The organism is Telluria sp. LT2P34 (genome assembly GCF_059685915.1).
In genome coordinates, this window is sequence record NZ_JCASIN010000001.1 from 848674 (window position 1) to 963690 (window position 115017).

At 65.7% G+C, this 115017-nt stretch carries 96 protein-coding genes, 2 tRNA genes, 1 other RNA gene and 1 pseudogene (2 of these 100 cut by a window edge); 52 read left to right on the forward strand and 48 right to left on the reverse strand.

Translation table 11 applies throughout. The annotated features are described in order from the left end of the window. From AC56KZ_RS03825 to AC56KZ_RS03840, 4 genes are all read right to left on the reverse strand, one after another. On the reverse strand, window positions 1-472 hold the 5' portion of the coding sequence (locus AC56KZ_RS03825; protein WP_497160794.1) for a DUF2059 domain-containing protein. 38 nt of this gene lie to the left of the window's left edge; the window shows 472 of its 510 coding nt (coding positions 1-472); the start codon lies at window positions 470-472; its stop codon lies off the left edge, out of view. 139 nt (window positions 473-611) lie between these two features. After that, window positions 612-701: transfer RNA gene (locus AC56KZ_RS03830), tRNA-Ser, on the reverse strand. Window positions 702-762: 61 nt separating this feature from the next. Further along, complete coding sequence (locus AC56KZ_RS03835) at window positions 763-2847, reverse strand: putative bifunctional diguanylate cyclase/phosphodiesterase (RefSeq protein WP_497160795.1); 2085 nt, start codon at window positions 2845-2847, stop codon at window positions 763-765. After that, window positions 2840-3934: an HDOD domain-containing protein gene (locus AC56KZ_RS03840; RefSeq protein ID WP_497160796.1), complete on the reverse strand. Its 1095-nt coding sequence runs from the start codon at window positions 3932-3934 to the stop codon at window positions 2840-2842. The genes AC56KZ_RS03835 and AC56KZ_RS03840 overlap by 8 nt, the downstream gene beginning before the upstream one ends. Before the next feature lie 273 nt (window positions 3935-4207). Here AC56KZ_RS03840 and AC56KZ_RS03845 point away from each other — a divergent pair, with 273 nt between their 5' ends. The 4 genes from AC56KZ_RS03845 to AC56KZ_RS03860 all read left to right on the forward strand — a co-directional run bounded on the left by AC56KZ_RS03845 (window position 4208) and on the right by AC56KZ_RS03860 (window position 11713). Further along, a complete protein-coding gene (locus AC56KZ_RS03845) occupies window positions 4208-6274 on the forward strand; it encodes a carbon starvation CstA family protein (protein ID WP_497160797.1) in 2067 nt (688 codons plus the stop codon). Continuing rightward, window positions 6274-6471: a YbdD/YjiX family protein gene (locus AC56KZ_RS03850; protein ID WP_497160798.1), complete on the forward strand. Its 198-nt coding sequence runs from the start codon at window positions 6274-6276 to the stop codon at window positions 6469-6471. The genes AC56KZ_RS03845 and AC56KZ_RS03850 overlap by 1 nt, the downstream gene beginning before the upstream one ends. A 179-nt stretch (window positions 6472-6650) precedes the next feature. Further along, the gene (locus AC56KZ_RS03855) at window positions 6651-9509 is read left to right on the forward strand and encodes a response regulator (protein ID WP_497160799.1); all 2859 of its coding nucleotides are present in this window, start codon (window positions 6651-6653) and stop codon (window positions 9507-9509) included. Continuing rightward, complete coding sequence (locus tag AC56KZ_RS03860) at window positions 9509-11713, forward strand: putative bifunctional diguanylate cyclase/phosphodiesterase (RefSeq protein WP_497161211.1); 2205 nt, start codon at window positions 9509-9511, stop codon at window positions 11711-11713. Before AC56KZ_RS03855 ends, AC56KZ_RS03860 begins: the two co-directional genes overlap by 1 nt. 4 nt (window positions 11714-11717) lie before the next feature. On the opposite strand, the gene AC56KZ_RS03865 is transcribed toward AC56KZ_RS03860, so the two are convergent. Beyond that, the gene (locus AC56KZ_RS03865; protein WP_497160800.1) at window positions 11718-14135 is read right to left on the reverse strand and encodes a penicillin acylase family protein; all 2418 of its coding nucleotides are present in this window, start codon (window positions 14133-14135) and stop codon (window positions 11718-11720) included. Between the two features lie 172 nt (window positions 14136-14307). Here AC56KZ_RS03865 and AC56KZ_RS03870 point away from each other — a divergent pair, with 172 nt between their 5' ends. Beyond that, entirely contained in the window at window positions 14308-14592 is a 285-nt protein-coding gene (locus tag AC56KZ_RS03870) for a hypothetical protein (RefSeq protein WP_497160801.1), read from the forward strand. Here AC56KZ_RS03870 and AC56KZ_RS03875 read toward each other — a convergent pair. The 8 genes from AC56KZ_RS03875 to ubiD form a co-directional block, all read right to left on the reverse strand. Further along, window positions 14568-15398 (reverse strand): DUF2334 domain-containing protein, encoded by an 831-nt coding sequence (locus AC56KZ_RS03875; protein ID WP_497160802.1) that lies wholly within the window; start codon window positions 15396-15398, stop codon window positions 14568-14570. The genes AC56KZ_RS03870 and AC56KZ_RS03875 overlap by 25 nt on opposite strands. Continuing rightward, entirely contained in the window at window positions 15385-16521 is a 1137-nt protein-coding gene (locus AC56KZ_RS03880) for a glycosyltransferase family 4 protein (RefSeq protein ID WP_497160803.1), read from the reverse strand. Before AC56KZ_RS03880 ends, AC56KZ_RS03875 begins: the two co-directional genes overlap by 14 nt. A gap of 111 nt (window positions 16522-16632) precedes the next feature. Continuing rightward, window positions 16633-17223: a recombination mediator RecR gene (recR, locus tag AC56KZ_RS03885; protein WP_497160804.1), complete on the reverse strand. Its 591-nt coding sequence runs from the start codon at window positions 17221-17223 to the stop codon at window positions 16633-16635. A 31-nt stretch (window positions 17224-17254) separates the two neighbouring features. Then, complete coding sequence (locus tag AC56KZ_RS03890; protein WP_497160805.1) at window positions 17255-17584, reverse strand: YbaB/EbfC family nucleoid-associated protein; 330 nt, start codon at window positions 17582-17584, stop codon at window positions 17255-17257. Window positions 17585-17621: 37 nt separating this feature from the next. Further along, on the reverse strand, window positions 17622-19841 hold the full coding sequence (locus tag AC56KZ_RS03895; protein WP_497160806.1) for a DNA polymerase III subunit gamma/tau: 2220 nt from the start codon (window positions 19839-19841) through the stop codon (window positions 17622-17624). Window positions 19842-19948: 107 nt separating this feature from the next. Next, the gene (locus tag AC56KZ_RS03900; RefSeq protein ID WP_497160807.1) at window positions 19949-21409 is read right to left on the reverse strand and encodes a methyl-accepting chemotaxis protein; all 1461 of its coding nucleotides are present in this window, start codon (window positions 21407-21409) and stop codon (window positions 19949-19951) included. Window positions 21410-21643: 234 nt separating this feature from the next. Beyond that, window positions 21644-21742: signal recognition particle sRNA small type (gene ffs / locus AC56KZ_RS03905), an RNA gene on the reverse strand. Window positions 21743-21825: 83 nt separating this feature from the next. Further along, window positions 21826-23325: a 4-hydroxy-3-polyprenylbenzoate decarboxylase gene (gene ubiD / locus AC56KZ_RS03910; protein ID WP_497160808.1), complete on the reverse strand. Its 1500-nt coding sequence runs from the start codon at window positions 23323-23325 to the stop codon at window positions 21826-21828. Between the two features lie 467 nt (window positions 23326-23792). Between ubiD and AC56KZ_RS03915 the strand changes: the two genes are divergently transcribed. Then, window positions 23793-24716 (forward strand): transglycosylase SLT domain-containing protein, encoded by a 924-nt coding sequence (locus AC56KZ_RS03915; protein WP_497160809.1) that lies wholly within the window; start codon window positions 23793-23795, stop codon window positions 24714-24716. A gap of 152 nt (window positions 24717-24868) precedes the next feature. Here AC56KZ_RS03915 and nusB read toward each other — a convergent pair whose 3' ends face one another. The 3 genes from nusB to ribBA are packed head-to-tail and all read right to left on the reverse strand — an operon-like array spanning window position 24869 to window position 27010. After that, complete coding sequence (gene nusB / locus AC56KZ_RS03920; protein WP_497160810.1) at window positions 24869-25339, reverse strand: transcription antitermination factor NusB; 471 nt, start codon at window positions 25337-25339, stop codon at window positions 24869-24871. Window positions 25340-25367: 28 nt separating this feature from the next. Continuing rightward, complete coding sequence (gene ribH, locus AC56KZ_RS03925; protein WP_497160811.1) at window positions 25368-25850, reverse strand: 6,7-dimethyl-8-ribityllumazine synthase; 483 nt, start codon at window positions 25848-25850, stop codon at window positions 25368-25370. Window positions 25851-25897: 47 nt separating this feature from the next. Then, the gene (gene ribBA / locus AC56KZ_RS03930; RefSeq protein ID WP_497160812.1) at window positions 25898-27010 is read right to left on the reverse strand and encodes a bifunctional 3,4-dihydroxy-2-butanone-4-phosphate synthase/GTP cyclohydrolase II; all 1113 of its coding nucleotides are present in this window, start codon (window positions 27008-27010) and stop codon (window positions 25898-25900) included. A gap of 358 nt (window positions 27011-27368) precedes the next feature. Between ribBA and AC56KZ_RS03935 the strand changes: the two genes are divergently transcribed. Together AC56KZ_RS03935 and AC56KZ_RS03940 are read left to right on the forward strand one after the other, a co-directional pair. After that, entirely contained in the window at window positions 27369-30083 is a 2715-nt protein-coding gene (locus tag AC56KZ_RS03935) for a two-component system response regulator (RefSeq protein WP_497160813.1), read from the forward strand. 48 nt (window positions 30084-30131) lie between these two features. Continuing rightward, on the forward strand, window positions 30132-32954 hold the full coding sequence (locus tag AC56KZ_RS03940; RefSeq protein ID WP_497160814.1) for a M16 family metallopeptidase: 2823 nt from the start codon (window positions 30132-30134) through the stop codon (window positions 32952-32954). Window positions 32955-32961: 7 nt separating this feature from the next. On the opposite strand, the gene AC56KZ_RS03945 is transcribed toward AC56KZ_RS03940, so the two are convergent. Further along, window positions 32962-34947, reverse strand: coding sequence for a S9 family peptidase (locus AC56KZ_RS03945; RefSeq protein WP_497160815.1), 1986 nt, complete (start codon window positions 34945-34947; stop codon window positions 32962-32964). A gap of 199 nt (window positions 34948-35146) precedes the next feature. Here AC56KZ_RS03945 and AC56KZ_RS03950 point away from each other — a divergent pair, with 199 nt between their 5' ends. After that, the gene (locus AC56KZ_RS03950) at window positions 35147-35944 is read left to right on the forward strand and encodes a nuclease-related domain-containing protein (RefSeq protein ID WP_497160816.1); all 798 of its coding nucleotides are present in this window, start codon (window positions 35147-35149) and stop codon (window positions 35942-35944) included. Here the strand turns inward: AC56KZ_RS03950 and AC56KZ_RS03955 are convergent. From AC56KZ_RS03955 to glyA, 9 genes are all read right to left on the reverse strand, one after another. Then, window positions 35908-36537, reverse strand: a complete 630-nt coding sequence (locus AC56KZ_RS03955; protein WP_497160817.1) for a riboflavin synthase — start codon at window positions 36535-36537, stop codon at window positions 35908-35910. The two genes, AC56KZ_RS03950 and AC56KZ_RS03955, sit on opposite strands and share 37 nt — an antisense overlap. 37 nt (window positions 36538-36574) lie before the next feature. Further along, window positions 36575-37699, reverse strand: a complete 1125-nt coding sequence (ribD, locus tag AC56KZ_RS03960; RefSeq protein ID WP_497160818.1) for a bifunctional diaminohydroxyphosphoribosylaminopyrimidine deaminase/5-amino-6-(5-phosphoribosylamino)uracil reductase RibD — start codon at window positions 37697-37699, stop codon at window positions 36575-36577. Between the two features lie 33 nt (window positions 37700-37732). Continuing rightward, the gene (locus AC56KZ_RS03965; protein ID WP_497160819.1) at window positions 37733-38293 is read right to left on the reverse strand and encodes a GspH/FimT family pseudopilin; all 561 of its coding nucleotides are present in this window, start codon (window positions 38291-38293) and stop codon (window positions 37733-37735) included. After that, the gene (locus AC56KZ_RS03970) at window positions 38293-38769 is read right to left on the reverse strand and encodes a type IV pilin protein (RefSeq protein ID WP_497160820.1); all 477 of its coding nucleotides are present in this window, start codon (window positions 38767-38769) and stop codon (window positions 38293-38295) included. The genes AC56KZ_RS03965 and AC56KZ_RS03970 overlap by 1 nt, the downstream gene beginning before the upstream one ends. 22 nt (window positions 38770-38791) lie before the next feature. Next, window positions 38792-39427, reverse strand: coding sequence for a pilus assembly PilX family protein (locus AC56KZ_RS03975; RefSeq protein ID WP_497160821.1), 636 nt, complete (start codon window positions 39425-39427; stop codon window positions 38792-38794). Between the two features lie 2 nt (window positions 39428-39429). Further along, window positions 39430-40347: a PilW family protein gene (locus AC56KZ_RS03980; protein ID WP_497160822.1), complete on the reverse strand. Its 918-nt coding sequence runs from the start codon at window positions 40345-40347 to the stop codon at window positions 39430-39432. Next, window positions 40344-40886 (reverse strand): type IV pilus modification protein PilV, encoded by a 543-nt coding sequence (gene pilV, locus AC56KZ_RS03985; RefSeq protein ID WP_497160823.1) that lies wholly within the window; start codon window positions 40884-40886, stop codon window positions 40344-40346. The genes AC56KZ_RS03980 and pilV overlap by 4 nt, the downstream gene beginning before the upstream one ends. 116 nt (window positions 40887-41002) lie before the next feature. After that, window positions 41003-41461, reverse strand: coding sequence for a transcriptional regulator NrdR (gene nrdR, locus AC56KZ_RS03990; protein ID WP_497160824.1), 459 nt, complete (start codon window positions 41459-41461; stop codon window positions 41003-41005). Window positions 41462-41553: 92 nt separating this feature from the next. Then, window positions 41554-42801, reverse strand: a complete 1248-nt coding sequence (gene glyA / locus AC56KZ_RS03995) for a serine hydroxymethyltransferase (RefSeq protein ID WP_497160825.1) — start codon at window positions 42799-42801, stop codon at window positions 41554-41556. Window positions 42802-42999: 198 nt separating this feature from the next. Between glyA and AC56KZ_RS04000 the strand changes: the two genes are divergently transcribed. The 10 genes from AC56KZ_RS04000 (at window position 43000) to AC56KZ_RS04045 (ending at window position 49961) form a co-directional block, all read left to right on the forward strand. Next, window positions 43000-43746 (forward strand): SDR family NAD(P)-dependent oxidoreductase, encoded by a 747-nt coding sequence (locus AC56KZ_RS04000; protein ID WP_497160826.1) that lies wholly within the window; start codon window positions 43000-43002, stop codon window positions 43744-43746. A 203-nt stretch (window positions 43747-43949) separates the two neighbouring features. Further along, window positions 43950-44354 carry a tol-pal system-associated acyl-CoA thioesterase gene (gene ybgC / locus AC56KZ_RS04005; protein ID WP_497160827.1) on the forward strand — a complete coding sequence of 135 codons (405 nt, stop codon included), beginning with the start codon at window positions 43950-43952 and terminating at the stop codon, window positions 44352-44354. Between the two features lie 36 nt (window positions 44355-44390). Further along, entirely contained in the window at window positions 44391-45074 is a 684-nt protein-coding gene (tolQ, locus tag AC56KZ_RS04010) for a protein TolQ (RefSeq protein ID WP_497160828.1), read from the forward strand. Window positions 45075-45089: 15 nt separating this feature from the next. Further along, entirely contained in the window at window positions 45090-45521 is a 432-nt protein-coding gene (locus tag AC56KZ_RS04015) for a biopolymer transporter ExbD (RefSeq protein WP_497160829.1), read from the forward strand. Window positions 45522-45524: 3 nt separating this feature from the next. Next, entirely contained in the window at window positions 45525-46538 is a 1014-nt protein-coding gene (tolA, locus tag AC56KZ_RS04020; protein ID WP_497160830.1) for a cell envelope integrity protein TolA, read from the forward strand. A gap of 35 nt (window positions 46539-46573) precedes the next feature. After that, entirely contained in the window at window positions 46574-47839 is a 1266-nt protein-coding gene (gene tolB, locus AC56KZ_RS04025) for a Tol-Pal system beta propeller repeat protein TolB (protein WP_497160831.1), read from the forward strand. A 48-nt stretch (window positions 47840-47887) separates the two neighbouring features. Further along, window positions 47888-48412, forward strand: coding sequence for a peptidoglycan-associated lipoprotein Pal (gene pal, locus AC56KZ_RS04030; RefSeq protein WP_497160832.1), 525 nt, complete (start codon window positions 47888-47890; stop codon window positions 48410-48412). 111 nt (window positions 48413-48523) lie between these two features. After that, the gene (gene ybgF / locus AC56KZ_RS04035; protein WP_497160833.1) at window positions 48524-49279 is read left to right on the forward strand and encodes a tol-pal system protein YbgF; all 756 of its coding nucleotides are present in this window, start codon (window positions 48524-48526) and stop codon (window positions 49277-49279) included. An 84-nt stretch (window positions 49280-49363) separates the two neighbouring features. Next, a tRNA-Lys gene (locus AC56KZ_RS04040) sits at window positions 49364-49439 on the forward strand. A gap of 153 nt (window positions 49440-49592) precedes the next feature. Beyond that, window positions 49593-49961: a hypothetical protein gene (locus AC56KZ_RS04045; RefSeq protein WP_497160834.1), complete on the forward strand. Its 369-nt coding sequence runs from the start codon at window positions 49593-49595 to the stop codon at window positions 49959-49961. A gap of 5 nt (window positions 49962-49966) precedes the next feature. Here AC56KZ_RS04045 and AC56KZ_RS04050 read toward each other — a convergent pair whose 3' ends face one another. Further along, complete coding sequence (locus AC56KZ_RS04050; RefSeq protein WP_497160835.1) at window positions 49967-51028, reverse strand: PEP-CTERM sorting domain-containing protein; 1062 nt, start codon at window positions 51026-51028, stop codon at window positions 49967-49969. A gap of 117 nt (window positions 51029-51145) precedes the next feature. Beyond that, window positions 51146-52864 carry a methyl-accepting chemotaxis protein gene (locus AC56KZ_RS04055; protein WP_497160836.1) on the reverse strand — a complete coding sequence of 573 codons (1719 nt, stop codon included), beginning with the start codon at window positions 52862-52864 and terminating at the stop codon, window positions 51146-51148. 277 nt (window positions 52865-53141) lie between these two features. Here AC56KZ_RS04055 and AC56KZ_RS04060 point away from each other — a divergent pair, with 277 nt between their 5' ends. From AC56KZ_RS04060 to AC56KZ_RS04080, 5 genes are all read left to right on the forward strand, one after another. Next, on the forward strand, window positions 53142-54542 hold the full coding sequence (locus tag AC56KZ_RS04060; protein WP_497160837.1) for an L-cystine transporter: 1401 nt from the start codon (window positions 53142-53144) through the stop codon (window positions 54540-54542). Window positions 54543-54652: 110 nt separating this feature from the next. Then, on the forward strand, window positions 54653-55417 hold the full coding sequence (locus AC56KZ_RS04065) for a histidine phosphatase family protein (RefSeq protein WP_497160838.1): 765 nt from the start codon (window positions 54653-54655) through the stop codon (window positions 55415-55417). Window positions 55418-55428: 11 nt separating this feature from the next. Further along, window positions 55429-56460 (forward strand): NAD(P)H-hydrate dehydratase, encoded by a 1032-nt coding sequence (locus tag AC56KZ_RS04070; RefSeq protein ID WP_497160839.1) that lies wholly within the window; start codon window positions 55429-55431, stop codon window positions 56458-56460. 276 nt (window positions 56461-56736) lie between these two features. Beyond that, window positions 56737-57225 carry a hypothetical protein gene (locus AC56KZ_RS04075; RefSeq protein WP_497160840.1) on the forward strand — a complete coding sequence of 163 codons (489 nt, stop codon included), beginning with the start codon at window positions 56737-56739 and terminating at the stop codon, window positions 57223-57225. A gap of 339 nt (window positions 57226-57564) precedes the next feature. Further along, complete coding sequence (locus AC56KZ_RS04080; protein ID WP_497160841.1) at window positions 57565-58095, forward strand: hypothetical protein; 531 nt, start codon at window positions 57565-57567, stop codon at window positions 58093-58095. Window positions 58096-58196: 101 nt separating this feature from the next. Here the strand turns inward: AC56KZ_RS04080 and AC56KZ_RS04085 are convergent, their stop codons facing one another. The 3 genes from AC56KZ_RS04085 to AC56KZ_RS04095 all read right to left on the reverse strand — a co-directional run bounded on the left by AC56KZ_RS04085 (window position 58197) and on the right by AC56KZ_RS04095 (window position 63175). Then, window positions 58197-61445 carry an efflux RND transporter permease subunit gene (locus tag AC56KZ_RS04085; RefSeq protein ID WP_497160842.1) on the reverse strand — a complete coding sequence of 1083 codons (3249 nt, stop codon included), beginning with the start codon at window positions 61443-61445 and terminating at the stop codon, window positions 58197-58199. A 3-nt stretch (window positions 61446-61448) separates the two neighbouring features. Continuing rightward, window positions 61449-62597, reverse strand: a complete 1149-nt coding sequence (locus AC56KZ_RS04090; protein WP_497160843.1) for an efflux RND transporter periplasmic adaptor subunit — start codon at window positions 62595-62597, stop codon at window positions 61449-61451. Between the two features lie 158 nt (window positions 62598-62755). Next, window positions 62756-63175 (reverse strand): divergent PAP2 family protein, encoded by a 420-nt coding sequence (locus AC56KZ_RS04095; RefSeq protein ID WP_497160844.1) that lies wholly within the window; start codon window positions 63173-63175, stop codon window positions 62756-62758. A gap of 161 nt (window positions 63176-63336) precedes the next feature. Here AC56KZ_RS04095 and AC56KZ_RS04100 point away from each other — a divergent pair. Both AC56KZ_RS04100 and AC56KZ_RS04105 read left to right on the forward strand, forming a co-directional pair. After that, window positions 63337-64359: pseudogene (locus AC56KZ_RS04100) on the forward strand (DUF475 domain-containing protein); the annotation flags it as partial. Between the two features lie 125 nt (window positions 64360-64484). Then, window positions 64485-64904, forward strand: a complete 420-nt coding sequence (locus AC56KZ_RS04105) for a DUF8785 domain-containing protein (protein ID WP_497160845.1) — start codon at window positions 64485-64487, stop codon at window positions 64902-64904. Window positions 64905-65020: 116 nt separating this feature from the next. Here the strand turns inward: AC56KZ_RS04105 and AC56KZ_RS04110 are convergent, their stop codons facing one another. Next, window positions 65021-67354, reverse strand: a complete 2334-nt coding sequence (locus tag AC56KZ_RS04110; protein ID WP_497160846.1) for a coiled-coil domain-containing protein — start codon at window positions 67352-67354, stop codon at window positions 65021-65023. A gap of 125 nt (window positions 67355-67479) precedes the next feature. Beyond that, window positions 67480-68490, reverse strand: a complete 1011-nt coding sequence (locus AC56KZ_RS04115; protein WP_497160847.1) for a serine/threonine protein kinase — start codon at window positions 68488-68490, stop codon at window positions 67480-67482. 111 nt (window positions 68491-68601) lie between these two features. On the opposite strand from AC56KZ_RS04115, the gene AC56KZ_RS04120 reads away from it, so the two are divergent. Then, window positions 68602-69306, forward strand: a complete 705-nt coding sequence (locus tag AC56KZ_RS04120) for a UPF0149 family protein (RefSeq protein ID WP_497160848.1) — start codon at window positions 68602-68604, stop codon at window positions 69304-69306. Between the two features lie 15 nt (window positions 69307-69321). Further along, window positions 69322-71811: a hybrid sensor histidine kinase/response regulator gene (locus tag AC56KZ_RS04125; RefSeq protein ID WP_497160849.1), complete on the forward strand. Its 2490-nt coding sequence runs from the start codon at window positions 69322-69324 to the stop codon at window positions 71809-71811. Between the two features lie 3 nt (window positions 71812-71814). On the opposite strand, the gene AC56KZ_RS04130 is transcribed toward AC56KZ_RS04125, so the two are convergent. Then, window positions 71815-72939: an HPP family protein gene (locus AC56KZ_RS04130; protein ID WP_497160850.1), complete on the reverse strand. Its 1125-nt coding sequence runs from the start codon at window positions 72937-72939 to the stop codon at window positions 71815-71817. A 191-nt stretch (window positions 72940-73130) separates the two neighbouring features. On the opposite strand from AC56KZ_RS04130, the gene AC56KZ_RS04135 reads away from it, so the two are divergent. Both AC56KZ_RS04135 and AC56KZ_RS04140 read left to right on the forward strand, forming a co-directional pair. Then, entirely contained in the window at window positions 73131-74165 is a 1035-nt protein-coding gene (locus tag AC56KZ_RS04135) for an alpha/beta hydrolase (protein WP_497160851.1), read from the forward strand. 127 nt (window positions 74166-74292) lie between these two features. Then, window positions 74293-75258: an MBL fold metallo-hydrolase gene (locus AC56KZ_RS04140; RefSeq protein ID WP_497160852.1), complete on the forward strand. Its 966-nt coding sequence runs from the start codon at window positions 74293-74295 to the stop codon at window positions 75256-75258. On the opposite strand, the gene AC56KZ_RS04145 is transcribed toward AC56KZ_RS04140, so the two are convergent. Together AC56KZ_RS04145 and orn are read right to left on the reverse strand one after the other, a co-directional pair. Beyond that, entirely contained in the window at window positions 75255-77741 is a 2487-nt protein-coding gene (locus AC56KZ_RS04145; RefSeq protein WP_497160853.1) for a hybrid sensor histidine kinase/response regulator, read from the reverse strand. The two genes, AC56KZ_RS04140 and AC56KZ_RS04145, sit on opposite strands and share 4 nt — an antisense overlap. Window positions 77742-77818: 77 nt before the next feature. Continuing rightward, on the reverse strand, window positions 77819-78415 hold the full coding sequence (gene orn / locus AC56KZ_RS04150; RefSeq protein ID WP_497160854.1) for an oligoribonuclease: 597 nt from the start codon (window positions 78413-78415) through the stop codon (window positions 77819-77821). Window positions 78416-78462: 47 nt separating this feature from the next. On the opposite strand from orn, the gene AC56KZ_RS04155 reads away from it, so the two are divergent. From AC56KZ_RS04155 to rsgA, 3 genes are read left to right on the forward strand one after another with little or no spacing between them, the layout of a single operon-like run. Then, window positions 78463-79746, forward strand: coding sequence for a M48 family metallopeptidase (locus tag AC56KZ_RS04155; RefSeq protein WP_497160855.1), 1284 nt, complete (start codon window positions 78463-78465; stop codon window positions 79744-79746). Next, window positions 79743-80075: a 4a-hydroxytetrahydrobiopterin dehydratase gene (locus AC56KZ_RS04160; RefSeq protein ID WP_497160856.1), complete on the forward strand. Its 333-nt coding sequence runs from the start codon at window positions 79743-79745 to the stop codon at window positions 80073-80075. The genes AC56KZ_RS04155 and AC56KZ_RS04160 overlap by 4 nt, the downstream gene beginning before the upstream one ends. Further along, window positions 80072-80980 carry a ribosome small subunit-dependent GTPase A gene (gene rsgA, locus AC56KZ_RS04165; protein ID WP_497160857.1) on the forward strand — a complete coding sequence of 303 codons (909 nt, stop codon included), beginning with the start codon at window positions 80072-80074 and terminating at the stop codon, window positions 80978-80980. Before AC56KZ_RS04160 ends, rsgA begins: the two co-directional genes overlap by 4 nt. Here the strand turns inward: rsgA and AC56KZ_RS04170 are convergent. Next, window positions 80977-83844 (reverse strand): response regulator, encoded by a 2868-nt coding sequence (locus AC56KZ_RS04170; protein ID WP_497160858.1) that lies wholly within the window; start codon window positions 83842-83844, stop codon window positions 80977-80979. The genes rsgA and AC56KZ_RS04170 overlap by 4 nt on opposite strands. Window positions 83845-84008: 164 nt before the next feature. Between AC56KZ_RS04170 and argF the strand changes: the two genes are divergently transcribed. The 3 genes from argF to AC56KZ_RS04185 all read left to right on the forward strand — a co-directional run bounded on the left by argF (window position 84009) and on the right by AC56KZ_RS04185 (window position 87315). Next, the gene (gene argF / locus AC56KZ_RS04175; RefSeq protein ID WP_497160859.1) at window positions 84009-84944 is read left to right on the forward strand and encodes an ornithine carbamoyltransferase; all 936 of its coding nucleotides are present in this window, start codon (window positions 84009-84011) and stop codon (window positions 84942-84944) included. Window positions 84945-85035: 91 nt separating this feature from the next. Further along, window positions 85036-86268, forward strand: coding sequence for an argininosuccinate synthase (locus AC56KZ_RS04180; protein WP_497160860.1), 1233 nt, complete (start codon window positions 85036-85038; stop codon window positions 86266-86268). 765 nt (window positions 86269-87033) lie between these two features. Next, window positions 87034-87315, forward strand: a complete 282-nt coding sequence (locus AC56KZ_RS04185) for a hypothetical protein (RefSeq protein WP_497160861.1) — start codon at window positions 87034-87036, stop codon at window positions 87313-87315. Here AC56KZ_RS04185 and AC56KZ_RS04190 read toward each other — a convergent pair. Beyond that, complete coding sequence (locus AC56KZ_RS04190; protein ID WP_497160862.1) at window positions 87258-87983, reverse strand: SDR family oxidoreductase; 726 nt, start codon at window positions 87981-87983, stop codon at window positions 87258-87260. The genes AC56KZ_RS04185 and AC56KZ_RS04190 overlap by 58 nt on opposite strands. A 151-nt stretch (window positions 87984-88134) precedes the next feature. Here AC56KZ_RS04190 and AC56KZ_RS04195 point away from each other — a divergent pair, with 151 nt between their 5' ends. Further along, on the forward strand, window positions 88135-89124 hold the full coding sequence (locus AC56KZ_RS04195; protein ID WP_497160863.1) for a GGDEF domain-containing protein: 990 nt from the start codon (window positions 88135-88137) through the stop codon (window positions 89122-89124). A gap of 22 nt (window positions 89125-89146) precedes the next feature. On the opposite strand, the gene murB is transcribed toward AC56KZ_RS04195, so the two are convergent. After that, a complete protein-coding gene (gene murB / locus AC56KZ_RS04200; protein WP_497160864.1) occupies window positions 89147-90184 on the reverse strand; it encodes a UDP-N-acetylmuramate dehydrogenase in 1038 nt (345 codons plus the stop codon). A gap of 140 nt (window positions 90185-90324) precedes the next feature. Between murB and AC56KZ_RS04205 the strand changes: the two genes are divergently transcribed. The 3 genes from AC56KZ_RS04205 (at window position 90325) to AC56KZ_RS04215 (ending at window position 94767) form a co-directional block, all read left to right on the forward strand. Continuing rightward, on the forward strand, window positions 90325-90810 hold the full coding sequence (locus tag AC56KZ_RS04205; protein WP_497160865.1) for a YajQ family cyclic di-GMP-binding protein: 486 nt from the start codon (window positions 90325-90327) through the stop codon (window positions 90808-90810). Window positions 90811-90953: 143 nt separating this feature from the next. Beyond that, a complete protein-coding gene (locus AC56KZ_RS04210) occupies window positions 90954-92219 on the forward strand; it encodes a nitronate monooxygenase (protein WP_497160866.1) in 1266 nt (421 codons plus the stop codon). A 139-nt stretch (window positions 92220-92358) separates the two neighbouring features. Then, entirely contained in the window at window positions 92359-94767 is a 2409-nt protein-coding gene (locus AC56KZ_RS04215; RefSeq protein ID WP_497160867.1) for an EAL domain-containing protein, read from the forward strand. A 21-nt stretch (window positions 94768-94788) separates the two neighbouring features. Here the strand turns inward: AC56KZ_RS04215 and AC56KZ_RS04220 are convergent, their stop codons facing one another. Then, the gene (locus AC56KZ_RS04220; protein WP_497160868.1) at window positions 94789-95727 is read right to left on the reverse strand and encodes an exopolyphosphatase; all 939 of its coding nucleotides are present in this window, start codon (window positions 95725-95727) and stop codon (window positions 94789-94791) included. Between the two features lie 295 nt (window positions 95728-96022). On the opposite strand from AC56KZ_RS04220, the gene AC56KZ_RS04225 reads away from it, so the two are divergent. The 4 genes from AC56KZ_RS04225 to AC56KZ_RS04240 all read left to right on the forward strand — a co-directional run bounded on the left by AC56KZ_RS04225 (window position 96023) and on the right by AC56KZ_RS04240 (window position 100612). Then, window positions 96023-97324, forward strand: a complete 1302-nt coding sequence (locus tag AC56KZ_RS04225; RefSeq protein ID WP_497160869.1) for a sensor histidine kinase — start codon at window positions 96023-96025, stop codon at window positions 97322-97324. An 82-nt stretch (window positions 97325-97406) separates the two neighbouring features. Next, window positions 97407-98180, forward strand: coding sequence for a LytR/AlgR family response regulator transcription factor (locus tag AC56KZ_RS04230; RefSeq protein WP_497160870.1), 774 nt, complete (start codon window positions 97407-97409; stop codon window positions 98178-98180). Window positions 98181-98306: 126 nt separating this feature from the next. Further along, window positions 98307-99482, forward strand: coding sequence for a PAS domain-containing sensor histidine kinase (locus AC56KZ_RS04235; RefSeq protein ID WP_497160871.1), 1176 nt, complete (start codon window positions 98307-98309; stop codon window positions 99480-99482). Window positions 99483-99598: 116 nt separating this feature from the next. Continuing rightward, window positions 99599-100612, forward strand: coding sequence for a porin (locus AC56KZ_RS04240; RefSeq protein WP_497160872.1), 1014 nt, complete (start codon window positions 99599-99601; stop codon window positions 100610-100612). Window positions 100613-100744: 132 nt separating this feature from the next. Here AC56KZ_RS04240 and AC56KZ_RS04245 read toward each other — a convergent pair whose 3' ends face one another. Both AC56KZ_RS04245 and AC56KZ_RS04250 read right to left on the reverse strand, forming a co-directional pair. Then, window positions 100745-101395 carry a class I SAM-dependent methyltransferase gene (locus AC56KZ_RS04245; RefSeq protein WP_497160873.1) on the reverse strand — a complete coding sequence of 217 codons (651 nt, stop codon included), beginning with the start codon at window positions 101393-101395 and terminating at the stop codon, window positions 100745-100747. Window positions 101396-101404: 9 nt separating this feature from the next. Further along, on the reverse strand, window positions 101405-102343 hold the full coding sequence (locus AC56KZ_RS04250) for a CysB family HTH-type transcriptional regulator (RefSeq protein ID WP_497160874.1): 939 nt from the start codon (window positions 102341-102343) through the stop codon (window positions 101405-101407). A 147-nt stretch (window positions 102344-102490) separates the two neighbouring features. Between AC56KZ_RS04250 and AC56KZ_RS04255 the strand changes: the two genes are divergently transcribed. Genes AC56KZ_RS04255 through cobA form a run of 6 tightly spaced genes read left to right on the forward strand, consistent with a single transcriptional unit; the run spans window position 102491 to window position 108538 of the window. Continuing rightward, a complete protein-coding gene (locus AC56KZ_RS04255) occupies window positions 102491-104176 on the forward strand; it encodes a nitrite/sulfite reductase (RefSeq protein WP_497160875.1) in 1686 nt (561 codons plus the stop codon). Further along, window positions 104169-104726, forward strand: a complete 558-nt coding sequence (locus AC56KZ_RS04260) for a DUF934 domain-containing protein (RefSeq protein WP_497160876.1) — start codon at window positions 104169-104171, stop codon at window positions 104724-104726. The genes AC56KZ_RS04255 and AC56KZ_RS04260 overlap by 8 nt, the downstream gene beginning before the upstream one ends. 8 nt (window positions 104727-104734) lie before the next feature. Then, window positions 104735-105451, forward strand: a complete 717-nt coding sequence (locus AC56KZ_RS04265) for a phosphoadenylyl-sulfate reductase (protein WP_497160877.1) — start codon at window positions 104735-104737, stop codon at window positions 105449-105451. 27 nt (window positions 105452-105478) lie between these two features. Continuing rightward, on the forward strand, window positions 105479-106417 hold the full coding sequence (gene cysD, locus AC56KZ_RS04270) for a sulfate adenylyltransferase subunit CysD (protein ID WP_497160878.1): 939 nt from the start codon (window positions 105479-105481) through the stop codon (window positions 106415-106417). 20 nt (window positions 106418-106437) lie between these two features. After that, on the forward strand, window positions 106438-107736 hold the full coding sequence (locus AC56KZ_RS04275; protein ID WP_497160879.1) for a sulfate adenylyltransferase subunit 1: 1299 nt from the start codon (window positions 106438-106440) through the stop codon (window positions 107734-107736). A 13-nt stretch (window positions 107737-107749) separates the two neighbouring features. Further along, window positions 107750-108538 carry a uroporphyrinogen-III C-methyltransferase gene (cobA, locus tag AC56KZ_RS04280; RefSeq protein ID WP_497160880.1) on the forward strand — a complete coding sequence of 263 codons (789 nt, stop codon included), beginning with the start codon at window positions 107750-107752 and terminating at the stop codon, window positions 108536-108538. Here the strand turns inward: cobA and AC56KZ_RS04285 are convergent. After that, complete coding sequence (locus tag AC56KZ_RS04285) at window positions 108498-108941, reverse strand: hypothetical protein (protein ID WP_497160881.1); 444 nt, start codon at window positions 108939-108941, stop codon at window positions 108498-108500. The two genes, cobA and AC56KZ_RS04285, sit on opposite strands and share 41 nt — an antisense overlap. 239 nt (window positions 108942-109180) lie before the next feature. Here AC56KZ_RS04285 and yghU point away from each other — a divergent pair, with 239 nt between their 5' ends. Beyond that, a complete protein-coding gene (gene yghU / locus AC56KZ_RS04290) occupies window positions 109181-110020 on the forward strand; it encodes a glutathione-dependent disulfide-bond oxidoreductase (protein ID WP_497160882.1) in 840 nt (279 codons plus the stop codon). On the opposite strand, the gene AC56KZ_RS04295 is transcribed toward yghU, so the two are convergent. The 3 genes from AC56KZ_RS04295 to lptF are packed head-to-tail and all read right to left on the reverse strand — an operon-like array spanning window position 110017 to window position 112760. Continuing rightward, window positions 110017-110391, reverse strand: coding sequence for a sirohydrochlorin chelatase (locus AC56KZ_RS04295; RefSeq protein ID WP_497160883.1), 375 nt, complete (start codon window positions 110389-110391; stop codon window positions 110017-110019). The two genes, yghU and AC56KZ_RS04295, sit on opposite strands and share 4 nt — an antisense overlap. 13 nt (window positions 110392-110404) lie before the next feature. Further along, window positions 110405-111598 carry an LPS export ABC transporter permease LptG gene (gene lptG / locus AC56KZ_RS04300; RefSeq protein WP_497160884.1) on the reverse strand — a complete coding sequence of 398 codons (1194 nt, stop codon included), beginning with the start codon at window positions 111596-111598 and terminating at the stop codon, window positions 110405-110407. Between the two features lie 13 nt (window positions 111599-111611). Further along, on the reverse strand, window positions 111612-112760 hold the full coding sequence (gene lptF / locus AC56KZ_RS04305) for an LPS export ABC transporter permease LptF (protein WP_497160885.1): 1149 nt from the start codon (window positions 112758-112760) through the stop codon (window positions 111612-111614). A gap of 70 nt (window positions 112761-112830) precedes the next feature. Between lptF and AC56KZ_RS04310 the strand changes: the two genes are divergently transcribed. Then, complete coding sequence (locus AC56KZ_RS04310) at window positions 112831-114327, forward strand: leucyl aminopeptidase (protein WP_497160886.1); 1497 nt, start codon at window positions 112831-112833, stop codon at window positions 114325-114327. A gap of 190 nt (window positions 114328-114517) precedes the next feature. Here AC56KZ_RS04310 and AC56KZ_RS04315 read toward each other — a convergent pair whose 3' ends face one another. Both AC56KZ_RS04315 and AC56KZ_RS04320 read right to left on the reverse strand, forming a co-directional pair. Beyond that, on the reverse strand, window positions 114518-114706 hold the full coding sequence (locus AC56KZ_RS04315) for a DUF1653 domain-containing protein (protein WP_497161212.1): 189 nt from the start codon (window positions 114704-114706) through the stop codon (window positions 114518-114520). Between the two features lie 13 nt (window positions 114707-114719). Further along, window positions 114720-115017 carry the 3' portion of a phiTE_015 family protein gene (locus tag AC56KZ_RS04320; RefSeq protein WP_497160887.1) on the reverse strand. The gene runs 50 nt beyond the window's last position, so only the last 298 of its 348 coding nucleotides appear in the window; the start codon falls outside the window, past its right edge — the gene reads right to left on this strand; it ends in the stop codon at window positions 114720-114722.

The window sequence follows — 115017 nt, forward strand, 5'->3', positions numbered from 1 at the left end:
TGTCTGTCAACGCTGACATGCCAACCATTTGTTCTTTCAGGATTGCCTGGGTAAATGCGCGCATGGCGGAACGGGACGCTTCAACCTCGCGCTGGCCCAATGGCGACTTGTAATACTTCAAAATGTCGTCGATATCTGCTTCCGACAAATCCTTGCCGTATGAACGAGTCCAGGTATCGACATACTCCTTTACCGTAACGAGACCGGCCAGATCTTCGTTGAACCGAACGAAGAGTTGTTTGATCCTTGGATCCTCCGGGCCTGCCTCGACCCCGGCGTCTTTCGACAGTTTGTCGAAGAGATCAACTCCGATCGTGGCGGCACTCGCCTTCGATTGCTCTATTTGTTCTTGAAACATTTGCTCCAAGCCCTGAGCCTTGACCAGCTGTCGAATCTTTTCGCGCCTGGTCGTATCATCGGCAAGCGCATGCGTCGACAGAAACAAGGTAATGATCAGAAGAAGGATTTTCATGGACTTGTGGTTGAGTTGAAAGTGGGACGACAAGTATATTCCGCTGCGATGGTCAAAGGAAAAGTTTGTTTAAGCAAATTTTGTTGACGGACCACGAAGACGAAAAAAAAGCCCCAGCATGTGGGGCTTTCAGGAATCCTGGCGGAAGCGGTGAGATTCGAACTCACGAACGGGTTCCCCCGTCGGCAGTTTTCAAGACTGCTGCCTTCAACCACTCGGCCACGCTTCCTGTAGACCGGCATTATACATAAATCACTCTTCCGCCGGCAGGGTATCGGTCCGGCAAACGCCTAGACCAGCAGCCAATTTTCGCGCAGCCCCTGCTCGAAGCGGACCGCCGGCAGCGGTGCGGCGTAGAGGTAACCCTGCACTTCGTCGCAGCCGGAGTCGCGCAGGAAGGCGAGCTGCTCGAGCGTTTCGACGCCCTCGGCGATGACCCGGTGGCCGAGCTGGCGGCCGATGCTGATGATGGTGCTGGCGATGGCGCAGTCGCTGGCGTCGTTCGGGATGCCGGTGGTGAAGGAGCGGTCGATTTTCAGGGTGCGGATCGGGAAGCGCTTCAGGTAGGACAGGCTCGAGTAGCCGGTGCCGAAGTCGTCCAGCGAGAGCGCGACGCCGAGCGTGTTGATGCGGTCCATGATGCCGATCACGCGGTCGATGTCGTGCATCAGCGTGCTTTCGGTGATTTCCAGCTCGAGCCAGCACGGGTCGAGCGCGTAGCGCGCCAGCGTCGCCGCCACCCGCTCCGGCAGCGCGGCGGTGAATTCGCGTGCAGAGACGTTGACGGCGATGCGCAGCGGCGGCAGGCCGGCGCGCTGCCATTCGGCGGCCTGGGCGCAGGCCTGTTCCAGCACCCATTCGCCGACCTGCACGATCAGGCCCGTGGTCTCGGCCAGCGGGATGAATTCCATCGGCGGAATCAGGCCGCGTTCGGGATGGGCCCAGCGCACCAGGGCCTCGGCGCCGACGATCCGGTCGCTGCCGATTTCGAACTTCGGCTGGTAGTACAGCAGCAGTTCGCCGTGGCCGAGGGCGTGGCGCAGGCCGGACTCGAGGCGCATGCGCTCGTGCATGCCCTGGTTCATTTCGACGCCGTAGAAGGCGACGCTGTGGTCCGGGTTGGCATGCCCTTCCTTGGCGCGCGCCATGGCGATATCGGCCATGCGCAGCAGGGTGTCGGCATCGATGCCGTCCTGCGGATAGACGCTGATGCCGACGCTGGCGCCGATGCGCAGGTCGTGGCCGTCGACCAGGAAGGGCGCGTCGAGCGCGACCTGCAGCTTGCGGGCCACGGTGGTGGCTTCGAAGTGCTGGCGGATGTCGAACAGGCCGACGGCGAATTCGTCGGCAGACAGGTGCGCGACCACGTCTTCTTCGCGCAGGGCGCCGCGCAGGCGTTTGGCGACCTGGTGCAACAAGGCGTCGCCGACGCGGCGCCCGAGCGTGTCGTTGATCAGCTTGAAGCGGTTCAGGTCGAGGAACAGCACGCAGGCGGCGGCGTCGTTGCGCGACGCCACCATCAGGGCCTGGTCGACCAGGCGCGCGAACAGGGTGCGGTTCGGCAGCGCGGTCAGTTCGTTGTAGTACGCGAGGTGGTGCAGGCGCTCTTCGGCCAGCTTGCGCTCGGTGATGTCGGTGAGGTAGGCGATCAGGCCGACCGGGCGTTCTTCCAGGTCGCGCAGCGGCGTGAGCGACAGACTGGCCCAGAAGACTTCGCCCGACTTCTTGCGGCGCCGCACTTCCATCATGCGCCCGCCGCCCTCGGCAAAGGCGTCCGGCTCGCCCGCGTCGTCGGCGCCGTCTTCGTCGGCGTACAGGAACAGGATGTTGCGGCCGACCGCTTCCAGCGACGAATAGCCGAACAGGCGCTCGGCGCCGCCGTTCCAGCTGGTGATATAGCCCATCAGGTCGAGCGTGAGCACCGACTCGTGGATCTGGTCGAGGATTTGCGACTGGTGCGCCAGTTGTCCTTCGACCTGGGCGTAGGCGTGGGTGGCGCGCTGGGCCAGCGAATGCACCTGCAGCAGGCTGCCGGTGAGCGACCCGAGGCCGGCCAGCAGGCGCTCGTCGGCTGCGGCATAGCCGGGACGCCCTTCGACCTGGTAGCAGCCGTGGTAGCTGCCATCGAGGTGGATCTCGTACACCAGGGCGCCGGGGGCGGCAGGCGCCGCCGCGGGTGTGCTCGCCAGCGGATCGGCCGGCAGGAAGCGGCCCACCGGGCTGGCCAGCAGCAGGCGCGCGATGCGGCCCAGCTCTTCGGCCAGCGGCTCGCCGCGCAGGCGCATCACGGCCGCACTGAGGGCGGCGCTGCAGGCGACGAAATCGCCCAGGCCTGCACCCGGGTCCTTGGCGGCGAGCGCCAGCGCGCTACACATTGCGGCTCACCTGGATCGCCCAGTGGTGGGCCTGCAGCACGCTGGCCCACCAGCGCGCGCCATCGATGCCGGCCGCCAGCAGCGCCCCGGGGTCAGCGCCCTGCTCGACCATGCGCAGGCGCTCGCCGAGGGCGCCGCCGCGCTCGCGCAGTGCGGCCTCGACATGGGGCGGCAGGTGCAGGTCGGCGACGATTTCCGCCATCGGCATGCCGAGCAGGCGGTCGAGCAGGGAAAAGGCGCCGGTCATGAAGGCCAGGTCCTGCTCGTCGCGGTCGCCGCCCTCGGCCTTGCACAGCACCTCGAGCTGGCCGGCGCGCAGCGCGGCCAGCGGCAGCAGCAGGTTGGGCAGGCCGTCGGCGGCGCCGCCCGCATACAGCAGCAGCTGCAGCCAGCGCTGCAACTGGCGCCGTCCCAGCATGGCGATGGCCTGGACGTAGCCGGTGATCGGGGTATTCAGGGCAAAGGCGGCCGAGTTCACCAGCCGCAGCAGGTGGAAGGACAGCACCGGATCCTGCTTGAGGACGAGTTCGAGTTCGCGCGCGTCGGCGTCGCGCGCCAGCAAGGCCAGCAGGCCAAGAATGCGCCGGCGCGAGGTGCCATCCTGGCCCTGCCCGCCTGCCGCGTCGAACGGATAATCGCCGCTGAACCAGTCGAAACCGGCGCGTGCGCATTCGTCGAAACGCCCCGCGCTGTCGACCCGGCGCGCCAGGTGCGGACCGAAACAGGACAGCAGACTCGGCATCGGCAGCGGGTTCATGCGGCAGTCAAGCGCCACGGAACGCGTGGCGGCAGGGCGCATCGTGTTCGGGGGCAGCGGGCCGTCGAGCAGCAGGCGATAGCCGGTTTCATGGAGGGCGGCGAGCTGCTTGCCCGCGCCGTCCTGCGCCAGCGCCGCGGCGTCGAAAGCGAGCACGACGCGGTTCGGCGGCAGCAAGGTCAACAGGTTCGGAGTCAGGATCGCCGGCCCGGCCAGGTGCAGCACGCAGTCGAGCGGTGCGATGGCGGCCAGCAGGTCGGGCGTGCCGAACAGCGCCGCGACGGTATCCGGCGTGACGGCACCGTCCGCCGGCTCGACAAGCAGCGCCACCCACCCATTCTGCCGATTGGCGACGGGGTGCAGGCACACGGGCGGAAATTGGTTCTGATCCGGCACAGCCATTGCATCTTCCAAGTAATCGGTCAAACCATCTTAGTCGAGGATTTAACAAAATGCAACATAAAATGTTTCCGTATGGATACATCTATGCAGTACTAATCCGTATATGCTCATTGATATACTTCCGGTTAGTATCATGCGCTCGCCGTTTGCCGAATCGTGCAAGATACGTTCAGGCGTTTGCACCGCACTTCGGGAGCCACCATGAAAAGCCTCGGAAACAAGCTCGGATGGGCCGCGATTTCGCTCCTCGGCGCGGGCGCCCTCGCCTATGTGGCCTTGCGCCGCGGCGAGTCGATCAATGCCGTGTGGGTGGTGGCCGCCGCGGTCTGCGTGTATCTCATCGCCTACCGTTTCTACAGCCTCTACATCGCCACGAAAGTGATGGGCCTCGATCCGGGCCGTCAGACGCCCGCCTATAAATACAACGACGGCCTCGACTACGTGCCGACCAACCAGTACGTGCTGTTCGGCCACCACTTCGCGGCCATCGCCGGGGCCGGGCCGCTGGTCGGTCCGGTGCTGGCCGCGCAGATGGGTTACCTGCCGGGCATGATGTGGATCCTGGCCGGGGTCGTGTTTGCCGGCGCCGTGCAGGACTTCATCGTGCTGTTCATGTCGCTGCGCCGCGACGGCCGTTCGCTGGGAGACCTGATCAAATCCGAAATGGGCGAGATCCCCGGCGTGATCGCCCTCTTCGGCACCTTCATGATCATGGTCATCATCCTTGCAGTGTTGGCCCTGATCGTCGTCAAGGCGCTGACCGGCTCGCCCTGGGGCACCTTCACCGTCATGGCGACGATTCCCATCGCCCTGTTCATGGGCGTGTATTCGCGCTACGTTCGCGTCGGGCGCATCGGCGAAATCTCGATCATCGGTTTCGTGCTGCTGATGCTGGCCATCGTCGGCGGCCAGTGGGTGCACGAGTCGCCCACCCTGGGGCCGATGTTCACCTTCACCGGCCCCGAGCTGACCTGGATGCTGATCGGCTACGGCTTCTTCGCCTCGGTCATTCCCGTCTGGCTGCTGCTGGCCCCGCGCGACTACCTGTCCACCTTCCTGAAAATTGGCACCATCGTCGCGCTGGCGATCGGCATCCTGATCGTCGCCCCGCATATGCAGATGCCGGCCGTGACACGCTTCGTCGACGGTTCCGGCCCGGTCTGGTCCGGCAACCTGTTTCCATTTCTGTTCATTACCATCGCCTGCGGTGCGGTGTCCGGTTTCCACGCCCTGATCTCTTCGGGCACCACGCCGAAAATGATCGAGAACGAAAGCCACGCCCGCTTCATCGGCTACGGCGCCATGCTGATGGAGTCCTTCGTCGCGATCATGGCCCTGGTGGCGGCCTCGACCATCGACCCGGGCGTGTATTTCGTGATGAACGCGCCGGCGGCGCTGCTGGGCACCACCGCGGAATCAGCCGCGGCGGCGGTGTCGAACTGGGGCTTCGTGATCACGCCCGAGACCATCACGCAAACTGCAAAGAACGTCGGCGAGCACAGCATCATTTCGCGCGCCGGCGGTGCGCCGACGCTCGCCGTCGGCATGGCCAACATCCTGTCGAACGTGATCGGCGGCCCGGCGATGATGGCCTTCTGGTACCACTTCGCGATCCTGTTCGAGGCGCTCTTCATCCTGACCGCGGTGGACGCCGGCACCCGCGCCGGCCGCTTCATGCTGCAAGACCTGCTGGGCGCCTTTGCGCCCGCCCTGAAGCGCACCGAGTCGCTGCCGGCCAACCTGCTCGCCACCGGCCTGTGCGTGGCAGCCTGGGGCTATTTCCTGTACCAGGGCGTGGTCGATCCGCTGGGCGGCATCAACACCCTGTGGCCGCTGTTCGGCATCGCCAACCAGATGCTGGCCGGGATCGCGCTGATGCTCGGCACCGTGGTGCTGTTCAAGATGAAGCGCGGCCGCTACGCCTGGGTCACGATCGTGCCGACCGTCTGGCTGCTGATCTGCACCCTGACTGCCGGCTGGCAGAAGATTTTCCACGATAACGCGCGGATCGGTTTCGTCGCCCACGCCCAGAAATTCCAGGCGGCGCTCGACGCCGGCCAGGTGCTGGCGCCGGCCAAGTCGATCGCGCAGATGGAGCGCATCGTCTTCAACGACTACCTCGACGCCGCGCTGGCCGGCTTCTTCATGGCGGTGGTGCTGGCGGTTCTGTACTACGGCATCCGCACCGTGATCGACGCGCGCAAGAGCGGCAAGCCGACGGTCAGGGAATCGCCCTTCGTGGCCGGCGTGTCGCCGCAGGCGCCGTGATGCTGGCCACCCTGCTTCATGCGGGCCGCTACCTCGGGCAAAGCATGCGCCTGATGGTCGGCCTGCCGGAATACGATACCTACCTCGCCCACATGGAGCGCGCGCATCCGGATCAAACGCCGATGAGCTACGAGGAATTCTTCCGGGAGCGCCAGGAAGCGCGCTACGGATCGGGGCGCAGCGGGGGCTGTTGCTGATCCGTACCCGTTCAAATTTCCGCGCATCAACCCTTTTGCGCAAGCGCAAAACTATCCCCTTCCCTCCAACGTAATATTTTTTCTTGCAGGAATTTGCATTTCTGCAAGGAGGGCATGTGCGCGCAGATGGGCGCCGGCCCGCACCGCCATGCCGCCCTGCACATTGCCTCCATGCCTACATGTCGACCATAGCGCGCTCCAGCCTGAACCGCAAACTGACCTTGATGTCGCTGCTCTCTACCGGCACGGCATTGCTGTTCGTCTTCGTCATCTTCGCCGTGGGCTCCGTGCTCAACCACCGCGAAGAAGCCGGCACCCAGCTGTCCTCGCTGGCCGGGGTGGTGGCGGTCAACAGCGCCGACGCCCTGGTGTTCAATGACCGCAGCCTGGCAGGTACCCTGCTGGCCGCGCTCAAGACCAAGGACGATATTTCCCTGGCGGCGCTCTACGACAGCCGCGGCCGCCTGTTTGCCGCCTACCATTCGCCCGCGCACCTGAAAGGCCAGCTGCAACCGACGATCGAGATTGCCGACGCGGCCGAGCTGGGCGCGGCCAACCTGGCCGGCGGCCGCCTGTGGTCGCCACGCATGCGCCTGTACCGGCCGGTGATTGGCGCCCAGTCGCAGGTCGGCGTGCTGGTGATCGAAGCGGACCTGCTGCCGATGTGGCGCGATATCCTCGACAGCGTCGGCGTGGCGGGCGCGGCGATGTGCGTGTCGCTGCTGGTGGCGATGGTGCTGGCGCGCCGTTTCACGCACAGCATTGCCGACCCGGTCACGAAGCTGATCGACGCGGCGCGCAAGGTGTCGGAAAGCCAGAACTACACGCTGCGCGTGGCCCACCAGCGCAGCGACGAACTGGGCATGCTGATCGACAGCTTCAACGACATGCTGGCCCAGATCGAAGGCCGCGGCGCCGCCCTCACCCTGCACCGCGACGAACTCGAGCGCCAGGTGAGCGTGCGCACCGAGCAGCTCGAGCGCGCCAAGAACGCCGCCGAGGCGGCCAGCCGGGCGAAAAGCGCTTTCCTGGCGACCATGAGCCACGAAATCCGCACTCCCATGAACGGCGTACTCGGCATGACCGAAATGCTGCTCGGCACCAGCCTTACCGAAACCCAGCGCAATTACACGCGCCTGGTCAAGCGCTCCGGCGAGCACCTGCTCGTCATCATCAACGACATCCTCGATTTTTCCAAGATCGAGGCCGGCAAGCTCACCATCGAATACATCAACTTCAACCTCTGGGACCTGCTCGACGACATCCATACCGTCTATACCCCGCAGGCCCAGAACAAGGGCATCGCGCTCGATTTCGACATCGCCAACGACATTCCGGTGGCCATTTGCGGCGACCCGAACCGGCTGCGCCAGATCATGGCCAATTTGCTCGGCAACGCCATCAAGTTCACCGAGCAGGGCCGGATCGAGGCGCGCGTGCGCGTCGCCACCGAGGACAGCCAGGCGGTGATGCTGCGTTTCGAGGTGATCGACACCGGCATCGGCATTTCGCGCGAGGCGCGCACGCGCCTGTTCGAGGCGTTTTCCCAGGCCGACGATTCGACCACCCGCAAATTCGGCGGCACCGGCCTGGGCCTGGCCATCTCGAAGCAGCTGGTGGAACTGATGGGCGGGGCGATCGGGGTCGACAACGGCGCCCGCCAGGGCTCCGTGTTCTGGTTCACGGTCAGTTTCGACAAGCGCCGGGTCGACCCCGACGCCCCCGGCGAAGCGGGCCACGCAGCTCAGCACACCCTGCATCACACCCTGGACGGCATCCGCGTGCTGGTGGTCGACGAAAACGAGACCAGCCGCGTCGGCCTGGAACGCCACCTGGCCGCCTGGAACGTCGCCTGCCAAGGCGCCGCCGAGGCCGACACCGCTTTTTCGCGCCTGCGCTCGGCCGCTGCCGCCGGCCAGCCCTTCGACGCCGCCGTCATCGACATGGAATTGACGCACTCGAGCGGCCTGCTGCTGGCCACCCGGATCAAGGCCGACCCGCTGACGCGGCCCACGCGCCTGATCCTGCTCAGCCCCGAGCGCCTGGCGGCCGACCCGGTCCAGCGGCGCGAGGCGGGCGTGGCCTACCAGTTGATCGAGCCGGCGCGCGCGGCCGACCTGTTCGCCTGCCTCGGCACCCGCCCGCGCGGGCTGACGGCGCCGGCCGCGCAGTTCCTGCCGCCACCGCCGGGCGCCAGCGGCCGCGCTGGCGAGCCAGGCGCCGGCAAGCCGCGCGTGCGGCGCGTGCTGCTGGCCGAGGACAACCCGGTCAACGTCGAAGTGGCCAAGGCCATGCTCGAAAGCCTGGGCTTGCAGGCCCACGTCGCCAATAACGGATTCCAAGCATTAGAGGCGGTGCGCTCCAATCGTTTCGAAGCGGTGCTGATGGATTGCCAGATGCCGGTGATGGACGGTTTCGCCGCCACCGCCGCGATCCGGCGCGAGGAACTCGATGCCGGCCGGCCGCGCACCCTGCCGGTGATCGCGATCACCGCCAACGCGCTCCAGGGCGACCGCGAAGCCTGCCTCGCCGCCGGCATGGACGACTACCTGTCGAAACCGTTTACCCAGGCCGAGCTGGCCGCCGTGGTCGGACGCTGGATGGCGCTGCCCTTGTCCAGCAGCCGGCACCACGACGACGCCGCGCCGACGCTGCCGCCCGAGACCCGCGAAGTGATCCAGCGCGACGTCATCAACGACGCCGCGCTCGACAAGATCCGCGCACTCAACAAGCTGGGCGGCGACGCACTGGTGCAGAAAGTGGTGGCCGCCTATGTCGGCGACACGCCGCGCCAGCTCCAGGCGCTGCAGCAGGCGGTCGATGGCGAGGATGCCGACACCGTCCGCCGCGTCGCGCACAGCCTGAAGTCGGCCAGCGCGAACATCGGCGCCGACACCCTCGCGCGCCTGTGCAAGGACCTCGAACACCTCGGCCGCAGCGCCAGCATCATCGGTGCGGCCGACCTGCTGTCCGACATGGAACAGGAATTCCAGGCGGTTCAGCACTCGCTCAATGCCATGCTAGAGAAGGAATCATGATGCCAGCTTCCCCCGTCTCACAACGCGCCATCCGTGGAACCGTGCTGGTCGCCGACGACGATCCGGTGATGCGCCTCCTGATGCTGGAAATGCTGCAGCAGGTAGGATTGAATGGCATCGAAGCCCAGGACGGCCGCGAAGCGATCGCGCTCGCCGCAAGTCGCCGCCCCGACCTGATCTTGATGGACGTCGAGATGCCGCACCTGGACGGCTTTTCCGCCTGCCGCGCGATTCGCCGCGCCGAAGGCCCCGGCGCGACGGTGCCGATCGTGATGGTCACCGGCGGCGACGACATCGAAGCCGTCACCAGCGCCTACGAAGCCGGCGCCACCGATTTCATCTCGAAGCCGATCAACTGGCCGATCCTCGGCCACCGCGTCCTGTATGTGCTGCGCGCCAGCGACGCCATCGCGCGCCTGCGCATCGCCGACGCCCAGAACCGCGCCGTGCTGGCGGCGATTCCCGACACCTTCTTCCGCATGAACCGCGACGGTTTCTACCTCGACTACGAGCCGGGCCGCGGCAGGATGAACGGCGCCCTGCAGGGCCGAGGCCGCCGCGACGGCGGCATCGAAGAAGCGGTTCCGTTTACCAGCGAGCGCTGCGTCGGCCGCCACATCACCGAGGTGCTGCCGAAAGAAATCGCCGCCCGCATGATGGCCCAGCTGGCCGAGGTGCTCAGCAACGAGCAGGTGCGCTCGGTCGAATACGAACTGGTGCGCTTCGGCGAGACCCAGCATTTCGAGGCGCGCCTGGTTGCCACCGGGCCGTCCGAGGTGCTCGGCCTGGTGCGCGACATCAGCGAAAGAAAGCGCACCGAAGAGCAGATCCGGCGCCTGGCCTATTGCGACAGCCTGACCGGCATCCCGAACCGCCAGGCCTTCCTCGAAACGCTCGAGCGCGAACTGCAGCGCTCGAAGGTCGGCAACAAGAAATTCGCCGTGCTGTTCATGGACCTCGACGCCTTCAAGCGCATCAACGACACGCTGGGCCACAACGTCGGCGACCACCTGTTAAAAATCGTCTCGGAACGCCTGCGCGAAACCATCCGCCCGAGCGACCTGGTCTCGCGCAGCGAAGCGCTGCCGGACGACGCCAGCCACGAACATTCGCCCGCCACCAACCTGGCGCGCCTGGGCGGCGACGAATTCACGATCCTGATTCCCGACCTGGAACGGGTCGAGCATGCCCTGAATGTCGCGCACCGCGTCAAGGAAGCGATGCGGCGGCCCTTCCTGATCGAAGGCCACGAGATTTTCGTCACCGCCAGCATCGGCATCTCGCTGTTCCCGGAAGACGGCGACGACTGCAATTCGCTGCTGAAGTACGCCGACACCGCGATGTACCACGCCAAGAACTGCGGCAAGAACAACGCCAAGCTGTACAGCTCGTCGCTGACGATGCAGATCATGAGCCACGTGAAGCTCGAGGTCGGCCTGCGCAAGGCCTTGCAGAACAACGAACTCTACCTGCTGTACCAGCCGCAGCTCGATGTGCGTTCGTCGGAAATCGTCGGCGTCGAAGCCCTGGTGCGCTGGCGCCATCCGGAACGCGGCATCATTTCGCCGACCGAATTCATTCCGCTGGCCGAAGAGACCGGCCTGATCGTGCCGATCGGCGAATGGGTGCTGCGCACGGCCTGCAACCAGGCGCGGCTCTGGCAGGGCCTGCCGCGGCGCCCGGTGCGCATGGCGGTGAACCTGTCGGCCAAGCAGTTCAAGGACGAGAACCTGTCGCAGATCGTGCTCTCGGCGCTCGACGACACCGGCCTCGACCCGAAGCTGCTCGAGCTCGAGCTGACAGAAGGCACGCTGATGGACGACGCCATCGCCACCCTCGCCACGCTCGAGCGCCTGCGCGGCATCGGCGTCTACCTGTCGATCGACGACTTCGGCACCGGCTATTCGTCGATGAACTACCTGAAACGCTTCGACGTGCGCGCTCTGAAAATTGACCGCAGTTTCATTTGCGGCCTGCCCCAGGACTCGGAAAACGCGGCGATCACGCGCGCCATCATCGCCATGGCGCATGGCCTGAAAATGGCCGTGGTGGCCGAAGGCGTCGAGACCGACGAGCAGCTGCTGCTGCTCGAGCAGTATGGCTGCGACATGGTGCAAGGTTACTTCCTGGGACATCCTTCCACTGCCGAGGCCCTGACCCTGATGCTGGGCCCGCTGCACCTGGCGCTGCCCGACGTGAAATAATCCATCAGCGCGCCGGCGCCAGCGTCAGGACGCTGCGCGCCGGCCCCGGCAACAGCGGCACCGGCGTGCCGCGCACCCACTCGGCATGCCCGCGCAGGAAGAACGGCGACAGCGGATGGCCGCTCTGCCCGCCGGGCATGTTGTACAGCCCCTCTTCCTCGCGTCCCGGCGACACCGTCATCCTTTGCGACTGGCCGAAGCGCGGCCCGGCCACGCGCGGCATGTGCGCGTCGCCGGGCAATGGGTCGCGCGGTACGCTCAGCCAGCCCCGCAACACCGGCAGCGGCAAGGCCTGCGCGATCGGGTGCGCGAAGGCTTGCGTGTTGCGCGCGCCCCAGGTGGCCTGCGCCAGCGGCACGCCGTCCCGGTCGAGGTCGGCGATCACGCGGTCGATGGCAGCCAGTTGCACGGCGCGCCAGTCGCGCATGCCGGGGGGCAGCCAGGCGGGCGGCGCCTGGTCGAGCAGGCGCGCGACGACCGCCGGCCAGCGCGGGTTCGCCAGCGCCATCGTCGCTTTCGGGTCGAGGGCCGCCAGCGCTTCGTTGGCGCTGCCGAACAGCAGGTCGTGCAGCGCCCACATGAAATGACGCGCCAGCCGGTAGCCGCTCGAATCGATGCTGGCGCGGCCATCCCAGCTGGTCTCGAGCAAACGCCGGAACTCGGCGCGGCGCGGCTGGCCCTTCGTGGCGGCGGCGTCGAGCACGCCCAGTGCGCGAGTGCGCCAGGCGCCGATGAAGGGCGCGCGGTCGTCAAGCGCCACGGCGAACGCGCGCGCGACATCGGTAGGCTGCCCGAGCTGGCGCAAGCTCGCATCGAGCTGGCTGGCGCGTGCCCCGAGGTCGTAGCCGCCGTCGCCCAGCAGCGCGCCCTGCTCCCCCATCAACTGGCGGCTGTTCGCGGTCCACAGCTGGCCGTCCGGCGGATTGACGATGCGCGGATAGTCGCCGGGTGCAAGCAGGCCGTCCCAAGGGGGCGCATCTCCCGGCAGCAAGGGAAAGCTGGCCAGGCGCGCGTCGCCGACCCGGCGCGGGAGCCGGCCGGCGATGGTCCATCCGATATTGCCCAGGGCGTCGCCGGCGATAAAATTCTGGGCCGGGATCCCGTCGATCGCGGCGATCGACAGGGCCGCCTCCAGTGTCGCCGCTCCTTCCAGCTGCAAATGGTTCAGGTTGACGGCGCCCGGCGCATGCGCGACCCAGTGCAGCGCATACGACCTGCCGCCCACGGTGCGAATCGGCCCGAACCCGGTCTCGCGCACCAGCAGGCGCTCGGACGCGGCGCCTTTGATGCGGATGGTTTCCACCTGCTCCACGGGACGCTCCCAACCGGCGGGCGTGCGCACCTGGCCGGGACGGGCGGCATCCAGACCGAGTTCGACCAGGTCGAAGACATCGCCATAACTGTTGGTGAAGCCCCAGGCCAGCTTGCCGTTGCTGCCGGCGATCACGAGCGGCGGCGCGCCCGGCAGCGTCACGCCGACCAGCCTGCGCTCGCGGCCGGCGCCGTCCGGAAAAGCCAGCGCCAGCCGGTACCAGATGTTCGGCAGTTGCAGGCCGAGGTGCATGTCGTCGCCAATGATGGCCGCGCCGCTCGTGCTGCGGCTGCCGGCGATCGCATAATTATTGCTGCCGACCGCGCTGTCGACGTCGATCGCGGCCAGCTGGACGGGCGCCGTGCGTGGTTGCCCCCACCAGGCGGGCGGCATAGCCGGGAGCGGAGCCGGGAGCAGAGCAGGCGGCGGCGCACCGGCACGATCGAGCGGGGCGTCCCAGCTGGTGGCCTCGAGCAACAGGAAGGCGAGCTGGGCAGCGTCGCTGTGCGCGCGCAGCCAGCCGCGCGCCAGCTCGCGCGGCTCCTGGCTGCCCTGCAAGTCGATATACATGGCCCACACCACCAGCAGCGTATCCTCGGCACGCCAGGGCGCGGGCGGCCCGCCGGCCGCCAGGTATTCGAAAGGGTGTGCGGCAAGCGCGCGCAGGCCGTGGTTCACGCCGGCCACGTAACGGTCGAGGAAGGCGCGTTCCGGCGGCGCCAGCGCCGCCAGCGCTTGCACGGCGCGCACCCGGAAGCGGTGCAGGCGGCGTGCGCGGTCGAGCGGCAAGGCGCGCGGCCCGAACAGCTCGGCCAGTTCGCCGGCAGCCGTGCGGCGCAGCAAGTCCATCTGGAAGTAACGCTCCTGCGCATGCACGAAACCGGTCGCATAAGCGACGTCGAGCCGGTGCTGTCCCCGGATCAAGGGCACGCCGGCCGCGTCGCGCGCGATCATTACCGGCGCCCCCAGTCCGCTGGCCTCGACCCGGCCGTCGAGTTGCGCCAGGCTGGCGCGCAAGACCATCCATGCGCCGAGCAGCGCCAGCAGCGCAAAAAGCGCGAGCGCCGCCAGGGCGCGCAGGGTCCAGGTTCGCCAGCGGCGTGTTCGCATGCTGCCTCCCTTAAAATTTTGTAAATATCTTGCCAGAAAAACCACGGACGCGATGCACAGCGCGTTGCGAATGCGGCCCTCTCTGGCCCCGTCCGATTGGGTGGAAACGAGCAGCGTTCTGCATCTTGCGCTAAGCTCAAGTCAACGAAGGCCAGGCAAAAAGGAGTCGGCAATGCGTACCTTGATCGGTGTTTTATCGGCGGCGCTCTTGCTGGGCGCCTGCGCCAGTCCGCAGGAACGGGCAGCGCGCAAGCAAGCGGAAATGGCGGACATGATGGTGGTCTACGGGCCCGCCTGCGAGCGGCTCGGCTACGCCCTGCAATCGGACCCCTGGCGCAACTGCATCCTCAGCCTCAGCACGAAGGACGAGGTCCAGCGTTCTGGTCATCCGGGCTATGGCGGCGCCTGGATGCCAGGCTACTGGGGCGGCGGCTACTGGGGCCGCGGCTGGCGCTGATCCCGCTGAGCCCGCTGACCCTGCTGATTCATTAACAGCTGCTGCGCGCAGGCCGCTTTGGTGACGGCCGTGTGCGTGGCCAGCAGGCGCTCGACCAGGCGCTGCGCATGCGCCACCAGGCGCGGATGGCGCACGTCGGGCGGGTGCAGGCTCAGGCGCATGAGCGGCGCGCGCGCCAGCAGCCGTGCGGCCAGGCTGCCCGCCACGGGCGAGAACGCGCGCCCGGTGCGGTTGCGCGCCGTGTACACGAGCGAGGGCGCGAACACGGAAGCGCCTTCCTGCAGCAAGTGGAAGCGGGTGAAGGTGGTGGTGTAGGAAAATCCGAATTCCGGCAGCGCTTCCCAAGCGCCCGGACTCAATAGCCAGGCCGGGGCCACGAAGCCGGGCGACTGCCAGCCGCGCGCGCGGAACCAGTCGAGCCCGAGCTCGATGCGGCGCCGCGCCTCGGCCGCCGGCAGCGCGGCAAATTCACCCTCGCTGCGCGTGTAGACGCCGCGCAGGAAGCGCTCGCGCAGGCTTGCGGCAGGGCGTTCGGTGTCGAGGTGGGTATAGCCGTGCAATACCAGTTCGTCGCCGCGCGCGGCTGCCGCGTCGAGGCCGGCGCGCAGCGCCCTGTCGTCGGCTTCGCGCGCATCCGCATGCTGGTGATAATGCGGCACCACCAGCCAGCTCAGCGCAATATCGCCCACGCTGCGCAGGGCCTGCGCCAGGCGCGCGCATTCTTCCCAGGTAGCGGGCGCCACATCGTGGATCGACACGCAGAGCATGGGCGCGGGTGGTGTGATGGCCAGTTCAGTCGGTGACACAGATCCCCCTCGCCCCCGCCTCGTCCTGTCCACGGGTGCCGAGCACGGCGTGGTAACGGCGCATGACTTGCGGCAGGATTTCGTTCCAGTCGTAGCACTCTGCGGCCTTGCGCCGTGCGTTCGCCCCGAGTTCGCTCATATTGCGTTCGTAGACCGCTTCAATGGCGGCGGCCAGGCTGTCGACGCAATTCGGCTCGGCCAGGATGCCGGTCTGGTCGTCGACCAGCTCGGCCACGCCGCCGCCGGTGGTGGCCACCACCGGCAGGCCGCAAGCCATGGCTTCGAGCACAATCAGGCCGAAGGTTTCGCAGTCGCCCGGGTGCACCAGCAGGTCGCAGCTGGCCAGCAGGCGCGCCAGTTCGCGCTGGTTGCGCTTGAACGGCAGGTAGGTTACTTGCGGGTAGCGCGGCAGGTCGATGCCGCCGCCGACCATCACCAGGTGATAGGGCCGGCCAAGCTTGCGCACCCCCTCGATCAGGAGCGGCAGTTTCTTTTCGAGCGTGAAGCGGCCGGCGTATACCAGCAGCCTGGCATTCTCGGGCAGGCGCAGGTGCGCGCGCAGGGTCTCGACGCGGCGCGACGGGTGGAATACGGCGGCGTCGATCCCGAGCGGCTGGTGGCGGGCGTCGTGGACGCCGATCTCGTGCAATTGCTCGACCATGACGCGGCTCGGCGCCAGCACCAGGTCGAACTGGCGGTACAGGTGGGCCAGGTATTTGCAGGTGACGCCCTCGGCAGTCTGGCCGAAACGCGGCCGCACCAGGCGCGGCAGGTCGGAATGGTAGAAGGCGATCGCCGGCACACCGAGGCGCCGCCGCATCTTGAGCGCCGCCCAGGCGCTGTGGCCGGCGTCGCCGACCTCGATGATATCGGGCCGCGCCTGGCGCAGCAGGCGCGTGGGCGCGCGCACCGAAGTCGGCATGCGAAAACCGTTGATGCCGGGCAGCGCGAACGCCGGCACGCGCACCAGGGCCGGCGCATCGCCGCCGCTGTCCACGTTCGGGCTGAGGATGGTATGTTTCACGCGGCTGTGCCGCGCCAGCCAGCGCGCCTTGGCATTCAGGTAAGTGCTCACGCCATTGCCTTCGGTGGCGTAGAACATCGTGATATCGACTAGGTGCATGCTCGCAGATCCGCTTGAAGGGGCCACGATAGCAGCGGGCCGACCGTGCCGATTGAGCACACGCAAACGGCTAAGCGCCGCTTCGGGCCACCGGGTTCGTTGTCAAGACGATTATGCGCTACGACGGTCGAGCATGGCGCGCGCTATGGTGCCGGCGTCGACATACTCGAGTTCGCCGCCGACGGGCACCCCGCGCGCCAGCCGGCTCACCTTCAGGCCACGGGCCTTGAGCATTTCGCTGATGTAGTGGGCGGTGGCTTCGCCCTCGTTGGTGAAATTCGTGGCGAGCACGACCTCGCCGACCACTCCGTCGGCGGCGCGGGCGATGAGTTTGTCGAGGTGCAGGTCTTTCGGACCGATACCGTCCAGCGGCGACAGGCGTCCCATCAGCACGAAATACAGGCCCTTGAAGGTCAGGGTCTGCTCGATCATCATCTGGTCGGCCGGGGTTTCGACGACGCACAGCAGCGCGTGGTCGCGCGCGTCGTCGGCGCACATCTCGCAGACTTCGGTGTCGGCGAAGGTATTGCACATGCTGCAGTGGTGCACCGTGTCGACGGCCTGGTAGAGCGCGCGCGACAGCATCGCCGCGCCTTCCCGGTCATGCTGCAGCAGGTGGAAGGCCATGCGCTGCGCGGACTTCGGGCCGATGCCCGGCAGGCGGCGCAGCGCCTCGGTCAGGAAGTCGAGCGACTTGGACATCAGGCGCACTCCCCCTGCTGGCGATGGCTCATCAGAATGGCATCTTGAAGCCGGGCGGCAGGCCAGGCATGCCGGCGGTCAGGCCGCTCATCTTTTCGGCGGAAGTCGCTTCAGCCTTGCGAACGGCGTCGTTGAAGGCGGCGGCGACCAGGTCTTCCAGCATGTCCTTGTCGTCGGCCAGCAGCGACGGGTCGATCTGGACGCGCTTGACGTCGTTCTTGCAGGTCATGGTGACCTTCACCAGGCCGGCGCCGGACTGGCCTTCGACTTCCACCAGGGCCAGCTGGTCCTGCGCCTTCTTCATGTTGTCCTGCATGGCTTGCGCCTGTTTCATCAAGCCTGCGAGCTGGTTTTTCATCATGATGCGGTTCTCCGGTAGTCGAAATAAAAATGGGGGTTCAAGCGCCCGGCGGCTTGACCGAGCCGGGCACGATAAAGGCGTTCAGCGTGCGTTCCATCGCCTGCACGAAGGCGTCGCCGGCGACGACCGCTTCGGCCTGGCGCTGGCGCTCTTCGCGCGCCGCTTTCGCTTCGGCGGCGGCGGTATACCAGACCGGGCCGATTTCGCTCTCGACCGTGATCCGTTTGCCAGGGAAGCGCTCCTGCAGCGCGGCCTGGAGTTTTTCGCTGTTGCCGCTGGCGCGCAGGGTGTCGACAGGAACGCGCAGGCGGAAAACAGCCGAACCGGCGTCCGCGTGACAATCGATCAGTTCGGTCTGCAGCGCCAGTTGCTGCGACACGCCGCGCAGCGCCAGCGTGGCGGCCAGCGCCGGCCAGTTGCCGTCCCAGTCCAGGTTTGGCACCGGCGTGACGACATAAGCATGCGGCGGCGTGGCCGATGGGCGCGCTGGAGGAGGCAGATTCGCAGCCGCCGGCGCACTCACCGGCGCGGCGACTGCGGCGGCTTCGGCGGCGGCTTCGTTGGCGACGGCGGTGTCGTCGGAAAATTCGGTGACCCAGGACGGCGGCCCGTCCTCGGGCGCGCTCTCGTCAAGCTGGGCGCGCGCCTGCGGACCCACCTCGGCCTGGCCTTGCGGCCGGTCCCAGGGCGGCGCCGCGCCGGGACGGCCGGACTGTCCGGCCATGCCGGCCGAGGGCGCGGACGGGGCGGCGGGCGGCAAGCCGCGTGGCGCGCCGGGTGCACCTGGCGCAACCCGGATCGGGCCTGCCGAAGGCGGCGCCGCGGAGGCAGCGGGCGCGGCCGGCGCCGAGGCCGCATCGGCGCCCGGGCGCTTCGGCGGCGAACGCTGGCCGGAGGCGGCGCGCGCCGCTTCCAGCGCCGCATTGATTGCGGCGCGGGCGGAATTCATGGCCGGCGCAGGATTGGCGGCGGGTGCGGGCTGGGCGGCGGCTGGCGCAGCGGCAGGAGCGGCCGGGCGCGCAGGCGCGCTGCTCGATGCATGACTCGAGGTGTGACTCGCCACCGCGGCGGCCGCAGCGGCGCGCGCAGGCGGCGGCGTGCGCGCCGGACCGCCTGCAGCGGCCCCATCCGGCGCGGCGATGCGCTCGGCGCCGCCCTGCCCCGGACGGAAGGCCAGCATGCGCAGCAGCGTCATGGTGAAGCCCGCATATTCGTCCGGCGCCAGGCCGATCTCGTTGCGGCCGTGCACCGCGATCTGGTAATACAACTGCACTTCCTGCGGGTCGAACAGGCCGGCCAGGCGCAGGATGTCGCTGAGCTCCGGCAAGTCCTGGGGCACCGCGCCCGGCACCGACTGCGCCAGCGCGATCCGGTGCAGCAAGGTGCCGAGATCCTGCAGCGCGCCGTTATACGACAGGCTGCGGCTGGCCATCTCGTCGGCCACCGCCAGCAGGTCGGCGCCGTCTTCGCGCACCAGCGCATCGAGCAGGCGCACCAGGTAGGACTGGTCGAGCGCGCCGAGCATGCCCTGCACCGCCTCGAGCGTGACGGCGCCGGCGGCATAGGCGATGGCCTGGTCGGTCAGCGACAGCGCGTCGCGCATCGAGCCGTGCGCGCCTTGCGCCAGCAGGCGCAGGGCCGGTTGCTCGAAAGCGACCTCTTCCTGTCCGAGGATGTTTTCCAGATGGCCGACGATGTGCCCTGGCGGCATCTGCTTCAGGTTGAACTGGAGGCAGCGCGACAGCACCGTGACCGGGATCTTTTGCGGGTCGGTGGTGGCGAGGATGAACTTGACGTGCTCGGGCGGTTCCTCGAGCGTTTTCAGCATCGAATTGAACGCATGGTTGGTCAGCATGTGCACCTCGTCGATCATGTAGACCTTGAAGCGTGCATTGCTGGGCGCATACACGGCCTGCTCGAGCAGCTGCGCCATTTCGTCGACGCCGCGGTTGGAGGCGGCGTCCATCTCTATATAGTCGACAAAGCGGCCGGCGTCGATCGCGCGGCAGGCTTCGCAGGCCCCGCAAGGTGTGGCCGTGATTCCGCCGGCGCCATCAGGGCCGATGCAGTTCAGCGATTTCGCGAGAATGCGCGACAGCGTGGTCTTGCCGACGCCTCGGGTGCCCGTGAACAGGTAGGCGTGGTGCAGGCGCCCGGTCTCGAGCGCATGCGTCAGCGCGCGCACGACGTGCTCCTGGCCGACCAGCGTTTCGAAGTTCTTGGGACGGTATTTGCGGGCGAGGACTTGATAGGACATGCAGCGATTTTACCGCAGTTGAGCGCCGGCGCCCACATTCGGCGGATGAGGCGGCGGCGCGGCGGCGGCGAAACCGCGCGCCGCCGCTTTCAGCCACTTGCTCCTGCTCAGGCAGCCAGCAACACACGGCCCTTGGCGGTGCTGTTGGTGTTGTCAAGATGGAACACAGCGACGACCTCGGCCAGGTGATCGGCTTCGTGCTTCAACGCGCCGGCAGCGTCGGCCGCCTCGCGCACCATCGCCGCGCTTTCGCGCGTGTCGCTGTCCATCGCGCCGATCGCCTCGCTGATGGCGGCGATGCCCTGGGCCTGCTCGTGGCTGGCGTTGCTGATCTCGCCGATGATGCCCGAGACCCGGTGCACGCTCTCGACCACCTCGCCCATCGTGCGTCCGGCCTGCTGCGCCAGCGTGCTGCCGGCGCTCACCTGGGCCACCGACTCCTCGATCAGGGTCTTGATCTCGCGCGCAGCGCCGGCCGAACGCTGGGCCAGGTTGCGCACCTCGCTGGCGACGACCGCGAAACCGCGGCCCTGCTCCCCCGCACGCGCCGCCTCGACCGCCGCATTCAGCGCCAGGATGTTCGTCTGGAAAGCGATGCCGTCGATGGTGGCGATGATGTCGGCGATGCGGCGCGACGAGGCGTCGATCGATACCATGCGCTCGACCACTTGCGCCACCACTTCGCCGCCGCGCGTCGCGACGCCGGCCGCGGAACTGGCCAGCGCATCGGCTTGGCGGGCATTGTCAGCATTCTGGCGCACAGTCGAGGTCAGCTCGGACATCGAGTCCACCGTCGCGCGGATCGCTTCGGCCTGGCGCCCGGTGCGCAGCGAGAGTTCAGCATTGCCTTGGGCAATCTGGTGCGAGGCGGCGCTGGTCGTGTGTACGCTGCTCTGGACGCTGGCCATGGCGCGCTGCAGCATCGATACCACATCCTGCAAGGCACGGCCGCTGTCGCTGAGCGCCGGCAGCTGGGCGCGCAGGTCAATGATTCCGCCCGTCGATTGCAGCGTCGCGACCGTGGCGCGCAGCTCGGCTTCGCGCAGGGTCTCACGGCGCAATTGCATGGCCAGGAAACACAGCACAACTGTTTCAGCAACAACATAACCTGCATGCACCAGCACAATGCCGATGCCAGGTGTCACCAGGCAGCGCACGCCATAGCCGAGCTCTTGCAAGTAATTGAAACTGAGATGGTGCAAGGCCGTCACGGTGGCGGCGACGACGATCACGCTCCAGTCGCGGTAGCACAGCAGGAAAGCGAGGGCGACGAACAGGCCGAAGTGCAGCTCGTCACGACCTCCACCCTGGTGGATGTGCAGTGCGCACATTACGATCAGCGCCACCGAGGTTGTCATGCGCGACAAACGCGTCCCACCGGCGGTCCAGGCCAGCAGCGTCGGCACCAGCGCGGCAGGGATGCCGATCAGGAGGGCCCAGCCGAGGGTATCGTGCATGCCTGACAAGGCCAGGGAGATTACGAACATTGCCCATAGGATCATCACCATCAGACGGTCTGCGCGGCGCCAGTTGTGGCGCAAGGCTGCGTCGACTTGCGGATTCATCATGTCTTTCCCCGATCTGCTGAATTTATTGATCAAAGGAAATATTACAACAGAGAATCGTTTTGCAAGCGAGTCCGAAACATCGAATTGGGACGAATTACAACATTAATTGCCGAAACTGCGTATCGACTGTCGTCTCTGCGAACAAACGCCTTGGACAAGCAGGGGCGACGCGAACAAATGGTCGACGGAGAACAGAAATCGAGGGGAGACAATCGAACTACGGAGACAAACGAAGGAGGCGAGCCTGATCTGCGGCACTTGCGGTGAACGGCTTTGGCTGCTTCGTTCCCGACCTGACCAGGTAAACCATGCCACAATGCGCAGGGGCCCGCCAGCGCTCATTATACCCGACGCGCCGCACGGTGTGGCATGGTTTTTATTCCTACAACTAAGACCCTTCCCTGGAGCCCCCTGCCCTACAGTCCCAACTCCTGCCAGATCGCGTCCACCCGGGTTTTCACTTCCGGCGTCATGGCAATCGGCGTGCCCCATTCGCGGTTGGTCTCGCCGGGCCACTTGTTGGTGGCGTCGATGCCCATCTTGCTGCCGAGGCCGCTGATGGGAGAGGCGAAGTCGAGATAATCGATCGGCGTGTTGTCGACCAGCACCGTGTCGCGCGTCGGGTCGACCCGCGTCGTGATGGCCCAGATCACTTCCTTCCAGTCGCGCACGTCCACGTCCTCGTCGACGACGACGATGAACTTCGTATACATGAACTGACGCAGGAAACTCCAGACCCCGAACATCACGCGCTTGGCATGGCCGGCGTACTGCTTTTTCATTTGCACCACGGCCATGCGGTAACTGCAGCCCTCCGGCGGCAGGTAAAAGTCGGTGATCTCGCTGAACTGCTTTTGCAGCAGCGGGATGAAGACTTCGTTCAGCGCCACGCCCAGCACGGCCGGCTCGTCGGGCGGCTTGCCGGTATAGGTCGAGTGGTAGACCGGATCGCGGCGCATCGTGATGCGGTCGATCGTGAATACCGGGAAGCTGTCCTGCTCGTTGTAGTAACCGGTGTGGTCGCCATACGGGCCTTCCATGGCGTGCTCGAAGCCCGACGGGTGGTTCGCATCCGGATAGATATGCCCTTCGAGCACGATCTCGCTTGACGCCGGCACGCGCAATTCGCTGCCCAGGGCTTTGGTCAGCACCGTGCGCTGGCCGCGCAGCAGCCCGGCGAACTGGTATTCCGACAGGCTGTCCGGCACCGGGGTCACCGCACCAAGGATGGTGGCCGGATCGGCGCCCAGGGCCACGGCAATCGGGTAGGGCTGGCCGGGATGGGAAATGGCATGCTCGCGGAAGTCGAGCGCGCCGCCGCGGTGCGCCAGCCAGCGCATGATGACCTTGTTCCTCGACAGCACCTGCTGGCGATAGATGCCCAGGTTCTGGCGCTTCTTGTTCGGACCCTTCGTGATCACCAGGCCCCAGGTGATCAGAGGCGCCACGTCGCCCGGCCAGCAGTGCTGGATCGGCAGCCGGCCCAGGTCGACATCCTGCCCTTCCCACACGATTTCCTGGCAAGCCGCGCCCTTGACCTCTTTCGGCGCCATGTCCCACACCGCCTTGACCAGCGAACCGAGCCCCATGATGTCCCTGAAGCCGCGCGGCGGCTCGGGTTCCTTCAGGCGCGCCAGCACGTGGCCGATGCGGCGCAGTTCGCCGACGCTGTCGGCGCCCATGCCCAGCGCCACCCGCTGCGGGGTACCGAACAGGTTGGCGAGCACGGGAATCGGCAGCCGCGCGCCGTCCTGCCCGGTCGGGTTTTCGAACAGCAGCGCCGGGCCGCCGGCACGCAGGGTGCGGTCGCAGATTTCGGTCATTTCGAGATGGGTCGATACCGGAATGGTTACGCGCTTTAACTCACCTGTTAGTTCCAATTGGGACATGAAATCCCGAAGATCTGAATATTTCATTAACTTTTATGTTTTTTTGGAATGCTTGCGGTTGATCAGAATGCTCTGCCAAGTAGTTGATTTGGCACGGTATTGCTGAGCTTGTGGAACAAAAGCTAGATTCAAAAGTAATTAAGCGCGTTCGTGCTAGGGTTGACTTGGTATAAACGACCTCCTACAATCGCCCTACTTGATGAGGCGGCCGGACTTTTCCAGATTGTAGCCGCTCTCATAACTTCACGGGGTCGGGGCCCCAAATGACATTTTAAGGAGTGTTTTCAATAGGCGTCTGCCTAACTCCCCCGAGACAGTTGTTGAGCCACTGGCCTTCCCCACTGGGACTGCGTCCAGCTGAAGCAAAGCAATGACGGCGTTTTGGACTTCCACACCTGGAAGCCCTGACGATTTTTCTGATGCACGGCATTGGTACTGCGCAGCGCCCTGAGCGCCGCGACGGGATCCTTTTCGCCGCGACAAAGGGGACTTCGATGATCAATCGTTTGTTCGGCTCGAGCGCAAAGCTCGTCCACCTGGCTGGCCAGCCAATCACGTTTTCACACGTGAGCAAAACGGCGCGTGGTCTGTTGACCACGATGCAGCACACACTGACCGTGTTCGGTCTCTCGGCAGTGGCAGTACTTGCCCTGCTCTACGCGAATCCGGATGCCGCCAAAAAGGTATCCGAATTGATCCACCCTGAAGCCGGCGCCCCTGTTGCTGCCGGCACCATGATCGCGGCCGCTACGCCGGCGTCGGCGCAAGCCAGCGCCATCGAGGCAGCCCCGGTGACCCGCACCCAGGTCAAGCCGGTCGCGAGCACCAAGCAGCAGCAGCACGTGACCTCCTGGCTTGCCAAGCGTTACCGCGTGGCTGGCGATGCGGCCAACATGCTGGTATCGACCGCTTACACGACGGCGCACGAGATGAAACTCGATCCGCTCCTGATCCTGGCGGTGATGGCGATCGAATCGGGCCTGAACCCGTTCGCCGAAAGCCCGATGGGCGCCAAGGGCCTGATGCAGGTCATGGCGAAGGTGCACCAGGACAAGTTCGATAAAGTCGGCGGCGCCAAGGCCGCGCTCGATCCGGCTGCCAACATCCGTGTCGGCGCGCTGATCCTGAAAGACTATGTCAAGCGCACCGGTTCCGTCGAAGGCGGGCTGAAAACCTATGTCGGCGCGGCCGACATGAGCGACGACTCCGGTTACGGCGCGAAGGTCATCGCCGAATGGCATCGCCTGAAGCAGGTCGCCGGCGGCAAGAACGTGCCGACCCGCACCCCGCCATCGGCGCCTGCGCAGATGGTCGTCAACAAGGCGGCGCCTGCCCCGGCGGCGCCCGTCACGGCGACTCCGAAGGCTGAAGAGCCGGCTGTGGTCGAACACAACGAAGTGCTGGCGTCGAACATCTGACACGGCACGGCGCGGCAAGAGCCGAAACACTCCTCATGGCCACCGTTCGCGGTGGCTTTTTTTCGTCCACCCTGCTGCCTTTCTTCCGATCAAAAAAAAGCCACCGTGCCTGGGGCAACGGTGGCTTGGCGCCAACACACACTGTATATAGATCAGCGCCGCGCGTTCGCTCCGACTTCTTCCGCGCGCAGCTTCGAGGCCAGCTTGTCGAGCACGCCATTGACGTATTTGTGGCCGTCGATGCCGCCGAAGGACTTGGCCAGCTCGACCGCTTCATTGATGACGACCCGGTAAGGGATTTCCGGATTGTTCTTCAGCTCGTACGCGCCGAGCAGCAGGACACCGTGCTCGATCGGCGACAGCTCGGCGATGCTGCGGTCGATCAGCGGGGCGATCGATTCGCGCAGCTCAACCGACGTCGCGATGGCGCCGTTCAGCAGAGAGGAAAAATACTCGCCGTCGGCCTTGTCGAAACCGTGTGCACTCCGGATGTTGCTGGCCACCTGACTCGATGGCTCGTTGTTCAGCAGCCATTGATACAGGCCCTGGAGCGCGAACTCGCGCGCGCGGTGGCGCGGGGTGCGGTTCTTGCTCGGGTTGGCGTGGGTGGTGTTGTCGCTCATGTTCAAACTTTCTTCTTCGTCGTACTTCTTACTCGTCTTCTTCAGGATGCAGCTCTTCGAGCGCCATCAGCAAATTGGCCATCTCGACGGCGACACGCGCGGCGTCGGTGCCCTTTTCGGCCATGCGCGCTTCGGCCTGCTCGTCGGTCTCGGTGGTGAGCACGGCGTTGGCGATCGGGATGCCGTAGTCGATGCCGATGCGGGTGATGCCGGCGCCCGATTCGTTGGCCACCAGCTCGAAGTGGTAAGTCTCGCCGCGGATCACCGCGCCGAGCGCGATCAGCGCGTCGAACTGCTGGGTTTCGGCCATCTTTTGCAGCGCCAGCGGAATTTCCAGCGCGCCCGGCACGGTCACGTGCAGGATGTCTTCGTCGGCCACGCCCAGGTGCTTCAGCTCGGCCAGGCAGGACGACAGCAGGCCATGCCCGACGTCGGCATTGAAGCGCGCCTGCACGATCCCGATGCGCAGGTCTTCACCCGTCATATTGCTTTCATAAGTTCCTACGGTCATGGCTGCCCTCTTTTGTGTATGCGTGAATAATAGTGAATGGTAGCGCGTCAAGCCGCAGGATTGGCGATGTATCCGGTTACTTCCAAATCGAAACCGGTCATCGACGGCATCTTGCGCGGATTGGCCAGCAATTTCATCTTGCCCACGCCCAGTTCCTTCAGAATCTGGGCGCCGATGCCGTAGGTGCGCAAGTCCATCGTCGCGGCGCGTCCGCTCGGGCGCGCGCCTGGCGCGTCGATCGAGGCGAAGTGCGTGAACAGCTGCTCGGCGCTCTCGCCGCAATTGAGCAGCACCAGCACGCCGCTGTCGGCCTCCTTGATCGCCGCCATGGCCGAAGCCATGGTCCACGAGTGGGTGGTGGCGCGGTGTTCCAGCACGTCGAGGATCGACACCGGCTGGTGCACGCGCACCAGGGTCTCGGTATCGCGGGCGGGCGCGCCGTGCACCATCGCCAGGTGGGCGCAACCGCTGGGCTTGTCGCGGTAGGCGATCAGCTGGAAGTCGCCATGCGCGGTCGAGAGCGTGCGCTCGGCAACGCGCTCGACCAGGCTTTCGTTCTGGCTGCGGTAGTGGATCAGGTCGGCAATGGTGCCGATCTTCAGCTTGTGTTCCCGCGCGAATTCGATCAGGTCGGGCAGGCGCGCCATGGTGCCGTCTTCGTTGATGATCTCGCAGATCACCGAGGCCGCGGTCAGGCCGCCCATTTCGGTCAGGTCGCAGCCGGCTTCGGTGTGGCCGGCGCGCATCAGGACGCCGCCCTTCACCGCGCGCAGCGGGAAGATGTGGCCCGGCTGCACCAGGTCGTCGGGCCGCGCGCCCTTGTTCACGGCCACCTGGATCGTGCGTGCGCGGTCGGCCGCCGAGATGCCGGTGGTCACGCCCTCGGCCGCTTCGATCGAGACCGTGAAATTCGTGCCGAAGGAGGTGCCGTTGCGGCTCGTCATCATCGGCAGCGCCAGGCGGTCGCAGATTTCCTCGGACAGGGTCAGGCAGACCAGGCCGCGCGCATGGCGGATCATGAAGTTGATCGCCTCGGGTGTCACGAAATCGGCCGCCAGCACCAGGTCACCCTCGTTCTCGCGGTCTTCTTCGTCGACCAAAATGACCATGCGCCCGGCGCGCAGTTCGGCAACGATTTCCTGGGTACTGGAGATAGACATGCGGATTCCTCGAAACGGTGACGCGTCGTGCGTAATCCGCTATTTTAAAGGATTTACCGGCATTTAACCGGGTCGAGGGAGGAACTCGGCAGGAGAAGCGGAAACGGCGCACTGAGCCTGTACTGACGCCGAAAAACATCATGTTGCCGCTTCGCAATTAAAATATATTTGTTCACAATCAATTGTTAATTACTATGTTCTATTATGAAACGATGTGAGTGTTGAAGACTTTGACTGGATTATGATTCCAGAATAACCGGTCTGACGTTCCGGTGTGCTGCTGCCGGGACATAAATGGAGTAGCTATGCTGGTAACACTATTGACCTGCCGGTGGTCCGCTGCAGCCCGGGCGCACTGATGGCCACCATCCTGATCGTCGACGACCGGCCGAGCAATCGTGCCTACCTGCTCGCCTTGCTCGGGTTCACCGAGCATCGCCTGCTGGAAGCCGAAGACGGCGCCGCCGCCCTGGCGCTGGTGTACAGCGAGCGCCCCGACCTGATCATCACCGACATCCTGATGCCGACCATGGACGGCTACGAGTTCGTCCAGCGCCTGCGCGCCAGCCGCGAACTGGCCGCCACCCGCGTCATCTTCTACTCCGCCGTGTATGCCGAACGCGAGACGATCGCGATGGCCCACAGCTGCGGCGTGCAGACCGTGCTGGGCAAGCCATCCGACCCGGACGACATCATGAAGGCGGTCAACGCCGAGCTGGGCCTGGCGACGGCGCCGCCCGCGGCCACGGCGCCCGCCGACGCATTCCCAGCGCCCCAGGCGCGCGACACGGCCGGGCCGGACGCGGCCCGCTCTCCTGCCCTCATCCCCGACCTGCGCCTGGCGACGCTGCGCGACATGTCGCTGCACCTGGCGGGCGAACGCAAGGTCGAGGGCCTGGCCCAGGCCTTCCTGCGCGCGGCCGGCTGCATCGTCGAGGCCGACCGGATCGCGCTCTGCCTGCTCGACAGCGACGAGCGCAGCGTACGCCACCTGGCCGCCAGCGGCTGCGACGCCGCCGCCCTCGCCGCCTGCGCAACCGCCACCCGCCTGACCGGCTCCCTTCCCGGCGCCCTGCTCGACGCGCGCCAGCCGCTGCTCCTTGGCGCCGACGACCTGCTGCTGGCCAGGCTGCCCGCCGGCCTGGATCATGCCGGCGCCTTCCTCGGCCTGCCGGTGCGCGACCTGCACCACCTGCACGGCTGGATCGTGTTCGTGCGCGATCCCGGGGCTCCTGCCTTCCTTGCCGAGGATGCCGACTGGGCCTCGGCCCTGGCCGCCCAACTGGCGGTGGCCTATGAAAACCTGAACCTGTACGGCGTGGTGCAGCGCCATGCGGCCCAGTTGCAGCTGGAAGCGACGGCGCGCGCCCATGCCGACGCCGCCCTGCGCGAGAGCGAGCACCGGCTCGAGCTGGCGCGCCAGGTCTTCGACAGCACGCAGGAAAGCATCATCATGACCGACGCCGGCGCCAACATCGTCGCGGTCAATCCGGCCTTCGAGCTCAATTCCGGCTACCGCGAGTGGGAAGTCATCGGCAGCAATCCGCGCATGCTGTGCTCCGGGCGCCACGATTCCGCGTTTTTCCGCTGCATGTGGGCCAGCCTGGAGCAGCACGGCCAGTGGCGCGGCGAAATCTGGAACCGCCGCAAGAACGGCGAAGTCTTCCCGGAGCGCATGAGCATCAGCGCGGTGCACGACGACGCCGGCAAGCTGACCGCGTATGTCTCGGTCTCGACCGACATGTCGGCGCTGAAAGCGGCCCACCACCAGCTCGATTTCCTGTCGAACCACGATGCGCTGACGCTGCTGCCGAACCGTTCGCTGTTCCACGACCGGCTGCAGCAATCGATCGCCGCGGCGCGCCGCGACGGCACCCAGCTGGCGCTGTTGCTGGTCAACGTCGACCGCCTCTCGCGCATCAACGACAGCCTCGGCCACGCCGCCGGCGACGCCCTGCTGCGCGAGGTGGCGCTGCGTGCCAGCAAGGTGGCCGGCCCGGCCGACACCGTCGCGCGCCTCTCGGGCGACGAATTCGTGCTGCTCACCGAATGCCTGGATACCGAAGCCATCATCCTGATCGCGCGCAGCCTGATCGACGCCGTCGCCCAGCCGCTTTCGGTGGGCGGCCACGACATCGTCGTCACCGCCAGCATCGGCATCAGCATCTTCCCGCGCGACGGCGACCTCGCCGGCGACCTGCTGAAAACCGCCGACGCCGCGCTGGCGCACCAGAAGGACGCCGGCCGGAACGGCTTCCGCTTCTTCAAGGGCGAGATGAACGACCAGGCGCTGCGCTGGCTGGCGCTGGAAACGCGCCTGCGCCGGGCCATCGGCGACGCCGAACTGGCCCTGCATTTCCAGCCGCAGGTGACGCGCGCCGACGGCCGCGTGATCGGCATGGAAGCGCTGCTGCGCTGGCACAGCGCGGAGCTGGGCCGGGTCTCGCCGGCCGACTTCATTCCGCTGGCCGAAGACACGGGCCTGATCCTGCCGATCGGCGACTGGGTGATCCGGCAGGCCTGCCTGCAGAACAAGGCCTGGCAGGACGCCGGCCTGGCGCGCATCCCGGTCGCGGTGAACGTCTCGGCGCACCAGTTCAAGGCCGGCAGCGTCCCGGCCGTGGTGCGCGCGGCCCTGATGGAGTCCGGCCTCGAAGGGCGCTACCTGGAAGTCGAGCTGACCGAAAGCGTGATGCTGGGCGATACCACCGCCGTCGAAGCCCAACTGGCCGAGCTGCGCGCCATGGGCGTGTCGCTCTCGCTGGACGACTTCGGCACCGGCTATTCCTCGCTCGGCTACCTGTCGCGCTTCTCGCTCGACAAGCTGAAAATCGACCAGGCTTTTGTCCGCAACATCACGACCGACCCGCGCAGCGCAGCAATCGCCCAGGCAACCATCGCCCTGGCCGACGGCCTGTCGCTGCGGGTGGTGGCCGAAGGCGTCGAAACGCTGGCGCAGCGCGACTTCCTCGGCCGGATCGGCTGCGAAGTGCTGCAGGGCTACCTGTACAGCCACCCCTTGCCGGCGCGCGAGATGGAACTCCTGTTGCGGGCCGGGCACATCGCCGTGTGAGGCGGCCAGTACAATGCTGGCTCGACGCCATTTCACCGGAAAGCCCCGATGTTCACCCGATCCGTCCGCACCCTGCTGCTTGCCGCCTTTCTCCTGACGCAGCCCTTCGTCGCCGGCGCCGCCCTGAAACTGGACGCCCCGATCCCGGTCGGGCCCCAGGTCAAGGTCGGCAAGCTGAGTAATGGCCTGACCTACTACATCCAGAAGAACGCCCGGCCCGAACGCCGGCTCGAGCTGCGCCTGGTGGTCAAGGCCGGCTCGATCCAGGAAGACGAGGACCAGCAGGGCCTGGCGCATTTCGTCGAGCACATGGCCTTCAACGGCAGCACCCATTTCAAGAAGCAGGAGCTGGTCGAGTACCTGCAGTCGATCGGCGTCAAGTTCGGCGCCGACCTGAACGCGTACACCTCCTTCGACGAAACCGTTTACATCCTGCCGATCCCGATGGGCAAGCGCGAGCACCTCGACAAGGCCTTCCAGGTACTCGAAGATTGGGCCCAGGGCATCAGCTTCGACGAGGCCACGGTCGACAAGGAGCGCGGCATCGTCCTCGAGGAACTACGGCTGGGCAAAGGCGCCGGCGACCGCATGAGCAAGCAGCTGCTGCCGAAAATCTACAACGGCTCGCGCTATGCCGAGCGGCTCCCGATCGGCAAGGAGGAAGTGCTGCGCAGCTTCCGCCCGGAGGCCTTGCGCCGCTTCTACCGCGACTGGTACCGGCCCGACCTGATGGCGGTGGTCGCGGTCGGCGACGCCGATCCGAAGCTGATCGAAAGCTTGATCTGCACGCACTTCGGCAAGCTGAAGAATCCGATTCCGAGCCGCGAGCGGGTCTACGCGCAGATCCCGGCGCGCGAGGCGACCGAGGCGGTCGTGGTGCTCGACCGCGAAGCCGGCGGCAACGGCGTCCTGATCCGCTACCCGGTGCTGCCGGTACGCGAGCCCGCTACCGTGCGCGGCTACCGCGAAGGGCTGGTCGAGGCCCTGTTCGGCGGCATGCTGGGCGACCGCCTGCGCGAACTGTCGCAGCTGCCGGCGCCGCCTTTCCTGAACGGCGGCAGCGGCCTGGGCAAACTCACGCCCTTCTATAAATCCTTCAATGCCGGTGCCACGATCGGCCCCGGTGGGGCGCCGGCGGCGATCGAAGCGCTGGTGCGCGAAAACGAACGGGTGCGGCGCCACGGCTTCACCGCGCAGGAACTCGAGCGCGCCAAGAAGGACGTGATGCGCAGTTACGAGCGCGGCTACAGCGAGCGCGACAAGACCAATTCCGCCGTGTATGTCGCCGAGTACATGCGCAACTTCCTGCAGCAGGAGTCGCTCCCCGGCATCGCCGCCGAGTACCGCTATGCCAGGGAGATGCTGCCCGCGATTACGCTCGACGAGCTCAACGCGTTTGCCCGCCGCACCATTCCGGCCAACTCGGGCAAGCTGGTGATCTACACCGGCATCGCCCGCCCCGACATGCCGCCGCCCGAGGGCGAAGCCCTGCTGGCGGCGCTGGCCAGGGCCGAACAGGCCGAAGTGGCGCCCTACCAGGAAAAAACCCTGGGCGCGCAGCTGATGGCGCAGCCTCCCAAGCCCGGCCAGATCGTCCACGAATCGACCGACAAGGCGCTCGGCCTGACCCACCTGACGCTGTCGAACGGCGTCAAGGTGATCATGAAGCCCACCGATTTCCGCAACGACCAGGTGATCATGAGCGCAGCGCGCTACGGCGGCCAGAGCCTGTACGGCGACGCCGACATCCTCAACGCGCGCTATGCCAGCGGCATCGTCGCCAGCATGGGCCTGAAGGACTATTCGCCCTTCGACCTGTCGAAGGTCCTGGCCGGCAAGTCGGCCGCGGTCACGATGGGCATGGCCGGCTACAGCGAAGTCATCGGCGCCTCCTCGGGCGCGTCCGATATCGAGACCATGCTGCAGATGCTGTGGCTGCGCTTCGATGCGGTGCGCCGCGACCAGGGCCTGTTCCAGTCCTTCATCGGCAAGCAGGTCGAAGCGGCGCGCAACCGCCTGGGCGAACCCGGCGAGCGCTTCGGCGAGACCGTCACCGCGACCCTGTACAACGACCACCCGCGCGCACCGAAGGCGCTGCGCCCGGAAGACTACGCCAGGATCGACCTCGACCGCAGCATTGCGATCTACCGCGAGCGCTTCTCCAGCGCCAAGGGCCTGACCTTCGTCATCGTCGGCAGCTTCGACGCCGCGAAAATCAAGCCGCTGCTGGCGACCTACCTCGGCAGCCTGCCGACGCCCGAGCTGGCCGTCGACTGGCGCGACGTCGGCCTGCGCCCGGTGACGGGCGTGGTCAAGCGTGCCGTGTACAGCGGCAGCGAGTCGAAAAGCGCGATCTCGCTGACGTTTACCGGCAAGGCCGAGTTCTCGCAGCGCGAACAGATGCGCATGCAGGCGATGGTCGAAGTACTCAACCTGCGCATCATCGAGGTGCTGCGCGAAAAGCTCTCGCTGATCTACGGCGGCAGCGCCAGCGGCGCGCTCAGCCGGATCCCCGAGGGCAGCTATTCGCTCTCGGTCAACCTGCCGACCGGACCGGAAAACGTCGACAAGGTACTGGCCGCCACCTTCGAGGAATTCGAACGCCTCAAGCGCGAAGGCCCGAGCGCGGCCGACCTGGTGAAGGTGAAGCAGAACTGGCTCCAGAACTACCGCCGCGCCCTGCGCGAAAACGGCTTCTGGCTGGGACGCATCCAGTCTTCGCTGCTCGACGGCACCGATGCGCATTCGATCCTGACCCACGAAGCGCGCGTCGACGCCCTCACCGCGGCCGAAGTCCAGGAGGCGGCGCGCCGCTACCTGGACACCAGCAATTATGTGCAGGTCGTGTTGTATCCGCAGAAGGCGAATTGAGCGGCGATCACAAGTACTTCCCGAACCACTCGACCGTGCGCTTGCGCTGGTCGAGCTGGTGCTCCGGCTTGCGGATCGCATGTCCTTCGCCGTCATAGATCACGAGCGTGGTCGGGGTGCCGATGGCGCGCAGGCCGTGCCAGAACTCCATCGACTGCACCGCCGGGGTTTCGACGTCGCGCTCGCCCACGTACAGCAAGGTCGGCGTTCTGGCATTCTTGATCGACTCGATCGGCGAGGCCCGGCGGTAGACGGCCGGATCGTCGTACATGGCCGCGCCGAAGAAGGGCACCATCCACTGGTCGATGCCGTTCTGGCCGTAGTAGCTGATCCAGTTGGCGATGCCGGCGCCGGCCACGGCCGCCTTGAAGCGCGTGCTGTGGGTGACACCCCACATGGTCATGAAGCCGCCATACGAGTGGCCCATCAGGCCCAGGCGCGCGCCGTCGACCGGGGCTTCCTTGAGCACGGCGTCGACACCGGCCAGGATGTCGCGCCAGTCGCCGCCGCCGAAGTCGCGCCGGTTGGCCTGGGCAAACGCCAGGCCCTGGCCGAAGCTGCCGCGCGGGTTCGGCTGGAACACGAAATAGCCGCGCCCGACCAGCTCGCGCACCAGCGGATTGGCGGCGTCGCCGCTGCCGACAAAACGCGGCGTCGCGGCCGATGCCGGCCCGCCGTGCACGATCACCACCATCGGATGCTTGCGTCCGCCCTGGAGCTGGCGCGGACCGATCAGCCAGCCCTGGCTGCGGTAGCCCTCGTTGCTCCAGCTGATGCTGCGCGCCGCCACCTGGGGCGCGAAGCCATCGTTGTCGTGCGTGACGGGGGCCAGTTGCGGCAGGCGGCCGGCGTGGATGCGCGGCGCCAGCTCATAGGTCTCCATTACCGACACCGCGCTGGCGCCATCCCGGCTGAACACGATGCGGCCGTCGCGCGATCCGTTGGCCGTGACGGCGCCCGACCACAGGGTGCGCGCGGCACGCGCGCCCGCCTGCTGCGGGTCGATCGCCACCACCGCCATCTCGGCGCCCTGCAGGCTGGAGGCCAGCAGCTGCCTGCCGTGCCAGGCCAGGCCGTTGAAGGAGCCGGGGTAGCCGGGCGTCAGGTCGACCGGCTCGCCGCCGGCGAGCGGCACCGTGAAGACATCGCCGCCGTTCGAGCCGAAGTCGCTCATCAGGCCGCCGACAAAGGCGACGCTGCGCCCGTCGGGCGAAACACGCGGCAGGCTGACCTGCATTTTCGGCGCGGCGATCACGCGCAGCGCACCGTTGGCCGCATCGATGTGGCCGAGTGTCGCCACCCACCAGTTGTTGTCGCCATTGCCTTTCGCGCTGGTCGCAACGAAGCCCTTGCCATCCGGCGTCCAGTCGTATTCGTAGACAAAGGTGTCGGCCGGCGACACCAGGCGCAGCGTGCCGCCGGCGGCGGGAACCAGCGCGATGCGCTGGGCGTCCTCGCTGACGCCGATCTCCCCGACCTGGCGCGCGCCCGCCTCGACCGCACCGGTCTGCTTGGTGGCGCCCACCGTGGCCAGCAGCGCAATGGTGGCGCCGTCGGGCGACCAGCGCGCGGTATTCGCCACACCCTTGACCGTGGTGGCCGGCGCCAGCTTGCCGGCGCGCGCCACCCACAGCGTGGCCACGCCGGCCTGCGCGTCGGCGGCGATGAACGCCAGCGCCGCGCTGTCGGGCGACCAGGATGGGAAGTCGTAGGAACAGGTGGCGCAAGGATCGTATTCGGCGCCCACCTTGCCGCTGGCGGCGTCGCGCACGACGATTCGGCCATGCGCGCGGCGTCCCGGCACACCGGTATCCACGGACTCGATCGCGACGATCCGATCGCCGCCCGCGCTGATCGCCACCGCGCGGTATTCGCGCAGCTGCGCGGCCTTGGTCTCGGCCTTGGCTCCCGCTGCCTTACCCAACGCCGCCAGCGTCAGCGCCAGTGCTACCGTCCCGGCCCTGGCGCCGGCCCATTCATGACCCAATTTCATTTATTCTCCTCGGTCTCGAGCGCCTCGCATCGCGGGCAAGCTCATGTTTTATGTGCTCCGGAGTCTACGCCGATTCAAATGCGTCGGGTGCGCAACAAAATCCATGCAAGGAGGGTAATCTTGCCTAGACGCATGAAATTCGGTGGCGAAAACTTGACCTGTCGCTAGACTGCAAGTTCAAACTGGGCAGGAGTTGAGAATGATTTACAAGGACTGCGATAACAAGGAACCCATCGTCACGATCCTGGAACGCATGCGCGCCCTGGCCGGACCGGACAAGCGCGCGCTGATCGAGCGCCAGCTGCGCACCATGCGCGCCGGGATCAAGGGCGAGCGCGAGGCGGCCTGGCTGATCGACGCCTACCTGAAGGACGCGACCCGAACGGCCGTCATCCACGACCTGCGGCTCGACCTTGGTGACGGCCAGGTCGCCCAGATCGACCACCTGCTGATCCACCGCACGCGCCGCTTCTATGTGCTCGACACGAAACCCTTCTCGCATGCGGTAAAGATCACCGACGAGGGCGATTTCCTGCGCTGGAACGAGGCTGGCAAGGACTGGGAAGGCATGCCTTCGCCGCTGGCGCAGAACGAGCGCAGCGTGCCGGTATTGCGCCAGGCACTGGCCCGGCTGGGACTGGGCGACTGCCCGATCGAATCCTGGGTGCTGGTGGCGCCGAACGCCCGCATCGACCGCCCGCGCCGCTTCGATACCTGGCGCGTCATCAAGGCCGACGCCTTCATCGAAAAAATGAACAAGTCGCTGGAAAACACGCGCGCGCTGGGCACGCTCGATGGCTTGCTGCGCACCGGCCTGTACGCCTCGATCGGCGACATCGCCCACAAGCTCGTCGCCCTGCACTGCCCGTCGAACACCGACTACATGGCGCGCTTCGGGATCCTGCAGGAAGAGAAGGCGCCCAGCGCACCGGCGCCGGCGCGCTTGCCGGAGACTTCGCCTCAGACCCTGGCGGACGACAGCATACGCTCGACGTAGCGCGCGATCAGGTCGATTTCGAGGTTGACCTTCGATCCGGCATGCAGGTGCCGCAGCGTGGTCACGGCGATGGTGTGCGGGATCAGGTTGATCGAAAAGCGGCAGACTTTGACGCCATCCTGCACCAGGTCCTCGACGCGGTTCACCGTCAGCGACACGCCGTTGACCACCACCGAACCCTTGTAGGCGAGGAATTTCGCCAGTTCGGCCGGCGCATCGATCACCAGTTCGCGCGACTCGTCCACCGCTTCGAAGCTGTGCACCTGCCCCAAACCGTCGACATGGCCCGAGACCAGGTGGCCGCCGAGGCGCTCGGACAGCGTCAGCGCCTTTTCCAGGTTGACTTCGCCGGGCGCGTCGAGGCCGGCGGTCTTGCTCAGGCTTTCGCGCGAGACGTCGACCGCGAAGCCGCCGGCGCTCTTGGCGACGACCGTCATGCAGGCGCCGTTGATGGCGATCGAGTCGCCCAGCGCGACGTCGGCCAGCGGCAGGCCGCCGGCATCGATCTCGAGGCGCACGCCGGCGTCCTCGCTGCCCGCCAGCGGCGCTACGGAGTTGATGGTGCCGACGGCGGCGACGATTCCAGTAAACATGCGGTGCTTCCTTGATGAATGATCGGTGTAGTTCAGTTTAAATTAAACGCGCCAGGATGCGCAGGTCGTCCCCGACCTGGGTCACGCCGTGAAAACGCAGTGGTATCTTGTCGGCCAGGCGGCTCAAGGCCGGCAGCGCGAACATGCCCTGCCCGGCGCCCACCAGGCTCGGCGCCAGATAGACCAGCAGCTCGTCGACGCAGCCTTCGCGCACCAGTGAAGCATTCAGCTTCGCGCCGGCCTCGACGTGCACCTCGTTGATTTCGCGCCGCCCCAGTTCGCGCATCAGCGCGGCCAGGTCGACCTTGCCGCCGGCGTTCGGCAGCAGGATCACCTCATGGCCGGCAGCGCCCAGGCTGGCCTGTTTGCCGGCGTCGGGCAGGGCCGCGACGATCCAGCAGGGTTCGCCCTGCAGGATGCGCGCGCCAGGGTCGATCTCGAGCCGGCTGTCGACGATCACGCGCCGCGGCTGGCGCGGGGCGCTCGGGAGCGACGCGGCGCCGCCGGCGGCCAGATCGATGCCGCGCACCGTCAGCTGGGGGTCGTCCGCCTTCACCGTGCCGATACCGGTCAGGATGACACAGGCGCGCGCGCGCCAGGCATGGCCGTCGGCGCGCGCCTGCGGCCCCGTGATCCACTGGCTCTCGCCATTTTCCAGGGCCGTCATGCCGTCCAGGCTGGCCGCGGTCTTGAGGCGCACCCAGGGGGTTGCGCGGCGCATGCGCGCAAAGAAGCCAATGTTCATTTCGTAGGCGGCATTGGCCAGCACGCCCGATGCGGTCTCGATTCCGGCCGCCTGCAATTGCGCCATGCCGCGTCCCGCGACGAGGGGATTCGGGTCCTCCATCGCGGCCACCACCCGTTGCAAACCGGCGTCGACCAGCGCCGTCGAGCACGGCGGCGTGCGGCCGTAGTGGCTGCACGGCTCGAGCGTCACGTAAGCGGTCGCCCCGCGCACGTCATTGCCGCGCGCGGCGGCGTCGCGCAGGGCCTGGATTTCGGCGTGGGCCTGGCCGGCGGGCTGGGTGTGGCCGGCGCCGATCACCGCGCCGTCGCGCACGATGACGCAGCCCACGCGCGGGTTCGGCGCCGTGATATACATGCCCTTCGCCGCCCACTCCAGGGCCAGCGCCATGCCGTCGGTGTCGTTCTTGATCTGCACAGTCGTTTTCGGTTGTTAGGACGGGACCTTGACTCAAGAGGGAGCCTGGACACCGTCGCAATTGTCCTCGCGCGCCGGATCGCACAGGCGCGCCCGGCCCAGCATGTTGATTTTAATACGGCGCAGCGCGCCGCCATGGAACAGCGACAGCGTCCCCGGGCGCGCCGCCGCGCCGTTGGCGTCGCTGCACGAGCGTCCGGCGCCATTGTAGGCGATGTAATACCGCGGCGCTGGCCCGGGGAAGGCAAAGTGAAAGCGCAGGCCCGGCGCCACGGGCCCATGCACGGCGATGATGTCGTCTCCCGCGCCGGCCACGCCGTCATCGTCGCGGTCGGCGAACACCGTCCAGCCCTGTGCCCAGTCGGTACCGGCCGGATCGCGCGGGGCCAGTTTCACGAGTGTGTTGCGCGAAATCGCATGGCCGCGCGCCAGCTTGACGGCCTCGAACAGGTCGCTTGCTGCGCCGCGCAACTGGCGGGCGTGGATCAGCGCGTTCAGGTCCGGCAAGGCAAGCGCCAGCAGCGTACCGCCGATCGCCAGCGCGGCCAGCAGTTCGACCAGGGTGAAGCCCAATCTCGCGCTCGCGGTCCTCATCACCAGCAGCGCGCTGCGTTGCCAATGCTGCCGCTGGCGCCGATGCTGCCGCTCGCCCCCTGCTCCCCCGTGCTGTCGAGGGTCAGCGTGCCGCAGTCCGGGTCGCGAAAGCGCGCGTCCACCTTGTCGGTACCGGGCCGCGCGCTGATGCGCACGCAGTCGCGCAGGAGCCGGTCCGGACAGGCCTGGGCGTCGAGCTCGTAGGCGCTGCCGGCCGCGCTGTTGCCGGACCACCAGGGCAGGCCCGGGCCTGGCGCCGCGCTCGAGAAAGCCAAATAGGTGTGGTACAGCGCCCGATGGTGTTCCTGCTGCTGCATGGCGTTCAGCAGCGCCACCTGCCCTTCCATCCGGCGCGCCTTTGTCACATAGCCGGCATAGCTGGGGTAAGCCAGCGCTGCCAGCACGGACGCGATGACCAGCACGATCATCAATTCGGTCAGGCTGAAGCCGGTCCTGCGGGCGCGGCGGCGATTCATCGTTGGTCTCCTTGTGAATTGGTCAGGAGGCGGCCCGGTGCAGCGCGGGCCAGTTGGCAATTTCACGCCAGCCCAGCCGCTTGCCGGGAGCCGTGCCGGAGGCGGGAGCGTAATAGCCCTGGACGACGACAATCGCCGCCGGGTCGGCGCCGAAACCCATGGCGGTGATGCGGTAGCGCGGCGGCAAGCCTGGCTTTGCCAGCAATTCGATCAGGTAGCGCGGCGCGCGCGCCGGCAGCAGTCCGGCGCCACCCGCCATCGTTCGTCCGCTGAATTGCCCGTACTCGACCGAGCGCTCGCCCGCCAGGTCGACCGCCTGCCAGGCCGGCGTGCCCGGCGCCGCGACCAGCCGGCACAGGCCGGAGCGCTCGGCGCCCGCGCTGCATCCGTCGACGAACGCGCTTGAATCGGCCAGCGCGAAAATCGCCGTGCGCGGCGAGGCCGGCCCTGCCGCGCCGTCGATATCGCGTTCGGCATCGGACAGCGCCGCCTCGGCCGCCGCCAGCGCGACGTGGCGCTCGCGCTCGACACGCGCCGCGTTCGCCGCCATGAGCGCGGCGCGGGTGCTCGACACCGACATCATCAGGACGGCCAGCATCAGGAACAGCACGGTGGCGAGGGCGGCGCCCTGCTGGCCGCTTGGAGAAGGCGGGCGCATGGCTAATCGTGGGGTGCGCCGACCGCGAAGACGGCGCCGAACAAGCGGCGCGACGGTGCGCGGGCGCCACCGCCCAGCGCGGCGGCGGAGAGCGCGGTTCCGGGATCGAGCGCCGCCTGGGTCTGGGCGTATGCGGCGCCGAACAAGGCATGGCCGCCGGGCCGGACGGACGCCGGCGATGGCGCCTCGCCATGCAGCAGGAGCGCCACCCTGACGCTTGCCACCCGTTTCCACCAGGAGTGCACATTGGGACCGGGACCGGGCCCGGCATCGAGCGCCGCGATGGCGCTCGCGTTCACATAGCGGTTCGGGATGCCGTCCCGCGGCGTGTCGGTATCGATCCCGTACAGGACCTGGAAGCTGTCGACACCCTTGACGATGGCGTCCGCGCTCCAGCTGCCGGCGCCGCGGTACTTGCAGCGCAACTCGGCGTCGCCGCCGGCATTCCGGGCGACATAGAAGATGCTCCAGCCTTCCTCGGCCCCTTGCACGGCGAAGCCGGCGCAGTTGAGCATGCTGCCGTCGCCGTCCGGTGCGGCGCCGGCGCCGCGATAGCGCACGGCCAGCACGTCGCTGCCGTGGATGGCGCCCGGCAGTGCGCCGGCCATGGCGAAGCTGGACTCGGGCAGCGTGCGCGCATCGAGTCCGGTGATCGGCGCGGGCGCCGCCGGGCCGGGCGCGGCCCCGCCCTGGCCTTCCCAGTCGACGAAGGCGCCCTGGCGCACCGCGCGGCCGAGGAGCGCGAGTGCAAAGCGCCCGCTGTCGTCGAGGTCGACGGCATCGGCGTGCGCGTCATGCGCCTTTTGCGCGCCGACCAGCAGCAGCGAGGCCGCCAGCAGCAGGCCCAGGCCGGCGGCAAGCGCGACGAGCAGCTCGGCCAGGCCCAGCCCGCGCTGCAGATGCAAGCGAGGCATTTTCATCCCGACACCAGCATGGTGACGAACGGGACGGCCCCACTTGCCGCTGAAACATGCGCAGCCGCGCGGCGCCAGCCGATCTTGACCACCAGCGGCGCGGCGCCTGCGCCGGTACAGGGCCAGTCGGGCGCGCCACTGCCCGCGGCGGGCGCATCGCGGCAGACCAGGATGCGCCCGCCCGGAAAATCGTCATGCACGGCGCGCGCCAGTTCGTACAGGTCGAATTGCGCCAGCTGCTCGCTGCTGCATGCGGCCGCACCGAAGCATTGCAGGGGCGGATCCGCGGGCGCGCCGTTCGCGGCATCGTAGTCGAACAGATAGGGATTGGCGGCGTCGGGCAGCGCCATGGCAGCCCGGTTGACCCGCATGCGCGCCGCCAGCGAGGCCGCCAGCGCCACCGCATCGGAATCGAGCGCCGCCTGCTGGCGCAGGCGCGCGTTCGTCGCCTGGGTGGCGGCCATCCCGAGCACGCCCAGGGCGAGGACGAACATGGCGACCAGCACTTCGACGAGCGTAAAGCCGCTGCTGCGGGACCGCTGCACGGGACACCTCCACAGGTTCACACGCGAGCATTCGCGCGAGCTGTGAAGTTATCAGCGCACTTTTACATGAGCCTGCGTTGGCTCAAGCGTGCGCGGGTGCGTCCAAACAAAGAAATTTATTTGCTTCGATGGCCGACTTCGACCAGGGCCTGCTGAAACTCCGCCAGGTCCTTGAAGTCCTTGTAGACGGACGCGAAGCGGATGTAGGCGATCTCGTCGAGCCGCTTGAGTTCCTGCATGACGAGTTCGCCGACATAGCCGGTATCGACTTCGCGGCGCCCGCTGGTGAGCAGCTTTTCTTCGATCGAGGCCACGGCGGCGTCGATCGCTTCGGCGGACACCGGGCGCTTTCGCAGCGCCAGCATCAGGCTGCTGCGCAGCTTGTTACTGACGAACTCGGTGCGGCTGCCGTTCTTCTTGACGATGATCGGCATCGACAGCTCGATCCGTTCATAGGTGGTAAAGCGCTTGTCGCATTGGGCGCAGCGACGCCGGCGCCGGATGGCGTCGCCCTCCTCGGATACGCGCGTATCGAGGACCTGGGTGTCTTCATGCTGGCAGAACGGACATTTCATGGCGTAATAATAAAGGAGAAAAGGGATTGCATCCCGACTCGTCGGGCTGCAATCCCTCTTTTGTGTTACTCAAGCGGCTGGCGTGCCTTCTTTCAGACCGCGTACACCGGGTACTTATCGGTCAGCACTTTGACTTCCGCCTTGACGCGCTCGATGGTGGCGGCGTCGTGCGGATTGTCGAGCACGTCCGCGATCAGGTGACCGACCTTGGTCGCGTCTTCTTCCAGGAAGCCGCGGGTCGTGAAGGCTGGGCTGCCCAGGCGAATGCCCGAGGTAACGAAAGGCTTCTGCGGGTCGTTCGGGATGCCGTTCTTGTTGCAGGTCATGTGCGCCTGGCCCAGGATCGCTTCGGCTTCCTTGCCGGTAAGGCCCTTGGCGCGCAGGTCGACCAGCATCACGTGCGATTCGGTGCGTCCCGAGACGATGCGCAGGCCGCGCGCGATCAATGCCTCGGCCAGGGCCTTGGCGTTCTTCACGACCTGCTGCTGGTAGGCCTTGAACTCGGGCGTGAGCGCTTCCTTGAAGGCGACGGCCTTGCCGGCGATGACGTGCATCAGCGGGCCGCCCTGGATGCCGGGGAAGATCGCCGAATTGATCTGCTTTTCGAACTCGGCCTTCATCAGGATGATGCCGCCGCGCGGGCCGCGCAGCGACTTGTGCGTGGTCGAGGTGACGAAGTCGGCATGCGGCACCGGGTTCGGATATTCGCCGGCGGCGATCAGGCCGGCGTAGTGCGCCATGTCGACCATGAAGTAGGCGCCGATTTCCTTGGCGACCCGGGCGAAGCGTTCGAAGTCGATTTTCAGGGAAAAGGCCGAGGCGCCCGCGATGATCATCTTCGGCTTGTGCTCGCGCGCCAGGCGTTCCATCTGCTCGTAGTCGATGTCTTCTTCCGCGGTCAGGCCGTAGGACACGACATTGAACCATTTGCCGGACATGTTCAGCGCCATGCCGTGGGTCAGGTGGCCGCCTTCGGCCAGCGACATGCCCATGATGGTGTCGCCGGGTTTGAGCATCGCGAAGAACACGCCCTGGTTCGCCTGCGAACCGGAGTTGGCCTGCACGTTGGCGGCTTCCGCGCCGAACAGTTGCTTGACGCGGTCGATCGCCAGCTGCTCGGCGACGTCGACGAACTCGCAACCGCCGTAGTAGCGCTTGCCCGGATAGCCTTCCGCATATTTATTCGTCAGCTGCGAGCCCTGCGCTTGCATCACGGCCGGCGAGGTATAGTTTTCCGATGCGATCAGCTCGATGTGATCCTGCTGGCGGGTGTTTTCTTTTTGAATCGCGCTCCACAGTTCCGGGTCGACATTGGCCAGCGTGTGATCTTTTGCAAACATGAAAAACTCCAATCGATAAGAGAATCGGGCAAGGCGCAGGTAGCCGCAAGGCCAACAGGGCAGCGGCAGGGCGAATGGGTGGGGGCGCAAGGACTGCCGGATTGTATGTGAACTGCCCGCTCAGGGCAAGGCGAGGTCGCCGGCAATATGGACATTTCGGCTACAATCGGGAAGCACCCGTCAATCGAGGATTCCATCATGATCGTTTTCATTACCGGCGCATCGGCCGGTTTCGGCGCCGAAATGGCGCGCACTTTCGTTCGCAACGGGCACCAGGTCGTCATGGCGGCGCGCCGCAAGGAACGCCTCGATGCGCTCGCGGCCGAACTGGGCGAAGCGGCGCTGCCGGTCGAGATGGACGTGACGGACAAGGCCTCGATCGAGGAAGCGCTGGCCCTGCTGCCGCAATCCTGGCGCCAGATCGATGTCCTGATCAACAATGCGGGCCTGGCGCTGGGCACCGCTCCCGCCCACGAAGCGCCGCTCGACGATTGGGAAACCATGATCGCCACCAATTGCCTCGGCCTGGTGACGATGACGCGAGCGCTCCTGCCTTCGATGGTCGCGCGCGGCAGCGGCCTGGTGATCAACCTCGGTTCGGTGGCGGGCCACTACCCCTACCCCGGCGGTAATGTGTATGGCGCAACCAAGGCCTTCGTCGAACAGTTCACGCTCAACCTGCGCGCCGACCTGGTCGGCACCGGCGTGCGCGCCACCAACCTGGCTCCAGGCCTGTGCGGCGGCACCGAATTTTCGAACGTGCGTTTCAAAGGCAACGACCAGGCCGCTGCCAAGGTCTACGAGGGCACCACGCCCCTGAGCCCGAAAGACATCGCCGACACCGCCTACTGGATTGCGACGCTGCCGCCGCACGTGAACGTCAACAGCATCGAACTGATGCCGACCTGCCAGGGCTTCTCGCCCTTCAATATCAAGCGCAATTGAGGCTAAGCACCGGCGTGCGCGGCGCCTTCTGCAATTGTGAGAAAGTGTTACAGTCATTGTCCTGACTGCTTCAGGTCCCGTCTACTAGCCGGGCCTGCAGAGCTGAGCGCGGGCTTCCGGTCCCTGCCTACCGGATTGTTCGCTAGCGAACATATGCGCGCATCGCGTAAAATGTTTCGAATTATTATTTATGGCAAAGTGACATGCCTTCCGATTTCACCTGGGCAGTACGGGTCTATTACGAAGACACAGATGCCGGCGGTATCGTGTTTTACGCGAATTACCTGAAATTTTTCGAGCGTGCGCGTACCGAATGGCTGCGCGCTGCCGGCATCAAGCAGCAGGACCTGATCGACCGCGAAGGCGTCGCCTTCGTGGTGCGCAGCGCGACGATCGATTACCACGCGCCGGCGCGCCTCGACGACGAATTGCGGCTGACCCTGTCGATCGAAAAACTCGGCCGCGCCTCGGTGCAGTTTGTCCAGCAAGCGTATTGCGGCGAGCGTTTGCTGGCCGCGGCCAGCGTCAAGGTCGGCTGCGTCGACATCGCCACCGTGCGCCCGCGCTCGCTCCCCCCTGAAGTGGCTGATAAAATGCGTGCCGCTTGAGCTGCTCAACAAATTTGCTTATTTAACTTTTAACAGATGACACCGACCCAAGACCTTTCCTTCCTCACCCTCATCAGCCAGGCACATATCATCGTGCAGCTCATCATGCTGTTGCTGCTCGTGCTGTCGGTCGTCAGCTGGTCCTACATCTTCCGCAAAATCTTTGCGATCCGCGCCGCCCGCCGCCTCACCGAACAGTTCGAGCGCAGCTTCTGGGCCGGCGGCAACCTCCATACCCTGCACCAGTCGGCTTCCGCCCAGCGCGAGCAAAGCGGCCCGCTGGCACGCATCTTCGAAGCCGGCATGGGCGAATTCATCAAGGGCAAGCAAGCCTCGCGCGACGCCCTCGACATGGGCGCCGTGCTCGACGGCTCGCGGCGCGCCATGCGCGCCGCCTTCCAGCGCGAACTCGACGGCCTCGACCTGCACCTGAACTTCCTGGCTTCGGTCGGTTCCGTATCGCCCTACATCGGCCTGCTCGGCACCGTCTGGGGCATCATGAACGCCTTCCGCGGCCTGGCCAGCGTCCAGCAGGCAACCCTGGCAACGGTCGCGCCCGGCATTGCCGAAGCGCTGATCGCCACCGCCATCGGCCTGTTCGCGGCGATTCCCGCGGTCGTCGCCTATAACCGCTTCACGCACGACATCGACCGCCTGGCGACGCGCTTCGAGAGCTTCGTCGAGGAATTCTCGAACATCCTGCAACGCCAGTCGCGCTAAGCGAGGGAATCGACCATGGCCTTTTCCAGCAGCATGCGCGGCGGCCGCCGCAGCAAGTTCAAATCCGAAATCAATGTCGTGCCCTACATCGACGTGATGCTGGTGCTGCTCATTATTTTCATGGCGGTCCCTGCCAACCAGACGCCGAACGTGGTGAACCTGCCGAGCGCCGAAAAATCGGCGCTGCCGCCCGACACCTATATCCACATCACGGTAAAACCCGACGCCACCCTGAGCATCGGCGTGGCGGGCAAGGAAACGCTTGCCGCCGAGAGCATGGAAAACCGCGCCGCCTTGCTCGAGCGCCTCGGTGAACTGCATGCGATCAATCCCGATTACCCGGTGATGATTTCCGGCGACCGCGAGAGCAAGTACGCGGAAGTCATCGAACTCATTTCTGCATCGAAAAAATTGGGGATCAACCGCGTCGGCCTGGCCACGCAATAGCCCATGTCCGCAGCCATGTCCGCAGCAACGCCTACCCAGCCAACCAGCGGCAGCCCGTACACGGTGCCGCCCGAACCGAACCGCCTGCCGGCGATCCTGCTGGCGCTGGCGGTGCATGCCGTCCTGCTGGCTTTCCTGTGGGTCGGCATCAGCTGGCAAAAAGACGAGCCGCCCGCGGTCGAGGCCGAGGTCTGGGACATGAAGATCCAGTCCGCTGCCGCGCCGCCGCTGCCTCCGCCGCCACGCGACGTGAGCCAGCCCGAGCCACGTCCCGAGCCACGTCCGGAGCCGACGCCGACGCCGCCGCCTCCAGCGCCGCCGAAAGCCGCCGAACCGGAGCCGCCGCGCCCCGCCGCACTGGACATCAACCTGGAACGCCAGAAGAAGCAGCTCGAACTGAAAAAACGCGAGCTGGCGGAAAAGCGCGAGCTGGAAGAACAGAAACAGCGCGAGCTGGCCGACCTGAAGAAAGAGGAGCTGGAGAAGAAGCTGGTCGACAAGAAGCTGGCCGAAAAGAAAGAGCTCGACAAGAAGGCGCAGGAAAAGAAACTGGCCGACACCAAACTCGAGGCCGACAAGAAGAAACTCGCCGCCGAGAAAGCGGAAAAAGCCGCGCAAGCAAAGGCCGAGGCCGCCGAACAGGCCAAGCTCGACAAGATGCGCGACGAGGAAATGAAACGCATGATGGGCGCCGCCGGCACCTCGGGCAGCGCCCAGAAATCGACCGCGCCGAAGATCGACGCCGGCTATGTCGGCAGGCTCACCGCCATCATCAAGAGCAACACCAACTATACCGGCAGCACTGACGCGCCCGGCAATCCGAAAGCCGTGTTCAAGGTCGAGCAACTGCCGACCGGCGAGATCCTGTCGGTTCGCCTGAGCAAGAGCAGCGGCGTGCCGCAGTTCGACGAAGCGGTGGAACGCGGCATTAACAAATCGTCACCGCTTCCAAAGAAGAAAGATGGTACGGTGGAGCGCACCATCGTGGTCAATTTCTCCATGAAAGACCTGGACTGATCGCACGTGAACAATCTTTGCAGAGAAAAGAACGCATGAAAAAACTTCATATCTTGCTATTCAGCGCCACCCTGCTCGCCGGGTCGGCGGCCAATGCCCAGTTACAAGTTGAAATTGCCGGTGTCGGCAGCAACCAGATTCCGGTGGCCGTCGCCGCCTTTGCCGACGAAGGCGTCGCGCCTGACCAGGTCTCGGCCATCGTGCGCGCCGACCTCGAGCGCAGCGGCGTCTTCAAGGTCATCAACGCCGGCCAGGTGATCAGCGACAGCGCCAGCATCGACGCCGGCGCCTGGAAGGCCAAAGGGGCCGACGCCCTGGTGGTGGGCAGCGTCCAGCGCCAGCCGGACGGCCGCCTCGCGGTGCGCTACAAACTCTACGACACGGTGAAAGGCAGCCAGCTGTCGCAGCTCGGCGGCGAAGTGCAGCCAAAATACATCCGCCTGCAGGGACACCGGATCGCCGACGACGTCTATGAAAAGCTGACCGGCACGCGCGGCATCTTCTCGACCCGCATTGCCTACGTCAAGGAAAACCGCGCCGGGCGCCAGTACGCGCTGGCGGTGGCCGATGCCGACGGCGAGAACGAAATCGTCGCCGTGCGCGGCCGCGAGCCGATCATTTCGCCGGCCTGGTCGCCGGATGGCGGCCGGGTCGCCTACGTCTCCTTCGAAGACCGTAAACCAGTCATCTACATGCAAGACCTGGTGACCGGCAAACGGCGCGTGATCGCCAATGAAAAAGGCAGCAATTCCGCGCCGTCGTGGTCGCCGGACGGCAGCAAGCTGGCGATCGCCCTGTCGAAATCGGGCAGCTACCAGGTGTATGTCGTGAACGCCGACGGTTCCGGCATTCGCCGCGTGTCGAACAGCAACGGCATCGACACTGAACCCCAGTTTTCCGCCGACGGCCAGAGCCTGTATTTCACGAGCGACCGCAGCGGCGGCCCGCAGATCTACAAGATGAGCGTCTCGGGCGGCAACGCCACCCGCGTGACCTTCACCGGCAACTACAACATCAGCCCGCGCGTTTCTCCGGACGGCAAGACCCTGGCCTGGATCGCCCAGCGCGACGGCGGCTTCTCGCTGTACGCAAAAGACCTGGCCAGCGGCCAGGAACTGCGCCTGGCCGATGGCGCTTCCGAACCGAGCTTTTCGCCGAACGGCAAGTACATCATGTACGCGATCAAGGGCGGCGGGCGCACCTCGCTGGCCGTGGTATCGACCGACGGCAGGATCAAGCAGCGTCTGACGACCAAGGCGGGAAACATTCGGGAGCCCAGCTGGGGTCCCTTCATGAAGTAAGGCAGTTCGCTTTCAAGTAATTATTAACAAAACCAGGAGAGAAAACCCATGCGCAAGCTTAAAAGTGTAGCTTTCATCATCGCCACCGGCGCCCTGCTCGCCGCCTGCAAATCGCCAGTGCCGGTCACCGCCCCACCAGTTGTCGAGCGCACCGCCGACACGACTGGCGCCGCCGCCGACACCCGCGACATCCGCCCGGTGGAAACCGGCAGCAGCGACGCCCTGAACGATCCGAAAGGCGTGCTGGCCAACCGTAGCGTCTACTTCGACTACGACAGCTTCGTCGTGCGCGAAGATGGCAAGCCGGTCGTGGCGAACCACTCGAACTACCTGAACCAGAACAAGTCGCGCAAGGTCCTGATCCAGGGTAATACCGACGATCGCGGCGGCACCGAATACAACCTGGCCCTGGGCCAGAAGCGCGCCGAAGCCGTGCGCCGCTCGATGTCCGCCCTGGGCGTGGCAGAAACCCAGATGGAAGCGGTCTCGCTGGGCGAAGAAAAGCCGAAGGCAACCGGTTCGGGCGAAGCGAGCTGGGCGGAAAACCGCCGCGCCGATATCGTGTATCAGTAATCCTGTTGACGGGGCCTTTAAGGCTCTGCTAATTGACAGAGGGGGCGAGAGCGGTGCAGACTGCCTCCGCCCCTTGTTCAATCTGGAACACCGGTTTAGAAAGAGTACGACATGAGAAAATTGTCCCCGTTCCGCTTCGCGCCCCTGCTGCTGGCCCTGTGCCTGCCGCTGCAGGCGTCCGCCGGCATCCTCGACGACGATGAAGCGCGCCGCGCCATCCTCGACCTGCGCGCCAAGGTCGACGCCATCACGCGCGACCTGACCACCCGCCTCGACGCCAAATCGGACAAGACCTCGACGCTCGACATGCTGAACCAGCAGCAAGAGACGCTGGCCGAAATCGCCAAGCTGCGCGGCCAGATCGAAGTGCTGGCCAACGAAGTGAGCAAGGCCCAGAACAGCCAGCGCACCCTGTACGCCGACCTCGACGCCCGCATCAAGAAGCTCGAGCCGCGCGCCGAAACCATCGACGGCGAAACCGCCCAGGTGCTGCCGTCCGAAAAGCAGTCCTACGACAGCGCGATGGAAACCTTCAAGAGCGGCGACTACAAGGGCGCCTCGGTCGCGCTGCAGGACTTCGTGAAGCGCTATCCGGATTCGCCGTACGCCTCGAACGCCCAATACTGGCTGGGCAATGCCTACTATGCCCAGCGCGACTACAAGAACGCCATCGCCGCCCAGGAAGTCGTGACCACGACCTACGCCAGCAGCCCCAAGGCGCCGGATGCGATGCTCAACATCGCCACCAGCTATGCCGAGCTGAAGGATAAAGTGAAGGCCAAGAAGACGCTGCAGACCCTGGTGTCGAAGTTCCCCGGCACGCAAGCCGCCCAGTCCGCGAAAGACCGCCTGGCCGTCCTGAAATAAGGCCCTGCGGCAATTTAAGGCGCAACATGCCGGCGCTGCACGTTTGACAGCACGACGGCTGCACCCTATAATCCTGCTTCTTTCGGGTCGTTAGCTCAGCTGGTAGAGCAGCGGACTTTTAATCCGTTGGTCGCAGGTTCGAATCCCGCACGGCCTACCACGAATACCCATCAAGCCCACGAATTCAGGTTCGTGGGCTTTTTGCATTGGGGCATCGAAAAAGAATTCGATACATACGCGCAGCATTGTCGGCAAGCGTCCGGTCCAAGCTTTAGGTAGATGCTTAGCTCAACGTCCGGTAAAGGAGAAGACCATGCCTGCCCTGCCATGCCTTGCCCTGCTGTCCGCCCTCGCCTCAAGCGCCTTCCATCCTGTCACCCAGGCCGCAACGCCGATCAGCCGCGCCGACGCCATCGAGCTGAAGAAGGATGTCGCAGGTTACTACCGCCTGGAGAACAGCCGTTTCGTGCGGCTGGTTCAGGACGACGAGCAGCTCTACCTCGACCTGAACCGGCGCTATCGCAGCGAGTTGCTTCCCGCCGGGCCCAATCTGCTGGCCTCGCGCGACGGCAAGCTGACGGTGCAATACCTGCCGGAGAGCCCGGCCGAACGGATCCTGATCCGGCACCCGGATCTGCCTGCGAGCGTGCGTCTCGGGGAGAGCAGCTGGCACGGGCGCTAATCGTTTCAGGCGCCGCGCCTTGATCGCCGGCGCCATCCGAGCAGGCTGCCGCCAGCCAGCAGCATCGCCCAGCTCTCCGGCTCGGGGATGGCCGACACCAGGTCGAGCCGCACGGCATAACAGGCGCCGGCGCGGCAGGCGGTACCGGCGATCTGCTGGGCGTCGTTGATGGCGCTCGCCTCGGCCAGCACCCAGCCCGAGGCCGGATCGATCAGCGTGTTCAGGTCCAGCAGGACGCCGTTCTCGTAGAGGAAGGCGCGGTGCTCGGGGAAGTTGCCATACGAGCCGACTACCTGGCTCAGGTTGTTGATGCCGCTGGCATGGCTGTTGAGGGCGCCGGTGAGCGGGCCGAGTTCGAACAAGCTCCCCTCGTCCCAGAGAAAAGCGCCGCGCGGATAGAGTTCGTCGCCGGCAGGCGCATAGCCCGCGTAGCCGACCACCTGGTCAAGGTCGTTGATCGCCAGCGCCTCGCTCCATGGCCCGTTGAAGGGACCGAGGTCGCGCATGGCGCCGGCGCGGTAGAGAAAGGGAGTCAGCGGCCAGTTGGGCGGTCCGCCGATGTCGCTGGCGCCCACCACGTGGCCGAGATTGTTGATGGCATTGGCCTGGCTGTGGGCGCCGTACAGGGTGCCGAGGTCGGTCGAGACGCCGTTGCGGTAGCTGAAGGCGTGGCGCTCGAAGCCGTTCACGTCGTCTTCATACTCGGCCATGCCGACGACCGTGCCCTCGTTGTTGATGCCCCGTGCAGAGGTGGCGCCCCAACCCGTGATCGGGGTCATGCGCCCGCCGCTGTAGAGGAAGCCGTTGGCGCCTGCGTTGCCGGCAATTTGCCCCCCGTCGTTGATGCCGCGCGCGCTGCCGCTGCCAAGCTCGGTATAGACACCGCCGGAATACAGCCAGGCAATGCCGTCGGCTTCGCCCACCACCTGGCCCGAGGCGTTGATGTCCCAGGCGAAGCTGCCGGCGCCGGCGACGACGGTAATCGTGTAGCGGGGCACGGCGCAGGCCAGCGCCGGCACTGCCAGCAGCAGGCAGGCGGCCAGGCGCGCAATGAGGGGGAAATGCATCGCTCGCTCCAGAGGGTTGTTAGCTGGAGCGTAAATGGCCGGACGCGCCACAGGTCTGCGCAAACGCAGAGGTGGCGCAAATTGATTTTCCTCAAACCATTTGGTTAAAAGAAAAGGTTAGAACTCTTCCCAGCCGTCGCCAGCCGTCGCGGTGGCCTTTGGCGCAGCGCGGGTCGCAGGCGCGGCGGCCGGTGCTGCCTTTGCAGAGGCAGGTTTCGCCAGCTGGGCACGCGGGGCAGCGCGCGTGGCGGGCGCCGGGCGGGCCGGCGCAACAGGCGTGGCCGGTGCCGGCCGCGTGCCTTCGATCCTGAATGCCCCGACCGTGCGCGCCAGCGTTGCCGCTTCGTTCTGCAGCGACTGCGCCGCCGCCGAGGCTTCTTCGACCAGGGCCGCATTCTGCTGCGTGGTCTGGTCCATCTGCACGATCGCTTCGTTCACCTGCTCGATGCCGGCGGTCTGCTCCTGGCTGGCGGCACTGATCTCGGCCATGATGTCGGTCACGCGGCTGACGCTCTCGACGATCTCTTTCATCGTCGCGCCGGCCTGGTCGACCAGCGCCGAGCCGTGGTGCACCTTCTCGACCGAATCGTCGATCAGGGCCTTGATTTCCTTGGCCGCGGCGGCGCTGCGCTGGGCCAGGTTGCGCACTTCGCCGGCGACGACGGCGAAGCCGCGTCCCTGTTCGCCTGCACGCGCCGCTTCGACCGCCGCGTTCAGGGCGAGGATATTCGTCTGGAAAGCGATGCCGTCGATCACCGAAATGATCTCGACGATCTTGTTGGCCGAGGTATGGATCGCTCCCATCGTCTCGACCACCTGGTCCACGACCGCGCCGCCCTTGCCTGCAACTTTCGATGCGGAACCGGCGAGCATGTTGGCCTGGCGTGCATTGTCGGCGTTCTGCTTGACGGTCGAGGTCAGTTCTTCCATCGAGGAAGCGGTTTCTTCGAGCGAACCGGCCTGCTGTTCGGTGCGCGACGACAAGTCGAGGTTGCCGTCGGCGATCTCGCTCGATGCGGTGGCAATGGTATCGGTGCCGGCGCGCACCCGGGTGACGATCTCGACGAGCGAATCGGTCATGTCGCGCAGTGCGCCCATCAGGCGGCCGGTCTCGTCGTTCGCGCGCACTTCGATGCGCTGGGTCAGGTCGCCCTGGGCTACCGCGCCGGCGATCCGGATCGCCTCTTCGAGGGGACGCACGATGGCGCGCACCAGCATCCAGCCCAGCACCACGGCAAATGCGATGCCGACCAGCAGGCCGCCGAGGCAGACCAGGCGCACCAGTTCGGCAAGCTCTTGCGAAGCGCGGTAATCGGCGCCGGCCACGTCGATCTGGAGTTGCACCAGCGCTTTCAATTGTTCGCCCATCGGGCCGGCATACCTGCGCATCTGGCCATTGAGCAGATCGGTGGCGCTGTCAACATCATTGGCACGCAAAGCGGCCACGATCGGCTTCATGGCCTTGTCCAGGAACAGCGCGCGCGATCCGGCGAACTGCTCGGCCAGGCGTTTTTCGTTGGCAGTCATGCTGGTGGCCGAATAGGCCTGCCAGGATTTGGCGGCGAGCGCCATGTTCGCCTCGATCTGGTCCGCGATCACTGCCGCAGCCACGCCTGGCTGCGCCGCCCTGGAGACGAGGATCTGGTTTGCCATGACGGCGCGTTCGACGTCGGCCAGCTGGGCGAGCGGGACCACGCGATCGTCGTAGATGCTTTTCAGCGCCCCGTTTGCCTTGTCCAGGTTCAGGGTGCCGATCGCAAAACCGACGATGAGTTCGATGACAAGGAAGCCGATGACGACAATCAGCCGCGTCTTGATACTTATATTCTTGAACATGATTCAACCGTAAGAACTGATGGATGAGCAGGCGGCATGCCTTGCACTGAAATTAATTATAGAAACTAAAGAGTCCATACGGAAATTTCGAACCTGAATCCGGAGTGGCGACGGCGATCCGTGGTCCGGTAACAACGGAAGCATGGCATGCGGATAAGCTTCGAAGCTGAACTGACAAGTTTGGTCTTCCTGCGAAGCAATCGGTTTGCCTATAAAATGCTGCGATTCATTTTAAGTATCACTCTCGCGTTTTCCCTGTTGCCGAAAAAAGGCTGTCATGACCGTCTACACCCTGCTGAACCTGGCCGTTGCGCTGCTCGCCTGCTTCCTTCTCTACCGGATGCAGGCGGCCCATGTGTCGTTCACCAAGCGGGTCTTCACCGGCCTGGGCCTGGGTGTGCTGCTCGGCGCCGCCTTCCAGTTCCTGTATGGCGCCGCCTCGCCCGAGGTGGCGCAGACGAATGCCTGGCTCGACGTATTGGGCAGCGGGTATGTGAAATTGCTGCAGATGATCGTCATCCCGCTGATCATGGTGTCGATCATCGGCGCCATCCTCAAGCTGCGCGACGCCGCCGCGCTCGGCAAGATCAGCGCGCTGACCATCGGCATCCTGATCGCCACCACTGCGGTCGCAGCCACCATCGGCATCCTGATGGCAAAACTGTTCGGCCTGACGGCAGTGGGCCTGACCGCCTCGGCGGCCGAGATCGCGCGCGGCGAATATCTGCAGGGCTCACTCGGCGCGGCCAAGGAAATTTCTCTGCCCTCGATGCTGCTTTCCTTCATCCCGGCCAATCCTTTCCTCGACATGACCGGGGCGCGCAAGACCTCGACCATTGCGGTCGTGTTCTTCTCGGTGTTCGTGGGCATTGCCGCGATCGGCATCGCCGGAAAAAAGCCGAACGAGTTCGCCTCGTTCAGCGGTTTCGTGCACGTCGCCCACACGATCGTGATGCGCATGGTGACGCTGGTGCTGCGCCTGACGCCTTATGGCGTGTTCGCGCTGATGGCGAAGGTCGTGGCGTCTTCCAGCGTGGAAAGCATCCTCAAGCTGCTCAGCTTCGTGCTGGCGTCGTATAGCGCCATTTTCCTGATGTTCTGCGTGCACCTGGCGCTGGTCGCCCTGGCCGGCCTGAATCCCGCACGCTACCTGCGCAAGATCTTCCCGGTACTGGTGTTCGCCTTCACTTCGCGCACCAGCGCCGGCGCCATCCCGATGAGCGTGGCGACCCAGACCACGCGCCTGGGCACGCCGGAAGGCATCGCCAACTTCGCCGCCTCGTTCGGCGCCAACATCGGCCAGAACGGCTGCGGTGGCATTTACCCGGCCATGCTGGCGGTCATGATCGCGCCCACCGTCGGCATCGATCCGTGGACCGCCGGCTTCCTGCTGCCGCTGCTGGCGATGGTCGTGTTCGGGTCGATCGGCGTGGCCGGCGTCGGCGGCGGCGCCACCTTCGCCGCGCTGATCGTACTGTCGGCGATGGACCTGCCGGTGGCGCTGGCGGGCCTCCTGATTTCGATCGAGCCATTGATCGACATGGGCCGCACCGCGCTCAACGTCAGCGGCTCGATCACGGCCGGCACGCTGACCTCGCGCATCCTCGGCGGCACCGACCTGCGCGTATTTAATAGTGATGCGGAAAGCAATCTGGACGTGGAAGAACAAGCTGCCTGAGGCGGCATAAATCCACGCCGACGTTAATAGTTTACAAACGGAATCGTGCGCTGACCCCCTGACGAATCCGTCTATGATGATGTCATGTCAACATCAACGACGGGCAGGTGATGGAACAAAAGTGGCCACAGGAAATCTGGCTGATCCGGCACGGGCAAAGTGCCGGCAATGTTGCGCGTGACCTGGCCGAGGCCGCAAATGGCCACGAGATCGACATCGCCGAGCGCGATGTAGACGTGCCCCTCTCCGAGCTCGGCATCCGCCAGTCCGAAGCACTGTCCACCTGGTTCGCCTCGCTGCCGCAGCACGAGCGTCCGAACGTCGTGCTGCATTCGCCCTATGTCCGCGCGGCCGAAACCGCCAAGATCCTCATCCGCCGCCTCGAGCGCGAGTCGCTGCTTGCGGTCAATGCCGACGAGCGCCTGCGCGAAAAGGAATTCGGCATCCTCGACCGCCTCACCACGCACGGCATCGCCCACAAATATCCCGACCTGTACGCCCAGCGCCACCACGTCGGCAAGTTCTATTTCCGTCCGCCGGGCGGCGAAAGCTGGTGCGACGTCATCCTGCGCCTGCGCAGCGTGCTCGACACGCTCTCGCGCGATTACTGCAACGAGCGCGTCGTGATCGTCGCCCACCAGGTCATCGTCAACTGTTTCCGCTACCTCATCGAGCGCCTCGACGAAGCGACCATCCTCGCTTTCGATCGCGCCGGCGACGTGCCGAACTGCTCCGTCACGTCCTACACGTTCGACGCGCAGGAAGGCAAGCATGGCTCCCTGACCGTGCGCCTCGTCAATTTCGTGGCGCCCCTCGAGGACAGCGGCACGCCGGTGACTGTCGGCAAAGACGTGCCGACGGCGCCCAAGGCGTGAGGCAGCCCAGCATGAGCGCCCTTCACGAGCTGTCCGCCAGCGTGTCCGAACCGCTGCCAGCGGGGGCCAATGCCGCCCCCCTGGACGTCACCACCGACTTGCTGCGCAACTGGCCGCTGCCGATGCCGGGCGCGGAAGGCGACAAGGAACAACGCGGCCACGTGCTGGTGCTCGGCGGTTCGCGCGAGATGCCGGGCGCCGTGATTCTTGCCGCCACCGCCGCGCTGCGTGCCGGCGCCGGCAAGCTGACGGTGGCCACCGGCGCCAGCGTGGCCCAGCTCGTTGCCTCCGCCATGCCCGAAGCACGCGTGATCGGCCTGGCCGAGACCGAGACCGGCGGCTTTCTGCCGGAAGCCATTGCCCGCCTCGATCCGCTGGCCGACCGCGTCGATGCCATCCTGATCGGGCCGGGCATGCAGGACGAAGCGGCTGCGGCCGAGATCGTGCACGGCCTGCTCGGGCGCATGCACGAGAGCGACACGGCCGTCGTGCTCGACGCCTGCGCGATGGGCACGCTGCTGCATGCCCCGGGAGGCACGGCGCCGGCGCAGGGCTTTCGCTTCGCCCGACCCGTCATCGTCACGCCGCACTGCGGCGAAATGGCGCACCTGACCGGCATGCCCAAGGAGGACATCGTGGCCGGCCCCGACGCGCCGGCGCGCACCGCCGCCGCCGAATGGAACGCCGTCGTCGCACTGAAAGGCGCGCGCACTGTCATCGCTTCGCCGAGTGGCGCGTTATGGCAGCATGAGGGCGGCAATGTGGGCCTGGCCATTTCCGGCTCGGGCGACACGCTGGCCGGCATCATCGCCGGCCTCGCCGCTCGCGGCGCCACGCTGGAACAAGCTGTCTGCTGGGGTGTTGCACTGCATGCACGCGCCGGCGAACGCCTCGCCGAACGGCTGGGCGTGCTGGGCTACCTGGCGCGCGAGATCCCCAACGAGATCCCGGCGCTACTCGAATCCGTCGCCGGCCGCGAGTCCGGCGACAACAAGACCATCCGGGAAACACCGGGGGGACGGGAAGAACGGAAATCCGTTTGACCGGTATCAAAATCCGCATGTTCCACCGCGGAATAAAGCACGAAGCGCGCAATTCGACGAACTGTCGGTAGTGACGGCAGTCTAATTTTTATAGTCGAATTCGTGTGCTACACGGGGCCGCGTATTGCGTCGGTTCCCTGAGCGTTTCACCAATGAACACGGGCCGAAACTGCGGTTTCCAAGAGGTTCATGGTGAAGCTGACCTGGCGCCGTTGTCCTCCACCAGCCTCACCTGGAGGCTACGGCACAAGATAGACGTGAACGAGGAGTTTAACAATGAACGCAATGACCAAAGCACCAAAAATCCTGCTGACCGCCGCCCTCCTGGCAACCATGCTGGGCGCATGCAAGAAGAACGACACCACCGGCACCGGCGCCGCCGGCGACACCTCGGCAACGTCGCCGAGCTCGACGTCGGGCACCAGCGGCACCACCGGCACCACGGGTGATACCGGCACCGGCGCAACCGGCACCGGCACCACCGGCACCGGCGCAATGGGCACCACCGGCGACACCACCGGCACCGGCGCTACCGGCACCGGCACCACGGGCACCGGTACGGGCGCCACCGGCACGACGGGCGATACCAGCGGCACCGGCACCACCGGTACCACGGGTACGGGCGCTACCGGCACCACGGGCACCGGCGCCAGCGGCATGTCGGGTACTACCGGCACCACCGGCGCGGGCGGCACCACCGGCAGCACCGATTCGTCGGGCACCGGCACTGGCACCACCGGCACCACCACGGGCACCGGCCGCTAATCGGTCTTTGTCGCTCAAAGGCGGAGCCCCAGAACGCGGGCTCCGCGTTTGCGCTGGCCGGCATGCTTTCGTGCCGGTACAGTTTTTTTGGCTGACATCGGCCATTCGTATTCCATCCCTCCCCCTCGAGTCGTTTCCGTTTTCCGATCCCGCTCCCGATTCCGATCCCGCATTGCGCGTGCATGCGCGGCCTGTGGCTGTGCCGGCTGGCCTTGTCGCTTCCACTCCGTCAAACAGCGCACAGTAAGGTGCGTGAAGTCCGTGACACAATCATGAGCACCCCTACCCTGCCTGTCGCACCGATGCGGCAGCGGCAAGCCATCGAACAAGGAATCCACCATGCATAACCTAAAAACATTATCGAGCATCGTACTGACCGCCGCCATCCTCGCCGCCACGCTCGGCGCCTGCACCAAGAAGGATTCCGGGGTCGGCGGCGATGGCGACGCCGCTTCCGTGGAACAGCGCACCCCGGGCTCGGGTAGCGGTGCGGCTGCCGGCACCAGCGGCGGCACCGCCAATTCCGGCAACGCGGGCCTCGGCGGGACCGAGTACAACACGAACATCACGCCGCGCACCGTCGGCGAGGGCGAAAGCACCAAGGACACCAGCCTCGGTGCTGCCGGCGGCGCCAGCGGCGTCGACATGGTCGCGCCCGACCAGGCCGGCCCCGGCGCACAAGGCAGCACCGGCAATTCGGGCATGGGCGCCACCGGCACCGGCAGCGCACCACAGGCCGGCGCCACCGTCGTCGCGCCGCCAAGCGCGGAGACCGGCGCCGCGCGCGGCGTCGGTACCAAGACGACGGGCCATACCGGCGACACCACCGGCACCGGTCCGGTCTCGACCAAAAAAGACGCCGGCCGCTAAGGCTTGGCAGTTCGGCGGGCAGCCGCAGGCGGCAAGCCTGAACGTAAAAAGAGCCGGCTTTCAAGCCGGCTCTTTCATTGATGCCAGTCCTTCCCTTCGGGTCAGACGCCTTCGGCCACCTTCGGCGCCGGCGCCGGCGCTTTCGCCAGCGGCACCGGTTTGGCCTGGGAGCGGCCGGTCGCATAATGGTAGCCCCGCACCACCACGCGATACAGCAGGCGCACGAAGACCAGGGTCAGGATCGCCTCGATGAAGGTCATCAGGAAGGCGACGATGGCCGGATAACGCTCGGCGCGGCGCTGGAATTTCACGCCCATGCGTTCACGCGCGAACTCGATGCTGTCGTAGAAGGTCGGCACCACCAGCAGCGTCAGGAAAGTCGAGGTGATCGTGCCGCCGATGATCGCCACCGCCAGCGGCTGGTAGAACTTGCCGTCCGGACCGAGAGCCAGGGCCACCGGCAGCATGCCGGCGATCAGGGCGAAGGTCGTCATCAGGATCGGACGCAGGCGCATTTTGCCTGCCTTCATCAGCGCATCTTCGCGGCCGTAGCCTTCACGTTCCAGTGCGCGAGCGGCGTCGAGCAGCAGGATCGCGTTCTTCGCCACCAGGCCCATCAGCATGATGATACCGATCATGCTCATCAGGTTGAGGGTGCCCTTGGTCAGGAGCAGCGCCAGCACCACGCCGATCAGCGACAGCGGCAGCGACATCATCACGCCCAGCGGCGCGGTGAAGGAGCCGAACTGCATCACCAGGATCAGGTACATCAGGCCGATGCCGCCCAGCAGTGCGGTGATCATCGCACCGAACAGGTCGGCCTGGTCCTTGCCCGAGCCTCCCAGGGCCAGGCCATAGCCCGGCGGGAAGTCGAAGGTCTTGGCCAGGGCCATCGCGTCCTGGGTGACTTCGCCATTCGAACGGCCCTGGGCATTGGCCGAGACGGTAATCACGCGCTTGCCATCCTTGTGCACGATTTCCGACGGACCTTTGCCCATGCTGATGCGGGCGATCTGCTCGAGCGGCACCATGGTGTTGGTGCCGGCGATCAGGATCGGCAGGCGCTCGATGTTTTCGATGTTGACCCGGTCTTCCGGATGCAGGCGCACCGCGACGTCGCGCGTTTCGCCGGTCGGATCGACCCAGTCGCCCACTTCGATACCGGCAAAGGCCACGCGCAGCGCGGTGGCGGCGTCGCTGACGGAGACGCCCATCGAATTGGCCAGGCCGCGGTCGAGCTCGATCTGCAGCTCGTTTTTCGGATCCTGCTGCGACAACGTGACGTCGACCGCACCCGGCACCTGGCGCAGTTTCTCCATGTAGGCCGAAGTCAGTTCCATCAGCTTGCGCGAATCGGCGCCGGTGAATTCGATCTGCACCGGTTTGCCGTTGCCGTTGAGGTCGTCGAGCACGGTGTACTCGGCGCCAACCAGGCCGGCTACCTTGGCGCGCAGCTCGGTGGCGATATCGGCGGCGCTCTTGGTACGGGTGTTGCGCTTGCCGATTTCGACATAGATCTGGCCGCCGTTCGGGCGGGCCACGATGTCGGTGGCGCGCACTTCCTTCATCGACAGCGCCAGGCCTTCAGCCTGCTGCATCTTGAGCTTGGCGTATTGCAGGCTCGACGAGGCCGGGGTACGCACCTCGATCATGATCTTGTTGCCGTCACCCTTGGGCAGGAAGCTCGAGCCGCCGAAGAAATACTGCAAGGCGATCGCGCCGGCGAAGCTGGCGACCGCAATCGCGCCCATCCAGCGGCGGTGGTGCAGTGCCCAGGCAATCACGTTGCCGTAGCGCGCAGCCTGGCGGTCGAACCAGTCGTTAAAGCGTTGCAGCACCCTCGAGATACCGGTCTTCGGCGCATGGTGGTGGCCAGGAGGGTCGCCCCAGTAGGCCGACAGCATCGGGTCGAGCGTGAACGAAATGAACAGCGACACCAGCACCGAGCAGGTCACGGTCAGCGCGAAGGGACCGAACCATTCGCCCGATACGCCCGGCATGAAGGCCACCGGAATGAAGACGGCCATGATCGAGAAGGTGGTGGCGGCAACGGCCATGCCGATTTCCGAGGTACCGACCAGGGCCGCGGTGCGGCGGTCGGCGCCCATTTCCATGTGGCGCACGATGTTTTCGCGCACCACGATGGCGTCGTCGATCAGCACGCCGATCGCCAGCGACAGTCCGAGCAGGGTCATGAAGTTGAGCGTGAAGCCGCACAGCCAGACCGCGATGAAGGCGGCCAGCACCGAGGTCGGCAGCGACAGCGCGGTGATCAGGGTCGAACGCCACGAGTTCAGGAAGGCGTACACCACGAACACGGTCAGCACCGCGCCGAAGATCAGCGATTCGATCACGTTGTTCAGGCTGCTTTGCGCTTCTTCGCCGCCGTCGCGGGTGACGGTGATTTCGGTGCCCTTCGGCAGTTCCTTGTTGATGGCGGCGACTTCTTCGCGCACCCGCTTGGCGATCGACACGGTCGACGCCTCGCGCGAGCGCACGACCTGGATGCCGACGTTAGGGTTGCCGCTGTGGATCGAGGCGCTGTCGATGTCGGCGAAACCGTCCCGGATCTCGGCCACCTGGTTCAGGCGCACGATGGTATCGCCGCTGCGCTTGACGACGATCTGCGAAAAGTCTTCCGGGCGTTCGATGCGGCCGATCAGGCGAATGCCCTTTTCGTCCATCTCGCCGCGTACCTTGCCCACCGGCGCATTGGTGTTCTGGGTGCGCAGCGCGGCAGCCACTTCATTGACCGACACATTGTATTCACGCAGCTTTTCAGCGCGCAGCAGCACCGACAACTCGCGCCGCAGGGCGCCGTTGACGCTCACCGTGGCGACGCCGTCGATGGCGCGGAAGCGGTCGGCCAGCTCGTCTTCGGCCAGGCGCGACAGTTCGGAGTGGGTCTGTGCCGTCGAGGACAGGGCCATGCCCATGATCGGGCGTGCCGACGGGTCGATGCGGCGCAGGATCGGCTCGCGCATCTCGATCGGCAGCTTGTAGCGCACCGCCGAGATGGCGTTGCGCACGTCGTCCGACGCTTCGATCAGGTTGCGGTCGAAGTCGAACTCCATCACCAGGGTGGCGCTGCCTTCGTTGGCGTAGGCGGTGACCTCGGTCACGCCCTGCACGCTTTGCATCTGCTTTTCCAGGCGGTCGATGATCTCGCGCTCGCTGGTCTCGGGCGAGGCGCCCGGGTAGGGGATACTCACGACGATCACCGGAATGTCGACGTCGGGTTCCTGGTTGACGCGCAGCTTCGACAGGGCCAGCAGGCCCATGCACATCATGGCCACGATCAGAACGATCGTGGCGACCGGTTTCTTGACAGCGAAATTGGACAGAAACATGATTTAGTTCCCTTTGGCCGGCGCCGTGGCCGCAGCCACGCGCGGCGCCGCATTGGTGCGGGCGCCCGTCAATTCGACTTTCTGGCCGTCCTTCAGGTTCGAGCTCGGGTTGCGCAGTACCGTGTCGCCGGCAGCCAGGCCTGCCTTGATCTCCATGTTGCCGGTACGCGCGTCGCGCATGCCGACCTGCAGGTCCACTTTCGACAGCTGGGCGCCTTTGACGCGCCAGGTGTAGTTCTTGTCGCCGGCCTTGACGATGGCGCTTTCCGGCAGCATCAGGGCGTTCGACGACTCCGCGTCGATCCGGCCTTCGGCATACAGGCCGGCCACTTTCGGCTGATCGCCGGTCAGGCCGACCAGCACTTCGACCTGGCGCGTGATCGCGTTGGCCGACGGGTCGATGCGCTTGACGACGCCGGTGAACTGCTGGTTGCCGTAGCCGTTGATGTGGAACTTGACCGGCTGGCCGATTTTCACCGTGGCGATTTTATCGGTCGAAACGCGGCCCTCGAAGCGCATGCTGGTCGGGTCGATCACCTTGACCAGTTCCTTGCCCGGGGTGGCGGTGTCGCCGGCCGAGACCTTACGGTCGCTGACGATGCCGTCGAAAGGCGCGCGCACTTGCGTGCGGGAAATTTGCTGGCGCGCGGTCGCTGCGCGCGAACGGGCGGCCGACAGCTCGCTCTGGGCGCTGTTGCGGCGCACTTCGGCTTCGTCCTGGGCCGCGGCCGAGGTCATGCCGGAAGCGCGCAGGGTCTTCAGGCGCTCGAGCTGGCGGTTTGCCTGGTCGAGCGCCTGGGAGGCGGCGCGCACGCCGGCCTCGGCCGACATCAGGCTGTCGCGGATGGCCGCTTCGTCGAGCTTGACCAGCAGGTCGCCGCGCTTGACCGTCTCGCCATTTTCCTTCAATACCTGGAGTACCACGCTCGAGACTTCGGCGCGCAGGTCGGCGCGGCGTTCCGGCTGGATCGAGCCGGTCACGACCGGGCCGGAAGCGACCGAATCGCTCTGCACCGTCAGCAGGTCCTGCGGCGCCACCAGCAGCTGGCTGGGTTTGTTGTCCTTGGCCGCGGCCTTGGGATCTTTGCCATCCTTGCCGCAGGCGGCCAGGGCGGACGCGATGGCGAGGACAAGTAGAGTGTTGCGCAGCATGAGTTGGATCTCCCGATTGGACACTGAATATTTTTATGAAATTGGAATAGACATCTTCAGCGCGCAGTATCCGGGAGGCGGCCCCACCCGTCAATTGACGATCCCGCCCACTGTGGTTTTGTATGGATGAACTGCATTCTGGCGCGATGGACTGCAAATTACGCGCTGAAGATGCGATGGATGAGGAAGCCCATGCCGATGCCGGTGGCGATGCCGCCGCAGATCTCGACCAGGGTATGACCCATGCGCTCGCGCAGGACCGTGTGGCCGGCGGTCTCGACGGCCAGGCGGTTGATGGCGGCGGCCTGGCGTCCCACGTGCTGGCGCAGGCTGTTGGCGTCGATCATGACGATGCAGGCCAGCGTCATGGCCACGCCGAATGCCGGATGACCGATTCCTTCGCGCAGCCCGATCAGCGTCACCATCGCAATCACAACCGAACTATGGTTGCTCGGAAAGCCTCCGTTGCCGACCAGGTTGAAAGCCCAGCGCCGCTGGCGCGCACTATTGATCAGGAATTTGATGGGACCGACGACCATCCAGGTCAGCACCGGCGTGATGAGGTAAGCGAAGTCCATGTTGTCCTATTGAGTATGTGTGCGGGAATGCGTGTGTACGTGCCGCGCGGAATTATCGCAGAAGCAAGAGGCGGCGGCGACCTGCGCTGCGCCGCACTCCCCCGCCGGCAGGTAAGATTCTTCCAGACTGTGGCATTTCAACCAATATGGGAGGAATTGGCATGCGGCACTTCAGGATATCGATCGCCGTGACCGTCGTGCTGATGATCCTGGCCGGGTGGTGGGGCTACGAACGTGGCGGCATGGCCGGCCTGGCGAGCGCGCTGTGGATCACGGCGGTGCTGGGTGTGCTCGAAGTCTCGCTCTCCTTTGACAACGCCGTCGTCAACGCCTCGGTATTGAAGCACTGGAACGAATTCTGGCGCAAGCTGTTCCTGACCGTCGGCATCCTGGTGGCGGTGTTCGGCATGCGACTGCTGTTTCCGCTGGTGATCGTCTCGGTCGCCACCGGGCTCGGCATGGTCGATGTCTGGAACATGGCGATCGAGACCCCGGACGAATACTCGCGCCATCTGACCGAGCACCATGCCGAAGTGTCGGCCTTCGGCGGCGCCTTCCTGATGCTGGTCTTCCTGAATTTCCTGTTCGACAACCAGAAGGAACTTCACTGGCTCGGCTGGATCGAGGAAAAGCTCGGCAGGTACGGCTCCGAAGGCCTGGCCACCCTGCTCACGCTGCTGGCCGTGTTTTTCGCGATGAGCCTGATGGAGGAAAAGCGCAAGCTGGCCGTGCTGATCGCTGGTGTGGTAGGGGTGCTGATCTATATCGGCGTGAAATGGATCAGCGGCCTGCTCGAAGAAGAGGAAAGCGACCCGACCATCGGCAAGATGATTTCCCAGGGCAGCATCGGCGGCTTTCTTTATCTTGAAGTGCTGGACGCCTCGTTCAGCTTCGACGGCGTGATCGGCGCCTTCGCCATCACCAACGACGTCGTCATCATCATGCTGGGCCTGGCGATCGGCGCGATGTTCGTTCGGTCGATGACGGTCTTCCTGGTCTACAAGGGCACGCTGCAGGAATTCATCTACCTCGAGCATGGCGCCCACTATGCGATCGGGATCCTGGCGCTGATCATGTTCGCCAATGTCCATTACCACATTCCCGAATGGTTTACCGGCCTGTCGGGGCTGGCTTTCATCGCCGTGTCGCTGTGGTCGTCGATCCGCCACCGCAAGCGCACCGAACTGGAAGACGCGCACGACCAGGCCGAAGTCGTGCGATCAGCGTCTATGACGAGCGCGCGCTGCCATTTTGACAATCCGGGCGCGCGTGGCAGAATGGCGTTCTACTTCATCAGACCAGAAAAACCATGCCGAAAGCCCTGCCCCAACGCTCCATCGCCATCCTGCTGTCCGTTCTCGTCGCCTTCGTCGTCGTGTTCGGGCTGTACACCTGGTTCACGCTCACCTGGTCGTATTCCGAAGGCACGCGCGCCGGCTATCTGCAGAAGTTCTCGAAAAAGGGATGGCTGTGCAAGACCTGGGAAGGCGAACTCCTGCTCTCGAGCATGCCCGGCGCGATCCCGGAACGCTTCACCTTCACGGTGCGCGAAGACAGCCTGGTGAGCAAGCTCGAGTCGACCATGGGCCAGCGCGTCGAAGTCAACTACGAACAGCACCGCGGCGTGCCGACCAGCTGCTTTGGCGAAACCGAGTATTTCGTCACCGGCGTGAACACCGGACCGAAGAATCCGGTGTCGCCGAGCGAGGCGCCGGCGGCAGCGCGCTAGGCGCAAATCGTCAGGGCGTGTAAAACGGCCGTCAGGGCAAGGCGCATTGGTGAAGACAGTACGCTAGTACGGCGAGCCGATGCAACACAGCCATGGCGGTTGTTTTACACGCTTTACTAACTGCCCGAGCGGCGCTGATTATTAATGACTTCCGCCAGGCGAGCTGCGGCCTGCTTGCCGGAGGGTAGCTGTTTCAGGCGGTCCAGCACGTCGCGCGTGATGTTTTCGGACGCGGCGCGCTGGCGCGCTTCGGCCTGGCGGTCGTTGATCGCGTCCTCGGTCGCCGACAGCTCGGCGGCCTGCTCTTCCAGCCGTTTCGTTTCCAGCGCCAGCAGCTCGCGCCGGGCGTCGGCCATCTGCAGGGTGGTGGCGGCCGTCTTGCGCTGCATGTCGGCGTGGGCCTGGGCGTGTTCCAGCAGCGCGCGCTGGGCGTCGCGCTTTTCCAGCGCGCTGCGGGCGGCGGCCGCTTCCAGCAGTTCGCGCTCACCCGCCAGGCGCGCCGCTTCTTCCTCGGCCTCCATGCGCACGCGCGCAGCCAGCAGCGCTTCCTGTTCGGAAGCCAGGCGCGCCGAGGTCGCCTCGGCGGCGCGCGTTTCCGCGTCCAGGCGCTCGCGCTGGGCGGCCAGCTCGTGTTCGGCCAGCGCCACCGCGTCGCGCGCAGCCAGCACGGCCCGCCCTTGCGTCTCGGCAAGCGCGGTGGTGGCCTGCAAGGCTGCTTCCTCGCCGGCTGCGCGCTCGGCCTGCAACTGGGCAAGCTCGGCCGCAGCGCGGGCACGCGCCCCGGCAGCCGCCGCGGCGGCTTCCTCGCTCGCCGCTTCCTGGAATACCTTGGCCGCTTCCTCGCGCTGGGCCGCGAGTGCGGCCGACCTGGCTTCGGCGCTACGGCGTTCGGCTTCCGCCTGCTCGCGCAGCAGCGAGGCCGCGTGCAGCTCGGCCTTGGCACGCTCCTGCGCGGCGGCGGCCAGCTCGGCTTCGAGGACCAGTTTTTCCTGCAGCCGCGCCAGGGCCGCTTCCTCGCTCGCCAGGCGCTCGCGCTCGGCCTCGGCCAGTTGCGCCGCCTGCTGCTGGCGGCGTTCGGCCAGCGCCGCCGCCTCGCGCGCCAGCGCGGCTTCCTGGGCTTCGAGTGCGATCGCGGCGGCCTGCGCCGCGTTGGCGGCGGCGCGCGCTTCGGCTGTGGCCTGGGCCTGGGCGGCGCGCGCCTCGGCCAGTTCGCGTTCGCGTTCCTCCTGCTGCGCGGCAAAGGCGGCCGCTTCGGCGGCGGCGCGGTCGGCCGCGGCGCGCTGCTGCGCGTGCGCGACGGCGCTCGATTCGGCCTGCAAGCGCGCTTCGACTTGCTGGCCCGCTTCGTGCTCGGCGTCGGCGCGCAGCTCGGCCGCTTCGCGCAGCTTGCGGTCGGCGTCGATGCGCGCTTCGGTGGCGACGACGATGCGCGCCTCGGCCTGCAAGCGCGCTTCGGCGCTGGCGGCGGCCATCTGCTCGACCCGCTCGCGGTGGATCGCCGCGTCGCGCAATTCCTTTTCCAGCTGCAGGCGCGTGCGCAGGGTGTCGGCCGCGACCCGCTGCGAGTCGGCCTGGGCCTGGGCGATCGAGGCGCGTTCATTTTCGACATGGGCCAGGGCGCGCGCTTCTTCGAGGGCGCGCGCTTCGGCGCCGGCCCTGGCAAAGGCCGAGGTCAGCGCGACCTGGTCGGCGCGCTCGCGCGCCAGCGCCAGCTCGAGGGCTTCGGATTCGGTTTCGGCCAGTTTTTCCGCGGTCTGGGCGGCCGCCTTTTCGGCGCGCTCGCGCTCGCGCGCCAGTACCGAGACTCTAGCGTCGGCGGCGGCGCTGTGCAGCACGGCTTCACGCGCGGCCTGCACCGCGGCGACCCGTTCGGCGGCCTGGCGCCGCGCGTCTTCGGCTTGCACCAGCAATTCTTCGGCGGCGCGCGCGGCCTCGATCGCCATCGCGGCTTCCGCTTCGATCTGTTCGTTGGCGCGGCGGCGCGCGTCTTCGGCGGCGCGCGAACGCGCTTCGGTCGCCAGGCGGCTTTCGGTATCGGCCTGCACCCGCGCGCGCAGCTCTGCCGTTTCCTGGCGCATCGCTTCCAGCCGCTCGCCGGCGGCCTGGGCCGCGGCGCGCAGGGTTTCCAGGCGGTCGCGGTTCGCTTCGATGGCTTCTTCGGAGGCCTGGGCATTGGCCAGCGCGGCCGCGGCGGCGGCGGCGTCCATCGCCATGCGTTCGACGGACAGCGAGCGCGCCCGCGCTTCGGCATGCGCCCGGGTTTCCGCCGCCACGTTCGCCTTCGCTTCGTCCTCGACGCGCGCGATGGCTTCCTTGATCGCCACTTTCTCGACCGCTCCGCCGTTTACGACGGGAGCCGCAGCGCTGGTAGCAGGCAGGGGCCGGCCAGGGGCCGATGGCAGGTCGATGGTGATGTCGGTGTCGTCGTGCGGGACTGGCAGGTTTTCCATGGCGTTTCTCGATGGGGCTGGCGCAATGGGGCTACTGCGCGCAATCCATTATCGACCAAACCCGACAATCGCGTCACGCGAAGCAAGGCGGTGAAAGTGGCGCAATTCCACGCTTCAGCGCCTTGTCAAAGCGACCAGAGCGGCGGCTCGTCCATCAAGGCGACCTGTTCGCGCAGTTCCAGGATCCGGTCCTGCCAGTAGCGCTGGGTATTAAACCACGGGAAGGCGGCGGGAAAAGCCGGGTCGTCCCAGCGCATCGCCAGCCAGCCCGCATAATGGATCAGGCGCAGGGTGCGCAGGGCTTCGACCAGATAGAGCTGGCGCGGATCGAAGTCGCAGAAATCCTCGTAGCCGGCCAGCACGTCGGCCATCTGGCGCACCATGTCCTGGCGCTCGCCCGACAGTAGCATCCACAGGTCCTGCACGGCCGGCCCCATGCGGCTGTCGTCGAAGTCGACGAAATGGGGGCCGTCCGGGGTCCAGAGCACGTTGCCGCCATGGCAATCGCCGTGCAGGCGCAGGAGCGGCAGCGCCCCGGCACGTTCGTAACAGCGGGCCACGCCAGCCAGGGCCTGTTCGACCACGCTGGCATAGGTCGCGCGCAATTCGGGCGGCACGAAATTGTGGCGCATGACGAAGTCGAAAGGATCGTGCCCGAAGGTCTGCAGGTTCAGCGCCGGGCGCAAGCGATAGGCTTCGATGGCGCCGACGGCGTGGATGCGGCCGATGAAGCGGCCAGTCCACTCGAGCACTTTCGGGTCGTCCAGTTCCGGCGCGCGTCCGCCGCGGCGCGTGAAGATGGAAAAGCGGAAACCTTCGAATTCGTGCAGGGTGCGCCCGTTGAACACCTCGGCCGGCACCACCGGGATTTCGCGTTCGGCCAGTTCGGCGACGAAGGCGTGCTCCTCGAGGATGGCATTGTCCGGCCAGCGCGCCGGCCGGTAGAACTTGACGACCACCGGCTCGCCCTCTTCGCGCCCAACCTGGTAGACCCGGTTTTCGTAGCTGTTGAGCGCCAGCAGGCGGCCGTCGCACTGCAGGCCGACACTCTCGATGGCGTCCAGCACCCGGTCCGGGCCCAGGCTGGAAAACGGATGCGCCGCGTTATCGGCGGATGAACTAGACTCGGTATGCATGATCGTCATTGTACGGCGGCACGCCGCCGGTGCGTTTTATTTGCTGCGCGCGCGCTCATGGAGCGTTAAACTGCATCCCTTACCGAAATAACAGCCTTTCACAAAGCACCCATGCAACTCGAACAGCCCCTGACCGAAAAAGAATTCGACGAACTCGACCAGTTCCTCCTCTCCGAGCGCAGCCCGGAAGACGCGATGACGATGGACACCCTGCACGGCTACCTGACGGCGATCGCCATCGGCCCGCAGACCATCATGCCGGCCGAATGGCTGCCGCGCGTCTGGGGCGACGGCCAGGATGAGGGCAAACCCGCCGTCCCGAAATGGAAGAATGCGAAGGAAGAGGAGCGCATCCTCAACCTCATCATGCGCTTCATGAACGAAGTGCTGATCACCTTCGAAGTCGCGCCCAAGGAGTTCGAGCCGCTGTACTGCGAGCACGAGCACAATGGCCAGACCCTGATCGACGGCGAAGCCTGGTGCTGGGGCTTCTGGGAAGGCATGGAGCTGCGCCCGGGTTCCTGGGAGGCGATCTGGGAATCCGAGGTTGCCGAACTGATGCGCCCGCTCTACCTGCTCGGCGCCGACGAGATCGAGGAAGCGGAACTGCCGCTGGTCGAAGACCCGGTCAAGGCGCATGGCCTGGCGCTCGAGATCGAAGCCAACCTGCCCGCGATCTACCGCTTCTGGCTGCCGCTGCGCAAGGCGGCGGTGGAAACCGTGCGCCACGACACGCCCAAAACCGGCCGCAACGACGATTGCCCTTGCGGCAGCGGCAAGAAGTTCAAGAAGTGCTGCGGAGCCGACGCGGCATAAAGACCGGCAGCCACCTTGACGACCATCCCGCCCTCCCCCGGCGCCGAGCAGGCGCGCCTTGCCGTGCTCGACGCCTATGGCATTCTCGACACGCCTCCGGAACGCGCTTTTGACGACCTGACGCGCCTTGCCAGCCAGCTGCTCGGCGCGCCGATCGCCGCCGTCAACCTGCTGGCCGAAGGCCGCCAGTGGTTCAAGTCGGAGATCGGGCTGGGCACGCGCGAAATGCCGCTGGACGACTCGATCTGCAAGTTCGCCCTGCTGCAGGAAGGGCAGATGGTCGTGCCCGATACGCGGCTGGACCCGCGTTTCGCCAACAATCCGCTGGTGACGGGCGCGCCCGGCCTGCGTTTCTACGCCGGCGAACTCTTGAAGAGCGCCGACGGCACTCCGCTCGGCACCCTGTGCGTGCTCGACCTCGAAGCGCGGCCGCAGGGCCTTTCAAGCCAGCAGCAGTTCGTGCTCGAGACTCTGGCGCGCCAGGTGATGAGCCTGATCGAGCTGCGCAAGGCTTTCAAGGACCAGGAAGACCTGCTGCTGCAACAGAAAGCGGTCGAAGAAGAACTGCGGCTCGAGCGCGACCAGAGCCAGCGCCTGCTGGAAGGGATGGAAGAAGGCTTCGTTTTTCTGGATGCCGAATTTCGCCTGCGCCAGATTAACGCAGGGGCCATGCGTATCGAGCAGCGCGGGCGCCAGGACATGCTGGGCCTGACCCACTGGGAAATCTGGCCCGGCTCGGAAGCGCTGCCATTGGCGGGCCACTACAAGCACGCGATGGCGCAGCGGGTGGCAGTCAATTTTGAGCAGGAATATATCTTCCCCGACGGCCGCGGCTACTGGCTCGACATCCGCGCCTATCCCGCCAATGACGGCCTGGCCGTGTTTTACCGCGACATCACCGAACGCAAGAACGCCGAGCAGGCCCTGCAGCGCAGCCAGGCCGAGGCGCTGGCGACCGCGCGCCAGGCCGAGGATGAGCGGCGCCGCCTCGACGCGCTGCTCGAAACGGTGCCGGTCGGGATCATCGTCTCCGACGCCAGGGGCGCGCTCGTCCATGTCAACGCCGAGAACCGCAAGATCTGGGGCGGCCACCCGATGTCGCACGACGTCGCCGAATACCGCGAGTGGAAGGGCTGGTGGGCGGACGGTTCGGAACAGCACGGCCAGCGCCTGCGCGAGGACGAATGGGCGATGACGCGGGCCTTGAAAGGCGAGGCTGCGCCGCGCCAGATCATCGAGGTCGAGTCCTTCGACATGCCGCCGCGGCGGCGCATCGTGCTGAACCAGGGCGCGCCGATCCGCGACGCCTCCGGCGCCATTGTCGGCGCCGTGGTCGCCCAGATGGACGTCACCGACCGCATCAGGGCCGAGGAAGCCCTGCGCCAGGCCGACCAGAAGAAAGACGAATTCCTGGCCATGCTGGCGCACGAACTGCGCAATCCGCTGGCGCCAATCACCTCGGCCGCCGCGATCCTGTCCGGCCACGCGGTCGATCCGGCCACCGTGCACCGCACCAGCGCCATCATCGCGCGCCAGGCCAGGCACATGACCGGCCTGATCGACGACCTGCTCGACGTGTCGCGCGTGACGCGCGGGCGGGTCGACCTGGTCACTTCAGAGCTCGACGCGAAGGACGTGATCGCCGACGCCATCGAACAGGTGCGCCCGCTGGTCGAAAAGCACGGCCACCGGCTCACGCTCGACCTGGCGCCGGCGCATGCGACCGTGCTGGGCGACCGCAAGCGCCTGGTGCAGGTGATGACCAACCTGCTGTCGAATGCCGCGAAATACACGCCCAACGGCGGCAACATCGGCGTGTCCCTGGAAACGGCGGACGAGCAGCTGGTCATCACGGTACGTGACGACGGCATCGGCATGACGCCCGAACTGATCGCGGACGCCTTCGAGCTTTTCTCCCAAGGCAAGCGCGGCCTGGACCGCAGCCAGGGCGGCCTCGGCATCGGCCTGGCCCTCGTGAAAAGCCTGCTGCTGCTGCACGGCGGCACGATCAAGGTCAGCAGCGACGGGCCGGATACCGGCACCACCTTCCAGGTGCGCCTGCCGCGCTCGAGCGGCGTTCCGGCGCAGGCCGGCCAGGAGGCCGGCGCGCCGCGGACAGAAAGCTTGCGGCCGCTACGCATCGGCATCGTCGACGACAACGAAGACGCCGCGGCGACGCTGGCGATGTTCCTCGAGGCCGTCGGGCACCAGGTAACGGTTGCCAACACGGGGCGCAGTGCGCTCGACGCCCTGCCCGGCTTCGCGCCCGACGTCTGCCTGCTCGACATCGGTTTGCCGGGGATGAACGGATTCGACCTGGCGCGCGCCCTGCGCGCCCTGCCGGCGACCAACGGCGCGGTGCTCATTGCGGTGACCGGCTATGCCCAGGAACAGGACCGCCAGCAGGCGCTGGCGGCCGGCTTCAACGATTTGTTTGCGAAGCCGGTCGATCTGACGGTGTTGAACGCGCTCCTGACGCGCATTGCGCAGCGGCGTTTGCGGTAGGGTTCATGCCGTTTCCAGTTTCCGCTCCAGCAGCGCCTCCAGCAAATCCGAACGGCTGACGATGCCGACCGCCGCCCCCTCCTGCCCCGTGATGACGACGTGGTGGTGGCGGTCGTCGCGCAGCAGCGGCAGCAGGTCGGACAGGGGCGCGCCGGCATCCATGGCGGCGACGCGCGGCTGCATCAGGGCGGCGACGCGCTGGCCGGCGCCGGGCACCAGCGCGCGCAGGCGGCCGGTCCAGCCGGCCTGGCGCAGCAGGTCTTCCCAGGACAGGCTACCTAGAATACGGCGCGCGCCGTCGAGCACCGGCAGCGACTGCAGGCGGTGGCGCAGCAGCAGCGTGCGCGCATGGTCGAGCGTGTCGCGCGGGTTCAGCGCCACGATGTGGGTGGACATCAGCTCGCCGCAGCGGCGCTCGCGCAAGATGCGCGCCAGCGCCAGCTGGCGCGCATTTTCGACGATGGCCAGCAGGTCGTCGCGGCTGACGTCGAGCACTTCGCCGTAGCGCTCCAATGCCGCTTCCAGGTCGTCCTCGGTGATGCCGAGGCGCGCCTGTGGCGCCGCGTCGCCGGTGGCATGCGGGTTCTTGTCGGCGGCGTGCTGGCCGTGCGGATAGCGGTGCCCGGTCAGGTTGTTGTAGAGCAGCGCGGCCGCCACGATCAGCACCGAATTGATGGCCACCGGCGCCAGGGCGAACAGGAAGCCGGCGTCGACCACGGCCTGGCCGCCGAGCACGGCCGTCAGGGCCACCGCCCCGCCCGGGGGATGCAGGCAGCGCAGCGCGAACATCGCCGCGATCGCCAGGCAGGCCGCGAGCGGCGCGGCCAGCAGCGGATCGGGCAGCAAACGCAAGCAGGCCACCCCGACCAGCGCCGACAGGGTATTGCCTCCTACCACCGCCCAGGGCTGGGACAGCGGGCTGGCAGGCAAACAGAACAGCAGCACGCTGGTTGCGCCGATCGGTGCGACCAGCCACGCCGCCGTGCCGGGCGCCAGCAGCGTGGTCAAGAGTGCGGCGGCGCCCAGGCCGAAGGCGGCGCCGAACGCCGAACGGACACGGTCGAGCCGGCCAGCGGCGAGTGGCTGCGGCAGGAAACCGTGCAGCCATCCGATGATTGTTGCGTACATGAAAATGCTTCAGGCAAAGACTGCGATTACACCACAAGTGGCCATCTGCGCGCTGTTATCAGGTTCGTCAAATCCATCAAATGCGCGTTCCCGCACCGATGAAACAGGCCGGGATCGGCGATCCTGACCCATCTGGCATCCACGGGCAGCGCGCCGCGCTGCGTGCAGCCAATGACAATACGAGGTAGAAAATGAAAAAAATGCTCCCGCTCACACTCCTGGCCGCCGGCGTTCTGCTGGCAACGGGCGCAATGGCCCAATCGGCCAAGCCGCCAAAAGCCGATCCGGACATGCAAAAAGTGCTGGACGCGATGGCCGCGTTGAAACCGAAGGCAATCGAGCTGCTGACCCCGGCAGAAGCGCGCAAGCAGCCGACCCCGGCTGATGCGGTAAAGAAGGTGCTGACGGACATGGGCAAGTCGGCGGCGCCGGAGGCAGGCGTCACGGTCAAGACGGTGACGATCGGCAGCGGCGACGCCAGCTTCCCGGTGCACGTGTACACGCCCGAGGGCAAGGGACCGTTCCCGATCATGGTGTATTACCACGGCGGCGGCTTCGTGATCGCGGACACCAAGGTCTACGACGCGTCGCCGCGCGCGCTGGCCAAGCTGGCCAATGCCATCATGGTGGCGGTCGACTATCGCCAGGCGCCCGAGCATCCCTTCCCGGCCGCGCCGAACGACGCCTTCATCGCCTACCAGTGGACGGTCGACCATGCGCGCGAGCTGAACGGCGACCCGACGCGTGTTGCAGTGGGCGGCGAAAGCGCCGGCGGCAACCTGGCCACCGTGGTGTCGCTGATGGCGCGCGACAAGAAAGTCGCACTGCCGGTGCACCAGCTGCTGGTCTATCCGGTCGTCGACAACGACATGAACCGGCCGTCGTACAAGCGCAATGCCAACGCCAAGCCGCTCAACAAGGCGATGATGGCCTGGTTCTTCAAGCACTACAAGGGCGACCCGAAGAATCCGTATGCGCTGCCGATGAAGGCGGCGACGCTGCGCGGCCTGCCGCCGGCTACGGTGATCACGGCCGAGATCGACCCGCTGCTATCGGAGGGCAAGGCTTACGCCGACCGCCTGGAGGCCGAAGGCGTTGCGGTCAGCTACCGGGAATACAAGGGCGTGACGCATGAGTTCTTCGGCATGGGAGCCGTCGTGCCGAAAGCGAAAGAGGCGCAGCAGTTTGCGGCCGATGCCTTGAAAAAGGCATTCGCGGCGAAATAAGCGGTCGGGCGTTCCGCTGCGTCTGCGCGGGGCGCCCATCGCCTTGGCCTCGGCAGGCCATCCCGGGTTGATGTACGATACTCGACAGCCTCATGAACATATCAACATCAATAACACTGGAGAATCCATGACCCCACGCTTGAGCACTGCTGCCCTGCGCACCCTGGCCGCCGCCTGCGCCGCCGCCTGCATCGCCGCCCCCTCGTTCGCGGCCGCGCCGATGGCGAAGACCCCTGCCCCCGGCTATGCCCGCATCATGCTGGGTGACTTCGAAGTCACCCCGGTTTCGGACGGCACGGTCGACCTGCCGGTCGACAAGTTGCTGACCCAGAAGGCCGACAAGACCACGGCCGCGCTGGCGAAAGCGCACCTGAAGGCGCCGCTGGAAACCTCGGACAATGCCTTCCTGATCAACACCGGCAGCAAACTGGTCCTGGTCGACACCGGCGCCGGCGTGCTGTTCGGGCCGACCCTGGGCAAACTCCTGGTCAACATGAAGGCGGCCGGCTACACGTCCGAGCAGGTCGACGAGATCTACCTGACGCACATGCACAGCGACCACCTGGGCGGCCTGGTGGCGCAGTCGAAAATGGCTTTCCCGAACGCGCTGGTGCGCGCAGCCAAGCGCGAAGCCGACCACTGGCTGAGCCAGGCCAATATGGACAAGGCGCCGGCAAGCGGCAAGGACACGTTCAAGAACGCGATGGCGGCGCTCGACCCTTACGTCAAGGCCGGCAAGTTCAAGACCTTCGAGGGCGACGTCGAAGTCACTCCTGGCATCCGCTCCCAGGGCGGGCACGGCCACACACCGGGCCACACCACCTTTGTCGTGGAAAGCGGCGGCAAGAAGATGGTCCTCGTCGGCGACCTGATCCACGTGGCGGCAGTGCAGTTCGAGAACCCGGCGGTGACGATCGGCTTCGACGGCGACCAGAAAGCGGCAGCCGCGGCGCGCAAGAAGCTGTTCGACGCCGCCGCGAAAGACGGCGCCCTGATCGGCGGGGCGCACCTGCAATTCCCGGGACTGGGCTACCTGCGCAGCGAGGGCAAGGGCTACCGCTTCATTCCCGTCAATTACACGCAGATGCGTTAAAGCGCGAGAGCGTCGCGGTCCACGCGCACGCTCGCCAGCACCGCCGCCAGGCGCTCGAAGTCGACCGGCTTGACCAGGTGCTCGGAAAATCCCGCCGCGAGGGCCTCGCGGCGGTCCTGCTCCTGGCCATAGCCCGACACCGCGATCAGCACGCTGTGCGCTGTTTCCGGCAGCGCGCGCAGGCGCCGCGCCAGTTCGATGCCGTCCATGTCGGGCAGGCCGATGTCGAGCAGGAACACGTCCGGGCGCACCGCGGGCGCCTGCTCCAGCGCGCGCAATGGCGCGTGCTCGACCAGCACGGTATGCCCCGATACTTCCAGCAGCATCGCCAGCATCCCGGCGGCGTCGACATTGTCGTCGACCACCATGATGCTGAGGGCGCGCGCCACGGGCCGGTCCATCGGCAGTTCCCGCTGCGCGCTCGCCACCGGCACCGCCAGCGGCAGGCGCAGGGTGAAGGTACTGCCCTGCCCCAGGCCCGGACTTTCGCAGGTGACGCTGCCGCCGTGCAGCTCGACCAGGTTGCGCACCAGGGCCAGGCCCAGCCCGAGCCCGCCCTGCGAGCGGTCAGAGGAGCGCTTGGCCTGGGTGAACAGGTCAAAAGCGCGCTCGGTCAGTTCGGCGTCCATGCCGATGCCTTCATCGACCACGCGCAGCACCAGCATGCCGTGCTCCCGGTCGGCGTGGGCATGCACGTCGATCGCCCGGTCCTCGGGCGAATACCTGACGGCGTTGCCGAGCAGGTTGGAGAGCACCTGGACCAGGCGCGCGCGGTCGCCCTCGAGCATCAAGGGCGAAGCCGGCAGGTGCAGCGCCAGGCGCTGCCCGCGCGCCATCAGTTGCGGGCGCACCTGCTCGGCCGCTTCGTCGACGATGGTGCGCAGTTCGAGCGTGGTTTTATCGAGTTCGATCAGGCCGCGGGTGACGCGCGACACGTCCAGCAGGTCGTCCACCAGGCGCGTCATGTGGCGCACCTGGCGCCCGATGATCGCGCTGCTCTGGCGCACCCGCGTTTCGTTGAGCGAACCGATGTCGAGCAACTGGGCTGCCGCGCTGATCGGCGCCAGCGGATTGCGCAGCTCGTGGGCCAGCATCGCCAGGAACTCGTCCTTGCGCTGGTCGGCCTCTTTGAGTTTTTCTTCGGCCAGCTTGCGGTCGGTGATTTCGCGGAAAAACACGGCGACGCCGCCGTCCTGGGTCGGATAGGCGCGGATCTCGTTCCAGCCGCTGCGCCCGTCGATCTGCGGCAGCACGTACTCGACAGCGCCGGGCTGGCGTTCGTCCATGGCGCGGTAGAGCATGGCGCCGGCCTCGGTGCCCTTCACTTCCGGGAACAGCTCCCAGTGACCGCGCCCGACAACCTCGCCAGCGGTCTTGTTGCAGATGCGCAAGCCTTCCGCATTCATTTCGAGGATGGTCCAGTCCGGGCCGATGAGCGCAAAGCCCTCGGTCATGGTGTCGAAGATATAGCGGCTGCGGTCGCGTTCGGTGCGCAGGGCGGCCTGGGCACGCGCCGTTTCCAGCGCGGCCCAGGTGCGCTCGGCCGTTTCGCGCGTGAAGCGCACGTCGGCATCGGTCCAGTGGTAGGGCTCGGTGCGGTTCAGGCTGAGGAAGCCAACCAGCCGGCCCCTGCGCATCAGCGGCACGGTCAGCACGGCGCCGGCCGCTTCGGCGCGGAAGATGTCCCGGGCCTCGCTGCAGCGCGGATCGGTTTCGGTATCGTTCGCAACCAGCGTCTCGCCGCCGCGCGTGAGGGCGGCCAGCGTCGGGCCGAAGCCGTCGAGCGGATAGGTCGCGCGCGACAGCTCGTGCGCACCGCTGGCGTTCCACTGGTGGCGCACGGTGAAGGCATGGCAGGCGTCGTCCACCTCGGCATATGTGGCGCGCGAGAGGCCCAGTTCCTGGCCCAGCAGGGCGCCGGCCGTGGCCAGCACCTCGTCGGGCGAACCGAGCGGGCGCAGGGCATCCGACAGCCTCAGTTCCAGTGTTGTCCGGCGCTCGGCCAGCACCCGGGAACTTGTCTCCATGACCGTGCAATACATGCCAGCGACGCCGCCCCTGCGGTCATGCAGCGGCGAATACGAAAACGTGAAATAGCCTTGCTCGGGATAGCCCTGGCGCTCGACTGTCAAGGGCAGGTCTTCGAAAAAGGCGGATTTATCCGACAGCGCGCGGTCGATGATCGGCACCAGGTCGTCCCAGATCTCCCCCCACACCTGATAGAACGGCTGGCCGAAGCCGGCCGGATGCTTGTCCCCCATGATGACGGCATAGGCGTCGTTGTACAGGAAGCGCAGGTCCGGGCCCCAGGCGACGAACATCGGGAAGGACGAGTTCAGGGCCATGCCGAAAGCGGTCGCCAGTTCGGGCGGCCAGGCATCGGGATGTCCGAGCGGATGATCGCGCCAGTCGCGCGTGGCCAGCAGCGCACGCACGCCGCTGGCGGGGGCGGATGAGGATCCGCGTAAGAGAATTCCGGGCATCCGCAATTCTCGCACAGGAAAGCGGCATGGCCGCGCACGAGCTGAACACTTGCAACATGCGCGGTACAGCTTGCGGATTACAGCTTAATAAAATGCTCGCGGTAGTACTTCAGCTCTTCGACCGATTCGATGATGTCGGCCAGCGCCGTGTGCTTCTGGTGTTTCTTGAAGCCTGAAGCCAGTTCCGGCTTCCAGCGGCGGCACAGTTCCTTCAGCGTCGACACGTCGAGGTTACGGTAGTGGAAGAAGGCTTCGAGTTTCGGCATGCCGCGCGCCATGAAGCGGCGGTCCTGGCAGATGGTGTTGCCGCACATTGGCGACTTGCCGGCCGGGACGAAATTCTTCAAAAAGGCGATCAGCGCCATTTCGGCATCGGCTTCGCTGACGGTCGACGCTTTCACGCGCTCGATCAGGCCCGAACGGCCGTGGGTGCCCTTGTTCCAGTTGTCCATCTTGTCGAGCGTTTCATCCGACTGGTGGATCGCGAAGACCGGGCCTTCGGCCAGCACGTTCAGGTGCATGTCGGTGACGACGACGGCCACTTCGATGATGCGGTCGTTGTCCGGGTCGAGACCGGTCATTTCCATGTCGACCCAGACCAGGTTCATCTCGTTGGGACGGTGGGGCTGCGCCGGCGTCGGGGCGGGTGCTGCTATCTCGGTCGCTTGTGACATAATTCTCTCTTTGCCTAATCAATCCTGCATTTTCTCACAGGCACGCAATGTCTTCGTTCGCGTTTTCGGTTTTGTTCGTCGTTTTCTTCGTGCTCACACTCGGCCTGCGTTTCTGGCTGGCCAATCGCCAGATCCGCCATGTGCTGCGCCATCGCGACCGCGTGCCGGACGAATTCTCGCACAAGGTGTCGCTCGATACGCACCGCAAGGCGGCCGACTACACGGTCGCCAAGACCCGTTTCGGCATCGCCGGCCTGTTGTGGGGCGGCCTGACCCTGGTCGGCTTCACGCTGCTGGGCGGGCTGCAGGCATTATCGAACGCGCTGCTGCAGGTGGCCGGTCCCGGTATGCAGCATCAGATCCTGCTGGTGGTCGCCTTCGCCATCCTCTCCGGCCTGCTCGACCTGCCTTTCGATTACTACCGCCAGTTCGTGCTGGAGGAACGCTTCGGCTTCAACAAGATGACGCGCGGCCTGTGGCTGACGGACATGGCCAAGGGCGTGCTGGTGGGCGCCGCCATCGGCCTGCCGCTGCTGTGGGTCGTGCTGACGCTGATGGAGAAAACCGGCGACCTGTGGTGGCTGTGGGTGTGGTGCGTCTGGAGCGGCTTCCAGCTCCTGATGATGGTGCTGTATCCGACCGTGATCGCGCCGCTGTTCAATAAATTCACGCCGCTGGCCGACGAAAGCCTGAAAAACCGCATCGAAGGCCTGATGGCACGGGTGGGTTTCGCCTCCAAAGGGCTGTTCGTGATGGACGGCAGCCGCCGCAGTGCACATGGCAACGCCTATTTTTCCGGCTTCGGCGCGGCCAAGCGCATCGTCTTTTTCGATACCCTGATCGAGCGCCTGTCGGGGCCCGAGATCGAGGCCGTGCTGGCGCACGAACTCGGCCACTTCAAGCTGCGTCACATCGTCAAGCGCATCGTCGTGATGTTCGCCCTGTCGCTTGGCTTCCTGGCGCTGCTCGGCTACCTGAAGGAGCAGAGCTGGTTCTATACGGGGCTCGGCGTCACACCCATGCTGGGGGCGCCGAACGACGCCATGGCGCTGCTGCTGTTCATGCTGGTGCTGCCGATCTTCACCTTCGTCCTCGGCCCGCTGAACTCGATCACCTCGCGCAAGCACGAATTCGAAGCCGATGCCTTCGCGGCCAAGCACAGCGACGCCAGCCAGCTGGTGTCGGCGCTGGTCAAGATGTACGAGGACAATGCCTCGACCCTGACGCCGGACCCGGTGCATTCGGCCTTCTACGATTCGCATCCGCCGGCATCGGTACGCATCGCGCAGCTGAATGCACAGTTGAATACACGGCGGGGTGCGGCGGCATGACACTGGTGCAACAGCGCTGCGTCGACCAGGCCCCTGCCCTCCCCGCTGACGAGGCGGCGGCCCTGCTGGCCCGATTGCCGGCCTGGCGCCGCATCGACGGCCGCATCGAACGCGTCTATGCATTCAAGGATTACCACGAGACGATCGCCTTCGTGAACGCGCTGGCCTGGATGACCCACTTTCAAAACCACCACCCCGAGCTGCAGGTGGCCTACCGCCACTGTACCGTCTCCTATACCACCCACTCGGCGGGCCATACGGTCTCGCTGAACGATTTTGTCTGCGCTGCCAAAGCCGACGCCATTTACGAAGAACGGACGCATGCATGAGCAGTGACACCAAAGACAGCAAATTGAGCGGCACCATCATCGCGGCCCACGGACGCCACTACCTGGCCGACGTCGGCGGCGAGAAATTCCAGTGCGTCACGCGCGGAAAAAAAACCAATGTCGCCGTCGGCGACGTCGTGCACCTGGTGCAGACCTCGAACAACCAGGCCGTGATCGAAAAGATCGCCGAACGCACGACCCTGCTGTATCGCTCGGACCAGTACAAATCGAAACTGCTGGCGGCGAACATCACGCGCCTGTTCATCGTCGTGGCGACCGAACCGGGCTTCGCCGACGACCTGGTGTCGCGCTCGCTGGTGGCGGCCGAAGCGGCCGGCATCGAGGCCCACCTGATCCTGAATAAAACCGACGTCGAAGCCCTGCTGCCGCGCGCGCGCGAACGGGCCGGCGTCTACGGCGCGCTCGGCTACCCGGTGCACGAAGTGTCGGCCACCGCCGATCCGGAGCATGCAATGGCGGTCTTGCGCCCGCTGCTGGCCGGGCAGTCGTCGATCTTCATCGGCCAGTCGGGCATGGGCAAATCCTCGCTGATCAACCTGCTGGTGCCGGATGCCGACATCGCCGTGCGCGAGATTTCGGCTGCGCTCGACACCGGCAAGCACACGACGACCTTCACGCGCCTGTACTGGCTGCCGGACGGCTCGGCCATCATCGATTCGCCGGGCTTCCAGGAATTCGGCCTGTATCACCTGAGCGAAGGCATGCTGGAACGCGCCTTCGTGGAATTCACGCCCTACCTGGGCGGCTGCAAGTACTACAACTGCCGCCATCTGGCCGAGCCGCAGTGCGCCGTGCTGGATGCGGTTGCCGGCGGCAAGATCGCGCGCCACCGCCATGAACTCTACGGCCAGCTGCTGCACGAGTCGGCGCAGACCCTGTATTAATCCGGGCGCAGCATGGCCTCGAGTTCGTCGATGCCGAAGGGCTTGAGCAGGTATTTGTCGGTGGCGCGGGCGCTCGCGGGCTGCGCATGGCCGCTCGAGAAAATCGTTTCCATGGCCGGATACCGCATCCGCACTTCCTTGACCAGCTCCACTCCCGACATGCCTGGCAGCGTAATGTCGGTCATCAGGACGTCCGCCGGTTCGCGCGCCAGGATGTCCAGCGCCAGTTCGGCGCTGGCGGCGGACCGGGCGTCGTGGCCGAGCAGCGTCAGGAGCTCGACGGTCAGCGCGCGCGCATCCGCGTCGTCCTCGACCAGCAGCACCCGCCGGCGCGCCGCCGGACCCGGACGGGAATGCGGGGCGTGGCCGGACGCTGGAAACGCCGGCGGCGCGCTTCCGGCGTCGAGCAACTGGCGCAGGCGCGCCGCCAGCGTTTCGCTGCGGTAGGGCTTGCCGATCAGTTCGACTTCGGGTCCCAGCCTGTCGCGTTCGAAGGCGCCCTGGGTGTACCCGGAGGTGAACAGGACGGGAAGGCCGGGCACCAGGGCGCGCGCTGTTTCGGCCAGCTCCGGGCCATGCATCGCACCGGGCATCACCACATCGGTAAACAACAGGTCGACCGGCACGCCGCTGCCGAGCAGCGCCAGCGCTTCCGACGCATCGCCGGCCAGCAGCACCGTATAGCCCAGGCCGCGCAGCATGTCGCCGGCCGTGTCGCGCACCGCCGGATTGTCCTCGACCACCAGGATCGTCTCGGCGCCGCCGACGGCCGGGCCGGGCGCCGCCTCCTGCAGCTCGTCGAGCGCCTCCCGGCTGCGCGGCAGGTAGAGGCGGAATGCGGCGCCCTTCCCCGGCCGGGAATCGAGCACGATGTTGCCGCCGCTCTGGCGCAGGAAGCCATAGGCCATGCTCAGGCCAAGCCCGGTGCCCTCGCCTTCGCGCTTGGTCGTGAAAAAGGGTTCGAAGATCTTCTCGGCGATGGCAGGGGGAACGCCGGGCCCGCTGTCGGCAACCGTGATGACGACGTATTCGCCGGCGCCGAGCTCCGCTGCGCCCGGCTCGCCCGGCTCGCCGAGCCGGCAGTTGCGCGCTTCGATCGCCAGGGCGCCGCGTCCGCCCATGGCGTCGCGGGCGTTGATGGCGAGGTTGAGCAGTACGTTTTCCAGGGGGTGAGGATCGACCAGCGCATGCCATAGCCCGGGACCGGCCGCGATGCGGACATCGACGGCTTCGCCGGTAGCGCGCCGCAGCAGGTCGTCCATGGCGGCCAGCAGCTTGCCGAGGTCGATCACGCGCGGCTGCAAGGGCTGGCGCCGCGCAAAGGCGAGCAGCTGGGCCGACAGCCTGCCGCCGCGCTCGACGGCGGCCTCGGCGACGCCGATGCGGTAGGCCGCATGCTGGTTGCCCGGCAAGGCAAGGCGCAGGAGCTGCAGGTTGCCCGAAATGATCTGCAGAACGTTGTTGAAATCGTGGGCCACGCCGCCGGTCAACTGGCCGACCGCTTCCATTTTCTGGCTCTGGCGCAGTTCCTGTTCGATCTTCAACAGCTCCTCGGTACGCTGGGCAACGCGCTCCTCGAGGTTGGCGGTAATCGCCTGTAAAGCCAATTCCACTTTACGGCGTTCGGTCACGTCGGCCACGACGCCGGCCATCCGGACTACCTTGCCGCTCTTGTCGCGGTAGACTTTGCCCGTCATGGCGATCCAGCGCTCGGCGGCCCCGGCGCCGATCCGCACGACGTATTGCAGTTCGCCACCGTGCAGCGCGCGCCTGTGGGCTGCACGCATCAAGGGCAGGTCGGCACGGGCCACATGGCGCTCGGCAGCCTCCATATCCCAGCTGTCCTGGGGCGTGGCATAGCCGAACAGCGCATCGTGCCGCTCGGAGCGGCGCGACACGCCGGTCTCGAGGTCGACACTCCAGGTGCCCATGGCGGCGGCATCGAGGGCGATGCGCAAGTGCTCTTTGCTGGCGCGCAGCTCGCGCGTGAGGCGGATGCGCTCGGTGACATCGTAACCGCTGACGAAAATCCCGGACACATCGCCCTGCTCGTTGCGCATGGGGTGGTACAGCAGGTCGACGAAGCGCTCTTCGAGCTCGCGCCGCAGGCGCACCGGCGTGGCGAGGGCGGAATACGGTTCGCCGCTCGCGTACACCCGGTCGAGCAGCGCGGCAAAGCCCTGGTTCGCCAGCTCCGGGAAGACGCTGCGCAGCGGCCGGCCCACGAAATCGCGCTGCCCCGCGATGGCGATGTAGGCATCGTTGACGTAATCGTAGATGTGCTCGGGCCCGGACAGGATCGCCACGAAGCCCGGTATCTGCTGCAGCGCATAGCGGTGCCGCGCCGACTCGCGCTGGCGCACGCGCTCGGCCTGCACCTGGCCGGTGATCTCGAAACCCTGGTTGAGCAGTCCGGCGATACGGCCGTCTTCGCCGATGATCGGGGTCGCCGTGAAACTCCACCAGGTCGTTTCCTGCCTGCCCTTACGCAAAATCGGCAATTCGACGTTTTCCTGAAGAAAACCCTCGCCGGTCTCGAGCGTGCGGTAGAACGGCGCGCAAACCTGCTCCCAGGCGCTGCCCCAGACTTGCGCCACCGGACGCGCCAGCGCATCGGGATGGCGGTCGGCCATGGAGGCGATGTAGGCATCGTTGTACAGCATGCACAAATCCGGGCCCCACAGCACGGTGCCGAGCACGGGCGAATGCAGGCAGGCATAGACCGCCGAGCGCAAGGATTGCGGCCAGGTGTCCGGCGTACCGAGAGAGGAAGCCTGCCAGTCGAATGCGCGCATGCGTTCGCCCATCTGTCCGCCGCCCTGGAGGAAGGCTGGCACCCCGGCGCCTGGAGTCTGTTGGTGCATGCTTGGCTTCGATCGGTAAGTATTGCAGGAATACCATTTTAATCGATTTCGTCAAATTACAGGGTCAAAACCGGTTCATCGGTCGAAAACTGGGCGGCTTTCCCTAGCGTCAAGCAAAACCCTTATAATCGGAGGGATACCACCGATCCCCGACACGACACGACATGCCAGGCACCGACCCGATCAAGCCGATCAGACATTTTCTGCAGTTCTCCGACTTCTCTTTCGACGAATTCGAGTACGTGATCGAACGCGCGAAGCTCATCAAGCGCAAGTTCAAGGCTTACGAGGTCTATCACCCGCTGGTCGACCGTACCCTGGTGATGGTCTTCGAGAAGAGCTCGACGCGCACGCGCCTGTCTTTCGAAGCCGGCATGCACCAGCTCGGGGGCGCGGCGATCTACCTGAACACGCGCGACAGCCAGCTGGGACGCGGCGAGCCGGTCGAGGATGCCGGCCAGGTGATGAGCCGGATGTGCGACATCATCATGGTGCGCACCTTCGGCCAGGACATCATCGAGCGCTTTGCCGCCAACTCGCGGGTGCCGGTGATTAACGGCCTGACCAACGAGCACCACCCCTGCCAGGTGCTGGCCGACATCTTCACCTTCTACGAGCACCGCGGTCCGATCGCCGGCAAGACGGTGGCCTGGATCGGCGACGCCAACAACATGCTGTACTCGTGGCTGCAGGCCGCCGAGACCTTCGGCTTCCACCTCAACATCTCGACGCCGAAGGGCTATGAGCTCGATCCGGCGCTCGTCTCCACCGAACGCTACACGCGTTTCGACAACCCGGCGGATGCCTGCGCAGGCGCGCACCTGGTCAGCACCGATGTCTGGACCAGCATGGGTTTTGAAAAGGAAAACACGCAGCGCCTGAAAGACTTCGACGGCTTCATCGTCGACGCCGCCAAGATGGCACGCGCGACCCCGGACGCCGTCTTCATGCACTGCCTGCCGGCGCACCGCGGCGAAGAAGTATCGGCCGAGGTCATCGACGGCCCGCAGTCGGTGGTCTGGGACGAAGCCGAAAACCGCCTGCACGTGCAAAAAGCGCTGATCGAGTACCTGCTGCTCGGTCGTATCGAAACACAGTAAGATTTTTGCAGTAAGCCTGTTTGATCGTCGGCCCTGTAGTGTCTAACAGCGGCCGGCTGACCATCTCACCCCCTCCACACTGGAACCTCCCATGAGCGACATCAAAAAAGTAGTCCTTGCCTACTCCGGCGGCCTCGATACCTCCGTCATCCTGAAATGGCTGCAAGATAACTATGGCTGCGAAATCGTCACCTTCACTGCCGACCTCGGCCAGGGCGAAGAACTCGAACCGGCGCGCGCCAAAGCCATCAAATTCGGCATCAAGCCGGAAAACATCTACATCGACGACGTACGCGAGGAATTCACGCGCGACTTCGTGTTCCCGATGTTCCGCGCCAATACCGTCTACGAAGGCGAATACCTGCTCGGCACCTCGATCGCGCGCCCGCTGATCGCGAAACGCCTGATCGAGATCGCCAATGAAACCGGCGCCGACGCCGTCTCGCACGGCGCCACCGGCAAGGGCAACGATCAGGTCCGCTTCGAGCTCGGCGCCTACGCCCTGAAGCCGGACGTGAAAATCATCGCTCCCTGGCGCGAGTGGGACCTGCTGTCGCGCGAGAAGCTGTTGAAATACGCGGAAGACGCCGGCATCGCGGTCGACATGAAGCACAAGAACGGCGGCGCGCCCTATTCGATGGACGCCAACCTGCTGCACATCAGCTTTGAGGGGCGCCACCTGGAAAACCCGAGCGCCGAAGCCGAGGAATCGATGTGGCGCTGGACGGTGTCGCCGGAAGCGGCGCCGGATGAAGCCGAATACCTCGACATCGAATACGAAGGCGGCGACATCGTCGCTCTGAACGGCAAGCGCATGTCGCCGGCCGAGGTGCTGACCGAATTGAACCGCGTGGGCGGCAAGCACGGCATCGGCCGCCTCGACCTGGTCGAGAACCGCTATGTCGGCATGAAGTCGCGCGGCTGCTACGAAACCCCGGGCGGCACCATCATGCTGCGCGCCCACCGCGCGATCGAATCGATCACCCTCGACCGTGAAGTGGCGCACCTGAAGGACGACCTGATGCCGCGCTACGCCAGCCTGATCTATAACGGCTATTGGTGGGCGCCCGAGCGCGTGGCGCTGCAGACCCTGATCGACCATACCCAGGCCACCGTCAACGGCTGGGTGCGCGTCAAGCTCTACAAGGGCAACGTGATCGTGGTGTCGCGCGATTCGAAGACGGATTCGCTGTTCGACATGAACATCGCGACCTTCGACGAAGACGGCGGCGCCTACAACCAGGCCGACGCGGGCGGCTTCATCAAGCTCAATGCGCTGCGGATGCGGATTGCGGCCAAGGCCAGGGCCAAGCGCGGGCAGTAAAGCGTTTGCCGCATCCTGTGAAGCCGCCTGCGGGCGGCTTTTTTCATGCGCGCATGCATGCGCAGCTTATTTACTTGGTGACAGCATCGGTGCCGTGCTGCTCGTGGCAGCCGGCCGGATGAGGCGCGTCGAGGCATCGAATTGCCGGTAGCGCGCCTGGCGCACCGCCGGCGAGGACCTGGCCGCAGCTGTTTCAGCCCTTCCTCCCGCAACACCCCCATGCTGGGGAATCATCCGCTGTGATGGATCTTCGAGGAAGACGATCACCAGCGCTGCAACGGCAGTCAGGCCCGCAGTGACGGATACGTGCCGCCGTGTCGGATTCACTTCTCCGGGGACAGTCATCGCGTCTCCTCGGGCATCGTTGTAATGAATAAGTTAGCACACAAATTACGCGACCTGCATAAATTTTCAGGTGTCAGAAAAAGCACACACTAGAAACTTCCTGCGACCATTTAATCTCGCTATCGTTGAATACATCACCATAGCCGCGTAGGAGCGCGCCTACACAGCTACAAGCGTGGAAAATAAGTGGAATATACGAGTGAAGCGCTTGACGCCCCGCGGAATAAGGAAGGGTCGGAATTTTTTCTGTAGGTGAGTTATCCGGACTGCATACGCCTTTTATTGACTGCATGCTTAATATCGTGCCATTGTTTTTTCCCACGGCTCATGCACACAATAGTCAGCGATGCGCGTTTTCAATTATTTAGAAATCGGAAACGAGATAATGCGCGCACCGTCGCATGATGATCGGAAAAGAGTGTGAAAAACGCGTCGAATGAGTCTCAGGCGGAGCGCCGCGCAGACCCGATCCTTGCCACGCTGATCGATGTCGCAATCGCCTACCGCGAAAATCTCGGCTGCCGTGTGGCGCAAGCATTCATGTACGAAACCGGCGTGCCTGCCGCCCTGGTGATGCGCGTGCTGAGCGGAACTGCCCGTATCCGTTCGACGGTCCCGCTGCGTTCGACGCCACGCCTGGTCCCTCAGGCGCTGCGCAGGTCGTCCACCGGCCTGGATCCGAAGTCTTCCGCCAGCAAATAACCGACCAGCTTGCGCGCGCATTCTTCAGGCGAGGCCAGTGCGCCTGCCTGCTTCAGCTCCACGAAACGCGCCTTCAGCGGAAAGCGCTCCTGCGGCGTGGCGCGGATCTCGGCCTGCATGCCGGTGTCGATTACGCCGGGGGCCAGGCTGCAGGCCCGCACCGACGGGTCGGCGTCGAGCGCCACCGCTTCGGCGTGGCGGTCCAGCGCCGCCTTGGTGGCGCAGTAGACGCTCCAGCCGGGATAGGCGCCGCGCCCGGCGCCGCTCGACACATGCAGGATGCGGCGCTGGGCGCCGCCGCTCGCGCGCACCGTGGCGGCGGCCAGCGCCAGCGGCGCGGCCACGTTCAGGGTCACCGCGCGCACGGCATCGAAGGGGTCTTGCGCGGCGAGCGGGCCGACGGGCCAGACCACGCCGGCGTTGTTTACCAGCAGCACCTCGCCCTCGCCGCGCAAGTAGTCGGGAAGCGCGGCGCCGGCCAGCCATGCCGTCAATGCGGCGCCGTCGGACAGGTCGATCCCGATCTCGCGCAGCAGTTGCGGGAAGCGGCTGGCCAGGCCTGGAGCAGCACTCCTGGCCAGGCCCAATACGGAAATTCCGCGCCCGAGAAGTTCGGCGGCGATGGCGGCGCCCAGGCCTTTACTGTGGCCGGTAACGATGGCTTTCATGCGGCTCTCCTCTCCAGTTATGCAGGGAGGATAGCCGATCCGTCCCCAGCGCCGCAGACCGTTGTATGCAGGCACGCTAGATGGATTAACTGCAACAACTTGTCATTACCTCGGGGTAAAATGGCCCGCCCTGAACTATTCGTCTATTTCGATGTCACCAGCCCTCGCATTCCAGTCGCCCCACATTTCATGCCGCGTGCTGCTGGTGGGCGCACCGCCTTTCGTGGCTGCGCTGCGCGAAATGCTGCTGGAAGCCGGCGACATCGAACTGGTTCTTGCCGACGCCGCCGGCGCGGCGCGCCAGGCCGCCGCGACGCGGCCTATGGTCGTCATCCGCGCCCTGGCCGGCGCCGAGGATTGCAGCGAGTTCCTGCGCGCATGCCGCCTCGACGAGACCATGCGCGCGCTGCCCTTGCTGGTGCTGGCCCCTGGCTGCGATGGCCGCCACCGCGACGCCGCGTTTGCCGCCGGCGCCACCGATTACCTGTCGACGCTGCCCGGCAGCTTCGAGATGCTGGCGCGCCTGCGCTACCACGCGGCGGTCGGCCGCGCCGCCGATGAGCGCCGCGACACCCTCAATCGCCTGCGCGACAGCCAGGACACGCTGGCGCGCATCCAGGCCCAGCTCGACCGCCATGCCGGCGTCGATCCGCTGACCGGCATTCCAAGCCGCGCGCGCTTCGACGAAGCGGCGCTGGCCGAATGGGCGCGCGCCCGCCGCAGCGCCCAACCACTCTCGCTGCTGGTGTGCGACATCGACAATTTCGACTATTTCAACGAACGCCTCGGGCGCGAAGCCGGCGACCTGTGCCTGCGCAAACTGGCCGGCGTGCTGACCGGCCAGCTCAAGCGCCCGTCGGACCTGGCGGCGCGCTACGACGGCAAGCGCTTCGCGATCCTGCTGCCGGACACCAAGCTCGATGGCGCGGTGCAGGTGGCCGAAGGCTGCCGCGCGGCCCTGGAACGCCTGGCCCTGGCCCATCCCATGCCCGAGCGGCGCATCGTGACGATGTCGATCGGCGTGGCGACGACCATCCCCGACGACGAGAGCGTGTTCGAAGCGGTGGTTGCCCGCGCCGGCGAAGCGGTCGGCGCGGCGAAGGCGCGCGGACGCAACCGCGTCTTCGCCTTCCGCGTTTAAGCGCGCCGCCTGAGGCGCACGCTTAAACGACGATCGGTTCCGGTTCCAGCATCACGCCGAAGCGGGCCATGACATCGTCCTGGATCGCGCGCGCCAGCGCCAGCACCTCGGCCCCCGTCGCCCCGCCATTGTTCACCAGCACCAGCGCCTGCTTCGGGTAGACGCCGGCAGCGCCGATGCCCTTGCCTTTCCAGCCGCACTGGTCGATGAGCCAGCCGGCGGCCAGCTTTTCGCTGCCATCGGGCTGCGCATGGTGCACCAGTTGCGGATGCAGCGCGAGCAGGGCCGCACACTGCGCGCTTGTCACCACCGGGTTCTTGAAGAAGCTGCCGGCGTTGCCGAGCTGGGCCGGGTCGGGCAGCTTGCGGCGGCGGATGGCGACCACGGTGTCGCTCACCTGGCGTGGCGTCGGCTCCTCGATGCCCGCCGCCGCCAGCGCATTGGCCAGCTCGGCGTAGCGCAGGTTCGGCTGCCAGGCGCGCGGCAGGGAAAACGTCACGTCGAGCACGATCAGGTTGGCCCCGTCCGGGTGCTTGAAGATGCTGTCGCGGTAGCCGAAACGGCAGTCCGCCGCGCGCATGGTGCGCAGCGCACCGCTGGCCTGGTCGAAGGCGGTCAGCGAGTCGAAAACATCCTTGATCTCGAGGCCGTAGGCGCCGATGTTCTGGATCGGGGAGGCGCCGACGGTGCCGGGAATGAGCGACAGGTTTTCCAGCCCGCCCAGGCCCTGGTCGATCGTGTAATCGACGAAAGCGTGCCAGTTCTCGCCGGCGCCGGCGCGCACCAGCACATGCTCGCCCTGCCCGCCCTCGTCCTCGACGATGGCGCGGCCCAGGATCGCCATGTGGAGCACCAGCGCTTCGACGTCGCGCGTGAGCAGGACGTTGCTGCCGCCGCCGAGCACGAAGCGTGGCAAGCCGGCCAGCTCGCTTTGCGCGTGCAAGCGGGCGAGTTGGCCGGCTTCGGTCACGCGCAGGTAGCGGTGCGCCCGCGCCGCCAGGCCGAAGGTATTCAGGCCTTGCAGCGGGAAGTCGTGTTCGATCGGGAGATTCGGGTGCATGAGCGGCAGAGGCAAGCGGAAAACCGCTCGATTATAGTGGCAAGCCCGGCTTGAACGGCAAAAACCATCCGCGCCGCCGGGCTTGTCGTTTAGAATACTGCCACTAATAATTACGCTTTATCAGATAAAAGGAAACCGCCATGCCATCGTTTGACGTGGTCTGCGAAGCAGACATGGTCGAAGTGAAGAACGCCGTCGAGCAATCGAACAAGGAAATCATCACCCGCTTCGACTTCAAGGGCAGCTCGGCCAAGGTCGAGCAGAAGGAACGCGAACTGACGCTGTTCGCCGACTCCGATTTCCAGCTGAGCCAGGTACGCGACGTGCTCGTCAATAAAATGACGAAGCGCAAGGTCGACGTGCGCTTCCTCGACGAGGAAAAGATCGAGAAGATCGGCGGCGACAAGGTCAAGCAGCTGATCAAGGTGCGCAACGGCATCGAGACCGACGACGCCAAGAAAATCACCAAGGCGATCAAGGAAAGCAAGATGAAGGTCCAGGCCAGCATCCAGGGCGAAAGCGTGCGCGTCACCGGCGCCAAGCGCGACGACCTGCAGGCCGCGATGGCCCTGCTGAAAAAGGACATCCTCGACCTGCCGCTGGCATTCAATAACTTCCGTGACTAGCCAGCCGGTCCACCCGGGGCGCGTGCCCGCGCACGCCTCGTTCGCCCCCATGCCCCTTGAGGTAGAATGAAGCTTGCACCAACTCGCTCGTCGGCAATAGCCTGGCGCTGAGCGAACGTCACTTTGGTAGTCTAAGGATAGCAATGAAACGTGTTGATGATTTCCGCCTGCGTCTGGGCAACAAGGAATATGTGCCCATCATGATCGGCGGAATGGGCGTGGACATTTCGACCTCCGAGCTGGCACTCGAGGCGGCGCGCCTGGGCGGCATCGGCCATATCTCGGATGCGATGGTGCAGGACGTGTCGGACCGCAAGTTCGATACGACCTTCGTCAAGGACAAGACCAAGCTCTACAAGTTCAACATCAACAACATGGACAAGGCGGTGGTGCAGTTCGACCTCGAGCGCCTGGCCGAGGCGACCCGCCTGCACGTGGGCGCGACGATGGCGGCGAAAAAAGGCGAGGGCCTGATTTTCGTGAACTGCATGGAAAAGCTGACCATGAATGCGCCCAAGGAAACGCTGCGCACGCGCTTGTCGTCGGCGCTCGACGCCGGCATCGACGGCATCACCATGTCGGCCGGCCTGCACCTCGGCTCCTTCGAACTGATCAAGGACCACCCGCGCTTCCGCGAAGCGAAACTCGGCATCATCGTGTCCTCCGTGCGTGCCCTGCAACTGTTCCTGCGCAAGATCTCGCGCCTGAACCGCCTGCCCGACTTCATCATCGTCGAGGGCCCGCTGGCCGGCGGCCACCTCGGCTTCGGCTCGGACTGGAGCAAATACGACCTGCATACGATCATCGACGAAATCCTGGCCTACATGCGCATGGAAAACATCGACATCCCGCTGATCGCGGCCGGCGGCGTGTTCACCGGTTCGGACGCCGTCAGCTTCCTCGAAAAAGGCGTCGGCGGCGTGCAGGTGGCGACGCGCTTTACAGTTACCCGCGAATGCGGCCTGCCCGACGAGGTCAAGCAGGAGTATTTCCGCGCCAGCGAAGAAGACATCATCGTCAACGGCATCTCGCCCACCGGCTACCCGATGCGCATGCTGAAAAGCACGCCGGCGATCGGCTCGGGGATCCGCCCCGGTTGCGAGTCCTATGGCTACCTGCTCGACGCCACCGGCAATTGCGCCTACATCAATTCGTATAACCGCGAAGTGCTGGCCAACCCGGAAGTCAAGAATCCGCCGGTGCTCGACAAGACCTGCCTGTGCACGCACATGCGCAACTTCAATTGCTGGACCTGCGGCCATTACACCTATCGCCTGAAGGACACCAGCCACAAGCTGGCCGACGGCAACTACCAGATCCTGAGCGCCGAGCACGTGTTCAAGGACTACCAGTTCAGCGTCGGCAACGGCATTGCCCTGCCGCCGCTTGTGGAAAGCGCGGCGGCATAAGCTGCGACAGCGCCTCGACATCGAAAACCACTCCCCGGAGTGGTTTTTTTGTTTTTACACAAGTGCGACACGATTGCGGGAACGGAGGTAGGCTGAGCGAGTCCAACTGAGGTTGCCAATCCTCGCAAAGGCGCCAAGCATGACCACGTCCATACCGACTGCCCGTGCCGCCTTCCTGCTCGAGGAATCTGGCAACATTGCGGCCTGGAATAGCGCCTGCGAGCTACTGCTCGGATTCGCGGCCGCCGCCATGATCGGCCAGTCGCTCGGCGCCGTGCTCATCGGTATCGATCCGCACGACAGCGAGGAACGCTGGCAAGGCCTGACGGAAAACCACGGCCAGGCCAACCAGGTCGTGCTGCGCCATGCGAACGGCGGCGCCATCCATGCCGAGCTCACGCTGCAGCCACAGACCGGGCTCGACGGGACCACGCGTTTCTGGGTCGCCGCCATCGACAACCTGCACGACGAGGACACGCCCGAATCGGTGCTGGTCGGCCGCACCCCGCTGGCGCGGGTGGTCGACGTCCTGCCAGGTACCTTCTACGCCATCAACCGCGACGGCCGTTTCGTGCTGTGGAACCACAACCACGAGCGCATCACGGGGCTGACTCCCGAGGAAACCGCCGCCACCAACGCCCTCGAACTGTTCGACCTGCAAACCCGGCCCATGATTGCCGAGCACATCCGCCGCGTATTCGACAACAACGAGGAAGTCATGCTCGAAGCCGACGTCATCGCGCGTAGCGGCCAGGACACGCCGATGCTGCTGTGCGGCTCGCGCATCGACTGCAACGGCGGGCAATACCTGTTCGGCATGGGGCTCGACATTTCCGAACTGCGCCGCCAGCAAGGCGCCCTGCGCCTGCGCGAGCGCGCCCTGCATGCGGCCAACAACGGCATCGTCATCACGCGCATCGAGGGGCCGGATTGCCCGATCGAATACGTCAACCCGGCCTTCGAGCGCATCAGCGGCTATTCGGCCCACGAAGTCATGGGGCGCGACTCGCGTTTCATGGCGGCGCCCGGCATGGACGCCGGCGAACGCGCCCGCGTGCACGATGCGATCGTCGCGCGCCGTGCGGTCAACGTGGTGTTTCGCAACCTGCGCAAGGATGGCGAGCTGTTCTGGAACGACCTGAGCATCACGCCGGTCCAGGACGAGCATGGCGAGACCACCCATTTCATCGGCATCCTCATGGACGTGACCGCCAACAAGCAGCGCACGGCCCACCTCGAGCACGAGGTCAACCATGATCCCCTGACCGGCCTGGCCAACCGCAACCTGCTATGGGACCGGCTCGAGCAGGCATTGCACCTGTCGCAGCGCCAGAAGTCGATGGTGGCCGTCGTGCTGATCGACCTGGACAACTTCAAGAACATCAACGACAGTTCCGGCCACGAAGCCGGGGACGTGGTGCTGAAGGTGGTGGCGCGGCGCTTGCAGGCCTCGGTGCGCGACAGCGACACCGTGGCGCGGCTGTCCGGCGACGAATTCGTGCTGGTGCTGGTCAACCAGCCTTCGCTGCGCTTCACGCTGCGCATGATCGAGCGCCTGCGCCAGGGCCTGTCCCAGCCGGTCTCGTTCATGCACAAGGAAATTGCGGTCGGCGCGAGCCTGGGCGTGTCCGTGTACCCCCACGACGGCGCCACTGCCGCCGACCTGATCCGGGCAGCCGACGTCGCCATGTACCATGCCAAGGCGAGCGGACGCGACGACATCCATTTCTTTTCCAGCGACATGAAGTCGACCACCGAAGCGCGCCAGGCACTCGACTCCGGCATGGCGCACGCGATTGAGCGCAAGGAATTGTTCGTCCTCTACCAGCCTTCGATCGATGCGCGCAGCGGCCGCGTCAAATGCTTCGAAGCCCTGCTGCGCTGGCAGCATCCGGTGCACGGCGTGCTGCTGCCCTCCTCCTTCCTCCAGGAAGCCGAGGAAAACGGCCGCATCGTCCAGTTCGGCGCCTGGGTGCTCGACCAGGCCTGTATTTTTCTCGCCGACCTGAAGCTGCTCGGCATTACGGACGTGCCCGTCACGGTGAATGTCTCGGCGCGCGAATATGGCCAGCAAGACTTCGTCTCCGGCATCGCCAGCCGCCTGGGACAGCACGGCCTGGCGCCCGACAGCCTGCAAATCGAACTGCGCGAGGAAACCCTGATCCGCAATCCCGGCCAGGTGCGCGACCTGGCAATCCAGCTGAGACAGCATGGCCTGACACTGTCGGTCGATGAATTCGGCCACGGCATTTCGGATCTGGGTTTTTTGCGCGAACTGTTCGTGGGGCAGCTGAAACTGGCCAAGGAAGCGGTCCATTCGATTGCCGCCGACGATCCCGAGGGCGGCGAAGGCAGCACCATGGCGCGCACCCTGATCGATATCGGCCACAACCTGAACATGCCCGTCATCGGCGAGGCGGTCGAAACACGCGCCCAAATGGATTTCCTGACCTCGCACGGCTGCGACGCCTTGCAGGGCATGCTGTTTTCCGAACCGATGGCGCCGGAAGCGGCGCGCGAGATGATGCGCGACCGCGTCCCCGCGTAAGGGGTGCGGCCGCAGGCCGGGTCAGCCTTCGCTCGTGATCCGGTGGATCAGCGCCCCCAGCACATCTTCGGCCATGTCGTTCGATACCTGGCAGGTGCCGGCGTTTTCATGCCCGCCGCCGCCATATTCGAGCATCAGGCTGCCGATGTTCGTCTTCGAGCTCCGGTTCAGGATCGATTTTCCGGTCGCAAATACCGTGTTCTGGTTCTTCAGGCCCCACAGCACGTGGATCGAAATGTTCGTCTCCGGGAACAGGGCGTAGATGATGAAGCGGTTACCGGCGAAGATCGTCTTCTCTTCGCGCAGGTCGAGCACGACCAGGTTGCCGTGCACGCGGGCGCAGCGGCGGATCTGCTGCTTGCACAGGTCGACGTGCTCGAGATACAGGGTGGTGCGCTCCTGGACGTCGGGCAGGGCCATGATCTGGTCGATCGAATGCTGGCGGCAGGCATCGATCAGCGCCATCATCAGCTGGTAGTTCGAGATGCGGAAATCGTGGAAGCGGCCCAGGCCCGTGCGTGCATCCATCAGGAAGTTCAGCAGGTTCCAGCCGGCCGGCTGCAGCACTTCCTCACGCGAAAAGCGGGCGCTGTCGGCCTTGTCGACGGCCGCCATCATGTCTTCCCAGTCGCGCGGGAAGGCAGCGGCGCCGCCATAATGGTCCCAGACCACGCGCGCGGCCGATGGCGCCTGCGGGTCGATCACGTGGTTGGCGCGCACGCCGCTGTTGCGGATCGTCTCGGAGTGGTGGTGGTCGAAGGCCAGGTGGGCGCCGGCAACGTACGGCAAATTGGTCGTGACGTCGCGCCCGCTGATGGCAATTTTGCCATCCTGCATATCCTTCGGATGGACGAACAGGATGTCGTCGATCAGGTCCAGGTGCTTGAGCAGGACCGCGCACACCAGTCCATCGAAATCGCTGCGGGTAACGAGGCGGAATTGAGTCGGAATGGCGGACATCGGCACACCCTTTCGTTGAAGTTTGGGCATTGGAAAGTCGTTTTATCATACCGTGCAAAGTTTCCTGCTGTCAGCTTTTTATCGGCCTCTTACCCTCCGTGGGAAGCGGCCGCGGCGCCTCGGCACGCATTCCACGCCCCGCTTCCTGCAGGCTGTCGCAAAGCGCGTCTCCTGTCGGCAGCCACCGGTTAAGGTTGTAGCATTCCAACACTTATCCCAGATGGCTTTTCGGCACCAACAACGCGGGGACGCGGTACACTCGCTCCCGACCACGAACCGACGAACAGACACGACCATGCAAGCCCGCAGCGCCACCCACCACCAATTTTCCGGCATCCTGACCTCGCTCTACCGCGCCTTCGACGCGGTCGCGACCTGGGTGACCCAATTGTCATGGTGGATGTTTTTCCTATTTGCGGGCCTGGTGCTGATCGCTGGCTTCATTGTGGAGGACATGCTGTTCTCCAGCAGCGGCGCCGAACTGGCCGCCGTCGAGCGCGCGGCGCGGCGCGAGCAGACCAGCATCGTGATCGACGACAGCGGCATCCGCTTCAATCCTCGCAATATGCCGCGCAATATGCCGCGCCCGGCGCCGCCCGAGCTCGCGCCGCAGCCGCCGCTGCCGCCAGGCGTGCCGGCCGGCGAGCCGGAACTGCCCGCGGCGGCGCGCGCGAACGACCCAGCGATCCCCGCCGACCCTGCGCTGCCGAAGGGCATGCAGGCGAACGGCCAGGGGGTGCACATCGAACTGCCGCCGCAGATCGCCGAAGAGCTGTCGGTCGCCATCGAGGGCGCCGTCGACGATGCGGCCGAGGCGAAAGTGTCGCGTTATCACAAACAGGCATCGCGCTGGTTCATCAGCTTCGTGGTGCTGCTGGTACTGGCGCTGTTCGGCATCAAGGCCTTAATGGGCGGCAAAAAACGCGCCGAACAGCAAACCCGCAGCGCCAACGCCGCCGCCGAGCGCGAATCGATGCAGCGCCAGCTGTCGGAGGCGAAGATGCAGATGATGCAGGCCCAGGTGGAACCGCACTTCCTGTTCAACACGCTCGCTTCCGTCGAGCACCTGATCGAAACCAACCCACCGCGTGCGTCCGCCATGCAGCGCAGCTTGATCCAGTACCTGCGCGCGGTCCTGCCGCAGATGCGCGACAACACCCTCGTCACCAACCTCGGACGCGAAGTCGACATGGTGACGGCCTACCTCGAGCTGCTGAAAATGCGGATGGAAGAGCGCCTGACGGTCGACATGAACATCCCCGACGCGCTGCGCAGCGCGGCTTTCCCGCCGATGATGCTGCAGTCGATGGTTGAAAATGCCATCAAACACGGCCTCGAGTGCAAACCCGAAGGCGGCACCCTGAAAGTCGTGGCCGATGTCGCCGAGGGTAAGCTGCGCATCACCGTGCTCGACGACGGTGTCGGTTTCGGCGTGGTGCCGAGCACCGGCACCGGGCTCGGACTGCCGACCATCCGCGAGCGCCTGCGCCTGCTGCACGGCGACGCCGGCCAGCTGCACATCGCGGCCAACAGCCCGAGCGGCGTGATCGCGATGGTCGAGGTGCCCTACCAGGTCTCGCGCGGCCCGATCATGTGAGGCCTTCGCCTTGCCTGCGGCGCGATTTTCTTGAATAATCGTCACTCCCTGTATTGTCACTTTCCTTCCACCGGACCACACCATGCCTACTGCAATTATTGCCGACGATGAAAGACTGATGCGCGACCAGCTGCGCATGCGCCTGGAGCAGGTGTGGCCGGAACTGGAAATCGTGGGCGAAGCCAGGAATGGCGAGGAAGCCGTGGAACTGGTCGGCCAGCACCAGCCGGACCTGACCTTCCTGGACATCCGCATGCCCGGCAAGACCGGCATGGAAGCGGCGCGCGAGATTGGCGAGCGCAGCCAGATCGTGTTCGTCACCGCCTACGACCAGTATGCGGTCGAGGCCTTCGAGCGCGGCGCGGTCGATTACATCCTGAAGCCGTCCGAGCCGGAGCGCCTGAAGCTGACCGTCGAGCGCCTGAAAGAACGGCTGCAGGCGCGCCAGGGCAAGCCCGGCGCGGTGGTGAACGACAGCGTCACGGCGATGCTGTCGCAACTGGCGGAAAAGATCGCGGCGCCCAAGCCGAAGCACCTGCAATGGATCCAGGCCAGCATCGGCCAGGACCTGCGCATGATCCCGGTCGAGGACATCCTGTTTTTCCGCTCGGACGAAAAATATACCTGCGTGCAGACCGCGAGTTTCGAGGCGCTCATCAGGAAGCCGGTGCGCGACCTGGCCGACGAACTCGACCCGGCGCTGTTCTGGCAGATCCACCGCGCCACCCTCGTCAACGTGAATGCCATCGAGGGCGTGACGCGCGACATCCGCGGCCGCCACCTGGTGCTGGTCAAGGGCCGTTCGGAAAAACTCGAAGTGAGCCGCAGCTTCCTGCATTTGTTCAAGCAGATGTAGGCGGGGCGCAGCTCAGCCGTGCTTGTGGCGCCTCAAGCCAGCCATTCCGTGTGCACCGTATCGTAGCGTTTGGTCCGCATGCGCGGACGCTGATGTTAACGCAGGCATACCGGCAGGCATATCCACATGAAACGACTGCGCAGTGCGCTTCCCGGCAAGCGCACTCTGGCGATGTTCGGGCTTGGCTACCTGGCCGCGCGGGTGCTCGATCGCGCCAGGCGCCGCGCCGGCGCTGAAACGCGGGCGGGAGACGATTCTCCCCTGCACCACAGCCGGCGCATCTTCCACAATGCCGGCGAAGCCATCGTCTCGGCCGACGACAGCAGCCGCATCGTGCTGGCCAATCCGGCGGCGGCCAGCATGTTCGGCGTCAGCGTCCAGCAGATGCAGGGCAGCCCGCTGGCGCGCTTCATCGAAGCGCCCGGCGAGCAGCACGGCGCGCCGCCCGACTTCTTCCGTGCCGACGGCCGCGCCGGCCGCCGCGGCACCGATTACGCCGGCACGGGCCTGCGCCCGGGCGGCGAGCGCTTCGCGATCGAAGGCTCGATCGGCGGCACGCTGCAGGAGGGGCGCACGCTCTACACGATCATCCTGCGCGACGTGTCCGAGCGCCAGCTGGTGCAGCACAAGCTGGCGCGCTCGCACGACCAGCTGCGCCAGCTCTCGAGCGCCCTGCAGACCATCCGCGAAGAAGAACGCACCCACATCTCGCGCGAACTGCACGACGATCTCGGCCAGCTGCTGGCCTCGCTGCGCATGGACCTGACCCTGCTGCAGGAAGCCTGCAGCGCCACCCCCGCCACCCAGCACCTGGTCAAGGCGATGGACCACAACCTGCTGACCGCCATCACCTCGCTGCGCCGCATCGCCACCAACCTGCGCCCGCGCGCCCTCGACGAAGGTGGCCTGTATTTCGCCTTGCAGGGCTTGCGCGACGATTTCATCGAGCGCCACGGCATTGCCTGCACCCTGCTGGCCGACGAAGCCGAGCTGCGTCTCGACGATGCCGCCAGCACCGCCGTGTTCCGCATCGTCCAGGAAGCGCTGACCAATGTCGCGCGCCATGCGCAGGCGACGAGCGTGACGATGAACCTGTACCGCATCGACCACCAGCTCCTGATCACGATCCGCGACGACGGCCGCGGCATTCGCGAAGCGGACATGGAAAAGGCCGAATCGCTGGGCCTGATCGGCATGCGCGAGCGGGTCTGGGCCCTGAAGGGCGACATTTCCGTCAGCGCTGACGAACCGCCCGGTACGCGCATCGATATCGTCCTGCCGATCGCCGACCACATCGTGTAGCGCCCGCAGTCGTCTCCCTGTGTCACGAAGGAGACATATTGCCCCGATAAGATGGCTCGACCTTGAGTTTGCCAGAATGCCAACTCAATCCTTCGCCCCACTTATTGGAGATTCACATGCATTACAAAGCCCTGGCCGCCGCGCTGATCACGACCCTGCCGCTGTTTGCGCATGCGCAGACCAACGTCGCCATCTACGGCACCATGGACGCCGCCATCGCCCTCGAGGACACCGATGCACCCGGCGAAAAGCGCCGCACCGTCATCAATTCGGGCAACCAGTCCAGCAGCCGCCTCGGCTTCCGTGGCACTGAAGAACTGGGCAATGGTTTGAAAGCCATGTTCAACATCGAAGCGGGCCTGGCCCTGGACACCGGCGCCGGCGACTCGGCCCTGTTCGGCCGCCGCGCCGTGGTCGGCCTGCAAGGCAGCTTCGGCCAGGTCACGGTGGGCCGCGAATACAGCCCGGTAGCCTCGGTCGCCGCGGCCACCGACGTGTTCGGCCAGGGTTTCTACGGCAGCAACCTGTCCGCCTTCACCGCCAACCGCCTGACGCGCCGCTTGGCCAACTCGGTCAACTTCAAGAGCGCACCGGTATCCGGTTTCAGCCTGCTGGCAGCCTGGTCGGCCGGCGAGCGCACCGTCGAACCGTCGGGCGACCTGTCCGGCGTGGCGCTGGAATACGTGAACGGCCCCTTCTATGTCGGCGCCGGCTATCACCGCCTGGAACGCATCGTCTTCCACCACGATGCGGAACGCGTCCTCGGCGTCGGCGTCAAGCTGGGCAACTTCGACTTCAAGGCGAATTACCTCTCCGCCGACCAGGCCGGCTCGAACAACAAGTTCGAGCAGGTCAATGCCGGCGCGTCCTACGGCATGGGCGCGAACAAGTTCTTCGTGAACGTGCAGCGCAATGAAATCGAAACTGGCGCCCGCGGCAACGCCTGGGCCATCGCCGCCAGCCACGCGCTGTCGAAGCGCACCAACCTGTACACCAGCTACGGCACGGTGCGCAACAACGAGCGCGCCGTCTTCGGGCTGAACTCGTCGTCGACCAGCGTGACGCCTCCGGCAACCGCCCTGGGCGCCGATCCGAGCGCGTTCACCCTGGGTGTGCGCCACACGTTCTGATGGTGTGTTTGACGGAGTGACGTAGGGTGGGCGGCTATGCCGCTCACGCGTTCAATCCACGTATGAAATGCCCGCTCGCCTGTTCTTGGGCGCGCTGAACGCGTGAGCAGTAGACCTGCCCACCCTACGGACTCACTTCAGTTTGCAGGTCAAAATCCAGAAAAACTCCACGCGCTCGATCCGGATGTCCTTGCCGGCGCTTGCCAGGCGCTTGCGCAGGGCGCTGTCGGACTGGTAGCTCTTCGGCAGTTCGAAGCGCTCGCCGGAAGGCGCGGTCTGAATTTCGTAGGTCGTGCCGTCCGAATCGGTGCGGGCGATGGTTTCGCTGAAACCTTCGACGAAGGAATCGTCGAGCAAGACCAGCATCACGTCCTTGCCGAGGCGCTTTTTCAGCGTCGCCAGCAGGCTTTCCTGCTCCTTCTTGTTCAGGTGCGACCACAGGAAACTGACCAGCACTGCGGAAAATTTTCCTAGGTCTTCCGGCAAGTCGAGCGCATCCGCCACGCGGAAGCTCACTTTACCTTCGGGCATGCCACGCTCGCGGGCGATGTCGATCAGTGAAGCGTTGATGTCGACCGCCAGCACCGACTGCGCCGACTCCGCCACCACTTCGGTCCAGAAGCCGGTGCCGCAACCGAGTTCCAGCACCGTATGCCCCGACAACAAGGTGCCGAGGTGGATGCTCATGTCGTCGATGTCCTCGTCCATGTCGGGCTCGAGGTATTTGTCTTCGAGGGCTTCGCCCAGCAGGGCGTAATACTTGGCTACTTGTTGATTGTTCATGTCGATTTCTTAAAGTTCATAGTTTTCGCCGCCGCGCATCGCAGACTCGACCATCTTGCGGGTCAGGCTCGGCGCCAGCAATTCGATGAAAGTATAAATATAGCTGCGCAGGTAGGCGCCCTGCTTCACCGCCACGCGCGACACGTTCATGCCGAACAGGTGCCCCACTGGAATGGTGCGCAGGTTGCGGTCGCGTTCGGCATCGAAGGCCATACCGGCGATGATGCCCACCCCCATGCCCAGTTCGACATAGGTCTTGATGACGTCGGCGTCGATGGCTTCCAGCAGCACGTCCGGTTTCAGCTCGCGCAGGTTGAAGGCGTGGTCGATCTTGCTGCGCCCGGCAAAGGCGGCGTCGTAGGTGATCAGCGGGTAAGCGGCGATTTCTTCCAGCGAAATCGCACGCGAGCGCAGCAATTCGTGTTCCGGCGGCACCACGATCACGTGCTCCCACTGGTAGCAGGGCATGGTGACCAGGCCATCGATCGCCGCAATCGCTTCGGTCGCGATCGCCAGGTCGGCCTGGCCGCTCTTGACCATGTCGGCGATCTGCTTCGGATTGCCTTGCAATAGCGACAGGCGTACCTTCGGGAACTTGAGCATGAAGGCTTGCACCACCTTCGGCAGCATGTAGCGCGCCTGGGTGTGCGTGGTGGCAATGGTAAAACTGCCGCTGTCGTGGGCCGCGTATTCCTTGCCGATGCGTTTCAGGCTCTCGATTTCCTGCATGATCAGCTCGACCGAGGTCAACACCAGCCGCCCCGGCTCGGTCAGCCCGCGAATGCGCTTGCCGTGGCGGGTGAAGATGTCGACGCCGAGTTCTTCCTCGAGCTCGATGATGGCCTTGGAGACGCCCGGCTGGGACGTGAACAGGGCCTTGGCCGCATCGGTCAGGTTGTAGTTCTGGCGCACGGCTTCGCGCACGAAACGCAGTTGGTGAAGGTTCATGCCTGTTGTTCTTGTGTATATAAAAGGGGCAAACGCTATTTTATGCCATTGCTTATGCCCTTACCGTATATAAGCAAATAAATTGTCAGTCGTTTGGAATAAGGCCGCCAGCGCTTACCATCCAGACTAGCTTAGAGGAATACAAATATGTACCGTTACGACCAGTACGACCACCTCATCGTCCGCGAACGCATCGCGCAGTACCGCGACCAGGTTGCGCGCCGCCTGAACGACGAGTTGACCGAAGAAGAATTCGTGCCGCTGCGCCTGCAGAACGGTCTGTACATGCAGCGCCACGCCTACATGCTGCGCATCGCCGTGCCCTATGGCCTGCTGTCGACAAGCCAGCTGCGCATGTTCGCCCATATCGCCCGCAAATACGACCGCGGCTACGGCCATTTCACGACGCGCCAGAACATCCAGTTCAACTGGATCGAGCTGGAGCAGACGCCGGACATCCTGGCGCACTTGGCCTCGGTCGAAATGCACGCGATCCAGACCTCGGGCAATTGCATCCGCAACATCACGACCGACGAGTTCGCCGGCGTTGCCGCGGACGAGATCATGGACCCGCGCCCGTTCGCGGAAATCCTGCGCCAGTGGAGCACCTTCCACCCCGAATTCATCGCCCTGCCGCGCAAGTTCAAGGTGGCGATCAATGGCGCCGTGGAAGACCGCGCCGCGATCGCGATCCACGACATCGGCCTGACCCTGGTGCATAACGAGGCAGGCGAAGCAGGCTTCAAATTCATGGCCGGCGGCGGCATGGGCCGCACGCCGATCCTGGGCAGCGTGATCCGCGACTTCCTGCCCTGGCAGCACATGCTGACCTATACCGAAGCCGTGATGCGCGTGTACAACTCCTACGGCCGCCGCGACAACAAGTACAAGGCGCGCATCAAGATCCTGCTGAAATCGATGGGCGTCGAGGAATTCGCGCGCCTGGTCGAGGAAGAGTGGCAAGACCTGAAGGATGGCCCGGAAACGCTCACCCGCGAGGAATACGACCGGGTTGCCGCCTATTTCGAAGCCCCCGCCTATGAAACCTTGCCAAGGATCGATCCGCTGGCCGAGCACGCGGACAGCAAGCCCTTCGCGAACTGGCTGCAGCGCAACGTCAAGCCGCACAAGGTGCCGGGCTATGCGAGCGTCGTACTGTCGCTGAAAAAGACGGGCGTGCCACCCGGCGACGCGACCGCCGAGCAGATGGATTTCGTGGCCGACCTGGCCGACAAGTACAGCTTCGGCGAGCTGCGCGTGACCCACGAGCAAAACCTGGTGCTGGCCGACGTCCAGCAAGCCAGGCTGTTCGAGGTCTGGACCCTGGCCAAATCGAAAGGCCTGGCGACGCCGAACATCGGCTTGCTCACCGACATCATTGCCTGCCCGGGCGGCGATTTCTGCTCGCTGGCGAATGCGAAATCGATCCCGATCGCCGCCGCCATTGCCGAGCGTTTCGACAACCTCGACTTCCAGCACGACATCGGCGACATCGAACTGAACATCTCGGGCTGCATCAATGCCTGCGGCCACCACCATGTCGGTTCCATCGGCGTGCTTGGCGTCGACAAGGATGGCAGCGAGTGGTACCAGGTGTCGATCGGCGGTGCGCAGGGCAACAACTCGGCCATCGGCAAGATCATCGGCCCCTCGTTCTCGGGCGGCCAGATGCCGGAAGTAATCGATCGCCTGCTGCAGGTGTACGTCGGCCAGCGCTTCGAAGGCGAGCGCTTTGTCGACACCGCACAGCGCCTCGGCATCGGGCCGTTCAAGGAACACGTGTACGCCACGCCGATTTCAAAAGGCGAACTGGTGGGGGAAGACCATGCTTGAAGCACACAAGGAAATCATCCGCGGCCGCGAAGTGGTGCCTGACGACTGGAGCGTCCTGCGCCTGGCCGAGGGAGAAGCTGCGGAGACGGTCGCCGTCCCGGAAGGCAAGCTGATCGTGCCTTTGAGCGTCTGGCTGGCGCAAAAGGACGCTCTCGCCGCGCGCGCCGAACTCGGCGTCTGGATCGCTGCCGACGAGCGCTTCGAAAGCCTGCAGGGCGAGGCCGACCGCTTCGCCGTGATCGCGGTCGACTTCCCGAAGTTTTCCGATGGCCGCGGCTATTCGATCGCCTTCAATGTCAGGAAGCGCCTCGGCTATACCGGCGAACTGCGCGCCATCGGCGACGTGCTGCGCGACCAGCTGTTCTCGATGTCGCGCGTGGGCTTCGATGCCTACGCGACGCGCCCGGACCGCTCGATCTACGACGCGCTGAAGGGGTTGACGGTGTTTTCCGAAACCTACCAGGCCTCGGTCGACCAGCCGCTGCCGCTGTTCCGTCGCAAGGAACGCGACCTGCCGCCGGAACACCTGGACGCCGGCGCCGGCATCTGAGGAACACGATGAGCGATCTCGCCCTTCGCGTCCTTGAAACGCAATCCATCCTGGCGCGCATCGCCGCCGATTTTACGCCGGCCGTGTTCGCCTCCAGCCTGGCTGCGGAGGACATGGTGCTGACCGACCTGATCCTGCGCGCAAAACTGCCGATCGACATTTTCTCGCTGGAGACGGGCCGCCTGCACGGGGAAACCCTGGCCGTGCTCGACGCCGTGAAAGCCACCTACGGCTATGACATCGCGCTGTTCCGCCCGGACCCGCTGGCGGTCGAGCGCTACGTGACCCAGAACGGCCTGAACGCTTTTTACGACAGCGTCGAGATGCGCCGCGAATGCTGCCGCATCCGCAAGGTCGAGCCGCTGGGGCACGCGCTTGCCGGCAAGAAGGCCTGGATCACCGGGCAGCGCCGCGCTCAGTCGGCCACGCGGAGCGACCTGGCGATCCAGGAAGACGATCCGGCGCACATGATGGACAAGTTCAATCCGCTGGCCGACTGGACAGAAGAAAACGTGTGGGACTACATCCGCGCCAACAATGTGCCCTACAACGCCCTGCACGACCGCGGCTATCCGTCGATCGGCTGCGAGCCCTGCACCCGCGCCGTGCAGCCGGGCGAGGACGTGCGCGCCGGGCGCTGGTGGTGGGAAAACCCGGAATCGAAGGAATGCGGCCTGCACCTGGTCGACGGCAAATTGATTCGCATTAAATCCGTGGCCGCCTGAGCCACAACAGTACACAAGGCAGAACCCATGACGAACCTCCTAGACGCCAGCAGCATCCTCGCCACCGTCAACGCGCGCCACCTCGACACCCTCGAATCCGAGGCGATCCACATCCTGCGCGAAGTGGCCGCCGAGTGCGCCAACCCTGCCCTGCTGTTCTCGGGCGGCAAGGACTCGGTGGTGCTGCTGCGCCTGGCCGAAAAGGCTTTTCGTCCCGGCAAGTTCCCCTTCCCGCTGGTGCACATCGACACCGGCCACAATTTTGAAGAAGTCATTTCCTTCCGCGACGCCAGGGTTGCCGAACTCGGCGAGCGCCTGATCGTCGGCTCGGTCGAGGAATCCATCCGGCGCGGCACCGTGCGCCTGCGCAACCCGGCAACCGACTCGCGCAACGCGGCCCAGGCCGTGACGCTGCTCGAAACCATTGCCGAACATGGTTTCGATGCCTGCATCGGCGGCGCCCGCCGTGACGAGGAAAAGGCGCGCGCAAAGGAGCGCATCTTTTCCTTCCGTGACGAATTCGGCCAGTGGGATCCGAAAGCCCAGCGCCCGGAACTGTGGGACCTGTATAACACCCGCGTCCACCCGGGCGAAAACATGCGCGTCTTCCCGATCTCGAACTGGACCGAACTCGACGTGTGGCAATACATCGCCCGCGAAGGCCTGGCCCTGCCGCCGATCTATTTTGCCCACGAGCGCCAGGTGATCCCGAGGAATGGCCTGCTGGTGCCGCTCACGCCGCTGACGCCGCCGCGCGACGGCGAGACAGTCGAGACGCAAACCGTCCGCTTCCGTACCGTCGGCGACATCTCCTGCACCTGCCCGGTGTCCTCAAGCGCCGCCACGGTCGAAGCGATCATCGCCGAAACCGCCGTCACCCAGGTGACCGAACGCGGCGCGACCCGGATGGATGACCAGACCTCGGAAGCCTCGATGGAAAAACGCAAGAAGCAAGGATATTTCTGATGAACGCCCGGGACCAAGCCATGACCGAGAACCTCACCCAGCACAGCCTGCTGCGCTTCATCACCGCCGGTTCCGTCGACGACGGCAAGAGCACGCTGATCGGCCGCCTGCTGTACGACAGCAAGGGCATCTTTGCCGACCAGCTGGCCGCCGTATCGCGCTCGAAGCACAAGCGCACCGTCGGCGACACGATCGACCTGTCGCTGCTGACCGACGGCCTCGAGGCCGAGCGCGAACAGGGAATCACGATCGACGTCGCCTACCGCTATTTCGCGACGCCCAAGCGCAAGTTCATCATCGCCGACACCCCGGGCCACGAGCAATACACGCGCAACATGGTGACCGGCGCCTCGACCGCGGACGCCGTGATCATCCTGGTCGATGTGTCGAAAGTGAAGCTGCGCGAAGACGGCGGCGTCGAGCTGCTGATCCAGACCAAGCGCCACTCGACCATCGCCAAGTTGCTGCAGATCGAGCACGTCATCGTCGCCGTCAACAAGATGGACCTGATCGGCTACGACCAGGGCGTCTACGAGCGCATCGTCGCGGCCTACCAGGAATTCGCGGCCTCGCTCGGGTTGAAGGATGTGACCGCGATCCCGCTGTCGGCGCTGGCCGGCGACAACGTCGTCGATCGCTCCGACAAGCTGGCCTGGTACACCGGCCCGACCCTGATCGAGCTGCTCGAATCGCTCTCGGTCTACGACGAAGCACACGAGGCGCCCTTCCGCTTCCCGGTGCAGCTGGTGGCGCGCCACAACGGCCACGAGGCGAACGACTTCCGCGGCTACATGGGCCGCATCGAATCGGGCAGCGTGGCGGTCGGCGACAAGCTGGTGGTGCAGCCCTCGGGCCAGGCGGCGACAGTGAAGGAAATTCTCACCTTCGACGGTGCGCTCGAGCGCGCCGCCGCCGGCCAGTCGGTCACGCTGCTGCTGGACGAATACCTGGACATCTCGCGCGGCGACACGCTGTCCGGCGCCGCGCAGCCGGCCACCCTCCTGAAACAGGTGGTGGCCGATGTCTGCTGGATGGCGGACGAGCCGCTCGATGTGCGCCGCAAGTACTGGATCAAGCACGGCACGCGCCAGACCAGCGCGAAGGTGACGAAGCTCGACACCTTGCTCGACATCAATACGCAACAACGCCACCCCGCCGAAGGCCTGAAGCTCAACGATATCGCGCGCATCCACCTGAGCGTGCAGCAGCCGCTGGCAGCCGACGCCTATGCCGACAACCGTGCCACCGGCGCCTTTATCCTGATCGACGAAGTCACGCACCAGACCGTCGCGGCGGGTATGATTCGACTGAGCGAATAACAGGGAGCGGCCCATGGGCCTTCTGGAGGACAAGCCGGCCCGGCGGGCCGGCAAGGTCTGGCTGGTCGGCGCCGGGCCGGGCGCTGCCGACCTGATCACGGTGCGCGGCGCGCGCCTGCTGGCGCAGGCCGACGTCGTGCTCTACGACGCGCTGGTCACGCCCGATATGCTGGCACTGTGCACGCGGGCGGTCCTGATCTCGGTGGGGAAACGCTCGGGCCAGCGCTCGACGGCCCAGGAATCGATCAACCGCCAGCTGGTCGAATGCGCCTTCATGTACGACACCGTAGTGCGCCTGAAAGGCGGCGACCCGATGCTGTTCGGCCGCGCCGACGAGGAATTGCGCGCGCTCGAAGCCGAGGGTATCGCCGTCGACATTGTCCCCGGCATCACCACCGCGGTGGCCGCGGCGGCGGCCACCAGGCAGCCGCTCACCAAAAGGGGCGTCGCCCGCAGCGTCGCCTTCTTCACTTCCAGCACCGGACCGGACCAACCGGAACATCCCGCCCTGCCCCACACCGACACGCTGATCCAGTACATGGGCGGGCGCGAAGCCGCGGCCACGGCCGAACGGCTGCTGGCCGAGGGGCGACGGCCGGACACGCCGGTGGTGGTGGTGGAGAACTGCAGCCGGCTCGACGAGCGCATCGACCGCCTGACGCTGGCCGACTTGGCCCTTGGCCTGGGCGCGGCGCACGGGCCGGTGCTGGTGATGATAGGCGAGGCCCTGCGCCAGCGCGAACACCAGCCCGGCAGCGCTCCTAGTGCGCCCGGGCCTGGTCGTATTCCTCGATCTGCCTGACCAGGCGGTCGGCGGCAAGCTGGGTGTCGGCGGCGATGCGGTTCAGGTGGGCGATGGCCGCCTCCAGACGCGCACCGGCGCGGCCGCGGCATTCGCGCGTGCGCCACAGCGCGAGGTCGCGCCGCATGCCGGCCAGGTCGTCCTTCAGTTCGGACAGCATGCGGCGCAGGCTGCGGTCGGCGTCGACCATGCCGGGGATGCTGCCTGCGTGCAGGCGCCCCGACAGGGTGGCGATCTTCATGCCCATCGCAGCGATACGGCGGGCCGTCGCGTCGATGCGGCGCGCGCAGCGCGTCTGGGCGAACATGCCGCCGGGGAGACGGACGCCGTCCCAGGACGGGATTTCGCCAGGGCGGGCATTGAACAGCTTGGCAAGGATCAGTTTCAGGATGGATGGGAGCATGGTCGTGCACCTGTCGGTGGGAGAGGCCGGCGCGGCTGGAACTGCCCGAGAAGTGTGTTCGACATCCCGGGGGCTGTCAAACGAGGCACGGGTACCCGAACATGATCTGAAACAAGCCCTGGCCGGATCGCCGCAAAATCGGGCCGCCCAAGCGCGAACGAGGCGAAACGGGTAAGCTCGCGGCACATGCCATGCTGACATCACTGGCGCCTATCCACTTCGAATGCGAGGAGATTTTCATGTCCGACCAAGCTTACGTGCCGCCCCGGGTCTGGGTGCCTGCCGAATCCGGCGGCGCTTTTGCCAACATCAACCGCCCGGTCGCCGGCCCGACCCACGAGGCGCCGCTACCTGTCGGCAAGCACCCGCTGCAGCTGTACTCGCTGGCCACGCCGAACGGCGTGAAGGTGACGATCATGCTGGAAGAATTGCTCGCCGCCGGACACAAAGGCGCCGAATACGATGCCTGGCTGGTCCGCATCAACGAAGGCGTGCAGTTTTCCAGCGGCTTCGTCGAGGTCAATCCGAATTCGAAAATTCCGGCGCTGATGGACCGCAGCGATCCGGCAGCGCCACTGCGCGTGTTCGAGTCCGGTTCGATCCTGGTTCACCTGGCCGAAAAATTCGGCGCCTTCCTGCCGAAAGACGGACCGGCGCGCACCGAAACGATGAACTGGCTGTTCTGGCAGATGGGTTCGGCGCCCTTCGTCGGCGGCGGCTTTGGCCACTTCTACGCCTACGCGCCCGAGAAATACGAATACCCGATCAACCGCTATGCGATGGAAGCGAAGCGCCAGCTCGACGTGCTCGAGCGCCAGCTGGCGCAGCACCGTTTCGTGGCAGGGGACGAGTACACCATCGCCGACATGGCGATCTGGCCCTGGTATGGCGGCCTGGTGCTGGGGGAGCTGTACGAGGCGGCAGAGTTCCTGTCGGTGCACGAGTACAAGCAGGTGCGGCGCTGGGCCGACGAGATCGCGGCGCGTCCGGCGGTGATCCGCGGGCGCAAGGTCAATCGCGTGCGCGGCGCGCCGGAGGAGCAGGTGGCCGAGCGGCACGACGCGGCGGATTTGGATTAAGCGCGGGGTAAAGCGCCCACGCAATAATCCGTCATCGCCGCCAGCACGCCGGGGTCTTCGCCGACCGCGCCCACCACGTTCAGGGTGAGTGCGGGATGCGCGGCGCGCAATTCTTCGGCCAGCAGCGGCAAATCGCGCAGCAAGTGACCGCCCTGCCCCAGGAACACCGGCACGATCGTGACTTCGCGCACGCCGCCGGCCACCAGTTCGGCCACCGTTTCCGGCAGGCGCGGCTCCATCAGTTCGAGGAAGGCCAGCCGCACCTCCACGCCCGGGATGCGCGCACGGGTGGCGTCGCGCAGGCGCTCGAAGGGGACGGCCCAGGAAGCGGCGCGGGCGCCGTGGGCAAACAGGACAAGGGCTCGCTGCATCAGACGTTTTCCATTAGTGTCGCTCGACCCAGCGCAGCGCCAGGATGGCGAGCAGCAGGAACAACAAACTCGGCGCCAGCGCCGTGAACAAGGCGGGCCAGGTCGAGAGCAGGCCCAGGTGCGAGAACAGTGAATTGATCAGGATGAAGCCGACCCCGATCATGATGCCGACAAAAATCTTCAGGCTGACGCCGCCGCTTCTCGTGTGCAGGTAGGCGAAGGGCAGCGCCAGCGCCATCAGGACAAAAATCGCCAGCGGGTCGAAAATCTTCTTCCAGAACGCAATCTTGAAGCGCTCGCTCTCCTGGCGGTTTTCGACCAGGTGGCGCGAATACACCGCCAGCTCATTGGCCGACATGCGCTCGGGATCGCGGCGCGACACCTGCAGGATCTTGGGCGTGATCTCGGAGGCCAGGTTCATGCTGGCCACCTGGCGCGTGGCGACCGCGCTGGTCTCCTGGCCATAGGTGCTCTGGATGTCCTGGCCCCTTGGCAGCGGCAATCCCGGCGCCGGCAGCGCGCGGCTGTTGCGAAACAGCGTTTCCGTCACGTCCTGCAGGCGCCAGGTGCCGTCGCCATTGAAGGACGCGCTTTTTGCCGTGATCAGGGCGCGCATGCGCAGCGCCGTGTCGAACTCGTAGAGGCGCACGTCGACCAGCGAGCCGTCGGGACGGATCTGGCGCGCATTGAAAAAGCGCGAGCCGACGATCGGGCCGCGCACGCCGTTCGCCCCTTCGGCATGCACGTTATCCTTGGTCCACATCCCGGAACGAAATTCCGAGGCCAGCGTGGCGCCCTTCGCCGAGAGGCGCAGCTTTTCGGCCAGCGGCGCAGTGCGCGGGGTAATGAGCTCGCCGAAGATGAAGGTGACGACGACGAACACGATACCGATCTTGAACAGCATCCAGCCCACCATCCGTGTCGACATCGACGAGGCGCGCATGATGGTGAATTCGGAAGTCTGCGCGAACTGCGCGAGCGCATAGATGGTACCGATCAGCGCCGCCACCGGCATGACTTCATACACGTGCCCGGGCAGCATCAGCGCCACGTACAGCAGCGCATGATGAAACATGTAGTTACCCTTGCCGACCTCGGGCAGTTCGCGCGTCAGGTCCATGAAGGCGATCAGGCCGAGGAAGGCGACCAGCACGAAGACGACCGCCTGCGTGATATTGATTGCAAAATAGCGCTGTAGTACCTTCATTGCTGGACTTTCATCACGTCTGCGCCGCCATCGCGCCGGCCGTCTTGCCACGCAAGCGGCGCTTCAAGGCATTGACCAGCACTAGCGGATGGTAATGGTGATTCACGTTCAGGCGCCAGGCGAACAAGCCGAGGATGATCAGGGCGACGATCAGGTGCAGTGGCCACCAGGCCATGCCGAACTCGATCTTCTGCTGCTTGACGCTGGCCTCGACCATCTTGACCAGATTATTGTAGGTAAAGAAAATCAGCAGGGCGAGGATCAGGTTGGCGGAGCTGCCGGCACGCGGATTGACGAAGCCGAGCGGGATAGCGAGCAGGATCAGCAGCAGGCAGACAATCGGCTGCGAGATGCGTGATAGCAGCTCCGAACGCGTGTACTGGTTCTTTACGGCCAGCAGCGTCGGTGTCGATTGCGCGTCGAGTGGCACGTCGGCGCCGAGCACCGGCACGTTGGTTGCCACGCGCATGCTGTACCGCTCGAACTCCATCGACTGGAAATCGGCCTGTCCCGGTACGCCTTCGTAACGCCGGCCGTTTTTGAGCACCAGGTACTGGCCGCCCTTGCCGTCGGCCTCGATCACGCCCTCGCGCGCAACGACGATCGACTTGCCGTCCTTGCCCTGGTCGGTATTGACGAACACGTTCTGGACGACGGTCGCGCCGTTGGTGCTGCCTTCGACAAAGAAGACGCGGTCGGCCGAGGAAGACTCGCGGAACTGGCCGGGCGCCACGCGTTTCAGGTCTTCGCGTTTCTCGAAACGCTGGATGAATTCCGTGCTCTTCATCTTGGCCCAGGGCGCCACCACCAGCGACACCGCCCCCACCAGCAGCACCAGCGGCAGGCCGAAGGTCAGCACCGGACGGATCCAGGCCAGCAGCGACTGGCCCGAGGCAAACCAGACGACCATTTCGGAATCGCGGTAGCTGCGCGTGATGGCGACCAGGACTGAAATAAAACTGGTGAGAATCAGGACAGTTGGCAGATAATTCAATGATTGAAACGCAATCAATGCGACGGCGTCGCCGGATGCGACGCGTCCTCCCGCGGCCCTGCCGAGAATGGCAATCAGGGTCCAGGTGACAGTCACCGTGAACAATACCGTGAAGGTTGCCCCGGCAGCGCTGGCGAGTTCACGATGCAAGGCGCGGTGGAAGATCATTCGATAGTTATAATTGCAGGTTGAGCAGTGGCACAAGCAAATGCACGCACAATATGAAACGGAGAATCAAATGGACTTTAGCATAAAAGCATTCGACACAAAAAACACCCTGGCCGCGGCCAAGACCGGCTGTTTGGCAGTGGCGGTGTACGAAAACAAAAAACTGTCGCAGGCTGCGAAAGCCCTCGATCAAACCGGTGAAATCACGGCGGCATTGAAGTCGGGCGACATCACCGGCAAGGCTGGTTCGACCCTGCTGCTGCGCGGCGTGGCCGGTGTGGCTGCGGCGCGCGTGCTGCTGGTCGGCATGGGCGCAATTGAAGCGGCGGGCGAGAAAAGTTTCAATACCGCGGTCGGCGCGACGCTCAAAGCCTTCGCAACGCTGGGTGCGGCGGATGCCATTATCGCATTTCCGACGGATGAATTGAAAGAGCGCACGCCTGAATGGGCATTGCAGGCGATGGTGCTGGCCGCTACCGAGAGCGAATTCCGCACCGACGCGCAAAAGAGCAAGAAGGACCCGGCCCCGGCCGGCGTGCGCAAGATCACGCTGGCCCTGCCGCAGGCCGATGGCGCCGCCAAGGCCACGCTGGCGCGAGCGATCGCAATCGCCAACGGCATGAACCTGACCAAGGAACTGGGCAACCTGTCGCCGAATATCTGCACCCCGACCTATCTCGCCACCATCGCCCGCAAACTCGCCGACGACCATGGTTTCGACGTCGAAGTCCTCGAGCGCAAGCAGCTCGAAGCCCTGAAGATGGGTTCCTTCCTGGCCGTGGCCAAGGGCAGCGACGAAGCGCCGAAGTTCATCGTCCTCAAGCACATGGGCGGCAACAAGAAGGACGCGCCGACCGTCCTGGTCGGCAAGGGCATCACCTTCGACTCGGGCGGCATCTCGATCAAGCCGGGCCCCGGCATGGACGAAATGAAGTACGACATGGGCGGCGCCGGCTCGGTGCTGGGCACCTTCCGCGCGATCGGCGAGATGGGCTTGAAATTGAACGTGATCGGCATCGTCGCCACCTGCGAAAACATGCCCTCGGGCCGCGCGACCAAGCCGGGCGACATCGTCACCGCGATGAACGGCCTGACCATCGAGATCCTGAATACCGACGCCGAAGGCCGCCTGATCCTGTGCGACGCCCTCACCTACGCCGAGCGCTTCAACCCGGCCGTGGTGGTGGACATCGCCACGCTGACGGGCGCCTGCATCGTCTCGCTGGGCCACCACAACAGCGGCCTGTTCACCCGCCACGACGCCGCTCACGATGCGCTCGCCGACGAGCTGCTCGAAGCGGGCAAGCAGGCCGGCGACGGCGCCTGGCGCCTGCCGATCGGCGAGATCTACAACGAGCAGCTGAAATCGAACTTCGCCGACCTCGCCAACATCGGCACGCCCGGCGGCGCCTCGATCACGGCCGCCTGCTTCCTCGAGAACTTCACCCGCAACTACACCTGGGCCCACCTCGACATCGCCGGCACCGCCTGGAAGAGCGGCGCGCAAAAAGGCGCGACCGGCCGCCCGGTGCCGCTGTTGACGACCTTCCTGCTCAATCGCGTGTGATGGTCAGCTGAAATGGAAAAGGGCCTCTGATGAAGAGGCCCTTTTTTTACACCGTAGGGTGCGGCCGGGCCGCGCAGGCTCTGCCCACGCGGTCTCACCGTATGCGGATGGCGCGGTGGAACATGGGCCGGAGAATCACGACGGTCCGTACCGCGTGGGCGGAGCCCACCCTACGAACTACGAAAACCAATTACGACACCGGCGCGAAGCGCGGCGTCAGCACGCCATCCACCTCGATCAGCTCGAAGAACACCGCCTTCGGCCGCGCCCAGACCGATCCGTCCGCGGCACGGTAGATGATCATCGGCGTCAAATCGGCCTCGAGCGTGGCCTCGCAGACCAGCTCGTAGAGGCCGCCTTTGTAATGACGGTACTGTATCAAGCCGGTATCCTCAAGCCTGGTCGGCCGTGGCTTTCTGCTTTTTCTTCAGGCTCTGGATCACTTTCAGCACGCCTTCGATGCCGGCGGTGTCGTCCATGTCGCTGAAAGCGTCGAGCACTTCGTTGAGCACGCGATTGCGCACCGCCGCTTCGTCAGGCTGGATCGCCTTGACGGCGACTTCGCCTGCCGCGAATTTCGACGGCGTATCGGCTGCCGATTTGGCGCCGTGCGCCAGGGCTGCCTGCCAGATCACCCAGCGGCGCTGGGTTTCGTAGACCAGGTATTCCTCGGGTTTGTCCTCACGGCGA

Coding starts and splice junctions, on each gene's coding strand:
- ribH (WP_497160811.1), bottom strand. CDS start 25,850: ATGACCGTAGGAACTTATGAAAGCAATATGACGGGTGAAGACCTGCGC.
- AC56KZ_RS04145 (WP_497160853.1), bottom strand. CDS start 77,741: ATGCCCGGAATTCTCTTACGCGGATCCTCATCCGCCCCCGCCAGCGGC.
- AC56KZ_RS04135 (WP_497160851.1), top strand. CDS start 73,131: ATGAAAAAAATGCTCCCGCTCACACTCCTGGCCGCCGGCGTTCTGCTG.
- AC56KZ_RS04180 (WP_497160860.1), top strand. CDS start 85,036: ATGAGCGACATCAAAAAAGTAGTCCTTGCCTACTCCGGCGGCCTCGAT.
- AC56KZ_RS04070 (WP_497160839.1), top strand. CDS start 55,429: ATGAGCGCCCTTCACGAGCTGTCCGCCAGCGTGTCCGAACCGCTGCCA.
- AC56KZ_RS03865 (WP_497160800.1), bottom strand. CDS start 14,135: ATGCGAACACGCCGCTGGCGAACCTGGACCCTGCGCGCCCTGGCGGCG.
- nusB (WP_497160810.1), bottom strand. CDS start 25,339: ATGAGCGACAACACCACCCACGCCAACCCGAGCAAGAACCGCACCCCG.
- AC56KZ_RS04195 (WP_497160863.1), top strand. CDS start 88,135: ATGTCACCAGCCCTCGCATTCCAGTCGCCCCACATTTCATGCCGCGTG.
- AC56KZ_RS03970 (WP_497160820.1), bottom strand. CDS start 38,769: ATGAATCGCCGCCGCGCCCGCAGGACCGGCTTCAGCCTGACCGAATTG.
- AC56KZ_RS04310 (WP_497160886.1), top strand. CDS start 112,831: ATGGACTTTAGCATAAAAGCATTCGACACAAAAAACACCCTGGCCGCG.
- ybgC (WP_497160827.1), top strand. CDS start 43,950: ATGCCTTCCGATTTCACCTGGGCAGTACGGGTCTATTACGAAGACACA.
- AC56KZ_RS04095 (WP_497160844.1), bottom strand. CDS start 63,175: ATGGACTTCGCTTACCTCATCACGCCGGTGCTGACCTGGATGGTCGTC.
- AC56KZ_RS04250 (WP_497160874.1), bottom strand. CDS start 102,343: ATGAACCTTCACCAACTGCGTTTCGTGCGCGAAGCCGTGCGCCAGAAC.
- AC56KZ_RS04285 (WP_497160881.1), bottom strand. CDS start 108,941: ATGCTCCCATCCATCCTGAAACTGATCCTTGCCAAGCTGTTCAATGCC.
- AC56KZ_RS04210 (WP_497160866.1), top strand. CDS start 90,954: ATGAAACGTGTTGATGATTTCCGCCTGCGTCTGGGCAACAAGGAATAT.
- AC56KZ_RS03955 (WP_497160817.1), bottom strand. CDS start 36,537: ATGTTTACTGGAATCGTCGCCGCCGTCGGCACCATCAACTCCGTAGCG.
- AC56KZ_RS04295 (WP_497160883.1), bottom strand. CDS start 110,391: ATGCAGCGAGCCCTTGTCCTGTTTGCCCACGGCGCCCGCGCCGCTTCC.
- murB (WP_497160864.1), bottom strand. CDS start 90,184: ATGCACCCGAATCTCCCGATCGAACACGACTTCCCGCTGCAAGGCCTG.
- tolA (WP_497160830.1), top strand. CDS start 45,525: ATGTCCGCAGCCATGTCCGCAGCAACGCCTACCCAGCCAACCAGCGGC.
- AC56KZ_RS03845 (WP_497160797.1), top strand. CDS start 4,208: ATGAAAAGCCTCGGAAACAAGCTCGGATGGGCCGCGATTTCGCTCCTC.
- recR (WP_497160804.1), bottom strand. CDS start 17,223: ATGTCCAAGTCGCTCGACTTCCTGACCGAGGCGCTGCGCCGCCTGCCG.
- AC56KZ_RS04215 (WP_497160867.1), top strand. CDS start 92,359: ATGACCACGTCCATACCGACTGCCCGTGCCGCCTTCCTGCTCGAGGAA.
- yghU (WP_497160882.1), top strand. CDS start 109,181: ATGTCCGACCAAGCTTACGTGCCGCCCCGGGTCTGGGTGCCTGCCGAA.
- AC56KZ_RS04235 (WP_497160871.1), top strand. CDS start 98,307: ATGAAACGACTGCGCAGTGCGCTTCCCGGCAAGCGCACTCTGGCGATG.
- AC56KZ_RS04000 (WP_497160826.1), top strand. CDS start 43,000: ATGATCGTTTTCATTACCGGCGCATCGGCCGGTTTCGGCGCCGAAATG.
- cobA (WP_497160880.1), top strand. CDS start 107,750: ATGGGCCTTCTGGAGGACAAGCCGGCCCGGCGGGCCGGCAAGGTCTGG.
- AC56KZ_RS03890 (WP_497160805.1), bottom strand. CDS start 17,584: ATGATGAAAAACCAGCTCGCAGGCTTGATGAAACAGGCGCAAGCCATG.
- AC56KZ_RS04170 (WP_497160858.1), bottom strand. CDS start 83,844: ATGCACCAACAGACTCCAGGCGCCGGGGTGCCAGCCTTCCTCCAGGGC.
- AC56KZ_RS04205 (WP_497160865.1), top strand. CDS start 90,325: ATGCCATCGTTTGACGTGGTCTGCGAAGCAGACATGGTCGAAGTGAAG.
- orn (WP_497160854.1), bottom strand. CDS start 78,415: ATGTCACAAGCGACCGAGATAGCAGCACCCGCCCCGACGCCGGCGCAG.
- tolB (WP_497160831.1), top strand. CDS start 46,574: ATGAAAAAACTTCATATCTTGCTATTCAGCGCCACCCTGCTCGCCGGG.
- AC56KZ_RS04080 (WP_497160841.1), top strand. CDS start 57,565: ATGCATAACCTAAAAACATTATCGAGCATCGTACTGACCGCCGCCATC.
- AC56KZ_RS03915 (WP_497160809.1), top strand. CDS start 23,793: ATGATCAATCGTTTGTTCGGCTCGAGCGCAAAGCTCGTCCACCTGGCT.
- AC56KZ_RS04060 (WP_497160837.1), top strand. CDS start 53,142: ATGACCGTCTACACCCTGCTGAACCTGGCCGTTGCGCTGCTCGCCTGC.
- AC56KZ_RS03940 (WP_497160814.1), top strand. CDS start 30,132: ATGTTCACCCGATCCGTCCGCACCCTGCTGCTTGCCGCCTTTCTCCTG.
- cysD (WP_497160878.1), top strand. CDS start 105,479: ATGACGAACCTCCTAGACGCCAGCAGCATCCTCGCCACCGTCAACGCG.
- rsgA (WP_497160857.1), top strand. CDS start 80,072: ATGAGCAGTGACACCAAAGACAGCAAATTGAGCGGCACCATCATCGCG.
- AC56KZ_RS03965 (WP_497160819.1), bottom strand. CDS start 38,293: ATGAGGACCGCGAGCGCGAGATTGGGCTTCACCCTGGTCGAACTGCTG.
- AC56KZ_RS03975 (WP_497160821.1), bottom strand. CDS start 39,427: ATGCGCCCGCCTTCTCCAAGCGGCCAGCAGGGCGCCGCCCTCGCCACC.
- AC56KZ_RS04130 (WP_497160850.1), bottom strand. CDS start 72,939: ATGTACGCAACAATCATCGGATGGCTGCACGGTTTCCTGCCGCAGCCA.
- AC56KZ_RS03860 (WP_497161211.1), top strand. CDS start 9,509: ATGCCAGCTTCCCCCGTCTCACAACGCGCCATCCGTGGAACCGTGCTG.
- argF (WP_497160859.1), top strand. CDS start 84,009: ATGCCAGGCACCGACCCGATCAAGCCGATCAGACATTTTCTGCAGTTC.
- AC56KZ_RS04220 (WP_497160868.1), bottom strand. CDS start 95,727: ATGTCCGCCATTCCGACTCAATTCCGCCTCGTTACCCGCAGCGATTTC.
- AC56KZ_RS04260 (WP_497160876.1), top strand. CDS start 104,169: ATGCTTGAAGCACACAAGGAAATCATCCGCGGCCGCGAAGTGGTGCCT.
- nrdR (WP_497160824.1), bottom strand. CDS start 41,461: ATGAAATGTCCGTTCTGCCAGCATGAAGACACCCAGGTCCTCGATACG.
- AC56KZ_RS03935 (WP_497160813.1), top strand. CDS start 27,369: ATGGCCACCATCCTGATCGTCGACGACCGGCCGAGCAATCGTGCCTAC.
- glyA (WP_497160825.1), bottom strand. CDS start 42,801: ATGTTTGCAAAAGATCACACGCTGGCCAATGTCGACCCGGAACTGTGG.
- AC56KZ_RS04190 (WP_497160862.1), bottom strand. CDS start 87,983: ATGAAAGCCATCGTTACCGGCCACAGTAAAGGCCTGGGCGCCGCCATC.
- AC56KZ_RS04140 (WP_497160852.1), top strand. CDS start 74,293: ATGACCCCACGCTTGAGCACTGCTGCCCTGCGCACCCTGGCCGCCGCC.
- AC56KZ_RS03870 (WP_497160801.1), top strand. CDS start 14,308: ATGCGTACCTTGATCGGTGTTTTATCGGCGGCGCTCTTGCTGGGCGCC.
- AC56KZ_RS04115 (WP_497160847.1), bottom strand. CDS start 68,490: ATGCATACCGAGTCTAGTTCATCCGCCGATAACGCGGCGCATCCGTTT.
- AC56KZ_RS04225 (WP_497160869.1), top strand. CDS start 96,023: ATGCAAGCCCGCAGCGCCACCCACCACCAATTTTCCGGCATCCTGACC.
- AC56KZ_RS04160 (WP_497160856.1), top strand. CDS start 79,743: ATGACACTGGTGCAACAGCGCTGCGTCGACCAGGCCCCTGCCCTCCCC.
- AC56KZ_RS03945 (WP_497160815.1), bottom strand. CDS start 34,947: ATGAAATTGGGTCATGAATGGGCCGGCGCCAGGGCCGGGACGGTAGCA.
- AC56KZ_RS04075 (WP_497160840.1), top strand. CDS start 56,737: ATGAACGCAATGACCAAAGCACCAAAAATCCTGCTGACCGCCGCCCTC.
- AC56KZ_RS04110 (WP_497160846.1), bottom strand. CDS start 67,354: ATGGAAAACCTGCCAGTCCCGCACGACGACACCGACATCACCATCGAC.
- AC56KZ_RS03900 (WP_497160807.1), bottom strand. CDS start 21,409: ATGATGAATCCGCAAGTCGACGCAGCCTTGCGCCACAACTGGCGCCGC.
- AC56KZ_RS04050 (WP_497160835.1), bottom strand. CDS start 51,028: ATGCATTTCCCCCTCATTGCGCGCCTGGCCGCCTGCCTGCTGCTGGCA.
- ribBA (WP_497160812.1), bottom strand. CDS start 27,010: ATGTCTATCTCCAGTACCCAGGAAATCGTTGCCGAACTGCGCGCCGGG.
- AC56KZ_RS04245 (WP_497160873.1), bottom strand. CDS start 101,395: ATGAACAATCAACAAGTAGCCAAGTATTACGCCCTGCTGGGCGAAGCC.
- AC56KZ_RS03950 (WP_497160816.1), top strand. CDS start 35,147: ATGATTTACAAGGACTGCGATAACAAGGAACCCATCGTCACGATCCTG.
- AC56KZ_RS04015 (WP_497160829.1), top strand. CDS start 45,090: ATGGCCTTTTCCAGCAGCATGCGCGGCGGCCGCCGCAGCAAGTTCAAA.
- AC56KZ_RS04085 (WP_497160842.1), bottom strand. CDS start 61,445: ATGTTTCTGTCCAATTTCGCTGTCAAGAAACCGGTCGCCACGATCGTT.
- AC56KZ_RS04105 (WP_497160845.1), top strand. CDS start 64,485: ATGCCGAAAGCCCTGCCCCAACGCTCCATCGCCATCCTGCTGTCCGTT.
- AC56KZ_RS04055 (WP_497160836.1), bottom strand. CDS start 52,864: ATGTTCAAGAATATAAGTATCAAGACGCGGCTGATTGTCGTCATCGGC.
- AC56KZ_RS04265 (WP_497160877.1), top strand. CDS start 104,735: ATGAGCGATCTCGCCCTTCGCGTCCTTGAAACGCAATCCATCCTGGCG.
- AC56KZ_RS04255 (WP_497160875.1), top strand. CDS start 102,491: ATGTACCGTTACGACCAGTACGACCACCTCATCGTCCGCGAACGCATC.
- lptF (WP_497160885.1), bottom strand. CDS start 112,760: ATGATCTTCCACCGCGCCTTGCATCGTGAACTCGCCAGCGCTGCCGGG.
- AC56KZ_RS04155 (WP_497160855.1), top strand. CDS start 78,463: ATGTCTTCGTTCGCGTTTTCGGTTTTGTTCGTCGTTTTCTTCGTGCTC.
- ybgF (WP_497160833.1), top strand. CDS start 48,524: ATGAGAAAATTGTCCCCGTTCCGCTTCGCGCCCCTGCTGCTGGCCCTG.
- AC56KZ_RS04065 (WP_497160838.1), top strand. CDS start 54,653: ATGGAACAAAAGTGGCCACAGGAAATCTGGCTGATCCGGCACGGGCAA.
- AC56KZ_RS04120 (WP_497160848.1), top strand. CDS start 68,602: ATGCAACTCGAACAGCCCCTGACCGAAAAAGAATTCGACGAACTCGAC.
- lptG (WP_497160884.1), bottom strand. CDS start 111,598: ATGAAGGTACTACAGCGCTATTTTGCAATCAATATCACGCAGGCGGTC.
- AC56KZ_RS03835 (WP_497160795.1), bottom strand. CDS start 2,847: ATGTGTAGCGCGCTGGCGCTCGCCGCCAAGGACCCGGGTGCAGGCCTG.
- AC56KZ_RS04090 (WP_497160843.1), bottom strand. CDS start 62,597: ATGCTGCGCAACACTCTACTTGTCCTCGCCATCGCGTCCGCCCTGGCC.
- AC56KZ_RS03880 (WP_497160803.1), bottom strand. CDS start 16,521: ATGCACCTAGTCGATATCACGATGTTCTACGCCACCGAAGGCAATGGC.
- tolQ (WP_497160828.1), top strand. CDS start 44,391: ATGACACCGACCCAAGACCTTTCCTTCCTCACCCTCATCAGCCAGGCA.
- pal (WP_497160832.1), top strand. CDS start 47,888: ATGCGCAAGCTTAAAAGTGTAGCTTTCATCATCGCCACCGGCGCCCTG.
- AC56KZ_RS03980 (WP_497160822.1), bottom strand. CDS start 40,347: ATGAAAATGCCTCGCTTGCATCTGCAGCGCGGGCTGGGCCTGGCCGAG.
- ubiD (WP_497160808.1), bottom strand. CDS start 23,325: ATGAAATATTCAGATCTTCGGGATTTCATGTCCCAATTGGAACTAACA.
- AC56KZ_RS03850 (WP_497160798.1), top strand. CDS start 6,274: ATGCTGGCCACCCTGCTTCATGCGGGCCGCTACCTCGGGCAAAGCATG.
- AC56KZ_RS03895 (WP_497160806.1), bottom strand. CDS start 19,841: ATGTCCTATCAAGTCCTCGCCCGCAAATACCGTCCCAAGAACTTCGAA.
- AC56KZ_RS04275 (WP_497160879.1), top strand. CDS start 106,438: ATGACCGAGAACCTCACCCAGCACAGCCTGCTGCGCTTCATCACCGCC.
- AC56KZ_RS04230 (WP_497160870.1), top strand. CDS start 97,407: ATGCCTACTGCAATTATTGCCGACGATGAAAGACTGATGCGCGACCAG.
- AC56KZ_RS04045 (WP_497160834.1), top strand. CDS start 49,593: ATGCCTGCCCTGCCATGCCTTGCCCTGCTGTCCGCCCTCGCCTCAAGC.
- AC56KZ_RS03855 (WP_497160799.1), top strand. CDS start 6,651: ATGTCGACCATAGCGCGCTCCAGCCTGAACCGCAAACTGACCTTGATG.
- AC56KZ_RS04240 (WP_497160872.1), top strand. CDS start 99,599: ATGCATTACAAAGCCCTGGCCGCCGCGCTGATCACGACCCTGCCGCTG.